Here is a 115,343-nt window from a genome sequence, read left to right as displayed (position 1 = left end):
TAACTTTTTAGAAACATAGTCAATTGCAGATTGAACAGTTGTGATTTCGTTAGAATCTTCATCTGGAATTGTGATGTCAAAATCGTTTTCGAAAGACATAACAAGTTCTACTAGATCTAAAGAGTCAGCACCTAAGTCATCCATAAAAGATGCTTCGTTTTTGATTTCTTCAGCTTTCATACCAAGTTGTTCTGCGACTGCTTGTTTGATACGTAGTTCGATATCGCTCACAGGAAATTCTCCTCATGCTTGTGGCGGCGTTTTTAATTGCCGATAGTTTAATTGAATATTGATTTATTTCATAGTTTATCCATCGCATTAAGCCATGAATAAACCGCCATTCACGTGTAAAACGTTGCCGGTTATGTAACTGGCTTTGTCAGATGCTAAAAAACTAACCGCATTGGCAATATCTTGGGGCTCACCAAAACGGTTTAAAGCGACTTGATCATTCATTTTTTTACGAATATCTTCGTTCAACTGTTCAGTCATTTCAGTTGCAATGAAACCAGGTGCAATGCAATTTACGGTAATCTGACGACTACCCATTTCTTTGGCCAAACTACGGCTAAATGCTTCAATTCCAGCTTTAGCAGCAGAGTAATTGGCCTGCCCCGGATTAGCAAAGTGAGCAACCACTGAACTAATATTGATGATGCGACCAAAACGGGCTCTGGTCATCCCTTTTAAAACACTTTTAGAAAGACGGAAAACCGCTTTTAAATGAATATTTAAAATATCATCCCAATCTTCTTCTGACATACGCAGTAATAGATTATCTTTGGTAATGCCGGCATTGTTGACCAACACCATCACTGGACCATATTCAGCTTCAATATGCGTCACCAAAGCATCTATTGCAGTCGCATCGCGAACATCAAGTACTGCGCCAGTACCTTGATCTGCAAACTGCGCTTTCAGTTTATCTGCACCACTTTCTGAGGTCGCAGTACCGACAACAAAAAAACCGTCTAAAATAAGTTGCTGTGCAATCGCCGCACCAATTCCTCTGCTGGCACCGGTGACTAAAGCAACTTTCTGTTCTTGACTCATGCAATCTTCCCTTCTGCTACCAAGATGGCATTCAATGCATCTTCGATTCGACTTTGTGTATCAATTGGAAAAGCTTTTTCTATGTTCGGTAAACGCTTGGCAAGATTTGCTAGCACATTCCCTGGACCACATTCCACCACATATTGAATACCTTGATCCTGCAGATATTGCATGGTTTTTGTCCACTGTACAGATTGATAGAGCTGAGCAGTTAAAGCACTGCGCAATTGCATCACATCTGTCGCAGCAGCTGCATTTACATTTTGTATTACAGGAATACAAGGTAGCTCAATGGCAGTTTGTTCCAAAGCTTCTGCAAACTTTTCTGCAGCAGGCTTCATGAGGGCACAATGTGACGGTACAGAAACCGGTAATGCAATCGCTTTACCTGACTGTTCTTTGGCTTGAAGCATGACAGCTTGAACCAAAGCAGCTGTACCCGCAATCACCACTTGACCTTTCGCATTATAATTTGCCGCATCCACAGAACCATTTCCAGCCTGTGAAGCTAAACGACAAAGCTCAACCACTTTGGCATCATCTAACCCTAAGATTGCAGCCATTGCGCCTTCACCTTGCGGGACAGCAGTTTGCATCAATTGCCCACGCAAACGTACCAATTTGACTGCATCAGCTAAGCTTAAAGCATTACCTGCAACCAATGCGCTGTACTCTCCTAAAGAGTGCCCAGCAAGGTATTTAGGTGCAAGACCACCCAAATCTAACCATAAACGCCACAAGGCAATGCTTGTCGTGAGTAATACGGGTTGGGTATTTTCAGTTTGATCTAAACCTTCACCACTTTGCGCAATCTTCCATAAGTCTAACCCCACGGCATCAGATGCTTCAGTGAACGTTGCTTGTATGCCACTAAACTGTTCTGCCAGTTCAGCGAGCATTCCAACTTTTTGTGACCCTTGACCAGGAAACAGAAATGCTGTTTGAGTGGCTTGAGCAATTTGATCGAGTCTATTAGCAGACATATAAAGTCCCTTCAGTTTTTCTAATATCGTTTCCGATGCGGAAATTTAACATGGAATTCAAATGATTTTAATTGCTAAATACAACAAAAAAAGGGAGCTTACGCTCCCATTTTTTTTCACTAAGCTCAACGCTTAATGCATCAACAATTATTCAGCATCAGCTGCTTGAGCGAATAATTGACGACCACGGTAGAAACCGTCTTTAGTTACATGGTGACGACGATGCGTTTCACCAGTAGTTTGGTCTACAGTTAATGCATTCTCGGTTAAAGCGTCATGTGAACGGCGCATGTCACGGCGAGAGCGACTTTTACGGTTTTGCTGAACGGCCATGATGGCTCCTTACAAAGATCGAAAAAATGGATCAGAACAAATTTAGTTGTCTTAACCTAACACTATAACATGTGTCAGTTAAGTTTGCCTTTCAAACTTGCCAAAACATCGAACGGGTTATCCCGCTCTTCTTCGACAAGATCTTCATCGGCAGGTTGATGCTTATGTTCACAAGTATCGTGCTTAGGTGACAAAGGCATCAACAATAACAATTCATCTTCTATGAGTGCGAGTAAATTAACAGTCGCAGGTGCAGAATAATCACCTTTGGTTGTCGCTTCACTTTCACCTAAAACGATGAAATCAGCATCCTCATCCAAGCGCTCTACCAGTGATTCATCATCCACTAGCGCTAAATGAAAATTAGAAACAAAAGCACACTCAACGGGTTCCAAGCAACGCTGGCACTCCATTGGTACTTTCATTTCAACATTACCATCTAACCATACGATACGATGATACGGATCCAATGATAGCTTACAGTCTATCTGAACCAAATGATGATCAATTGGTCCAACAGCTTCACGGGCAATACGAGCAAAGCTAGACAAGGGCAGGGAACCTGACCATGAATAACCTTGTTCAGCCCATTTAAACGGCTCTATCTGTGCCGGAAAGGTATTTGCTGACATAATTAAGGCGGCAATTCTACAAATTCATGGCTATTATGTCAAAGATTAAGATACAATTTTGTACTTACTTAGACAGCTCAATTCGGTAAATCAAGTTATGCATCAGTTGCAAAAGCAACCAAAATCCACAACATCAACTGTTCGCACTCCTCTATTCATTGAAGATTTGACCCCAAGCCCGAATCGAATATTTGATTCATTGTGGTCAGCCCAACATACAGAAGCCCAACAAGTTGACTGGCTTATTTTACACTTTAATCGGTGGTTTTCATACTCAAATGTTCAATTGCTTCGTAGTGATGCCGAGCCAGAGTATTTTCCTGCACAAAATCAATCACCTGCAAGCATTCAATTTGCACATGGTTTCTTTAATAGTGCCTTACATGAAATCAGTCATTGGTGTATTGCAGGCCCAGAACGTCGTACACTCCCCGATCTTGGCTACTGGTATGCACCCGACGGTCGAAGCCAAGAACAACAAGCGATATTTGAGCAAGTTGAAATCAAACCCCAAGCGATTGAGTGGTTATTTTCACAAGCCTTTAAGCGAAAGTTCCGAGTCTCGCTAGATAATTTAACGGGTGATGGTGGTGATGGCAGCCAGTTCAAAGATAATGTGTATGCACAAGTACAACGTTATTTCAACGCAGAAGCCAAACTACCACGCGATGCATTACACTTCATCAAACAGATTTGTGCTTGTACCCGTGCTGGTCAGCCACTCTACCAAGATGAATTCCAACGTGAAATGTTAGACTAAATGCGGTTTACACGACATACTGTTCATACTTTTTATGTAAATTCAAATAGATCACATTAAACTAGAACTTTAATTCCAAATATTGTTTTCAAAACTTTGTCTTCAAGATATAAGTCCAGGAGAAAATAAGATGCTCCATTTAAGAATACATCCTGATAACCCACAACCTCGCCTGATTACTCAAGCAGTCGAACGTATTCGTGCTGGTGATGTCGTGGTCTACCCGACCGATGCGGCTTATGCCATTGGCTGCCAAATAGGAAATAAAAGTGCCATGGAGCGAATTGCGCAAATCCGTGGTCTAGGCCCGAAACACCAATATGCAATTCTCTGTGCAGATTTATCCGATATTGCCACCTATGCGCGGGTCGATAATGCCATGTATCGTCTATTGAAAGCCAACACTCCGGCAGTGACGACCTTTATCTTGCCTGCGACAAGTGAAGTGCCTAAACGGTTAATGCATGCCAAAAAGAAAACCATTGGTCTACGCGTTCCTAACAATTTAATTTGCCAATTGTTATTAAAAGAACTGGGTGAACCGTTATTAACCAGCACGCTTATTTTGCCCAATCAAGACTTGCCACTCGATGATCCTTATGAAATTGAGCAACAATTAGAAAAGCGTATTGATGTGTTTATTGACAGTGGCTTTGGAACTTTAACCAGCACCAGTATTGTTGACCTTTCAACTCCAAACCCAGAGGTTATCCGTCGTGGTGTCGGGGATGTGAGTGCATTTGAATAAAAATATCGCTCCGACACTCCCTTAAAATGAGTATGCTAAACAGCAAAGGCCTTCAATATATTGAAGGCCTTTGCTCATTGACCGATCGCAATTAATTCACTAAGCACTTAAGCAAAAAAACGGAGCTGATCAGCGATTGCAATTACAGCACCATCTAGAAATACTCGTGCATTTTTCTTCAAAATCTTGATGCTTTCTTTCGGATCAGTAACGGTTTCCTGTTGCTCTGACAGTAATGACCAACCTAAATTATCAAAAACCTTTTGAACATATTCTGCCAGTAATTGTTCTGTTTTCAATCCATCTAAATAATAAGCTGCATAAAACAACTGATTTAAGTGGTTTACAGGCACACCTATTCCCGTTAATGGGCTGATTAACACTTGATAGTTCGCATGGAATTTCGATGCATTCAATAGCTGTTTATTTAAGTTATGACATTGTTCAAGAACTTGATCGCTTGGTGCATGGTTTTGACAAGGTTGCGCATAACCTAAATGACACAATACAATCAATGCATTTAAGATTTTCTCATAATTTAAGCTCGGTAAACTCTCTTCCAATGTTCTCAAGGTTAGAGGGCGATATTTTTCCGTCGTAAATTTCTCACCAATTTTTTGGTAAATTTCTTCAATCAGATTGAATTCACCCAAATAGCCTGTAATGGTTTTTGGAAGATCTTCAGTTTTATTCAGTATTACAAAATAAGTATCTCTAAGCCTTTCTTTCACTTGCAGCGCGGTTAAGCTTTGTCCACCACGAACAAATAAATCGCGTCGAAATTGCGTTGCCATGAAATAATCCAAGCATTGTTCTTTAAAGATCGGATGCTCAATTTTATTTAAGAATACTTGCTGCTCTTCCGTTAAATTAATATTAGAAATATGTTTATTTAAATCTGTCGATCCAGCAAAACTCAATTTGGTTTCTTCAAATAACCGAACCACTTGTTGAAATGAAAAGCACTGCCAATCCTGATTCAAGTACTCATGAATCAAATAGTTTGGATTTTGTTTTTTTAAATCATTTAATTTCCGCTTGGCTTGCGGATTTCGTTGTGCATAGATTGGATCTTGCTCGATCAGCGCCTCACTAAACTGCAAAGCATCTTTTACTTTTTGAGTCGGATCATGGCTTTTGCTATTAAATTTAAAGTGGCTATAGAGTAATTCGCGAACCGGAACATTCGATGCCCAACCGGTCATACAGTTATAACTCAGATAGACAATACCATTAGGTTTTAAATGATGACGTATAAACTTGAGAATAATGAGTTGATTTTCATAACTAATCCAGCTCCAAATACCATGCAAACCGATAGAGTCAAACTGTGGGAGATCTGTGCGATTAAGCAACTCTTCAAAGCTATCATCAAAAAAGTGATGTTGAACTTTACTCTGTGCAGCCAACTGATTGGCGTGTGCAGCGTGAGTAGGATTAAAATCAGTTCCCCAGTAAATACTGTCAGAGGCTGCGGCATGAACGTTTATACTCACCCCTTGACCAAAGCCTAGCTCACAATGCGTATGCTGCTCACTCGAAAATGAGCTATCTACTCCATTGAGCAGCAAACAAAACCGCTGATAACTTGGACTCAAATCCTTATAATAACCATAGGTATAATTAACATCAGTTTGATATCCATTCGTCCACGTTACGCTCATTTAACACCCCATATCCACAATTACTTAAAGTTTACTTTCTAGTCAGCACGCTATATTTTCAATATGCACAGTCATTTATTGTTTCGTTAATTAAAATTCTACAAACACTTCCACGCTCATTTTAAATATATAAACGGAGAAGAGCTTAGAACAGCAGTGTTTCAAATAAGGAATCCAACTCAATCCACAACACACTAAAAATCAAATTAAATCAATGATCTAACAATATAACCTAATTTATCTTTGATCGCCTTTAATAAAATCTGCTAGACGCTGCTTTTGTTGCCCCTGTGCATCAAAATTATCGGCTTTTAACCAAGCTCGATAGGCTTGCTGCAATTGTGGCCACTCTTCATCCAAAATTGAAAACCATGCCGTATTACGGTTATGTCCTTTGGCAATACGATCTTGGCGGAATGTTCCTTCATATTGAAAACCGTAGCGTAATGCAGCGCGATAAGAGGGTTGATTCAATTCATCACACTTCCACTCTACACGGCGATAACCTTGCTCAAAGCATTGCGCTAATAACAAGAAAATCGTTTCAGTTGAAGCAATAGATTGCTTCATTGCTGCTGAAAAATAGACATTCCCAATTTCAATTACGCGATGTGTTGGTCGCGGATTAAGCAAAGCCACCCAACCAACGGCCTGTTGATCCAATTTAATCAAATAATGTACTGAACCAACAAAACTAAAATTACAACTCAACATCGCTTCAAGTTGTGCTTGACCATCAAAACCCGCATAAGGCAAATATGTCCAACAACGCAGATCTGGCTCAGTGTTGATACAATCCCACAACTGCTCCACCTCAACTTTAGCGATATTGGACGGCACGATTAAATCTAGACTGACCTGTTGACCGATTAGTGTCGTTGCGGGAGATTCGCTAAATTGCACTGCTTCAATTGAAACGCCTACAAGTTGATCAAATTCATTCTGCTGTGTTTGTTGAAAGCTTTGCATAATGGTACATTTCCCTGTTCCAAGCGCATTGGGATCCTAAGCAAATCGCTAGTTTCTACGCTGCACTGGTTGTCAATCAAATTAAAATATCACAAAAAAATCACATGATCTTCGGCTTAAAAAGGTATATCTACCATTTATTTACAGCTTTTTTTGTATTTTTGTAGTTTTAGCAATTTCTTCATACGTTTTTTTACATTAGAATGGTGAGAATTTCTATGCTTTTCGATGCTCCCTTCTCCGCATTTAATTTGCGGGTACTTTTTTAATCAATGAATAATAGCTCGAACTGGCATTTGCATGCTTTTTAAAAACTCGAGTGGCTCACTAACTGTAATGACACAAGCACTCCATAATACAATGGACAAAATGCCGTACATCCGCGTTTTAGATGAATGGCAAGAAACTGTCCCTGAGGATTTATATATTCCTCCTGCTGCATTCGAAATTTTGCTTGAACATTTCGAAGGGCCCCTCGACTTCTTGATTTATTTAATTCAAAAAAATGGTTTTGACTTAGTCCGTCTTGATATTGCGCCCATTGCTGCACAATACCTCGCCTATATGGACAACATGAAGTCACTCAATATTGAGCTAACCGCAGACTATATGGTGATGGCTGCATTATTGGCCGATTTAAAATCTAGACTGCTCTTACCCAAGCCAAAGAATATTGATCTTGAAAAAGATCCGAAACAACAACTGATTGATCGTTTAGAAACCTATCTTAAAATTAAAAATGCGGCTGAACATTTGGGCAAAATGCCAATCCTCAACCGTGACACCTTTAATACTCACATTTCAATTGGTCTGGTTGAGCCTGTGATTGAAGGCTATGCAGCAGAACAGTTACAACATGCCATGCTGTGTATTTTTAATCGCCCTGAACCCATTCAACATACCATTGAACAAGAGCCTGTGCTTTTAGAAGAACGCATTGCACACATTGAACAAATGTTGAGCAAAGGTGTTATTCTAAGCTTTGATGCGTTGCTTAAACCCAGTCAAGGTCGACTCGGTTTGGTCGTCACATTTATGGCTATTTTAGAGCTTTCGCGCCAACAAAAACTCAATATTATTGCGACTGGAATCGAAGCACCTTTAACGATTCAAGGGAAATTCGAATGACGATTGGACAAAATAATGTATTTCACGCAGATGAATTGCATCATGATGTTCTGATGCAGTTAGAAGCAATTATTTTTGCGAGCGATGCACCCGTATCTATTGCACGACTAAGAGAAGCATTCCAGCATCAATATAGTAAGTCACAACTGCAACAATATTTACAACAATTGGCGGTTTTACAGCATAATCGAGCTGTAGAACTGATTGAAACTGCACAAGGTTTTCGCTTTCAAGTCCGTGCCAAATATCGCCCAATTATTACCCAAACATGGCCAGAACGGCCGACCAAACTCTCGCCCTCACTGTTAGAAACTTTAGCAGTGGTTGCTTACTATCAACCGGTTACCCGTGCTGATATTGAACAAATTCGTGGTGTTTCAAATAATAGTCAGCTACTCAAGACTTTATTTGAATGGAACTGGATTAAAGAGTCTGGATTCCGTGAACTCCCTGGGCGACCTGCGTTGTTAGTGACAACGCTACAATTTCTGAATGCTTTTGGTTTAGCCTCGCTAGAGCAATTGCCCCCCTTACAGGATGCCAAGGAAGCTTTTAAGGCATTGGATGCACATGCACCCAGATCTTAAATAGGTGAACTGTTGATAATTATTTCTAAGGTTATGCTGTCATGAGTGAAAAATTGCAAAAGGTACTCGCGCGAATTGGTCTAGGTTCTCGTCGTTATATGGAAGAGGTCATCGCGGCTGGTCGTATAAGTGTCAACGGTCAAATTGCTCAAGTAGGTGAACGCATCGAGCCAAATGATGAGCTTCGCATTGATGGCCGTAAAGTTCAATTTCAAATTGAAGATGAAATACGTCGTCGTGTCTTGATTTACTACAAACCAGAAGGTGAAATTTGCTCACGCAATGACCCTGAACAAAGAACAACGGTATTCGAAAATCTACCGAACATTGATAATGATCGCTGGGTGATGGTTGGTCGTCTAGATATTAACAGTACCGGTTTACTCTTGTTTACCAATGATGGTGAACTTGCCAACCGCTTAATGCATCCATCAAATGAAATCGAACGTGAATATGCGGTGCGTGTGATGGGTGAAGTCACCCCACAAATTCGTCAGAACATGCTGCGTGGCGTGGTCCTAGATGATGGCCCTGCAAAGTTTGAATCATTCACTGACATTGGTGGTGAAGGGATTAACCGTTGGTTCCAAGTCGTCGTTAAAGAAGGCCGTAACCGCGAAGTTCGTCGTATTTTTGAATCGCAAGGTTTAAAAGTAAGTCGCCTATTACGTACTCGTTATGGCAGCGTGATCTTGCCACGTGAATTACGTACTGGTCGTTGGATTGAACTTGATCGTGCAGAAATTGATGGCTTAACCAAAATGGTAGACTTAAAACCACGTCAAGGAACGGGTCTTTACGGCATGGCGAAACGTCGTACCGAGCGTATGCAAGACAAACCACTTGCTGCACGTCGTGGCGGATATTTGCGTCAACAACGTCGTGATACAGATGAGCTGGGTACGAATACTGAAGGCAATAACCAACGCCCAAGTAACACCAATCAAGCACGTCCGGGCAACAACCAACGCCCGAATAATACCAATCACACCCGCAATGAAAACCCGCGTAATGCGAACGAGCAACAGCGTTCAAGCTACAACAATGATCGTAACCACGACCAGAATAACGGCAACAAAAAAGAAGGCAGTTATGCACAGCGTAAGCCTTCTGGATTCAACAAAGGGTTTAAAAAGTTTTAATTAAAACGTTTTAAGCCAAATAAAAAACAGCCTTGACGTCAATCAAGGCTGTTTTTTTATGCCATCGAGCATTCAAGTCCGCGACATAAGCACACTACGCTAGATCACTGGAATATCTATCCACAAGGCTTCTGGAAAATGCATTACCAAATAATTTTTTAGATAAGCTGCTGTATCTTTGGAGATAATCGGATCTTGAGACTCATCATTAAGGTTATAGGCCAAGGCATACAATACCAAGCCACGTGACTTTAACGCTTCTAAACTCAGCAAAGTATGATTAATGCTGCCCAGCCTGCCCGAACTCACTAAAATGACCGGATATTGTTGTTGCTGAATATAATCAATACTCAGCATTTCAGTGGTTAAGGGCACCATCAGCCCTCCCGCCCCCTCTAACAAAACCACATCATAACGTTCAGCCAACTGCGCAGTTGCAGCACCAATCTTGGCAAAATCGATCGCTCGTCCATCCATTTGACTGGCCAAATGTGGTGATGCTGGATAGCTAAAAATTTCTGGCATGGTCAGTTGACGATGATCTTCTTCGAAATATGTCACTCCCATCAATGCACGATGCTGATCGATGTCTTCGGAGTAACCCACATTGCCAGTTTGTACCAGCTTTTGGGTAATAACGCTTTGCCCCTGTTCGCTCCACACACGTGCGAGATAACCTGTGGCATAGGTTTTACCAATATCCGTATCAATGCCACTTATAAAATAAACAGGCGCACTCATGATGTTCTCCGCGCAATACAATAAATAGGGTGATAGCTGAGTGGATACTGCGGCTGTGCCTGTGCATTCAAACGACTAAACTGCGTATATTGCTGATAAAAATCGAATAGCGATTGCTTGCTCCAGCGATATTGCTGCGCAGTTGCAGTCACCCCTGTCGCCTTAAGATGTTGTAAAACCTGCTTGGGATGATCGAAGTACAAGGGTTCGATTTGATCTTGCAGCAACAGCAGTTCAAAGCCCGCAGCTTCTAGCTTTTTATGCAATACATCAACACTAAGATAGCTTAAGCCACGCCCTGTCAGTTGTTTGATTTCTTTTAAGTTATTGATACCAAAACTAGAAAAGCAAAAGTATCCCTGTGGCTGCAATGCCCGATAAACCTGCGTAAATACCTGATCTAAATCAGTCATCCACTGCAAGGCTGAACTCGACATCACCAAATCAAGTTGTGATGGGAAATCCAGTTGTTGAATATCGCCAATCAACCATTCAAGTTTTGAAGCGTTCGTAAAATGTTGCTGCACATCAGCATAAAGATCATTGAGGTATAAGCGCTCATACTGAAAATGCTGCATAAACTGATGGCTTAAATTACCAGAACCGCAACCCACTTCTAGATTTCGCGTCCAGGTTTTGCTCGGTAAATACTGCTGCATATATGCGATCAGTTGTTGACTAATCTTTTTTTGAATAACGGCTTGTGCACTATAACTCTGACCGGCTTGGGCAAAACGTTGTGCGACCAATGAAGCATCAATCATTGCTCTGCTGCCTACAACTGCTGAAGCAAGGCATGGATATCCGCCTGCTCAAGGTTGGCATTTAATGAAATACGTACCCGTGAACTATGCTGTGGCACGGTTGGCGGTCGCACAGGCATGACATAAAACCCTGCCTGTTGCAGCTGCGTTGCTAGCACAATACTTGGCTGCGATTCACCCACCACAATCGGCACAATATGACTGCTTGACGGACATGCATAACCTTTGGCTTGAATCCCCTGTTGCAGTATTACACTCAGCTCGCTCAAATGCTGACGCGCTGTATTTAAGCGCATAACCTGCTGCAACATAAACTGTGTCCATGCCATGCAAATTGGGGGTTGTGCGGTACTGAAAATCAGTGGACGCATGCAATTAATCAGATACTCTCGAATAATCGGCTCACAAATCAGATAGCCGCCCACCGAAGCCATCGCCTTACCAAAAGTCCCGACTAAAAAGTCAATCGCATCAATCACACCATATTGTTCAGCACAGCCCAAACCCAATTCGCCACGCACACCAATCGCATGCGCCTCATCGACATAAAGCATGACTTTGCTAAATTGATTTTTTACTGCGACCAATTGGGCCAAATCAGTCTCATCACCATCCATACTAAAAATAGATTCGGTGACCACGATAATTCGATCATAGGCAGAATCATCATGATAGCGTTGCAACAACTGGGCTAAGTGTTCTAAATCATTGTGTTTGTAGCGGATATACTTGGCGGTAGACAAGCGGATGCCATCAATCATGCTGGCATGTACCAACTTATCCGCCAAAATCAAAGTTCGGCTGTCACTTAAGGCAGGCAAAATGCCGATATTCATATGGTAGCCACTGTTAAACAACAACGCAGCACGACCATGAAAAGCCTGGCTCATCGCATCTTCAAGCGCTTCATATTCGGGGAAATTCCCCGTAAGCAAGCGTGAAGAAGAACTGCTCATCAGCCTGGCTGCCAGTGGTGTTTCATCAAAGAACTGTTCCCGCAAAACCAGATTAGATGCCAAGCCCAAATAATCATTGGAGGCCAAATTGAGCATACGATGCTGATTCAGCTCGATATAGTGCTGATCTTGTACATAACGCGTGAATTGTCGCAAATTGCCTTGTTGTTTAAGCTGATCCAGTTGATCTGCGTAATGATCCAATAAACTCATGCCAATGCCTCTTGCAGCTGCTCAACCACCTCAACCAACTGCGTAAGTAAATAATCTAATTCATCGCGACGAATAATATACGGCGGCATCACGTAGACCAATTTACCAAATGGTCGTACCCAAATACCACGCTCGACAAACTGCTGCTGCAAGCTTTGCATATTCACAGGATGCTTGAGTTCTACCACACCAATCGCACCCAAAACGCGAACATCTTGGACGTGGTCTAAATCGGCTAAAGCCATTAACTGCTGCTTGAGCTGCTGTTCAATACGTTGAATATTGGCTTGCCAGTCCTGTGATAACAGCAGTTGCGTACTTTTCAATGCAACCGCACAAGCCAAAGGGTTTGCCATAAAGGTGGGGCCATGCATGAATACGCCCGCCTCACCGCGACTAATGGTTTCAGCAACATGCGCTGTGGTCAAAGTTGCAGAAAGCGTCATATAGCCTCCCGTCAATGCCTTGCCAATACACATAATGTCGGGCTCAACTTGAGCATGTTCCCATGCGAACAACTTACCTGTGCGACCAAAGCCCGTGGCAATTTCATCAAAAATGAGCAGCACTTGATATTTTTCACAGAGCAATTTGGCTTGACGTAAATATTCAGGATGATAAAAACGCATCCCACCAGCACCCTGCACAATCGGTTCTAAAATAAAACCTGCAATGCTGTGATGATGCTGCGCTAAAGTTTGCTCAAGCTCGACGATATCCCTTGCATCCCAAGCCCCACCAAATAAACTTTGTGGTGCAGGTACAAATAAACGATTCGGCAAACTTGAACCAAAGACTTGATGCATCCCCGTCACAGGATCACAGACCGACATGGCATTCCATGTATCACCGTGATAGCCAGAACGTGGACTCACAAAGTTGGTTTTTTGATTTTGACCTTGTGCAGTCCAATATTGCACTGCCATTTTTAAAGCCACTTCAACCGCCACTGAACCAGAGTCAGCATAGAAAATTTTATCGAGGCTTGGCGGTAAAATTTGCAGCAGTAACTTGCCCAGTTCAATGGCAGGTTCATGGGTCAAGCCACCAAACATAATGTGTGACATTGACTGTAATTGATCAATCACCGCTTGGTCTAAATCGGCATGCTGATAACCATGAATCGCACACCACCATGAGGACATGCCATCAATCAATTGACGCCCATTATCCAATTCAATGGTCACGCCATAGGCCTTTTTAACCTTAAAACAAGCCAAAGGTTCAGTCATGGAAGTATAGGGATGCCAAATATGTTTAAGATCAAATGTATCGGTCATCCTTACCTCGGTTATTTCAAATAATTGCAATGACTCAGCATCTTACTCGGCTCATCCTTAAAAATAAATTGCGAGATCAGTCAAGTTGCAATCATTTAATCATTTTCACTGATGAATTTCAAAATTTTGTCACTTGTTTCAGCATCTTGAAAAAATGGAAAGCTATGACTACCTTCAACAAAATCTACACTTAAAAACTTTGCAGTTAATTGTTGGCAATATTGAGCAATTCTGTGATCAACCAAAGTATCTTGGTTTGCAAACAAGTGAAGCTGCTTTCCCTGATACTGCTTCAACATACTTACCAAGTTTAAAGTTTCTAAAAGTTCCAAACCTTTTTTCATCAAGCGATCATCTTGCGGCACAATTAAACTCTGCAAGGATAGCCAATTGTTCTTGGCCTGAACGTCACCTTGCGTCAGTAAATAACAAAAGCGTTTGATACAACTTTGTGGTTGTGCGTAAAAAGACTGCTTAAACGCTTGAAAATCAACATCTGGCATTGCACAAGGCCAAGCTTCACGCTGTACAAAACATGGATTACTGGCCAAAGTGATTAAGGTTTTGGCAATACCCGTCTGTTCCCAAAACTGCTGTGCCAATAGCGTGGCCAATTGCCCCCCCAAAGACCAGCCAACCAAAACGTCATAATGTTGAACTTTCACAAGAGTCGCTTGAAACGCAATTGGATCTGCGGCATCAAAGATATTGATCACCTCCGCCACGCAGCCTGCGCCCCTTAACTGTTGTTGTAAGTGTTGCAAGGGTTCAATCCCAACACCCCACCCTGTAATCAATAAAACGCTTTGCATGTTTATAGCAATCCTCTCTGTCAATTCGAATCCGATCCAACCAGCACATCTAGCACATCCAACAAAATTGCTCATTCATGTTCAACTCAGTCACCTGCTCAAGAAAGCTTTTTGTTAGAATGCAGATCATCTTGTTTATTGCAGCAACCTTATGAAAAAAATCAAACTCTCTGCTGGCGTGCTGTGTTGTAGCATGTTGTTCGCTTTCACGACACCAGTACAAGCACAAAATAAACAATTGACTCAATTTGAAGAAAAACAAAAGCAGTGGGTTGGTCGACCTGCGCCACAGTTTAAGCTGCAAGATCAAAAACAAAATTGGCACGACTTGAGCCAATATAAAGGTCAATGGGTGGTATTGTACTTTTATCCTAAGGATGACTCACCGGGCTGTACGCAAGAAGCCAATCAATTTAAAGCACTTTATCCAGCGTTTAAACGCAGCAATGCCGTTGTGCTTGGCGTCAGTTTAGATGACGTGCAATCTCATCAAAAGTTTTCAGATAAATTGGGACTTCCCTTTCCAATTCTGGCCGATCAGCAACATACACTGGCCAATCAAATGGGCGTGGTTCGCAACTTAGGCTTTACCAAAATCGCCAAGCGTGAAAGCTTCTTAATTGATCCTGCTGGCACCATTGTTTATCACTATGCTAGCGTCAACACTCAGTCGCATGCCGCAGAAGTTTTAAGTGATATTGGAAAGTTGAAAGCCCAATGATTACAGCAGCACATTGCAATATTTACCTACTCTAACAATTCAATAACAATCTATTACTTAATCTAAAATAACAGCTAATCAATTATTTTTAAAACCTTTTTAAACATCGCTTCTCAGGTCTTTAAAAAGGTTTTATTTTGATTTGCCCTTCGTCAAATTACTGTCATTTTTCAGCAACCTTATTGTCATAATAAAATCATAGTTTATGCCTTATCCAAACTCGACCAATAACAAACAAGGGCATAAACGTGAAATTTAAATTACTCTTATTACCAGCACTTATTGGTTTACTTGCTGCATGTGGCAATGATGATAAATCACAAGAAACAACACCAACACCGCCGACCAAACCAACAGACAATGGCGATTTACTTCAACCTGGCGCAAAAGGTGATGTCACTACATTGGGGGGTGCAACCCGTTTAAAAGCTGAACGCACTGAAGCACTGAAAGCCTCACTCAGCAATCGAAAAGTAAAAAATGTGATTTTATTTATTGGTGATGGTACCAGTGAGTCAGAAATCACCGCTGCACGTAACTATGCTGAAGGTGCTGCGGGTTACTTCAAAGGCTTAGATGTACTTCCATTTACCGGTGCCTATACCACCTACGCCTTAGATGAAAAAACCAAAGCCATTGACTATGTAACCGATTCGGCTGCTTCTGCAACGGCATGGGCATCTGGGGTGAAAACCTATAACAATGCACTCGGTATTGATGTAAATGGCAATGTACATGAATCGATTCTGATGTTGGCAAAAAAAGCTGGTTTTGCAACAGGTAATGTCACCACCACTGAACTACAAGACGCGACTCCTGCAGCCATGATTTCAAGTATTGCCTACCGTAGCTGCTATGGTCCTATTGCCACCAAAGCGAAATGTCCTAAAAACTCATTAGATAACCCAACAGGCAATGGCCTAGGTTCAATCACAGAACAATTGATCAACAACCGTGCAGATGTCACTTTTGGTGGTGGTGCAAAAACCTTTAATGAAGTTGCAATTGGTGGAAAATACCAAGGTAAAACCCTATTAGAACAAGCCAAACAACGAGACTACCAAATCGTTAATGATCTTACTCAAATGCAAGCCGTGACAGAAGCCAATCAAAATAAACCCGTTCTCGGTTTATTCGCATCAGGTAACTTACCGGTGAGTTGGACAGGGCCTGCTTCAGAATTAAATGGCAATACCAAGCCGGCACAGCAATGTAACACCAACAACCCTAACCGCCCTGCTTCAATCCCAACCCTAGAAGCCATGACGGCCAAGGCAATTGAGCTATTAAAAGTCAATAAACAAGGCTTCTTCTTACAAGTTGAAAGTGGTTCGATTGATAAACAGAATCATGCTGCAGATGCTTGTGGCCAAATCGGTGAAACCGTTGCACTGGATAATGCAATTCAAGTTGCGCTTGAATTTGCCAAGAAAAATCCAGATACTCTCATTATTGTGACAGGTGACCATGCGCATACCAGCCAAATCATTCCAAACTATGCAAAAAGTCCAGGTAAAACCGTTTCTCTCTTAACCAAAGACAATGCTGCAATGAGCATTAACTATGGCACTTCAACCGGCGGTAGCCAACAACACACAGGGGCTCAAGTCCGTACCGCAGCCTATGGCCCACATGCAGGCAATATCTCTGGTCTACTCGATCAAACCGATTTGTTCTTTATCATGAAAAATGCCATGGGCATTAAATAGTTGAACTTCGGAACAACGGTACAATAAACAAACAAAACAGTGGGATGATTGCTTGGTTGAATTAAATTACTGTTTTGTTTTTAACTTTTAAATGCCTCTTCTGAGGCATTTTTTATAGATTAAATTTTACCCGACTGAAATTGTAGCATCGCTATTTTTCTGTAATATTACGGTCACAATTAAATTATAGCTTACGCCCTACATCAATAAAAAACCAATAACAAGTAGAGCTTAGAGATGAAATTTAAATTACTTATATTACCCTTAATCATTGGTTTCATCAGCGCTTGCGGTGATGATGACAAGAAGCAAACAGCACCTAAATTAAAATCTTCAACACCGCCAAATGCTCAAATCAGCAATGGTGATTTACTACAACCAGATGCAACAGGCAATGTAACAGCCTTTCAAGGTGCAACCCGTTTAAAAGCAGAACGCACTGAAGCACTCCGCGCCTCGCTTAGTAATCGAAAAGTAAAGAATGTGATCTTATTTATTGGAGATGGTACCAGTGATTCTGAAATCACCGCGGCCCGTAACTATGCCGAAGGTGCCAGTGGCTACTTCAAAGGCTTAGATGTATTGCCATTTACTGGCGCTTATACCACCTATTCCGTAGATGAAAAGACCAAAGCCATTAATTATGTCACTGATTCTGCTGCATCTGCCACGGCGTGGGCATCTGGGGTGAAAACCTATAACAACGCACTGGGTATTGATCTAAATGGCAACGTACAGAAATCGCTGCTGATGTTGGCGAAAACTGCTGGTTTTGCAACGGGTAACGTCACCACCACAACAGTCTATGATGCTACACCTGCCGCGATGATCTCGCATATTAGCCATCGTAGTTGCTATGGTCCTGTCGATACCCAACGTAAATGCCCGAAAAATTCATTAGACAACCCAAATGGCAATGGCTTAGGTTCGATTACCGAACAATTACTCAATACCCGTGCCGATGTCACCTTTGGTGGCGGGGCTCAAATCTTCAGTGAGCGTGTACTGGGTGGTAAATATCAAGGAAAAACCCTATTAGACCAAGCAAAAGAACAAAAATATCAAATTGTGAGTGATCTAAACCAAATGCAGGCAATAACCGAGGCAAATCAAGAAAAACCGCTGCTCGGCTTATTTGCAAACCATCACCTTCCCGTAAGTTGGGCAGGCCCAATGGCCTCCATCAATGGCAATAAACAACCTGCACAAAAATGTAATACCAGTAACCCACACCGCCCAACCTCCATTCCAACCCTTAAGCAGATGACCAGTAAGGCCATCGACTTGCTAAAAGCCAACAAGCAAGGCTTTTTTCTTCAAGTAGAAAGTGGCTCGATTGATCGACAAAATCATCTCGCCATTCCTTGTGGTCAGATTGGTGAAACGGTCGCGCTTGATCAAGCCATGCAAGTGGCACTTGAATTTGCCAAACACAATCCAGATACGCTGATTATTGTGACTGGTGATCATGCCCATACCAGTCAAATTATCCCCAACAATGCCAGTAGTCCGGGCCAAACCCTGTCTTTAATCACCAAAGACAATGCCGTGATGACCCTCAATTACGCTACGGCACATCCATTGTCGACCCAAGAACATACCGGAGCCCAAGTCCGTATTGCAGCCTATGGCCCACGTGCCGCGAATATTTCAGGTCTACTCGACCAAACTGATTTATTCTTTATTATGCGTGATGCTTTGGGCATCAAATAACTTTGGTTTTCAATAACTTCGAGGATAAAATGATCAGCGTTTAAGCGATACAAACACAAAAAAACGGTCTTATAGGAAGACCGTTTTTTTGTGCTGCTTAATTTTGGCTGTGAAATACAGTGATGCAGGCTTACATTTGCGCTTGAATATAGTTTTGGAGACCCATTAATTCGATCAAACCAATTTGTTTTTCTAACCAATAAGTATGGTCTTCTTCGGTGTCTGACATTTGTTGACGCAACATATCACGCGTCACATAGTCACCTTTGTCTTCGCATAACTTCACACCTTGTGCTAATTTTTCACGCACATGATATTCAAGTTTCAAATCCGCTTTTAAGCAAGAAACAACATCTGTTCCAACATCAACATCTTCACGCTGCATATTTGGCGTGCCTTCTAAAAACAAAACACGGCGAATCAGCGCATCGGCATGTTGTGCTTCTTCTTGCATTTCGTGATCAAGGCGTTCATAAATTTTACTTAAGCCCCAATCTTCGTACATACGTGAGTGAATTAAGTATTGATCACGGGCTGCCAGCTCTCCACCGATCAACATGTTTAAATAGGCTACGACTTCTGGATTACCACGCATTGCTCAAACTCCATATTAATTGCGGCCATTATGAAGATGTTTGATGATTTTTGCAAAAGCTTGATTTTTGTAAGTTAATGATTTTTATAAAATTAAAATGATAAACATACGCATTTACACCCTGCTTTATTCTAATTTCAATATATAAAATAAGTGCTTGCAGTAATTACAAAATCGTTCAGTCCCGCATTATTCACTCAAAACTGCTGTATTAAATTTTGTAACCATCAAAAATGCTTCTTATTCATCTGGCTTTAAGGGTTCTTCTGTTTAAACTTTATGCAGTACAAGTTTGATTTAATCTGAACATTACCTTGATTAGCCGTTGTTCAAACCTGTAGTCACTCTGCGCAAACAAATGTAAATAAATAAAATATAAGAAAAAATTAAGTCCAACTGCTGTTGTTAAAATTGAGCAATAAAAAATGCAAGCCAAAATAAATTTAACTTGCATCCTTCAATATATTTTAATCGTGGTTTTTTAAGCAATAAACCATTAAACCGCCCGCATTTAAAGCGGTGACTTAAATGCCTTGACCATATTCAGCCATGAGCACTAAAAACGCGGCTTCATCCATGACACGAATGCCTAGTTTCTCGGCTTTTTCTAACTTAGACCCTGCTTTTTCGCCCGCAACTACGCATTTGGTTTTACTTGAAACACTGCCGCTAACGCGTGCACCCAAAGCTTGTAAATACTGGGTTGCTTCATCCCGACTTAATTGGCTCAAGGTTCCTGTAATCACCCAACTTTCACCATTTAATGGTTGCCGTGTTGGCGCAATCGGTGCATCCCAATGTACCCCTGCTGCCACCAGACGATCCAATACTTCAAGGTTATGCTCGGCCTTAAAGAAATCAAAGATCCATTCTGCGGTGATATCACCCACATCTGGGGTTTTTTTCAAACTTTCAATATCGGCAGCTTTGAGTGCTTCTAGGTTTTGGAAGGTGTTGGCCAACATCCGCGCAGTGGTTTCGCCCACACCACGAATGCCGAGTGCATAAATAAAAGCCGCCAAAGTGGTTTTTTTACTGTTTTCAATGGCATCAAGCAGGTTTTGAACGGACTTCTCCCCCATTTTCTCAATGCCCAATAGTTTTTCACGATGCTCATGCAAATGATAAATATCAGAGACATTGTCTAGCAACGCTAAATTGAGTAAAGACTCGGCCCAACGATCCCCTAAGCCTTCAATATCAAGTGCCTTGCGTGATACAAAATGTCGAATCGCTTCAATACGCTGTGCAGCACAATACAGGCCACCCGAACAACGTGCCAAGGCCTCACCTTCAGGCATCACCACAGGCGAGGCACAGACTGGACATTCGGTCGGTAACATCACCAACTCATACTGCTGATCGGCTTGGCGTAAAGCCCCCCAAACTTTTTCAACCTTCGGAATGACATCACCACTGCGGTAAACACTGACTGTATCGCCAACACGCACATCTAAACGATGAATCTCGCCAATATTGTGTAAAGTCACATTAGAAACGGTTACACCACCAACAGCCACAGGAGCCAAACGTGCCACAGGGGTCAATGTTCCTGTACGCCCCACTTGCCAATCAATTTGCTCAACTTTGGTTAAAGCCGCCACAGCAGGAAATTTATAGGCCGTGGCCCAACGCGGTTCACGACTGAGAAAACCAAGCTGCTGCTGTTGTTTCAAATCATCAACTTTGATCACCATCCCATCAATTTCAACACTCAAATCGGGACGTTGTACTTGGATTTCATCATAACGCTGTTGCACCTCTTCGATGCTGTCACAGAGATAATGCTGCTCTCCAATCGCAAAGCCGAACTGAGTTAGCCACTGCAAACTGGCTGACATTGAATTCAGGCCATGTGCAGGTTCACACTGTGCAATGCCATAGGCATAAAAAGCCAAGGGACGTGATGCAGCAATCGCAGGATCCAGTTGACGCAAGCTACCGGCAGCGGCATTGCGTGGATTGGCAAAGGTTTTCTCCCCTTTTTCCACCTGTGCCGCATTGAGTTTTTCAAAACCAGCTTTGGGCATTAACACTTCACCACGAACTTCGAGCAAAGTTGGTACAGCAGTCGCCTGAGCACTTAACACTTTTGGTAAGTTGCGAATGGTCTTTACATTTTGAGTAATCACTTCACCGGTTTCACCATCACCACGCGTTACTGCGCGTACCAATTCACCGTTTTCATACCATAGTGAAATCGCCAAACCATCAAATTTCAATTCAACATCATATTGCACTTTTTGCTGTGGCAAACGCTCTTCGATACGACGTGCAAAGGTATATAAATCTTCTTGATTGAAGACATTCCCCAAAGACAACATGGGTACGGTATGGGTAATATTTTCAAATTTGGCAAGGGCTTTCCCACCGACTTTAAGCGTCGGTGTATCTGATTGGACCAGCGTCGGATATTGTTGTTCTAAAGCTTTGAGTTGATGAAATAATTGATCATATTCACTGTCTTCAATCTGGGGTTGGTCCATCACATAATAGGCATGATTATGCTGTGCAATGAGTTGAATGAGTTGACGCATTTGCGTCAAAACAGCAGTGTTATCCATATTTTTTCACCATATAAAAGGGCGGTAAAAACCGCCCTGAATCGCTTTGCGTCGATTATAAATCAATTTGATCAATAACTTTTAAACTTCTTGGCCTGCACGAAAATCAATGGCCTTATGACGCCACTGCTCTTTCAATTGCGGCGTAAATTCGAGATTATTTTCATCAAAGATGGTGCCATCAATTTCACGGGCAATCAGTCCAGCAATGCTGACCATCGTATCAAAGCCTTTTTGCACATTGCTGTGTGGCAATGCCAAAAAGAAAGCTAGACCTTGGACTTGCTCACCTGAAAGTGTTTCTAAATCAAAGCCATTTGGGCCTTCATCGGTAATACGCAATACCGAAAACATCAATGGGCTGATTTCATCACAATCCTCATAACGATGGAAACATGACAACTCGCCAAAACGTAGACCATATTTTAAAAGCGTTTTCAGCGTTTTATCACCTGACAATGCCTTACGCGGATTTGGATAAACGGTCAGTGAAATAATGGTTTCTGCGGTACTCAATGAGCTTTCATCATCACAACGCTGCTGTTCATGCAAATGTTTATCTAAAATACAACTTTCTTCGTCAAAGTCTTTGATTTCAGCAGCTTCGATGTTGGGGTTTAAGCTAAATTCGGGCTGTGCTGTGACTGAAGTATGCGGTTGTTCGGTTGCTATTACATCAGAAGTCGCTTGTACCGTGCTGTGCTCAGCAGGAGGCACGGCTGCGGCAATGACCTCAACTGTTTCAGTGACAACAACCGTCTCCGTTGCTGCGGTTGCTGTACTTTCAGCGCTGTTCTGTACCTGTGCTGTTAAATCTTCAGCTGCAACAGCGGCCAAATCTTTTTCCAATGCAACCGCTTCATCGTGCTGGTTCAGTTGTGGTTCAATCCGTTCAGCGTCAACACTTGGGCTTTGTTGCTGCAATTGATCACGCACATGACGTGGAATAATAGGTAATTGGCTATCCGCATTGATATGTAATGCTGAATCGAGTGAGGGTGCGGCATCATTCGACTTCCGAAAAAAAATTCTAAGGCCCATTAAAATAATGATGACCGCAACGACAATTCCAACCACTGTAGTGATTTGCATATTATGACTCCCCAACTAACCCATATTCTTTTGCTTCTTCCAAATTCACACTGACCAGTTTCGATGTACCAGGCTCTGGCATGGTTACCCCTAACAAGTCAGTTGCCATCGTCATTGCAACTTTATTATGTGTAATGTAAATGAATTGTACCTGTTCAGATAGTTCTTTTACCAAATTACAAAATCTCCCCACATTACTGTCGTCCAATGGGGCGTCAACTTCATCCAAAACACAGAATGGCGCAGGATTTAGACGGAAAATCGCAAACACCAAGGCCAAGGCCGTCAATGCTTTTTCGCCACCCGACAGTAATGCCAAAGAACTATTACGTTTACCGGGTGGTCGCGCCATCAGTTTAATTCCAGATTGCCAATCATCTTCAAGACTTAAGCTGGCTTCCCCACCTTCAAATACTTTGGGAAACAAAACTTGTAATTCGGCATTGACCTGATCGAACGTGGTCATGAATAACTTTTTGGTTTCTTGATCAATGCTTTTCATGGCATTTTTCAGCTGATCAACCGTTTTTTCTAAATCTTCAATTTGATGGCTGAGTTCATCAAAACGCTGTGAAATCTCAATATATTCTTCAGAAGCAGCCAAATTAACCGCGCCCAATTTGCTAAATTGATGTTGTGTCTTTTCTAGTTTTTGCTGATGCTGTGCCAAATCGGTCAACACCACATTTTGCAAAATTTCACTGTCTAAGGCTTTGAGTTGATCGCTAAAATGCTGTAAATCAGATTTAGCGGCTTGCCAAGCCAAACGCTGTTGCTCTAAAGCGGTACGCAACGTTTCATCTTGCTGTTGCTTTTCATGCCGTTGCCCAGTCAAAGACTGTTGCTTCTCTTGTACTTGATTGAGTTCGACTTGCCAAGTCGTCCAAGTGTTTTGCAACTTTTCAGTCTGCTCTGCCTGTTGTTTAAACTGTGACTCTAAACTTGGCAATTCCAATTGGATTGGATCAAGCGATTTTTTGGCTTGTTCAATCTGCGCCAAAGTCTGTTGATACTGTTGTTTTAAAAACGATAAATCTTTTTCCAGCAACTCGACTTGCTGCTGATTTTGCACGCTTTCACGCCGTGTACTTTCTAGCGTTTGCTGTTGCTGCGTGAACTGTTGTTGTTGCTGCTGTGCTTGATCATTGAGGGTATCGAGTTGCAATTGATGCTGCTGATACTGCGGGCGTGATTGTTCAAGTTTGAGTAACAGTGCATGCAAATCGATTTCAAGATCATCTTTTTGCATAGCATCTTCTTCGAACTGTAAATCGAGCTGTTGCAATTGATCTTTAAGTTGCTGTTGCTGTACCTGAAAAGCATGTACTGAACTTTGTCGTTTGACGATTTCAACATCCAATTGCTGCAACTGTTGCTGCTGTGTTTTTAGCAATTGCTGATCATGTTGTAGCTGCATCTGTAAAGCATTATGCGCTTGCTCTAGTGTTGGCAGTCTCTGTTCTGCCTCATGACATTGTGGCTGTAACTGTTCTAGTTGTAAGCTGATTTCCTCAAGACGCACCCGATGACTGAGCGCCCCTTGCGCGGCTTGACTGGACTCATCATAAAACAGAGCAATCACCCAGTCTGGCCCAACATGGTAGCCGTCTAAGCTCAGAATCGACTCACCTTGTTTCAGCTTATGCTGTGCCACCAAAGCCTGCGCCATCGTTTCAGCAACGGCCACATGGTTCCAAAGCGAATGCTTTGGCGCTGTGATCCAATCACCAAGACAAGCAAAGGATTCAAGTTGAATTTTTTCAGCCTGATCATGGGCTTTCAGTTGTCGTGCAATTTCCTGCTGATAACTGCCAGTTGCTGCGATACATTCGGCCGTCAACCATTTAGCAAGAAACTTCTCAATCAGGGTCGCTTGAGCTTTACCTTGAGTGTTTAGTGTCAGCTGATCAAGTAATGGCTGGTCGCCACGGCTTAGACTGTCTTTGCTGCACAGTTGTTGAATGGTGTTTTGCTCAGACAGCAGTAACTGTTGCGTTGACTGTAGCTGGCTGATTTGGGTCCGATGCACTGCGATCTGCTGCTGGGACTGTTCCAATGTATGCTGAGTCTGTTGAATTTGCTGTTCAAGCTGTTGAATCTGTTGCAGTGCTTGTTGTTTTTCTTGCTCTAAATCGGCAATATCCCCGTGTTGTGACTGCTGCTCAATTTGACTGAGCTGCGCATATAAAGTTTGTTTTTGCTGTTCAATTCGCTCAATATTTTTAGCCAATTGATCCGACTGAGTTTGCATCTGTAGCTGGGATTGCTGCTGCTTTTCCAGGAGGGCTTTGCTCTGCTCAAACTGTTGCTGCATCTGTTGTTGCTTGGCATGCAAATCAATCAATTGCTGCTGCTGTTGCTGCGTCGTGGCTTCATATTGCTGCAACTGCCCAGACTGCTGCTCTTGCGCGTTATAGTGGTTTTCTAGTTGTAGCTCAATAATTTGCAAACGTTCTTTACTTGCTATTTTGTGCTGTTCGAGCTGTACCAGACTGCTGCTATTTTGCTGCGCCAGCTGTTGCTTTTGCTCGACGTTAATTTTAAGTTCTGCCAGCTTTTTTTCTGCCTGCTGCCATTCCTGTTGTAATGGTGTCGATTGTTGAATCAAACGTTGGAACAGTTCATTGGTGCTGCCTAAGTCATGCTCCAGCGTGGTCATTTCGGAACGAACCAATTTAAATTGTTCACCTAAACTGTTCATCTCAACATTATATTGCTGTTGTAAACTGCTGCTTTGATTGCATTGAAAAGAAAGTATTTCTATTTTTAAACTGCGAATTTCTGTTTCTAAGGTCTTGTATTGAACCGCACTTTCAGACTGGCGCTTTAAGGTTTTAAGCTGCGACTTTAACTCTGAGGCAATGTCTTCTAAGCGCTCTAAGTTTTGCGTAGTATGGTCTAAGTGCTGTAGGGTTTCACGGCGACGAGCCTGATAACGTGACACGCCCGCAGCCTCTTCAATAAACACCCGCATTTCTTCAGGCTTGGCATCAACCAAACGGTTGATCATACCCTGTTCAATAATCGCATAAGAGCGCGGGCCTAAACCGGTCCCCAGAAAAATATCGGTAATATCACGGCGACGACATTTAGTGCCATTGAGAAAATATTCTGACTTGCCCTCACGCGTGACTTGGCGACGTACCGCCAATTCGCTATACGCATTGTAGGCACCGCCCAATTTGCCATAGGTATTTTCAAAACGCAGTTCAACGCTGGCCATGCCCACCGGTTTACGTTTGCTGGTGCCCGTAAAAATGACATCCTGCATATTGCCACCACGCAATTGCCGCGCACTGGATTCCCCCATGACCCAGCGAATTGCGTCAATGACATTTGATTTTCCGCAACCATTTGGCCCAACCACTGCGCTTCGATTGGAGCGAAAAGATAAGGTGGTGCTATCGGCAAAAGATTTAAAGCCTGAAAGTTTTAAGCTGCTTAAACGCATAAAGTCCCAATTACCGACGCGATCTACGCGCCCAAGCAAGTTCGATTTGTTTCATCCGTGTTAGAGACTCCAACACGAGGTTACGTAAGTGTCGACAAAAATCTTCCATAAATAAAGTAGCTTGTTGCGACTTTCGGTTCAAAATAGCATCAATCACCAACTTAAATAGCGCAAGTGACTCTTGAAGCTCTATTTTCGAGGTGTTTAAGGTTAAAAAGTAGCTACGTCGAATGGAAGGTAATAATTCTTTATAAAATTTCATCATATATAAATTGGCCACCATATCATGCTGTAAAGCCAAATATTGAAAGATTGCATCATAAAATTTTTCGGTGTGACCTTGTTTAACTTCTTCAATTAAATGACTGAGCAACTGCCTCAATGCCTCTGCTTCATGACTGCGCCAGCTCTCGCTTATTCGTTGCACCATAGAGCCAAGCAGTAAACTGCCCACCTCAAATAAAGCCCGGACTTGTTGTGCCGACATTTCTGCCACAATTGCACCGCGACGTGGATAAATATGAATCAAATGCGTTCGCTCTAACAATAACAATGCTTCACGTACCGAACCTCGGCTAACCGATAGCGCTTTGGCAAGGCGTAATTCTTGTATGCGTTCACCTTCGACCAAATCACCGCGAATAATCTGTTCACAGATATGCTGAGCAATTTGTTCAGATAAACTTTCGAGCGCTTCCTGCTGCATAAGTATCCTAAATTTATTATTCATTTTAAAATATCGACTTCATAACAGTAATGGCAGCCGTATTACTTTGTTTATTTACATTTTTTAAAAAACTTTTTGCTACTTTTCTAAACCATGAATTTTTAAATGATTGTTGTGATTATCATTGTCTAACAATATCTAAATGATCATAAGCCAATATGCTTAAAATTCAATATTTTTTTAAATGAAATCGTGGGTATAGCAAAACTGTGTGGATGTAGAACCAATCAAATTGACTATGCTGGCAATAGCGACGGTTTAGATCGTTTAGCTTAGTCAATCCGACTGATTCAGTGAACCACCCTATATGAAACTAAGCCAAAACCCCTTGATACACAAAATACAACCCAATAGCGCACAACAATCCAGAAAAGCATTTTTTTAACATGGCGGGCGATAAAGCATGCGCAACTTTGGCACCGACTTTGGCACTAAAAAAGCTCATTAAGCTAATCCCCAGAAAAGCATAAATATGGATATAACCAATCGCATTGGGAATTTCAACTGCCGCTTTTGCACCAAATACCATGAAACCAATGGCACCCGCCACTGCAATTGGAAAGCCACAGGCAGCAGAGGTTCCCACTGCTTTTTGCATGACCACACCGCATTTGTTTAAAAAAGGCACCGTTAAACTGCCACCGCCAATTCCAAAAATCGCTGAGGCAACCCCAATACCTGTACCTGCCAGTACTTGAGTACCGGTAGAAGGCAGCCGCTTGGTTTCATCAACCTGTACTTTGGCACCTTTAAACATGGTATAGGCCACCCAAAGAGCAAAAGCACCAATCACCAATTGCAAGTTTGCACCAGAGAGTAAACCTGCAACCCATGCACCTGCAAAAGCGCCAAGAATCAGGCCCGGTGCTAAGTTTCGAACCACAGGCCAAAGCACAGCACCTTTTTTGTTATGCGCTGAAACAGAACTGATCGAAGTCACAATAATGGTCGCCAATGAGGTTCCCAAAGCCAAATGCATAATCACGGACGGATCATACTGCATCGAACTAAACACCACATATAAAATGGGGATAATAATTAACCCACCACCGACGCCAAACAGCCCCGCAGCAAAACCAGCGATTGCACCGATAGCCAGATATATGATTAACTCCATAAATGTTCTTCCACTCTTCTCAGATTCAACATGGATTTAGAGACTCGTCTTTTACGACAACTCCTCACAAATGCACAGCAACTTCCTGAAGTGCTGTTGCTTAAACAAACAACGACTTCAACCAATGATGATGTGCGAGAAATTGCACAAAAGGGTATGAAAGGTATTCTAGTATGCAGTGAAATGCAGACGCAGGGACGAGGTCAGCGCCAAAGGCAATGGGTTTCACCTGTTGGTAACATTTATTTAAGCACAATGCTGGAAACACGAATAGCCCTAGATGGCCGTTTAGCTTTAGAAATTGCCTTAAATATCTTGCAAATGCCTGCACTCAAGGGGCTCACAAAGCTACAGATCAAATGGCCGAATGACCTCTATAGTCTCCAAGGTAAATGGGGCGGGATTTTGGTTGAGCCTTTAGATTTGCACCGCGCCATTATTGGAGTCGGTATTAATCTGATGCCCGCATCTGCGGATGCCCAGCAAATCATTGACCAGCCAGCGACCTCCTTGGTTGAATTGGGCTTGGTTGAACCCTCCCGCATTGAATTGATCAGCCAATTGTATTTGGCGATTCAACAGGCAGGACGCTGGTTTGATCATGGCAGCTACAATTTGGCAGCACGCTTTAATCATCATGCGGCGTTCCTTGACCAAAATATTGAATTTGAACAAATTCATCAAACGCTTCAAGGGATTTTTAGAGGCATTGCAGATGATGGCGCAGTCAATATTGAAACTGAAGATGGCGTTGCACCGTATTATCAAGGCAGGCTTCGTTTAGTCGTAACGCAAAGCAAGGATGCTTCATGAGAAAACTTTGGCTCGATATTGGCAACACCCGACTCAAATATTGGATTACCGACAACGAACAAGTGATCGAACATGCCGCAGAGTTACACTTGCAATCCCCTGCTGATCTCCTTTTAGGCTTGATTCAACATTTTAAAAGCTTAAATCTAGACAATGTCGGTATCTCCTCGGTGCAAGATCCCAAAAATAATGCACGTATTCAGCAAATTTTAGAACTGCTCAGCATTCCCGTTTATGTTGCAAAAGTACATGCTGAATATGCAGGTCTACAGTGTGGTTATGATCGAACAGAGCTGTTGGGAATTGATCGCTGGTTACAAGTCCTGGCAATGGCCAATGCCACTGAAAGCTTTTGTATTGTTAGTTGTGGAACAGCACTCACCATTGATTTAACGGAAGGTTTACAACATTTGGGGGGCTATATTCTACCAAATTTGTATCTACAGCGAGACTCCCTGATTCAAAATACCAAGGGCATTAAAATTCCTGATGTGGCTTTTGATGAACTGAGTCCAGGTCGCAATACCATTGATGCCGTCCATCATGGTATTTTCTTAGGTCTGCTCAGCACCATTGAAAAAGTCCTACAATTACATCCATGTCAGCTCATTCTTACAGGCGGCGATGCCCTATTATTTGCCAATCACTTAGTCAACTACCAACCGATTATTGAACAAGATTTATTGCTCAAGGGACTAAAAACCTATATTGACAATATCAAGTAGGACGTCGCTGCAAGAACACGCTCTCTAGTTGATCCAATCATCTGACACGACCTGCACAGCGATCGAAACTGCCGTGTCAGTATTTAATTAAATGGATGTTATTACAGAATAAACACAGCACATGGAAGATAAACCGATGATCAAAAATAATATTTCAATACTATGCAGTGGTTTAGTTGCTCTGGCTTTGGTTGGCTGCAGTCAAATGCCAGTCAATTAAGACAAATACTGCCATTTTTGATTGAGAAATTATATCTGAAAGCCCCTTCTCAAAGCTATCTACACATCTTTTGATATGCTGTTTACGATCCAAAGTAATCCATCCCAACCTTCCTTTTTCTAAGGAAGGAGCGTTGTGTAGCATATACTAGGCTTTGAATTCCCAAAAAGTCCCCCTTTTTGGAAAAGATAAGCCATATATGGCGTAAGAGGGGAGATTGGGGATTTCTGAAATTCAATGAAATTTGCACTCAGCTCTAAATTCTAAATCTAAACAGGACTTAAATACCTTGTATTAAGCTCAAATAGATTACATATTTCGACTAAATACATTTCTTAAATATTTGTGTAGATACCTATGCCCGTTGAGATGAGGAATATATTCCGCAAGTGGGATGAGGGTGCTTTTAAATCACAAAAGACCTTAACTGACTGGCATTACTCCATGCTGGGATTATTCAAGAGCCGATTATTGCTTATTTCTCCGAAGATGCAGGCTTAGCAGAGATTCATTTCGGCGTAGACGATGAAGAATTTAATCCCAAGGGTCAAATTTGGGATCAACAAGGTCAAGCGATTACGGATCAGACTCAACGCATACAGACCTTGTATGGCCTTGAAAAGCAAGTCAATCCCCAAAAGTAAAGCGAAAACATGAGCAAACTTAAGCAATTATTTTAAATACAAAAAAGATGCGATTAACGCATCTTTTTTGTGTTTCAGTACCTGCCAATTGCAGCGAACTGGAATAGACTTATTTTTTGTCGTTGCCGCCAAATAACGGTCCCATACCGCCACCACCGCCACCGCCCAACTGTTTTTGCAGACCGCCAAATGAACGCATCATTTTTGCCATACCCGATGGATTAGCAAATTTCTTCATCATTTTTGCCATTTGCGCATGTTGTTTGATCAACTTATTGACTTCAACCACATCCATACCACAACCCGCTGCAATCCGTTTTTTACGACTTGGATTCATCAGGTCTGGATTACGGCGTTCTTTAATGGTCATCGACTGAATAATCGATTCCATTTTTTTCACTTGTTTCTCTGGATTGGCTTGCTCAAGTGCTTGTTGAATACCGGCATTGCTCATGCCAGGTAATTTGTCCAAGAACCCCATCATGCCGCCCATCTTATTCATTTGCTCAAACTGCATTAGCATATCTTCAAAATTGAAGCTGCCGCCTTTTTGCAGTTTTTTCGCCATTTTTTCGGCTTTTTCTTTGTCGATTTTACGTTCAACTTCTTCGACCAAAGAAAGGACGTCACCCATTCCGAGAATACGCTGTGCCACACGCTCTGGATGGAATGGTTCAAGCGCATCGAGTTTTTCACCCATCCCCAAGAACTTAATGGGCTTGCCGGTAATTGCACGGACTGATAAGGCCGCACCACCGCGTGCATCACCATCCGTCTTGGTCAGAATCACACCGGTTAAAGGCAATGCATCATTAAAGGCTTTGGCTGTATTTGCCGCATCTTGCCCCGTCATGGCATCGACCACGAACAAGGTTTCGGTTGGTTTTACTGCCGCATGTAATTCTTTGATTTCATCCATCATATCGCCATCGATATGCAGACGACCTGCAGTATCGATGATGAGGACATCAGCAAATTTAATCTTGGCTTGTTCAATCGCACGATTAACAATATCGATTGGCTTTTCAGAGGCATCCGACGCAACAAACTCAGCGCCAACTTCTAAAGAAACTGTTTCCAACTGTTTGATTGCTGCTGGGCGATAAACGTCCGCAGAAACCGTCATGACTTTTTTCTTTTGACGCTCTTTTAAATAACGCGCAAGTTTTGCTGCAGTGGTGGTTTTACCTGCGCCTTGCAGACCAGCCAACAATACAACGACAGGAGGTTTTGCAGCCAAGTCGAGACTTTCGTTGGCAGCGCCCATCATCTTGGTCAGTTCGTCATAGACGATTTTGACGAAAGCTTGTCCAGGAGAAAGCTGGGTCATCACTTCTTGACCTAATGCTTCTTCCTTAACTTTCGCGATGAACTCACGAGTTACAGGTAAGGCGACATCGGCCTCAAGCAAAGCCATACGTACTTCACGTAACGTATCTTTAATATTGTCTTCGGTGAGTTGCCCTGAGCCAGTAACATTTCTTAAACTCTGCGTGAGGCGTTCTGTTAAGGTATCAAACATTACAAAATCCGCTTAAAATGGCTAGTTGCAAAATATTCTTAGTTAAAATAGAAAATTTCTGCATAAGATGCTATAGGATACTTTAGTTCACATGGAATTTATATCTCATCACATGAATTTTAAACACCCAGAAAAAGGTTTGACATGATTAGTCTCCCCTTGGCCTACACGATTTTAGCATTAATTTCATATACCACCGTATTTTGGTATCTGTTTATGCACTTAATCTCAAAACGTTTAGTCAACCAATGGTTTATTGGGATTGTCGCAGGTTTAGGTTTGGCTCTACACGCAGCCGTGTTAAGCAACGATATGCTGACCCCGATGGGTGCCAACTTTGATGTCTTCAATTTGATTTCATTTACTTCTGGGTTAATGTTATTGCTCAGTTTATTGTTTAGTAGTTATCGCCCTGTATTGGCTTTAAATCTGATTGGTATCCCTGTTGCAGCATTGGGACTAATTTTAGGTTTTGCCTTTAGCCAATCCAGTCAGCTGCGCGAACTGCATTCAACCAGCTTAGACATTCATATTATCTTGTCTCTCTCGGCCTATGCCGTGTTATTGATGGCGACAATTCAAGCGCTGATTCTCTGGATTCAAGATCGAGAGCTCAAGAACAAACAGAAACGCCGCTTTTGGGTCAATCTACTGCCGTCTTTCCAAGCCATGGAAACACTGCTATTTGATATGCTGATTACTGGCTTCACCTTATTGACCATTGCACTGGGCTTTGGTTTCCTCACTATTGATAACTTCTTTGCACAGCATTTGGCGCATAAAACCGCCTTTAGTATTGTGTCTTGGTTTATTTATGGTGCACTACTGATTGGTCGCTATAAGTTTGGTTGGCGTGGGCAAAAAGCCATTCGTTTTACTATCATTGGCTTTTTCTTATTGGCGGTGGGCTTTATTGGCAGTAAATTCATTTTAGAGATGATCATACGCCGTTAAGCACTTCCGTTTTATATGACTGGTTTAGTCAAGACTTGACGCAAGTTTCTTCTGGCTCAGCAACTAGACAATGCTGACTAAAGTGCGTATAACGCTATTTTTGTTTACTCAGGTGATGTAATTTTGAAACTGATCCTTGCCCCGATGGAAGGCTTGACCGACCCCGTGATGCGTGATGTACTCACCCATGTTGGCGATTTTGATTGGTGCGTCACCGAGTTCATTCGAGTTACCGATTCACTGCTACCCGATCACATCTATCACACTTACTGCCCAGAACTTAAAAACCAAGGCAAGACTGCTGCAGGTACGCCTGTACACGTGCAATTTCTAGGAAATAATCCAGAGATGTTGGCTGCCAATGCGGTCAAAGCCGTTGCACTCGGTGCACCTGCCATCGACTTAAATTTTGGCTGCCCTGCAAAAACGGTGAATCGTCATCGTGGTGGTTCAGTACTGTTAGATGAACCTGATGTAGTCCATCTGTTGGTCAAAGCAGTTCGAGATGCAGTACCAGCGCATATTCCAGTATCCGCCAAAATGCGCTTAGGTTATATGGATCGCAATTTCACCTTAGAAAATGCCCATGCCATTCAAGATGCGGGGGCGAACTGGCTTACTGTGCATGCGCGTACCAAGGCAGAGGGTTATACGCCACCTGCTTTTTGGGATCAGTTGCGTCCTATACGCGAAGCCTTGAAAATCAATGTGATTGCCAATGGCGAAATTTGGAACAATGCCGATGCCAAACAATGCCGACTGGAATCAGGCTGTGAAGATCTAATGCTGGGCCGTGGTGCAGTCACCACACCTGATTTAAGTTTATGTATCCGAAAAAATAACGACCTACCATTAATGACTTGGGATGCATTATTGGCGCTCCAAATTCGCTTTATTAATGGCCCGCGTAAAACCGATATTTGTATGCTTGGTCGTTATAAACAATGGCTTGGTATGATGTCAAAGCATTATCCCGAAGCTCATCTACTTTGGAATGAAGTCAAAAGACTGAAGCAGCTTGATGCAATCATTGAAAAATTGCTTAGCCATACGCCTGAGGAAGGCTAAGCACACTCGTTTTATGCGAGCGGCTTAAACCACCAGCTTTAATTTAGGCACATCTTTAATCAAAATTGCCTGACCGCTGTTCACGTTCACAGGCATTGAAATATGTTGATGAACCAACAACCAATCACCCGCTTGTTTTTGCAGACACATCGTGGTTCGGCACCAAGGCATCTGGTTCGTCGTTGTTTCAGCATGATCTACTTTCGAATAGCAATGTAAAACGGCTAAATCTTCTGAAATATAGACGGTCATATCTCGACGGGTAATTTGCATATTTTCGTGGAAATAAGGGCTAAACTTTTCCCACTCCTTGCGATAAACCCCAATGCCCGTAAGTTGAGAACTGACATCAAATAAGCTGATTCGATCAGCACATTTATGGATGACATCATCAATTGAATTCTCAATAATGGCTTGATCCCAAAGTTTAACTTGCTGAATAACTTCTTGTGCACGGACATGATCACCCTCAACACAGATTGGCATGTTATTAATCCTCTCATGTTTCACGTGATTAATTTAACACCAACCCAAGTATTAGTTCTTTGTTTTTATTTATATTGTTTGTATACTTCAGCTTAAATAAAGTTCAAAACCGATGATAAACACATCATAAAATAGCTAAAAAAGGGTATTTAAGTTAATTTTACTAAACAGTACATTGCAAACCAAGTCAGATATTTAGGCTAAGGCACTGTATTTTATTTAATCAATAAAGTTCAGCCTAAACGCTTGTTTAGGCTGATTAATCAATTACGCTTTCTTTACAAACTCAGATTTTAGCTTCATTGCTCCAATTCCATCGATCTTACAATCGATGTTATGACCATCACTGGCATCGGGTAGCAAACGAATATTTTTAACTTTGGTGCCGACTTTGACCACTGATGAAGAACCTTTAATCTTAAGATCTTTAATCACAGTAACCACATCACCATCAACGAGCAAGGTGCCAAAAGCATCTTGAATTGCAGCAACTTCTTCAACTTCGTCGCCATCTTTCCACTCATGCGCACATTCTGGGCAAATCAATAAGTCTGCATCGGCATAAGTATATTCTGATTGGCATTTAGGGCAGTTAGGTAATGACATTTCGGTCTTCCTAAAAAGCTCCATTATGACGAGATTAAAAAAATTTTCAAATTTTTATATTTTTTTCAATATATTACAGCAATATAGCGCAGTATTTTGCTTATACATTTTCCGATATTAGTGACCTTACCAAGACCACTTGATCAAGACAGCGAATGCCATTTTCATAAATGGCTTCAGGATAATCAAGAAAAATATCTTTTTCGATGTGACTCAAACGAAAGCCCATTTTTTGATAAAGCGCCAATTGATCCAGACTTGAATTCCCTGTTTTCACCCATAAACGTACGATATTTTGCGCTGCTGCAGCTTTAATCACATGTCGAATTAATATCTTCGCTAAACCTTGGCCTTGATAAGCAACATCAACACTTAAGTTTTTAATCTCTGCTTCATCGGCCCGATCCGTGACAGTCGCAACACAGATCTCTGCAATCCACTGCCCTTTATTTTTTATGGCATAGACCTGCGAGATCGCTAAATATTTTTTTACAAGCTGCCAGTCTGGATCGGCAGCGAGCAGAAGTGCTTTCAATTGCTCTTGTTGTTCTAAGGCTTGTTCAATATGTTCAATCAGGTACATTTTAAATTCATAGCTATTGCTCAAAATCCGACTAAAAAATAGACATAAACCCTTTTACTTGCAATCAAGCATATGCCATTTCACCAAAAATACAGTTAAAAAAAAGCCTTAATTAAGGCTTTAATTAAAAAACAATTAATTAATCAGTACGTTCAGCACTTTCTGGAAGTTCGTCATCGAGATCATCTTCGTCGAAGTCTTCATCATAAACATAGGCCATGCAGCCCCAGCCATCATATTCACCGTCAAATTGTTCAGCAATCCCGTTAAACCATTCTTCTAAATCAACGATATCCGCGTATTCCGGAATCATCTCAACATGAACAGTTAATACCCACTCTTCATCTGCCGTGTCTTCATCATTAAAGAAAGACACTTGTTGTTCTTGACGTAAAAGATGTAATGCAGCCTGTTCAAGTTTTTCTTGGTCTTTGAAAACAATAGCAAATTCGACTTGATGTGGTTCACCCAAGTCATCGCCATCTTCATACATTTGCCAAAGTACGTTGCCATTGTCATCGTCTGGAAATTGTTCATAGTCACGAGTCATAGGAAGGTCCTTAAAAGTTGACTGATTAACTGCCTACTACGCTAACAGATTTTGATGACACTTCAAGTGAATCGGAAAAATATTCATGGTGTTTATGCTGTCCGCATCAAAGGCTGCAATCGTCCTTAAATAATCCAAATGAAAATCAGATGATTCATGCAATTTAAGCCACTTGTCTTTATTGGATCTTGCAATTATTGAGGTCTTCAATAAGCACTCTTTCTGCTCGATTTAGCTCCCCTATAAAAAACAATTACAATATTTTTCATGATAAAAATATAATTAAATAATCAAAATATATCATTGGATTAGCATAATAAAGCACCAAAAACTATTAACTAAATCTTAACAATCATAAAAAATACTATTGCATCATTACAAAATAGAACCTATAGTGCGTCCATAAAGAACACTAATGCAAACTAAATCACCCTTTAAGTAAATTATGTGATTTTTAGTCGATTCTCTTTTAAATCAGACTTAACAAAAGATGAAACCGTAATTTTCAGATTTTGTGATACTTAGGAATAAAAAATGAAACTTTTTAACGTAAATAAAATTGTTGCTAGCATGATCGTTGTTGGTTTTGCAATGCCGGTTGCTTTTGCTGATGTTGTTCTTGGTGATGATTTTGGAAGTATCACCTTCAACCCTAATAATGATGGTGGTGTAGAAGGAGAATTTATAATTAAAAATGGGGGCTCTCACCCTAATATCAATAATGGTATTAATAATGCTGCAGAAACATTTAATTCAGGTAGAACAGAAACCACAATTACTACTCTCGATGGAACCAGCACCAAGAAAACAAGTTCTTTAACCGTTGGTGCAAATAATGTGACCTTAGTTAAGTACGATGAGAATGGTGCCGCAACTGAAGAAGGTTTAACGCTTAGCGGTGTAAAAGACGGAGAAATATCAGCAATATCAACTGAGGCAGTCAATGGTAAACAGCTAAATAAGGTAGATATTAAAGCGGACGCTGCTCAAGATACTGCAGACCAAGCAATCATTAATGCGAAAGCTGCGGATGACAAAGCCGTAGCTGCTCAAGGTACTGCAAATACAGCTTTAAATAATGCGAAAGCTGCGGATGACAAAGCTGTTGCTGCTCAAGGTACTGCAGACCAAGCAATCATTAATGCGAAAGCTGCGGATGACAAAGCCGTTGCTGCTCAAGGTACTGCAAATACAGCTTTAAATAATGCTAAAACTGCGGATGATAAAGCCGTAGCTGCTCAAGGTACTGCAAATACAGCTTTAAATAATGCTAAAGCTGCGGATGATAAAGCCGTAGCTGCTCAAGGCACTGCAGACCAAGCAATCATTAATGCGAAAGTTGCAGATGACAAAGCCGTAACTGCTCAAAATGATCTTAATGATTATAAAACTCAAACTGACACCACGCTCGGTCTACACGCAGGTCGTATCAGCCAAAATGAAACTGACATCATTGGTTTAAAATCTGATGTTGCAGATATTCGTCATGACTTACGTAACCAAAAAGATGAATACCGTGCTGGTATTGCAAGCCTTGCGGCAATGACCAATATCCCAACGGTACCGGGTAAAACGTTCTCTGCTGGTATGGGCGTTGGTAACTTTAAAAACAAAACTGCATTTGCGGCTGGTGCAAACTGGAACGTCAATGAAAATGTCTCAACCAAGTTCTCTGTTGGTTTTGAAAGCAGTGATGTGACCATTGGTACAGGTGTTGCGTTTGGTTTCTAAGACTGAGCAAGCTGCCACAAACTAAAAATTATTAATTTTAAGTTAAATTTGACCAACTTGGTCGATATCGTATTAATGGTTACGGCCGTTAATGCGATATTTTTTTAAGTAGTTCTAAATCATTTAATTTTCAATCACCTAACCCAATAAAAATTCAAAATACAGCTTAAATTCAGGTTATTTTAGCCCCCTTTACCCCTCGGTCTTAATTTGTCGCAGCATATTTTTATACGCTAGTCATCGCCATGATTGATGGTTATGATGTTTTTAATTTAATGTTTTATATGTAGTTATTCGATGGATATCAACACGCTCAACCAAGGACAATTAAAACTCAGTGCTGAACAAAAATATGCTGAGCAACTCAGTCGTCTAAAAGCCCAAGATCAACAACGCAAACCGCAAGGCTGGCAATTGTCTGCACATGCCGTGCGCAAGTTTATTTTGGGGGATAGTGCACTTGATATTCAAAAGAAATTTTATGGTGATGATGCGCTGGTTGATCGCGCCTTAGTGACCCTCATGGGCAATCAAGGTCTGATGTTGGTGGGTGAACCTGGTACAGCAAAATCAATGCTGTCCGAACTGTTCAGCACCGCAATTAGTGGTAGTTCGCAATACACCATTCAAGGCACAGCGGGCACTACAGAAGATCATATTAAATATTCATGGAACTACGCCTTGCTGTTGGCAGAAGGCCCTTCTGAAAAATCAATGATAGCCTCACCACTCTTCCATGCCATGCGCCATGGGCAGATTGCTCGCTTTGAGGAAATCACCCGTTGCCCACCTGAAATCCAAGACGTGTTGGTCTCGTTGCTGTCTGAAAAACAAATGATGATTCCAGAAATGGGCCAAGACCAGAGCCTATATGCCAAACATGGCTTTAATATTATTGCCACCGCCAACTTACGTGATCGTGGTGTGCATGAAATGTCTGCCGCACTGAAACGTCGCTTTAACTTTGAAACAGTGAAACCAATTCGTGACCGTCAGTTTGAAATTGAATTGGTGAACTTGCAGCTCAAACAACAACTGGGTGAGTTGTATAGCGAAATACAAATTCAAGCGCCCGTAATCGAACTGCTGGTTACCATTTTCAATGAACTACGCACCGGTCAAAGCCTACAAGGCGCCAACCTCAAAACCCCAGATGCGGTGATGTCCACGGCAGAAGCGGTCAATATTGCCCATGCGGCAGGCCTACAAGCCATCTATTTGGGTGATGGGATATTGCGGGCGGAACATATTGCACAACAGCTGATTGGGGTGGTGTTTAAGGACAATCCTGAAGATGCCAAACGTCTGCATTATTATATCGATACCGTGGTCAAAGAGCGCGCGCGTAAAGATGCCGATTGGAAAGCATTCTATGCGGCCAGCCGTGAGTTCTAAGCATGTCAGATTCTACTCAAAATGCATGGCCTGCGCGTTTATCACAAGCCATGCAAGACAAACAACAGTTGGCGATGACGCAAAACCTGTATTTTGCACCGATTCGACATCATAGTCCGGCCTGTGCTTATGCCTTGCAACGCTATATTCAGCAGATTCAACCCACGCATATCCTGATTGAAGCACCACAATCTTTTCAGGCCTTGTTGCCCAGCTTACTTAATGAAGCGACCCAGCCCCCGATTGCAATTTTTGCACAAGCCACCGCACCCAAAGCGGCAACCGACAGCGAAGATGCTCAGCCTGCATTGGCTTCTGCTTATTTTCCATTTTGTGAATATTCACCTGAATGGGTTGCCCTACAAGCGGGGCGTGAACTGCAAGCCAAAATTGAGTTTATTGATTTATCTTGGGCCAAACAAAGTGGCCTCAATCAACAGCAACAGCTCGATACCCAGCAACGTAGTCTGATGTCGGAGCGCTATTTGGCGCATAGCCAATTTATTCAACAATTGGCGCAGCAGCTGCATTGTCGTAATCACGATGAACTTTGGGATCATCTGTTCGAGCTACAAACCGTTGAACAATTGCAGCAGCCCGATATTTTTTTTAATGATGTATTTAGTTGGTGTGCGCTGGCACGGCTTGATTATGAACAAGATGTGTTATTACAAGAAGCTTCTTTGCATCGTGAAGATGTGATGTGGCAACAGATTCAAGCCAGTCTCGCACCTGCGCATAAAGTTTTGGTGGTGACGGGTGGTTTTCATACGCTGGCATTAATAGAACAATTGGCACATCCCCAACAAGCCCAGCGCTATGCGGTCACAGGTGCAGCGGCCCAGTGGCAAGAACAGGCTTGGCTGATTCGTTATAGCTTTGACCGGCTCGATGCCTTAAATGGCTATGCCTCTGGCATGCCCTCACCGGCCTATTATCAACAGTTTTGGCAAGACTTAAATATTGATTCAAGATCAAGTACCAGCCAGCAGATCTCAAACGCCAGTACCAATCAGCCGCAAAATGCCACTTATGTTGAAACGCAACAAGCCGTGTGGCAACAGCAATTACTGAACTATATTAGTGAGCTATGTCATTATCTGGATGCGCAATCCAGTTTAGAAGTGAATAGCTTTATTGCGATAAAAAACACCACCGAGCTGGCATGGCAATTGGCTGATTTACGTGGGCATTATCGTCCGAGCCGTTATGACCTACTCGATGCACTGCAAACTGCGTTGGTCAAAGGAGAGCTTGAAGATGGTCAACAGCAACTGTTTCAACATATTTATCAATTTTTAAGTGGGCAACAACTGGGAAGAATTCCAGCGGATCAAAGCAGCCCGGCACTGGTTGCCAACGTGTATACCCAAATTGAAAAATTTAGATTCAACTTAAGTGATACCTTACAGCGGCAACGTAAACTTGATGTCTACCGCAAAGATTTACATCAAGAAATCAGTCAATTTCTACATCTGCTCGAATTTGTTGACTGCGGTTTTGCACAACGCCTGTCTGGGCCAGATTATGTGCTTGGGGTCAGTCTCGATTTACTGTTTGAAGAATGGCGCTATGCATGGACACCAAGTGTTGAAGCCCGACTGATTGAGCTGTCTGAACAAGGCGATCAATTACAGCTGCTGGCCTTAACTAAACTGATGGCCAAACAACAGGACAATCAACAACAAGGTCTAGGCCAATCTGCGGCTGAAACTGCAAAGCTGTTGGCTTTGGCCTGTCGACTTGGACTAAAAAAACAACTTGATGGCTTTAATCAGCAACTCAATCAATTTTTAGAAACAGATCAAAATCTTGGTTCAGTGATTGCAGCAGCGCAGCAGCTCTACTATTTATGGCATGGCCGTAACTTACTGCAACTGCCAGCATCACGGTTACAACACAGTCTGATATTAGCATTGCGTCAAGCCTGTTTTTTGCTTGATCAACTGTATGACACCCATGAAGATAAAATTGAGGAAAACCTCAAACATTTAAAGCAGCTGCATGAGTTAATTTTAAATGTACAACTGCAATTCTCAGACCTGATCCATCTCGCATTTGCTGAAAATCCTGTGCAAACAGCAGACTCGCCCACCGCACCGACGACGCTCACCCCTACACCGTTGTTAGATTTGATGTATCAACAGATTGATCTGCAACAACTACGTGAGTTTCATTTAAGCAAGCTCAAAGGTGCGGTTGATGTACTGCGCTTTCTCGATCAACGCATGACCCAGCAACAACTTAGTCAGGAATTACAACTCAGTTTTGCTACAGGAAGTGAAGCCGAAGAAGCGGTGCAATATTTACAGGGCATGTTCTATATTGCACCTGAGATTTTTGTGCAGTCTGAAGTGGCGATTGAAGCACTACATCTGTTAATTGGTCAGTGGTCCGAAGTCTTCTTTATTCAAATTTTACCCGACCTCCGTTATGCCTTTAGTCAGCTCAATCCCAAACAAACCAGCGTGGTGGCGAAACGGATTGCCAAGTTGACTGGCTTAAGCCAAGACCTGGTACTCGATCAGGTCTTTGGTCAACTCAGTGAAGCCGAAGTACTGCAAGGCGTGCAGCTCAATCAACAACTCCAACAACTGCTAGCGCATGATCATTTGCTGCCGTGGTTTAAACATCCTCAACCACGCCTGCAACCCACTGCAACACATTTAAATCAAAGCATAGTCCAATCCACTGTTTCAGCGCAGGAGCCACCGCATGTCAAATGAACCACACTCGGTTAGCACTGCTGATAATACTGCTGAACAGCAGGCAGAGCTTGAAGCGGCAGCCATCGATCAACTTGATCAGGCACGGCGTTGGCGCTTAATGCTAGGACGTTATTCGGATCAAAATCTGTCTGAAGCACCGCTGAATGCCAAGCAATTGCAGATGGAACGACAACTCGATTATTTATATCAAAATGAATACAAGCGCCGAGGTATTGAACAAGGCAAAAGCCGACATGGCAGCCTCGATGCCTCGCAACTCACTGCGATTAACTGGCTTGATCAAAGTCGTAAACTGTTTCCAAAGTCGACTTTTGAACGCATGCAAAAACATGCGATCGAACGCTATCAAATGACCGAGTTACTCAAAAGCCCAGCGCATATCGAACAACTTGAGCCCAATCCAGCGGTTGCCAAAGCCTTACTGAGTTTGCGTGGGCGCTTGAGTGCTGAGATGAAAGATGCGATTCGCAGTCTGATTGCCAAAGTGGTTGAAGACATGCTGCAAAAGATTCGTCCACAGTTTATGCAGTCACTGCAAGGGCGTCGCCATCGTTTTCGCCGTTCGCATTTAAAACAGGCACAAAACTTTGATTGGCGCCGCACCATTCGAGAAAATTTGAAGCATTATCAACCCGACCGCCAACAACTGATTATTCAAAATCCCTATTTTAATGCGCGGGTGCAAAAGCATTTGCCTTGGGAAATTGTGCTGTGTGTGGACCAAAGTGGCTCGATGATGGATTCGATCATGTATGCCGCAATCTGTGCCAGTATTTTGGCGGCATTGCCTGCGGTCAGTGTTAGTTTGGTGCTATTCGACACCCAAGTGGTTGATCTATCGCATATGGCACATGATCCAGTGGAAGTGCTACTGACCATTCAACTTGGTGGTGGTACCAATATTGGCCAAGCACTGCAATTTTGTGCCAAAAAAATCAAACAACCACAACGCAGTATTTTAATTTTAATCAGTGACTTTGAAGAAGGCGGCTCAGTACAAACCATGCTCAATACCACTGCGGCACTAAAACAACAAGGCTGTACCCTGCTCGGTCTGGCTGCCCTCGATCAACAAGCCAATCCCGTCTATGACAGTAATATGGCACAACAGCTGCAACAACGTGGGATGCAAGTCGCCGCAATGACGCCTGAACATTTGGCGTCTTGGTTTGCCGAGGTGATGCAATGAGTTGGTTGATTTATTTACAATATGACGATGACAGCCTCAGCTTACACAGCAATGCGGGACTATTACGCCGTGCTAAAAAGGCCATCGATGAAGTCAGTTTAGAGCAGCTTGATGATGTACAACTGGATTTTAAGGTTGAAGATTGCGCGGTCAAACTCAGTCCACAAGGCATTGCCCAAGCCCAGTGCGACTGCCCTGCAACCAGTTGCTGCAAGCATATTTTAAGCAGCATTTTATGGATGCAGCAGCACCCTGAACAATTTACGGCAACGACAGCAACCGCAGCGACTCCCACAACAAACCAAACGCCTGCTGCAACAACTGATTCAAATCATGTCGATGCGACTACGCAATCGCAAGATCAAGCGGCAACCACCCATGCGACCGCTCCCAATCCTGTTGATGTCGCTGAGACTCAAGCAACAGTACAGTCCCAATCCAATAGCAGTCATGCGATAGCCCCATCAGGTGAACAAGCTGCGGCAACATTGGCGCAGGTGTTGGCGCTGGCTGTGCCGAAAACCTTAAAGCAAGTCAATAAAGCCGCACGGCGCTTGGCCTATCAGATTTTTCTTAATTGGCAACAACAGCCCGAACATTGTCAAATCGAGATTCAGGCCGATAAGATCAGCTTTCAAACTGACCTCAGCTCCAATAAAGTGCAACTATTCCCGCAGTTGGGCTTTGCTGGCATGCTGTCCGACATTGATGCCAAGCAACAAGCCGCAGCCCATTTGGCCTGTCTCGCGCAACTGTTTCAGACCCACGCAGCTGAACGCTGGCAATGGCCTGAGGATCTGGTCAGCACCGCAGCAACGGCTTCGGGGACTGCCCTCAGCGCAGATGATCTGGCATTTATTGCTGAGCTACAGCAGATGTGTCGCCATTTTATTCAACATGGCTTATCGCATCTGGCCAAAGAATCGGTGCTATCACTACATATTTTAAATATGCAGGCACGCGCACAGAATTTGCCACGTTTGGGCAGTGAACTGAGACAGTTACACGGTCTAATGCGGCAATTCTTAGCCGAAGATGTTCAAGTCACCGAGCAACAGTTATTTGATGGTTTGGCTTTACTCTATAGCTATTTGGCTGCATTACTTGCGGTACGTGATCAGCCCGAAGCCTTGCAGACCTTGCGTGGCAGCATTCAACAAGATTATCAGCAGCAACAATTTGAACATCTGATTCCGCTTGGCTGCGAATGGTGGCAATACGATAGCGGCGCACATGGATTGAGTTTATGTCTATGGGATGTGCAGCAACAACGTATGCTGGAAGTCACTCAAGCACGTGCCAATCATTTAGACAGCACCTTTAATAAAGACAGTGCTGCACAATCAGGGATTTGGGGCAGCAGTCTGGATTATTTACTGCAACACCAACTGCAACTGACCCAAGCCAAAACTAGTGGCGAACACCGACTTAGTGCCAGTCAAGAGACCCGTTTCATTCAGAAAGGTGCGATCAAGGCGCTTAGCCTTGAAGACTTCGATCAATACCACATGGCCATTGATGACTGGCAACAACTCGATCAACTGATTCATCCGCAGTCCAGTATTCAAGCCAATACACAACGCTATGTGCTCCTGCGGCATCGCGAAATTGACAAAGCAGAGCTGAATGAACTGGATCAATGTTTTGAATGTCGCGTGGTCGATCAACACGGCCTTGGCCTGAAACTGAGCCTCCCCGTTGCACCCGAATATCGTAGACGGATTAAGTATCTCAATGATTTAATTTTAAATCATCAGCCCGTAGCTACTTTGGTTCGACTAGACTTTTCCGCGCAACAGGTACAACTGATCCCCTGTAGTCTGCTGTTGTATAAAAATAAACAGCTCAGTATTTTTAGCTTAGACCATCATTATCCAGCCAGAGCGCCCAAGCAGAATGTATTTGAACTGATTGCTGGGCGGATTGAAAAAATGCTGGCGCAGAAAAAACAGTGGCAAACCGCAGTACACCGCACGCCACTGGAACTGCTGATAGAGCAAAGCCAAAGCTTATTTGAGTTTTATGCCAACATCGGTCGGGCGCAATTTGACCCGCAAGATCAACACAAATTTGCACAACTGACCCAGCAATTTGAAAACTTGGGGCTAGACCTTATTGCACAGAACTTTAAACACAATCGACAAGCGTCTCATCTCGCACATGCCCTCTTACAATGGCGTCAGCTGCTGCTGCAGTTACAACGTCTGCAATACAAGATTGTGCTAGAAGGACAAGTCATGTCGCACTAAAGCGTTGGAAATCTAGTGTTTTATAAAAAAATGCGTATTATTTTAAACCAGCTTATCTCTCATTGCGCCATGATCTCTCGCAGTGTGCGTGATTATGTCATCAGTCAAGGAATGTCCATGTCTAAACCCGTTTTTGCACCGATTCAAGCCTTAATCTCCCGCTCTCCGACACGCGTGACGGCATTACTCGAAACCATTATTGTGCCGTTGGCAGAAATTGATCCGCAATTGGCGGTGCAAAGCATGGCCTTTATTCTCGATGGCAGTCATGCCGAGATCTTATTTACCCTCGATCAGCAAGCCGATGACAAAGCCTTGGCACTTTTAGCCAAACCGGGTACTTATCGCTACTATTGGGCTCAGGCTGATATTAGCAAAGCCCAAGAAAAACTGGCCAATCAATCGCAAAAAGCGCGTAAAGAACTCTATGAACAATTGTTTGAACTGCTTGAGCCTGAACAGATTATTCGTTTCGGTCAGTTCTTAGCAGCCGCGACCAAACAGCGTAATCTCGACTATTTATATCCCGTGCTGCCACAATGGTTCCACTATGTGGTGATTGATGGCTTGATCACCAGTTTTAAAAATCTCGGTTTTAGTGAAAAAGACCATCAAAAAGCCATGCGTCAACATTGGAGCCTCGCCAAACTTGCAGCATTGCTAGAAGCAGACGAAGTTGGTCAATCGGCCCATTTACTTGGCTTTCTGTTTGAGCGTCAATCGGTACCGAGTTATTGCTCGGATGAACTGGATTTGATCTTTAAATTACCAGACAGTGCCAGCTATATTGCTGAACATTTGGTTCAGCGCCCACAGGTCATCCAAAGCTTAAGCATTGATGCACAAGATAAATTCCTAGACTATCTCAAAGGCAAAGAAGCGCTCCTGCCCGCTTTAGCACAACTGGTGGTCGCACTTTCAGTCAGTAAATCCAAAACCATTCGTGAAGCGGCCACCAGCTTTTTAGGCAGTCTGCCTGAATCAGATGCACTACAGCATTTAACCGCATGCTTGCAAAATGGCCTCAGCAAAGAACGTGGTTTTGCTGCGGAACTGTTGGCACGTCTCTTCCCAAGCAGTATCGAATGTTTAGAACAGGCCTATGCAGCAGAAAAACAAAAGTCGGTACAACAGATTATTTTGACTGCTATCCAACGTTTACAATCGATTGATCCCGCACAACAGCAGGTTCAACTTGATATTCCGCCTTTCAGTCCACTGCTTGAAACCACGATTCCAGAAAGTTTTACTGCAGTGATTTTAGATAACTATCAACAAGTCTTGGCCAAGGCCACACAAGCTGCAGCAGATGAGACCGAAGAAAATAAAACCCGAGATTATAAATATCACTGGGCCAATCAAAACCTAAAAAAACTGCAAAAAATCAAGCCTGAATCATTAAAAGCTGTGGTGGCTTATTTAAATGGGACCAAGGACTTAAAACATTTTGAATATGATGATCAAATCATTAGCCATAAGAACAGCTTAAAGAATTTACCTGAGTTTGGTCTGCTACACGCCTTGCGTTTACAGCGTCTTGGTGCGCGTCACTATATGCATTGGCCGTCGCTGTTTGATCGTCTCAAACCTGAGCAATATGTCAATTTAGAGCTGCGTCACTTGGTTGAAGCCTTGAAGCTTTGTGATTATAAAGACCCTGAACGTATTGTTGCTGAAGGTTTACTGCAAGACAATTGGACCGATCTTGGCGACTATATTCAAGATGATGAAAAAATTTGGCCATTTTTTGCAGAAAACATGGCATTTTTAACCGAAGCATTTGGTCTGAGCCCATCTTTGGCGGTCAATAGTTATCGTAATTTCCATGATGATAAAGCAATTAGCATCATCAACAAATTCCCAAGCCTACCGCAGCAGTTCATTCCACGTTTACTCGAATTTGCATTAGGCGAAAATAAACGTCTACGTCTTTCTGCACAGGAAACGCTACATCATCTGCCTGATATTCAATTGCGTGCGATCGAAGCCTTGGCTTCGGGCAAACAAGAAATTCGAATTACTGCAATTGAATGGTTGGCACGTTTACAACATTCAGATGCAGTGCCTGCCCTAAATAGTTTGTTGGCCAAAGAGAAAAAAGAAATTGTCCGTGCTGCGATCCTCACGGCATTGGAACAATTGGGGCAAGACATTAGCGCCTATTTGTCTGCCACAGTGTTGCTCAAAGAAGCCGAACAAGGCCTAAAAGCCAAACGCTCTACCAGCTTCACTTGGTTTGATCTGAGCAGCTTACCGGCAGTGACTTGGCAAAATGGCAAAGCCGTCAATCCACAGATTATCCAGTGGTGGGTGATTTTGGCGGAGAAACTCAAAGACCCGAAAGCCAATCAATTACTGCTGCGTTATATGGGCTTACTCAGTGAAAAAAGTCAGCAACAGTTGGCCAATCATATTTTACAAAGCTTTATTCACCAGGATAGTCGTGGCCCAACCTTAGAAGAAGCCACCGCACTTGCCGTCCAAGGCGCACCCTCACGATTGCAGAACTACCAAAATTGGTACAAACGTAATCCTGAATATTATGGTGAATATGCCAATGCCACGCTTGAGCAAATTATTGAAGAGATCAAACGCGAACATCTGGCCACCTACTTAGGCTCTGCAATTAAAAGCAAAGGCATGTTGGCGCTCATTAGCAGTGTGCAAGGCAGTCAAGCGGTGAAGCAATTGCAAGACTACATGAAAAAGCATTATCAGCGCCGTGCCCAAATCGAAGCCATGATTTCGGCATTGTCCTTAAGTAATGATCCATTGGTGATTCAACTCCTTTTAGGCCTATCACGACGTTATCGCACCGCATCAGTACAAAGCTTGGCGCATAGTTTGGTTGCTGAAATTGCAGAACGTAATCAATGGAGCAGCGATGAACTGGCGGATCGGACCATTCCAACTGCGGGCTTAGATGAACATGGCATTTTAAGCTTAGACTTTGGTGCTCGGGTACTGACGGCTTATGTTGATGACAAAGATAAATTTGTACTGAAAAATGAAGATGGCAAAGTGATTAAAGCCTTGCCTGCTGCGCGTCAAAGTGATGATGAAGCTTTGGTCAAAGAAGCCAAAGCTGCGTTCAGCAACAGTAAAAAAGAGCTTAAACAAGTTATCGACCTGCAAATCTTACGTCTCTATGAAGCGATGTGTAGTCAACGTCAATGGCCCGTTGCCGAATGGCAAGAATATATTGCGGCACATCCGATCATGCGTCGTCTAATTCAGCGTTTGGTTTGGCAAGAAGTGCTTGAAAATGGTGAACTGCAACATTTCCGTCCAAGCGATGACGGCAGCCTGCTCAATTTAGAAGATGATGAAATTGAACTGCAGCCGAACAGTAAAATTCAAGTCTCACATCGCGTCTTTGTCACCGCAGAACAAGCGGCAGCATGGCTCGTCCACTTTAAAGATTACAAAGTCAAATTCTTATTTGAGCAAATGACTCATGGCTTGCCAAGCGTTGCAGATGCCAAAGCAGAACTGATTGATGATCGTAAAGGTTGGTTAACCGACACCTTCACCCTGCGTGGTGTGGTAACTAAACTCGGTTATAAACGTGCAGCGATTGAAGATGCCGGTTCCTTTGACCGCTACACCAAATCCTATCCACAGCTTGGCCTAGATGTGCATATCAGCTTTAGTGGCAGCTATGTTCCAGAAGAAAATCTACCTGCGGTACTCTATGAATTGATCTTTGAACGTCCGGGTCGTCGTTATTGGGAAAACAGTGCCATCGAGATCAGTGAAGTACCACCAATTTTACTGGCAGAAAGCTATGCGGACTATTTAGCTATTGCCGATGCTTGCTCAGGCTTTGATCCAGAATGGGAGAAAAAGACGCCTTGGTGATGGGGGGCTTAGCGCACCTCTCCCTTGCCCGCTCCTTGAAAGGCATAGGTATCTACACATCTTTTGATATATGGATTACGATTCAAAGCAATCCATCCTTGCGCAGCAACGCTGCTCATCCATTTTTCTAAGGAAGGAGCGTTGTGTATCAAACTCAATATGATATTTAATGGAAGTTCCCCTCTTTGGAAAAGAGGGGCTAGGGGAGATTTGGTGTTGCTGAAATCTTCCTCGTTCCACTGTCCATAGTAGAACCAGAAAAGCGCCCCCCTCCCTAGCCCGCTCCTCGAAAGATGAAGGATAAAAGCGGATGCCCTCACCCTAAGCCCAAATATGTAATCAAGAGACAAATACTGTCGTACTAAGCAATTGTATATCTGGTGGTTTTTTAAAAAATGCGTATTATTTAATATACGCTCATCTGTGACCATGCCGAAATCGATCGCATTGCACCTGATGCTGTCATCAGCCAAGGAAAGTCCATGTCAAAAGCAGTTTTTGCACCGATTCAAGCCCTAATGTCGCCATACCCAAACCAACTGACCGCATTACTTGAAACCATCATCCTGCCATTGGCAGAAATTGATCCGCAGCTGGCTGTCGAAAGTATGGCCTTTGTCTTAGTCGGTGACCATACTGAAATTTTGTTAACACTCAATCAGCGTACCGATGACAAAGCCTTGGTGTTGCTCAATAAACCAGGAACCTATGTTAATTTTTGGGGACAAGCAAAAATTAGCCCAGCCCAAGAAAGCTTGGCCAAAGATGCAAAAACTGCACGAAAAGATCTGTATGAAAAGCTGTTTGAGTTACTGACTGCGGAACAAATTATTCGTTTGGGGCAGTTTTTCGCTGCTGTGACCAAACAGCAAAATCTCGCACATTTATATCCAGTGTTACCGCATTGGTTTCACTATGTGGTACTTGATGGCTTGGTGACGACCTTTACTAATCTTGGCTTATGTGAACAACAACATCGTCAAGCGGTGGTTGAACATTGGAGTCTGGCCAAACTTGAAGCCTTGTTAGAGGCAGATGAGGCTGGTCAAGGGGCGCATTTAATTGCTTTTCTGTTTGAACGCCAATCTGTTCCCAGTTATTACTCCGACGAACTCGACCTGATTTATAGCCTATCAGATACGACAAGCTATCTTACAGAACATCTGCCGCAGCTAGAACAGCTTATTCCTCACTTAAGCATTGATGCACAAATCAAGTTCCTTGATTTTTTAACGAAACAGCCTGCACTGCTACTGCAACTTTCCCAATTAATTGTGCAACTCACGGTGAGCAAGTCAAAAAAAGTGCGTGAAGCTGCCATCAGTTTCTTGAGTAAGCTACCAGAACCAGATGCCCTACAACATTTAACGCTGTTGTTACAACAGGGTGCGAGCAAGGAACGCGGTTCTGCCGCTGAACTATTGGCACTATTTTTCCCCAACAGCCTCGAATACTTAGAACAGGCATATGCTGTAGAAAAACAAAAATCAGTGCAACAGACCATTCTCACGGCCATGCAACGTTTACAGTCCGTTGCCCCAACAGAACAGCACGCTCAACTCGACATTCCTGTACTTCCCCCATTGCTCGAAACTAAACTCCCGAGCAGCTTTACAGCGGTGATCTTGGACAATTTCCAACAGATCTTGGACAAAGCCAAACTCGCTGCGGCAAATGAAATTGAAGAAAATAAGCACCGAGACTACAAACACGATTGGGCCAATAGCAATCTGAAAAAACTAAAAAAAATAACCCCAGCAATTTTAAACAGCGTCGTGCCCTATTTAAATGGTGAAGCAGAGTTAAAAATATTTCCCAATCATGATCAAATCATCAGTCATCAAGGTCTGCTGAAAAATCTACCTGAGTTCGGGCTACTTCACGCCTTACGCTTACAAGCGCTGAGTGGGAAAAATCACCTGCATTGGCCATTGCTCATGAGCAAACTCAAGCCAGAACACTATGCCGATCTCGAACTGCGCCATTTATCCGAAGCGCTCAAACGTTGTAACTACACTGATCCTGAACGTCTGGTTGCCTATGGCTTACTGTTTAATCAATGGAACGACCTGAATGACTATATTGAAGGTGCGGAAAAAATCTGGCCCTTCTTTGCTGAAAACACCGTACTACTCACGGAAGCTTTGGGCTTAAGCCCCTCTTTAGAATCCAATAAGTATCGCTATTTTAAAGACGATAAAGCCATTGAGATTCTTCAGCAATTCCCAAGCTTGCCACCACAATTTATTCCACGTTTATTGGAATTTGCACTGGGTGAAAATAAACGATTGCGTCTCTCTGCACAGGAAACACTGCATCATCTGCCAGATATTCATCTGCGTACCATTGAAGCACTCAATTCGGGTAAACAAGAAATTCGGGTGACTGCGATTGAATGGCTGGCTCGTTTACAACATCCAGACGCGGTCGCAGCGCTCAACAAGGTCTTGGCCAAAGAGAAAAAAGAAGTGGTACGTGCGGCCTTACTGACGGCATTGGAACAATTGGGACAAAATATTGATGCCTACTTGTCTGCCCCACGTCTACTCAAAGAAGCTGAGCAAGGCCTCAAAGCCAAACCATCCACCAGTCTCGCATGGTTTGATCTCAATCTTTTACCAGCAGCAACTTGGCAAAATGGTAAAGCGGTCAATCCACAAATTATTCAATGGTGGGTCGTGCTCGCTGAGAAACTCAAAGAGCCGAAAGCCAATCAACTGCTGCTGCGTTATATCGGGCTACTCAGTGAGAAAAGTCAGCAACAGTTGGCTCATCACATCTTACAAAGCTTTATTCAGCACGATACGCTGAGCCCGAGCTTAGCACAGGCCACAGACCTTGCAATTAAAGAGGCACCAGCACGGCTCAAGTCCTATCAACAATGGTTCCAACGCTACCCAAGTATCTATGCTGAATATGCCAATTTTACCCTTGAACAAGCCCATGAAGAAATCAAACGTGCCCATTTACTCACCTACTTAGGTTCCGCGATTAAAAGTAAAGGGATCTTGGCATTTATCTGTGCCGCCCAAGGAAGTTACGCAGTTAAACAACTGCAAGACTATATGAAACAGCATTATCAGCGCCGTGCCCAAATTGAAGCGATGATTTCTGCCCTATCCTCCAGTAATGATCCGTTGGTGATTCAACTACTATTAGGCCTATCACGGCGTTATCGCACCGCATCAGTACAACGTTTGGCGCAGAACTTGGTTGCTGAAATTGCTGAGCGTAATCATTGGAGCAGTGATGAACTGGCAGATCGCACCATTCCAACGGCAGGTTTAGATGAACATGGCATTTTAAACTTAGACTTTGGTGCTCGGGTACTCACGGCTTATGTCGATGACAAAGATAGCTTTGTGCTGAAAAATGAAGACGGCAAAGTCATCAAAGCCTTGCGTGCTGCCCGTCAAAACGATGATGAAGCCTTGGTCAAAGAAGCTAAAGCTGCATTCAGCAACAGTAAAAAAGAACTCAAGCAAGTCATCGACCTGCAAATCTTACGTCTTTATGAAGCAATGTGTAGTCAACGCCAATGGCCGGTTGCTGAATGGCAAGAATATATCGCAGCACATCCAATTATGCGTCGTTTGATTCAACGTTTGGTTTGGCAAGAGGTTTTGGAAAATGGTGAACTGCACTATTTCCGCCCTAGTGATGATGGCAGCCTGCTCAATTTAGACGATGATGAAATTGAGTTGCAACCGAACAGCAAGATTCAAATTTCACATGCAGTTTTTGTCACCGCAGCACAAGCGGCAGCATGGCTTGCTCACTTTAAAGATTACAAAGTCAAATGCTTATTTGAGCAAATGACCCATCAGTTACCAAGCCTTGCAGATACCAAAGCAGAACTGATTGATGATCGTAAAGGTTGGTTAACCGATACCTTCACCCTGCGTGGTGTGGCAAATAAACTTGGCTATAAGCGTGCGACCATTGAAGATGGTGGTTCTTTTGATCGTTATACCAAATCCTATGCGCAGCTTGGGCTAGAGGTACATATCAGTTTTAGTGGCAGCTATGTGCCAGAGGAAAATATTCCAGCGGTACTGTATGAATTGGTCTTTGAACGTCCGGGCAAACGCGCTTGGAATAACACCGCCATTGCAATCAATACGGTACCTCCAATTTTACTGGCAGAAAGCTATGCCGACTATTTGACCATTGCCGATGCTTGCTCAGGCTTTGATCCTGAGTGGGAGAAAAAGACCCCTTGGTGATGGGGGTCAGCGCACCTCTCCCTTACCCTCTCCTTGAAAAGAGAGGGCATAAAACCAGTCCGTTAAGACCAATACGGTAGATACCTATGCCTTTCAAGGAGAGCCAATACAAGCGTATTGTCTGAGTCTTAAAATCATGTTCCAAACCTAAACTTTGGAATCAAATCATCGAGAGATGAACGATCAATCTGTATGAATCAACAGTGTTTTAAGTTACTTTATAGATGTGATGCATCGCCAATTTCGCTGTACAATTACAATCTTTCTATATTTTTCGCCATTGCAGCAATAACCGAAACACGGTTAAATCAACTCCATTCTCTTCTATTCGATTTAAAGGACTTTGCATGACTCGTCGTGTTGTTATTACAGGTATGGGTATTAACTCGTGTATAGGAAATTCACTCGAAGATGTGACCCACGCTTTGCAAAACGGGATTTCTGGCACAAACCACAACCCAGTCTATGCTGAGCTCAATTTTAAAAGCCATGTCAGCGCAGCCGCAGAACAAGATTTCGATCATATTGACCGTAAAGTAAAACGTTTTATGGGCGTTTGTGCAATGTATGCCTATAACTCAGCATTGGCCGCTGTTGAACAAGCAGGCTTAACAACAGAACAACTTGCGGGTAATCCGCGTTATGGTATTGCAGGTGGTTCGGGTGGTAACTCAACTGCGTCTGTGGCCGAAATGATTAAGCTCCTCGAAGAAAAAGGTGCACGTAAAATTGGTCCATTCTTTGTGCCACGTAATATGTCAAATACCATTACTGCCAACCTTGGCGTTGCATTTAAATTGCAAGGTGTTGCTCACTCGATTACCAGTGCTTGTGCAACCTCTGCCGATGCGATTGGCTATGCGTATAACCTGATTCAATTGGGTAAACAAGACCTGATGCTTGCTGGTGGTGGTGAAGAAGATCACTGGTCGCAAAGCTTATTGTTTGATGCCATGGGTGCAATGTCGAGCAAATATAACGACACTCCTACCACTGCATCACGTCCGTACTCTGTTGACCGTGACGGCTTTGTCATTGCGGGTGGTGGTGGCTTCGTCGTACTCGAATCACTTGAACATGCCCAAGCACGTGGCGCCAACATTTTGGCTGAAGTCGTTGCTTATGCAGCAAATAGTGATGGTGCAGACATGGTTGCACCAAGCGGTGAAGGCGCAACACGTTGTGTGCTGATGGCTTTAGAAGAAGCCAAACAACATGGTGTGGATACGATTGATTATGTCAATACGCATGGTACTTCAACCCCAGCTGGTGACGTGACTGAACTTAAAGCCATGGAACGTGCATTTGGTGAAGGCAATGTTCCGCCCGTCAGTTCAACCAAGTCAATGACGGGTCATAGCTTGGGTGCGGCAGGCGTACAAGAAGCGATTTATTCTGTGCTCATGATGCAAAATGACTTTATTGCACCCAATATTAATGTCACAGAATTAGACGAAGGTGCCAAAGGATTTGATATCGTACTTGAAAAACGTGATACAAAACTGAATACTGTGATGAGTAACAGTTTCGGTTTTGGCGGTGTAAACGCCTGCCTAATTTTCAAGAAATGGGCTGATGCCTAAATAGGATCATTCATGGATGCACCTTCTGATGCTTTTTTGTGGGTAAAAGCATTACATATCATTGCTGTGGTTTGTTGGTTCGCTGCGTTATTTTACTTACCGCGTTTATTTGTTTATCACGCGATGAGTGACGATACCGTCAGCCACCAACGTTTTGAAGTTATGGAGCGTAAGCTCTACCGCGGCATTATGTGGCCTGCGATGATTGCAACCCTGATCACCGCGCACTACTTGGTCGATTGGGGTGATGCCACGCAACATTACCATGACGCTTTGTGGTTTTACCTCAAACTGGCTTTGGTTGGTCTCTTGGTGATTTATCATTTTGTTTGTGGTTATTACCGCAAAAAACTGATTGGAAATGCGCATTATAAATCACATAAGTTTTGGCGCTACTTTAATGAAATGCCAACGTTGATTTTGGTGGCCGTCATTATTTTGGTTGTGGTTAAACCGCAATTCTAAGCATCCTTGTTGTAAATAGCCCGTGCTGATGAGTTAGATTTAAATCAGCCATAAAAAATCCCGCTTTACATAGCGGGATTTTTTTATCAGCAACCGATCCGTTTATGAAGCGGGGTTTGGCATATGCTTTTTAATAAATGCCACGAGTTCTGCACGCTTCCAAACAATTGCTTGAGTATGCCCTGCATCTGGTACAGGCAATAAGGTAATGTCTTTATTCTCTGGACTCAGTTTTTTCAATCTATCAATCATCGCTGCCGTCACAGGATAAGGGACATTGGTATCTGCTACACCCTGAATTACTAAAATTGGTTTATCAATTTTCTTGGTGCCAGGTTGGCTGTGATTTTTCAAGAAATCCGTGACGACTGGATCAGTTTTCATGGCGACATCATTTACACCAGGAAATTCCATCACTTTTTTCCCAGAATTATTACCAAGATAAGTCAAAATATCTTGCTTAAACGACTGCTGCAATGGGCCTAAACATAAACCATCTTCACCCGCCGATTTGGCAGCAGAAGCCTGTGACTCTACGTTAAACATTTTTTTGTAGTCAAAATTTGGGTTATAAGCGGTAATCCCAGTACCCGCCATAGCTGCATAGCTGAGTAAAGTTGCATAAGTATCGACAGAAACCCTTTTATCGAAAGGAACACCTGCCGCTGCTTCTTTTGCATCAATATCGCCCAACGCGCCTGGTGCAACCTCAAGAATAATCGTACCTAAGCTTGATGCTGGTGCACCGGCAACCGCGCCTTTAAAGTTCGGATCCTTATTGGCATATTCAGCTGTTCCTAGCGAAGCCTGCCCACCTTGCGACTGGCCAACCGACATCCATGCACCCTGAACTTTGGCACCATAACCATCTTTAAATGCATTCACTGCATGAATTGCAGAAAGTGCTTCGCTCTTCAGGTTCAAATATGGGTGAATGCCCTTGCTACCGGAACCTTCATAGTCAGGTGCCACAACCACATAACCTTCTTTTAATAGCTCATCAAATAAACCTTTAGAGTTAGCTCCCAATGCTGTTCGGCTTTGCGCACACTGATCACCATTGCCTAGCGTGCCATGCTCCCACACCACCACACGCCAACCATCTTTTGGCATTGGGGTTTTAGGAATCATGATCAAGGCTGTTGCTTCTGCTTTTTTATCCAACACATTTGGCATGTAATAATGCATCACTTTGATAGATGCAGCACTATCTAAGCTATCCAGTGCGCTACCATCATCTTTTTGATAAAAAGACTCATTAATATAGTTCTTTGAATAATCGACAGGCTTGGATGGCTCTGGCTGGCTATTGTCATCCTTGTCATCATTACATGCAGCAAGTAATAACGAAGTCCCCATCAATGCAACCAGCATACTTTTTTTAAACATGCTTTTTTTAGCGAATATTGTCATTTTCATCCCTTTGACTTTAGTAAATCTCATCCGAAATCAAATATAAACATAGATTAAAATAAAACGCTATATATTCTTATTCACTTAAACTATGTTGATTATTCAAAGCATTTAATCCTCAATGCCTTGCTAGGCTAAGCAGAAGCCCAATACACTGCAAAAAGCCATACCCAATCTAAGAAGTGACTGGCACGTTCAAATCTAAAAAAAAGGCCTCCACGAAGGGAGGCACTTTTGTATTTACACAAGATCGAATAACGTTATAGCCGAGAGACTTTAATCTGTCCTTAGATTAATAAAGCTTCAGCAAAAAGCCAACCGCTAAAAGTGAAAAACTAAATAACCAGATCCAACCAAAAGAATAACGTAAGTGGCGCCCCATATCCGTTCCAGCCAAGCCCATTGCGAGCCATGTTGCTGGTGAAAAAGGACTCACAAAAGTACCCGCGTTATTCCCAATCGCCATTGCGTAAACTACGGACTCGACTGGTACGCCTGCGGTAGCAGTCACTTCATGAATAATAGGCAGTAGTGCAAAATAATATGCATCGGTGCTGGTAAATAAATCTAAAGGAACGCCAAGCATACCGACCATAATATGTAAGCTTCCAACCCAACCACTTGGTAAAATACGAATTAAATCGATAGCAATCGATTTCAACATTCCCGATTCTGACAAAATACCGAGAAATGCTCCTGCCGCAAAAATAATCGCCACCATACTTAAAGCTTGTGGTGCATGGCGACTAATCACCTCCATTTGCTGCTTCGGTTTAGGAAAATTAATCACCAAAACCAACGATAGTGCAATCATAAAGACATACGGCGCAGAAAATAATCCAAAGGCCAAGGCAATAACAGCAATGACCACTAAGCCAAGATTAACCCAAAGATACTTTGGTTTAATCTCTTCCGAATCATCATCAAAACAATCATCCGCTAAATCTGTGGCCATACAATCCAATTCAAATGGTGTGGTGCCATTTAACCGTGCAACTGCAATGCGTCTTTGCTCACGCATACCAAATATGACGGCAAAACCCGCCATAATCATCACCCCAAAGATTTGTACAGGAATAAGGCTCTGCCATAAAACCGAAGCATCGATACCCGTGACCGCTGCTGAACGTCCAAGTGGCCCACCCCATGGCACCATATTCATAACGCCCATACTTCCTGCCATTAACAGCAGCATGAGATAAGGGCTCATCCCCAATTTACGATAGAGCGGCAGTAACGCTGGAATAATAATCAGGAACGTTGCCGCACCAGAGCCATCTAAATGTACAACTGCAGCAATCAATGTGGTCATGACCGCAACAACAATGACATTTCCTCGGGTCATACGTACCATGGTTTTGATCATCGGATCAAAAACGCGTAATTCTTTTAAAATACTAAAAAATAAAATTGCAAATAAGAACATCGTTGCAACTTTACTCACTTTCATCAAACCTGCTTCGAAGAATGTTGAAATTTCACTTATTGAAAATCCAGCAATCAATGCCCCAATCAATGGGATAATCGACATCGAAACAATTGGACTAGTTTTACCAGTCATGAGTAAAGTCACAATCGTGACAATAATTAAAATCCCAATCAGTGTTAACATACATTACTCTTTTGAATATGCGCTTATTTATTAATGAGAAAATGCGCTAAGTCCATTATTAAAAATGAAGAATTACAGTCCTAATTTCGAATAATATATTTGCCACTAAATTGTGCAATACATCAATAAATTAACGAAAAATGATACTTAAATATTTTTCTATATTTTTCAATTGGCTATGCCGCTATTATCAAATAAAACACTTAATAAATATTACAAAAAATAACTAATTTTTTAAGCAAAAAAAAACAATTGGAAATCCCCCTCTCCAATTGTTCTTTTAAGACTATCTAACGGTTAAAAGTTAAGTCTGCTGCAAAAGTTGCAGTAATGCTGAAAATGTCCCAATACGATATTTCGGTTGTGCATGATCTAACTCCGCTGCACGACCATACCCATATTCAACCGCAACAGTTTCAATCTGATTGCAACGTGCACCCAAAATATCATGTTCGCGATCGCCCACCATCAAGCACTCAGCTGGATCGAGTTGCTCTTGTTCCAAAATATAACGGATTAATTCACCTTTATTGGTGCGTACTCCAGACAACTCACTGCCATAAGCTTGATTAAAGTATTGTACTAAATCGAAGTGAATTAAGATTTTTTCTGCATAAATAATCGGTTTGGCGGTGGCCAAATACAAACGATAGCCTTGTTGCTGTAGCGCTGCTAAAGTTTCAGCGACATCATCAAATACTTCATTTTCATACAGTCCAATACTCGCAAAACGTTCGCGATAGCCCAATAAGGCTTGCTCCGCAAGATCATCATCGGCGGCTACATTTAACAATTTAGCCAATGATGCTTTTAAAGGTGGACCAATAATCCAGTCAATATTTTCAGTTTCATCAATCGGATGCCCAACTTTATTGAGGCCATAACGTGCGCAAGTGGTAATCCCAACTTTAGGATCAGTTAAAGTGCCATCAAGGTCGATCAGAAGATTTTTAATCACAAGCAGTTCCACATAGGCCAAGACACTCGAGTATTGAGAAAAATTTGCCTATACTAAGGTTATTCAATGAATTAAGGATATCACGGTGCGCCCAACTGTACTTTGCTTTTCTGGTCTAGATCCTTCTGGTGGTGCAGGTATTCAAGCCGATATCGAATCGATCGGTTGCAGTGGTGCACATGCAGCCATTGCCTGTACGGCTCTCACCATTCAAAACTCACAGCAAGTCTTTGGTTTTGAAGCAACTTCAAGAGAGTTATTGCTCGCACAAGCCAATGCCGTGGTCAATGATCTCCCGATTCGCTGTATTAAATCGGGCATGCTCGGCACTACAGACAATATCGCAGCTTTGGTTGAGTTTTTACAAGAACATCCAGATTATCAATATGTTTTAGATCCAGTTTTGGTCGCCAATAGCGGTGGCTCATTGGGTAACTTAGAAACATTAGTTCAGGCCTTTCAAGCTCTGCTTCCATTGGCAACGCTGATTACTCCAAATACCGTTGAATTGCGTGCATTAGCTGCAGAAGATGATTTGGAATTGGCGACCCAAAAGTTATTCAAACTGGGTGCAAAGGCAATTTTGGTTAAAGGTGGTCATGAAGATACCCCAGATCACATTCGTAATGCACTCTACATTAATGGTGAATTAGTGGCCGAATCACGTTGTCCTCGCCTAGAGGGTGAATACCATGGTTCAGGTTGCTCCCTTGCAAGTTTTATTGCAGGTCGGTTAGCCCAAGGTGATGAACTCAAACATGCCGTGCAACATGCCGAAACTTGGTTATTTGGTGTATTGCAACATGCTGAAACACCAATAGAAAATGGCCAAAAAATACCAAAACGCTTTTAAAATCGCGGCCTTCTCTCCCGTTATGAGTGAAATTGAGTCACGTTATCCACTTGTTGTTTTAATGGTAATGGTTGAGATCGATGTTGTGAAGAAACTGACTCAATCCGAGCAACGAGTTCGGTAAAATTGTGCTGTGCTGCATGCTGTATCAGATTATGATCGTCATATTGTGATACGGTGGCATCAGCCAATTGATAATATTCTTTAAATTGTTGTTGTTTGCTGTTTTGAATATGTACTGATAATTGAGATAAAATACTTTTTGACCAATCCTCTTTTTTTACTTCTTTTTTAAACTTCTGTAAATGTTGATATTTTATCATTGAAAGAAGCAGACCCGCGGTAAAAACACCCAATCCAAGCCTCCATAAAATTAATCCGGCCAGAACTGAAGCGATCCCCCAGAGCAATATCCATTTCCCCCAAACTCGCAGGAGTTTAATCTGCTGCGTTTCCACATGTATGGCGTGCTCAAGGTTTTTCGGCATCACACCAGTAAACTGTTGACGTTCCATAATCCATGCTTGAATTTCTAAACGTTCCGATATTTTTAATTGACGAGAGCTCGATTCTATTTTACTAATATAAAAATCATCGAGTTGCTCATTTCCCTGTAAATAACGCGTATGATAAGTTTGACCTTGCCGATTGGTGAGCTGAATATAAATAAACTCATTCTTTGCACGTGCTAACCAATAATAAAATGAATTTCTTTGCTGGGTATTCATCTGTGCAACGAAAATATTCAACGGTGGTAAATCAGGATGTAATGTAAGTTTAGATTCATATGCTTTGAGCATTTGATTTTTAAACTGCTCCATTTCAATTGCAAAACTCTGTGCAAGATACATATCACTCCCTCTTCATAAAATTCTTATTTTAAACTTCCAACACCAACCAATATCACACAAACAAATTAATTCACTTTTATTATCATATATATAAATATAATTTTTTAAATATATAAATCAGGGTTGTTATGCAAGACAAGTCACAATGATAAGAATTAATGTGAGATAGAACACCTTGTTTTACAAAAAAATGCGACACCTTAAGCGGTATCGCATCACCTTATTTAGTTTAATCTGTAGACTATTTCATGAAGTTATTCACAAAAAGATCTTTTACTTCATCGATACGTCCAGCAAACACTGCTTTGGCTGCATAAAGTGAGGTTGAAGCGACTTGACTTAGATTTGGATCTGGTGGAAAAACCAATTCCATCGGGTTGGTATGGACATTCAATAAGGCAGGACCCTCATGTTTTAGAAAGGCTTGTACGGCTTCTTCCAGACCTTCACCTCGCGTTAGGGTTTTCCCTTTTAAGCCAATAACCTGAGCAATAAGACCAAAATCAGGGTTAACTAAATCGGTATAGTTATCCAATAAGCCTTCAACTTTTTGTTCTAACTCAACAAAATTTAGCGAGCTGTTATTCAACACCACTATTTTGATTGGGAGCTTTTCTTGAATGATGGTTAGTAGATCTCCCATCAGCATTGCCAAGCCACCATCGCCACAAATCGCAATCACCTGTCGATTAGGAAAAGCTTTTTGAATTCCTAAAGCTTGCGGCATCGCGTTGGCCATAGTGCCATGAACGAGGCTGGTCAAGGTTCGACGATGTCCATTCACTTGAATATGGCGTAAAATCCACACCATTGCTGAGCCAGCATCTCCCGTAAAGAAAGCATCATTATCCGCATATTGACTCAGTAGCGAGACCAAATACTGGGGATGAATCAGTCCCTCCTTACCAACACGTTCTTCTTTAAGACGCTCAGCATCACTGACTTGTTTTAAACTTAAACATTCATCTAAATAATCAGCTTCAGTTTTGTTCTCTAACAATGGCATTAAGGCTTCAATCGTTGGTGCAATATCCCCCACGGCTCCGAACTCAATCGGATGACGACGACCGAGATGGGTCGCATCAATATCGATCTGAATAATTTTGGCATGCTTCGGATAATACTGTGCCCAAGCAAAGTGAGTGCCGAGTAACAATAACACCTCACAGTTTTGAATCGCATGTAAGCCTGCTTTATTGCCAAACATCCCATTCATGCCCATCACGTTGGGATTGTTATATTCAATAAAGTCTTTGGCTCTAGAGGTATAAACCACTGGTGCTTTGAGTTTTTCAGCCAAATGAACCACTTGATCGTGTGCATGTTCACAGCCCACCCCAGCATAAATCGTGATATTTTCAGCATCGTTCAATAGCGATTTAATTTGATGTAATTCTTCAATTGCAGGAATGGTCTGTGGTTTGGCCCGATGTACCTGAAAATTATAGCCATCTGGGGTTAATTGTTGACTGATATTGCTTGGCATAATCACCACTGCAACACCACGTTTACTGATTGCAGCTTGGCAAGCTGAAACCATCACATGACGTGCCTGACTGGCATCGAGTATTTCTTCACAAAAGACGGAGCAATTCTTATAAATACTTTTAAAATCCACATATTGCGGAAAGTCAAAAAATCCCGTTTGATCCGTGGCTAACTGACTTGCAATGAGAACCACAGGAGAACGATTACGATGTGACTCATATAAGCCATTAATAAAATGCAAACTTCCTGGACCACAAGAGCCTGCACAGGCAGTCAATTGACCACTCATCATGGCATCTGCACCGGCAGCGAAAGCACCGACCTCTTCATGTCGAACATGTACCCAAGCAATTGAACTTTTTGAAATTGAATCTGTAAAATGATTGAGGGTATCACCAACTACACCATAACAATGTTTGACACCCGCTTGTTCTAATACATCCACCATAATGTCGGATACTTTATTGGTCTTCATTTTATTATCCTGTTCTTTATTTCACACGTTTGATTGCTATACCGTCGATCAATTTCATCGTGCTGATAAAATCTATAAGCGGAATAACAGCTTATTTTTATATTGGTTGAGGTTGTGGCGTGGGAACATAACCACTCTGTACTTTTTTGTAATCTAAGTTAATAGTTTTATTTATTATTGTTAGTTTATTAAAGATGTAAATATATATTTTTTATACTTCAACCTAAGATCAATTGAGCATTGACCTTAGGTCAGCCCAAATTAAGATGAAGAAACTTTCATCAGCACCAAACCAGAAATAATCAATACTGCCGCCAACATACGCATCGCAGAAGCAGGCTCACCCAAAATAAAAATACCGACTAGAAAAGAACCGACTGCGCCAATCCCCGTCCAAATGGTATATGCCGTCCCCAAAGGTAAGGTTTTCATTGCATAGGCCAACAATGCAAAACTTAAAATCATAAACACCAAAGTCACAATACTCGGTGTAATACGAGTAAAACCTTCTGAAACTTTCATGGAATAGGCCCATACAATTTCAAAAAGGCCAGCCAATATAAGATAAATCCAAGCCATTCGACCTGCACTCCATTGTGAGTGTCAGGTCGTCCTGACAAAATTTCCAAGTTTGGGGGAGGCCGTCCTCCGCATCATCTCGATAAAATATCGTAAATGCCCCACACCTTCTATAAAGGTACGAGTCATTAGCGCCTATTGTACAATGAAAAAGCCGAATATCATCGAGTAGACAATATTCGGCTCAGTTTTTCAGGCATGCAATCTCACATTTGCATCCCCTTAACCGTTTAGAACTTTAAGCGTAATCCTGCCCCATATAGCCAAGACTTCTCGCTCGATGAAGCTGTTTGCCATGCCGTTTCAGCGTTACCGCGATCATATTGATAAGATACATCGATAAATGGCATAAATTTCCGCGTGATCTCATAGCGTGTTTCGATGCCAGCTGCAACATGACTAATACCCGTCTCTTTGGCATATTTAGATTCGTCACTCAACACAACATCTAAGGCCAGATAAGGTTGCACAATCAGTTTTTGCGTCACTAAAAAATCACGCTCTGTTTCGACACTTAAAGAAAGCTGTTCATCTGCCCCTGCATAAACATAGGCTTCTGTTTCAAAATAATAAGGCACCAATCCATAGAGGCCAAGTACCGCATCATATTGCTGTTTGTCTGCAGTTTGGCTTTTGTCATAACGATAGCGCACACCAGCTTGTACATCCCAGAAATCTGAAATATTACGGCTATATAAAGCTGAAACATTATAGTTTGCATCATGCGATTCGGCTTTTTCAGCATGACCGGTCAAAAATAATTTATTTTCATCGGTGCCAATCCACGTTTCCCATTTCGACTGTAGTGCGCCATCACCCTCTTCATTGCGCACCCATTTCGACTCAAGTTTGGTCGCTTGGTAAATCTGCCCACCATGATCTTTTGCATGTTCTGCATGATCAAAACCATTTTCCTCAGCGAGACTTTGCTGAGAAATCAACAGTAAAGCAACGCTCAAACCAGATAAAACCCAACGATTAATGATGTGCATGAGCTGCTCCTTGTGACGTTGTCGGAAGCGTTGCCGCTGCAGGTTTGCTTAACGTTTCATCTACTTGAGCAACAATCAGTTTACTCATCATTCCTGCGCTCATGTGATAGAGCAAATGGCAATGAATCGCCCATTCACCAATCTCATCTGCGGTCAGCAAGGCCGTTACCGTTTTCCCAGGTGGCACAATAAGCGTATGTTTATTGGGTTGATCAGCAATACTTTGCCCATTTTCTAATTGCATAAACATGCCATGCAAATGCATTGGATGCGCCATCATGCTGTCATTAATGAACTTCACACGAATTCGCTCGCCATATTTAACTTGTAGCGGTTCAACTTCGGTAAATTTCTTTCCATTAATCGTCCAAATATAGCGCTCCATGCTGCCACCTAAACGAACCTCAAGTTCACGTTCTGCTGGGCGGGTATCTTTTTGTGGAGTTAACGACTTTAAATCACTGTATTGCAGCGCTTTATGACCAATAGGAGTAGACGCATTGGCCCAACCATAGACAGGTGCATCTGAGGTTGATGTTAGCTGAGTCGCAGGTTGATGTTCGTGCGCTGTTGCTGCCGTTGTTTTTGCCTGCGGTGCTGACTGCATCTGGCTTTGGTTCATTTGTGAATGATCCATCATTTTCGGATCCATCTTAGAATGGTCCATGCCCTTCTGCTGCATTCCAGTATGGTTCATCGTTGCACCACTCATCTGACTGTGGTCCATTTGCGAGTGATCCATTTGTGAATGATCCATCATTTTCGGATCCATCTTAGAATGATCCATGCCCTTCTGCTGCATTCCAGCATGGTTCATCATCGCACCACTCATCTGACTGTGGTCCATTTGCGAGTGGTCCATTTTTGAATGATCCATCATTTTCGGATCCATCTTAGAATGGTCCATGCTCTTCTGCTGCATTCCAGCATGGTTCATCATCGCACCACTCATCTGACTGTGGTCCATTTGCGAGTGATCCATCATTTTCGGATCCATCTTAGCATGGTCCATTCCAGCATGATCTCCCCCACCATGCCCCATATCTTCCATGGTCAAAACTGCGCGAGGTCGTGCAGTCGGCATTTTAATCGCAGTATCTTGTGCAACTTGTTGATTATGCAAGGTTGCAATAGCAAAGCCTGTCCGATCAATCGATTCAGCTTCGATCTGATAATGGTCAAGTTTTGGCTCTACGATCACATCATAAGTTTCGGCAGTTCCAATCCGAAACTCATCAACTGTCACAGGTTGTACAGGTTGACCATCAGCTGCAATCACGGTCATTTTTAAATTTGGGATAGTGACATCATAAAAAGACATGGCTGAGGCATTAATAAAGCGCAAACGTACTTTCTCATTGGGTTTAAACATGCCCGTCCAATTTTGCTGTGGCGTTTTACCATTCACGAGAAAAGTATAACCCGTTACATCCGACATATCGGTTCTGGCCATGCGCATGACATTCCACATCTTTCGATCTTGCCAAGTTGCTTTCACACCATCACGCTGCGCTTGCTTGAATACATCAGAAATCGTTTCACGTTGAATCTGATAATATTCAGCAGATTTTTTCAAATTTTTCATGATCTGATCACTGGTCGACTCATGAAAATCAGACAGCATCACCACATAATCTTGTTGTGCTTGCTCATGCTCCACCAACGGTTTTTTCCCTTTGGGATAAATCACCAAGGAACCATAGAGGCCATCTTGTTCTTGCCCTTTAGAATGTGCGTGATACCAATAAGTGCCGTTTTGACGTACTTTAAAGCGATAAACAAATTCGGTTTGTGGCTTAATTCCATAAAACTGATTAAAACCTGGCACACCATCCATTAGCCCAGGCAACAATAGTCCATGCCAATGAATAGACGAATCTTGGTTTTTTAATTTATTTTTCACATAAATAACAGCATCATCGCCTTCTTCAAACTCAAGCAATGGTGCAGGAAACTGACCGTTTACGGTGATGCGTTTTAAGGGCTTACCGGTAACATTGACGGTATTTTCATCAATTGTCAGATGATACTCACGTACAGCGGCATAGCCCCATGATGATGTGAAGACGCATATTCCCAACAATAGGGCGTGTTTAATTGATTTTTTATAAAATGTAGACATAACTTAACCTTTGAATTTAAAAAATAAAATGTTTTTAAATAAAGATTAAGCTCTAGGAGGACGTAAGATTTCTTGCCAAAAACCAGCCAAATGTTGTGCTTGATAAGCAATCAGCTGATTATTCGAAGTTTCAACGGAACGCAGCAAAGACAGAGGGATTAACTCAGGGCTGAGCCATACAAACAATGATTGGCAAAAAGAAATGCTACAGTCTGGACAATGCTGCATGGTCGCCGGTGCGGCATCGACCAAATGGCAACTCGACGCCTGACGATCAAGCGAGTCCTGTACGGCATCAAGCTGTGCCATTTCCGCACAATGCGGATCAGACATTTTCGCAACCGCCTGATGATCATGTACTTGTGCAGCCGTACTGACTGAGGCGATATGGGAGGTCGAACTCAAAGCATTAGACATGCCGCTCCATCCAATGACAAAAGTCATTAGACAGATAAACCATGTCTGCTTAAGAAATTGAGTGACCAAAACCATCTACCAAATAATGTTTGATGAATAAACTATTCTACGATGATAGTTAAGTTTTGAGGAATTAACAACCATGCTCTGCCAATTCATTACATTTGTAGCGGATCGCATGACTGCTGTGACTGATTAAGTGGGTGCTAAAATCTGGCAGGTGCTTATATTTCCAACGATGCTTGTAGGCACCATTGGCGTCACTTTTAATAAGTCACTATGCTGATTATAAATGCCTGTTAATCATCCGATTTATCTATACCCAGCTTATCCATATGGTTATAAACACAGTTACCCACACAGTTATCTGCAAAGTTATCCACAACCCTTGTGCAATAAAGTCTCGCTTGATCGCACTTCATCACAATCTCAAACTGCAGCAGTGCCAACCTTCGCAAGCTCTGCACGCATTTGATCGATCACAGCTTTATAATCTGGTTGGCTAAAAATAGCCGAACCTGCAACAAACATATCCGCACCTGCTTCAGCAATTTCACGAATATTTGCAGGGCCAACACCACCATCAACTTCCAAGCGAATATCCCGACCTGATGCCTCAATCATTTTTCGAGCTTGGCGTAATTTATCTAAAGTACCAGGAATAAATTTCTGACCGCCAAAACCAGGGTTGACACTCATAATCAAAATTTGATCAACTTTATCAAGCACATATTCAAGATGATGCAAAGATGTTGCTGGATTAAAAACCAAACCTGCTTTAGCACCGCCCGCTTTGATCAATTGCAAAGAGCGATCAATATGGTGGCTCGCTTCAGGATGAAAGGTAATAATATCTGCGCCTGCATCAAGGAAATCACCAATCAAGCGATCAACTGGTGTCACCATTAAATGCACATCAATCGGTGCTTGAATGCCATATTTTTTGAGTGCCGTACAAATACCAGCGCCAAAGGTTAAGTTAGGTACATAGTGATTATCCATCACATCAAAATGGACAACATCTGCGCCTGCTGCAAGTACGTTATCGACATCTTCACCTAGACGGGCAAAATCTGCAGATAAAATAGAGGGTGCAATAAGAAATGGCGATGACATAAGCGACCTAGCGGCTGATTTACGGAGGGCTAGATTATAACAAATTACTGCGCAAATGGCGCATAAACCCTATGCTTTAACCGCGTGATTTTAAAGATCAAAACAATAGCGTTATTGCCGCAAGGTTGATTTCTTGCCAAAACCACTGCCCAAAGAGAAGAAAACAGAAATACAGTGTTGCACTTCAATGACACCATTTAACTAAAGCTTTGTTATATTAAAGAAATTCTAAATTTCAGAGAAGTTTATATGATCTGTACCACACAAATTCCAACACTCGAAGCACAACGCATTGCGAAACGACTGTTTAATCATTGGAAACATAAATTTGAAGTCCAAGAACAAGCCGATAGCTTACACATCATCATGCCAGATGCAGCTTTGGCACTGATTCCACAGGCCGAACAGCTTGATGTAAAACTTGAAACACAACGTGAAGATTATGCTGTTTTAGAAAAAGTCATCATTGACCATTTGGATCGTATGGCACAGCAGCAATTTGAAGTTGAATGGCAACATCAGCCTTAATCAGCCCTCAGTTGAATCATAAGCTTCGTTTATGGTTGCTTTTTCACATGATCCTTGGACTGCTGAGCTGCTTCGAAATCATGAACCATTTGAATTCGCTCTGCAGTCGCAGGGTGACTCGATAAGGCGCGTAGCAATTCGAACTTGCTCGGTGCCTCTTCCTGGGTTTCCTCACTTAAACGTTCAAGAAAATTAGCAAAATGCGTGACTTCAATCTTTTGACGTTGCATCAATTCAAGTGCATAGTGATCTGCTTCTTTTTCAAACTGACGTGAATAGCTAGCACCTGCCAAAGCCACTGGCAACGTGGTAAATAAATCCGAACTGTCACCAGTAATCGCAATATATAGCACGCTAAATCCTAAGCTCGAAATGGCTTGTTGCAAGCTATGCCGTTTGATTAAATGGCCTTGTTCATGCGCCAACACCCCTAGAATCTCTTGATCACTATGTGCAAGTTCAACCAATTCATCCGTCACAATAATCGTGTGATTCGGTAGTGCCAAAGCATTTGCCCCTAACTCCCCCCCTTCACGAAATACCAATTTAGCGGGTTGCCCTTGCGCAATCTGCTGAATATATTGACGACGAATCTGTTGTTGCTGATTTTCAGGAAGTTCTGAGGGCTTAGTCAATTTCAGCACATAGCTTTCAGCTTGATCACCCAATTGATTTAAGCTGTTTTCAGGAAGTTGATAGGCGATTACATTGGATGCAAGCGGAATACCCCACTTCAGCACGGAAGCTGCCACAGCCATAACCACAATAACACTAAACAAAATCAACAGTGGTGTGCGTTCCAATTGCCATATTTTTTGTTGAAACTTCTGATGCTTTAACTGCAACCAATCTGGAATGTCATGTTGCAACAGTTCTATACGTGCATCATTTTTCAGCTCTATAACGGGAAACTTCCCACCTAAAGCGCCAATAAATGTCATCTGATCATGAGCAAAGCGTTGGCTTTTTTTCTGCCCAGCATCTTGATATTGCAGCATAATATGCGATGAATCGACCGCCATCAGTCGGGCTTGGTGTGGCTTGGAAACCACACCATCATAAAAGGTCACGGTGATCGATTGCATCTTGAGTTTTATCCTGCCTTAACCAAGCAATTGAAATTGAATGCCACGACGAAATTGGGCCGATCTGCTCACACAATTAAAGTGAAATATCCAAATCAAAGATATCACTGATTTCCTCACCAATCGCACTTGGATCAGATTGCAGCTGATTCATCATTTGATCAAGATCATCATTCAGCAGTAACGACAAAGATTCAACCTGATATTTATAAATCCGAATCGCAGCCCACGGGCTCATCAAACCTAGACTAATAATTTTAACCAGCCAATTTGATACCACAATCCAAGCAAAACGCCATTGATTACAATCCGTTTTAAATTGGCTATTGCCCAGTTGCATATTGTTCCACGTCGTAATAAAAATACGTGCTTGAATCAATGGTGCAATAAAAAAGATCACCAAAATATATAGCCCAACGACGATACTCATAATCGTACTCGGCAAAAATTCAGTACTGGAGAGAAAGAAAGCGTAGGTTATGATTGTCACAACCACAACGACGCCAATGAAAATAACAATGGGTAGATAAACTGCCGCCATATAATCCGACCAGTCGCTTTTGAGTTTAAAGCGAATCTGCCCAATATAGAGGTGATCAAAAATATAACGTTTATATAGCCAAATCATGACCGGTGCAAATAAACCCAGCGTGGCGACGGTGATTAATAATCCGAGTAGAAATTGGAGATACGCCTGCTTGGTACTGCCTTCAAAATAAAAGCGACTGTTGCTATATTTACTGTTACGTGCGGTAAAGCGAATTGTGGCACGTAATAACCATGGCAGAGCCAAATAAATAGCCAACGTCCCAAATGCTGCAACACGCATTTCTAATTGTGCAGCAATCGCAAAAGCAACCCAAATCCCTATCGCAATCAACCGACCAATTAAAATCTTGCTGGGGAGTCCAGTAAAATCAAAACTACGCTGAAAAAATTCACTGTGCTGATAAAAGTAACGCAAGCGCCTCACTTTAGCCCACGGCGAATAAAAGCTTAAAGTCACAATGGTTAATAAAATATTAACAAACCATATGCCAAAATATTCTGCCGCTTTGCCATGAAATTGAAAGCGATAGACTTCCCCAAAATATGCAGGCTGATCAGCATTCGGCTGAGCTTGTGGTGGTAATGCGGGTGGCTGGGTTAAATCATTAGGAAGATTAGGCATTGCATCATGTTCTTGCATTATTAACTCTTATTATCTATTTGGCACTAAAAAAGTTTTAGCGCACTAAAGCTAACGATATGAAAAAATTGATCGAAACCAAAACTCGATCAAAGTGCCATGATAACGCACTTCACCCAGTGGCTATTATTTTTATTTCTAAAATGATGTTACAACATCGGCATTAAAATAAAGTACCGATGCTTAATACGATAATGCACCTGCAGATCGATATTTTAAAATGAGGCTTAATCAAGCTATATTTCGCCTTATTTGGCAATAAAGCTTTGCACATTATACGTTAAATCAGTGCGCCAGTATAAAGCAGCAAGCTTTTCAGCCACCCCATGATTTCTTATACAATAACATCATGATTAAAGGGTTTTATTCATTGTTTCCTGCACGGGTTGGTTCTTTGGAAATAAATGTTGTTCAAGTTGTGGCAACATTAACTCCATATTTTTACCAATCACCCACTGTGGTTCTGATGGCTCAAAACCTTGTGCACTTTCCCATTGTGCTACGGTGCTGGCCGCTTGTTGAAACGACGCTTTTAAAGTGCTTTGCTCACGCATTGCCTGATCAAAAAAAGCACGCCCAAAATAAGTGTAATCAGCTTCACTCGAACAACCAAAGGATGCACGGTCTGCAGAAGATGCAGTAATAATCAAAGTATCCGGTGATTGTAAAGCGGGGACAAAACTACCTGAGTAACAAGCTGAAATTACAATGACTTTCCAACGTGCACCCGATTTATCCAAGGCTTCACGCAACCATTTCGGATCAATATTATCGAGGTCAATCGGATCATTGCTGAGTTCAAATTCATTGGCCAAACCATGTGAGGTCATATAGAGAAACAGTACATCACTTTCACGATTCATCTGCTGCCCAACACGTGACAATGCCATTTGCAAACTGGTTTTAGAGGCAATGGGGACCGTGGTTAAGGTCTCAGGATTATTAATCAGTCCAATAGAATGTCCGAATGTGGCAAAACGCGTGTCGAACTGTTCTTTAATCCGTTCAATTTCGAGTTTAAATACATCTTGATAACCCGCACCGGCTAAACCGACAAAATACCATTGGGTCTGTGCAAGCTCACCAAACTGAATTTGTTCTAAGGCTTTTGTCAGCAGTTGGCTTTGTGCATAAAAGGCTTGTTCAGATAAACTCGGCTCTGTTTCAATCATTTTCCAAATCGGTTGATCACGCGCACTGGTTTGCCAAACCACTAAAGTAAATAAAGTCGCGAGTATAATAAGCGCTCTTTCCCACCACGGCCATTTTAATTCACGTGCAAAAACCACCACCACTGCGAGACTTTGCCAAACAAAAAGCACCATAAAAATAATGGGCAAATAGTCATATACAAAAAAAGGCAGCCAATCCAACATCAATAGATATTGGATAATCGACTGTAAAATTGCGATATTGGTATCTAAGACCAACCATAATAATGCTGGGACCAACATAATCCGCGCATTTTCGGTTCGCTGTGAAAGGAAAATCCCAACAATCAACGCAAGAAATGGCCAAAGTGCATAACTCACCAAGCCTTGCTGATTAAATATTCCATTGGTCCCTGTTGATAACCAACTAAATAAGGTATTCGCACCACCACCTAATATCCCCCAAAAAATAAGTTGGGTAATTGAAGGTCGAACGATTTGTAATGATTTTCGAGACCCCAAAAATAACCACAATGCTGCACGGAGGTTACTTTTTAAATCATGCCAAAAATTAATTGAGGGTTTAAGGTCTATCATAAAATTTCAGTTAAGGCTCGTGGCTTAAATCAACATCGTTAGCGTCTAATAATAAAATTTAACGATACCTTTTTCACTATATATCACTTTTCTATTAAAGCATGGTTCATTTAACAATTTGAATCATTCCAGCACTTTAAAATAAGCATCAAAGCGACAAGCATCGCCAGACCATTGATGATCTGGTTGTTGTTCCGCTAAAAATACCGCCAACCGTGGGCGTTTTACCACCACACGCTTTGCAATATTTCGTGCAAGTGGCAGTAAACCATCACCTAAATCCATTTCGCCATGTTCTGGCAGCAAGCGATGTAATAACTGCATTTGCTTTTTAACTTGCGCTTGTTTTTTAGCACTGTGTTGATCTCGTTGTGGAAACATTGGATCCAAATAGACCACATCTGTCCATGCTTGCGCTTCATGCCGTTGCTTTAGATAATCTGCTGCATCAGCATAGACCAATTCAATTCGTGCAACCGTTTCAGCCAAATTCAGATCACTCTGGACCTGTGCTTTCGCGTCTTCTAGCAAACTAAACAAAATAGGATGACGTTCAACTAGCGTGACATGAGCACCGAGATGTGCCATGAGTAGGCCATCATGCCCCAAGCCAGCCGTTGCATCAATTAAGCTTGGTTTTTCTGTTAAATGACAAGCACGTGCTAACATCTCTGACTTAAGACTAGCCCGTTTTAACCGTGGGATTTCAGCTTGCCAATCAGGACGCATCTTCATGCCATCCGCAGATAACCAAAGCCCCTGCTCATCCACACATAAAGCCAGTTCTGGGTTTAAGCGTAAAAAACGAGCATTTAACTGTTCAATTTCGACCAGCGTAACATCAACACCGCGTTGACCAAGCACCGCCTGATAAGACAGTGCTTTATCGTGATCAGCTGCTCCAGTAAATAAGCGAATTTCGCTTACCATAATTTCCAACCTGTCAGCACAAATAAGAGAATAATCAGACCTGAAGCAATGCGATACCACGCAAAGATCATGAAGTCACGTTTCGCAACATAAGCGACCAATACACGAATCAGAATTAAAGCCGAAATAAAAGAAACCAACGTACCAAAGCCGAGTACCCACCAATCCAATCGCGTATCAAAAACATGATAGCTTTGATAGAGGTCGAGTACGCCTGCGCCAACAATAACTGGAATCCCAAGAAAGAAGGAAAACTCCGTTGCTGCTTTACGCGATACACCCAAAGTCATTGCACCAATAATGGTTGCACCTGAACGAGACATGCCCGGAATCAGTGCAAGCACTTGAATCAAGCCAATATAGAACGCTTCTTTTATCGAAATCTGCTCGACTTCAACCGCATTAATCTTAGGCGGATGCTTTTCAACCCACCAAATAATTAGTCCACCAACAATCAAACCTAATGCGACCGAGATATCATTGAACAATAGTTCTTTGACTTTTTGCCCATAGGTCAGTCCCACAATCATGATTGGGATCGATGCCAAGATCAAACTGATCCCCAAGTGACGGCCTTTTTTCTCACCGGTTACAAGTCCAGTTGCAGCTCCCCAGAGCTTGCCCCAATACTCATATATCACTGCGGCAATCGCACCAACTTGAATCGCGATGACAAATACATCACTTTTTTCTTTGGTCCAGAAGTTCATGAGTTCTGAAGCTAGAATTAAATGACCAGTACTTGAAATAGGTAAAAATTCTGTAACGCCTTCGACAATCCCCATGATTGCGGCTTTAAGAAACAGTATAAGATCCATGTGTCTTCCTAATTTGCAGCTTTACCTTGTTCTGAAAGTTTTTTCCAAGCGTTATCGCGTAAATACACCGGTAATGCATGTTCGGCATCAACCCACTGTTTCTGCTGCGCAAGGAATCCTGCAATCTTTGCAATGTCGAGCGCATTGGCATTGATTTTTTTTGACTGTTCGAGCTCTGGCTGAATCAGCGCAGCCCCAGAACCAACCAAACTATATTTTAGATATTCAGCAGCATCTTGATAATTGAGCATTTTTTCTTGATCAACCGGTTGCATAATTTGCTGTGCATCCAATTGGTAGCTCGCCATATACACTTCTTTCATGCGCGCATCGAGTACCGCTGTGACTTCGGTCAACTGCAATTCTCTAAATGCCGCTTGTGCCAATGCTTGTAAGGTCGAAACAGGAATCACCGGAAGATCATTGGCCCAAGCCAATGCCTGTGTTACAGCTGCATTGATCCGTACCCCACTAAATGAACCAGGCCCACAACTAAAGGCGATTGCCGTAAGCCCAGACAATTCTAATTTTGTCTGCGCAAGCCCTTGTTCAATCATGGGTAAAATCGTCTGCGTTTGTGCTTTTGCACGATCATCTTGTTGAAAAAATAGTGTCGTTGTTGGATCAACAATTGAAACCGAGCACTGCTCATTGGCAGTTTCCAATGCCAGCAATTTCATGCACAACTCATCGTAGCTAAAAATGGCTTCATTCTACTCCACTCATCTCGATATCGCGATGAAAATATCAGTCAGCATACAAAGATGCTGAGACCTTTTCTGTCCTCAGCGCTTATCTACAATTTATCGTTATTTTTTCAATTGAATGCCGTGCTCAAATCAATGTCTGGAACCCGCCCATCCACTGAATTTTACATTTTAAAAGTATGTGATTTTTTCGGCCTATGCCTAAAACTGATGCACTTCTAAATCGGTAAAATTTTGAAAATGCTCAGCATAATGCAAGGCACTCATTTTAAGCTTTAATTCGGCATCTGCATCTAGCAGACGGATCACTTTGGCGGGTGAGCCAACGACTAAGGCGTTGTCTGGAATAACTTTTCCTTCAGGAACCAAAGCATTGGCACCAATAATACAGTTCTTACCAATTACTGCATTGTTTAAGATAACTGCGTTAATCCCGATCAAACTATTATCGCCAATACTGCAACCATGTAAGGTGGCTTGATGACCAATCGTGACATAGTCACCGATATTTAAATCAATCCCTGCATCGGTATGCAAAACAGCATTTTCTTGCACATTACTAAAGTTTCCAATGCGAATCGGACTATTATCCGCACGAACCACTGCACCAAACCAAATACTAACTTTTTGTCCCAATTCAACTTGACCAATCACAGTCGCATTATCGGCAATCCAACCATCCCAAGGCTGGGTACGTACTGTTGGTGCATGACCCTTAAATTTGTACATCATAAAATAACGTCCTAATTATCTTTTCTAAAATAGCTTGATGGCATTTGGCAGAATAGAAGTTGCGCTTTATTTCTGCCGAAAGCGATCTAAATATTGTGCTTTAAAGGCTGGAGAGTTAAGCAAAAATGGCCAATGTTTATCGACATTTAACCCATATTGAAACAGTGAAATTAAAATACGGGCGGTTAAGCCCCAAATCACTTCGTTATCAATATGCAAACTAGGAAAGTAAACCGATTGTCTGGCCAAGCGGACTTCATGTGGTGTGGGTTGTGTGGAGATTAAATCTCTTAATGAAGCAAAAAATATTCGATCAATTTCACTGGGTTGTGCCAACAATTCAACCTGAGGAGGAATCAACCCAACCACCGGTTTAACCGTAATACCATTTTTGGCCTTTTGCATCGGCAAGTCACCCAGTAACTTAACGTCAAAAGGGCTTAATGCAGTTTCTTCCCAAGCTTCACGTAATGCGACACCAATATTGCTTAGATCGCTTGGATCTCGTTTTCCGCCTGGAAATGAGACCTCACCTGCATGACTGTTTAAATATAAAGATCGACGCGTTAACAACACCTTAGGATCATCTTCCTCGGTAATCGCGATTAATACTGCAGCATGAGCAGGCTGAGTACGTTTGGCAAAACGTAAGCGTTGCTCGAGTAACTGCGTTAGCATTTGATCCGGCATATTATTTCAGTTCGTTCTCTAATTGTTGTTGATTTCATCATATCGTAAATGTCACAGATAAAGCTAGAAATGATGCTTAACTTAAAAAATTCAGTTATGCTGAGTCATCGCTAATTTTCCTTGAAGCTTATGAGTTTCTGTACTGCATGTGGGCATTTAACACAAGATAAAGTTCCATTGGGTGACCACCAAATTCGTCAAGTCTGTGTCAACTGCGACACAATTCATTACGTCAATCCCAAAGTCATCTGTGGTGCGTTGGCGATTTGGCAAGACAAAGTTTTATTGTGTCGTCGCGCAATTGAACCACGTTACGGTCTATGGACCCTGCCCGCGGGCTACATGGAATTATTTGAAACCATGGAGCAAGGTTCTGCACGTGAAACACGTGAAGAAGCAGAAGCAGAAGTTGATATCGAACATCTGTACTGCATGTACAATATTCCACGCATTGGCCAAATTTATGTGCTCTTTAAGGCACAGCTCATTGATGGGAAATTTGGAGCTGGTGAGGAAACCATTGAATCAAAATTATTTGCAGAACATGAAATTCCGTGGGAGCAACTGGCCTTTCCAAGCGTCGAGCGCACACTCAGACATTATTTTGCAGATAAAAAACAGCAAGACTATCCACTGCATTTAGAAACCTTAGGTTCGCGACTCGACCACACAGGCTAAATATCAAGCAAAAAATCCATTCAAGCTGATCGATTGCCTAGCAAAAGATCAGCTTAAGCGACAAAGCCGATTTAGCCTGTAGCCCAATGGCAATCTATAGTAAAATCAACAAAATCCCTATTTGTTCGCTGTAATGTTAAATCCTTTAATTTTCAAAAAAGTATTCACGACTTCAACTGATCATGTTGCCGAGTTGCTCAAAACGTTAAAGTCATTTTTCGGATGTGTTTACTTAGAAAATCACCATTCCCCAGTCATTGCTTGCCTGCCCACCCAGTATTGGCAATCGGATGAACAAACAATAAAAACCTATATCCGAACCGACTTACAGTACGAGCAACATACCAATACGACGACAGATTTAAGCCAGAACTTTCAGTTCAGTCATGCCGCTACACAACGTGATGTAGCAGGCTTTCACGGCGGTTATATCGGTTTTATTGACTACAATTATGCGGCAAATCAAAATATTCACGTTAAAAACTTAGCTCAACCGCAGTTTTATATCGGTTGTTATCGTAGCTATATCAAACGTGAACAGCAGCAATGGGTTTTTTATAGTGATGAAGCCGATGCAGAACAGATTTATGATTTGATCCAATCTCGTTTAACCGCAGAGCCACACCAACCAAGTTTCCGCTTAACCACGCCTTGCCAAGCACTTTGGTCAAAGTCTCAATATCAATCTGCTTTTCAACGCGTACACGCCTATATTCGCGCGGGTGACTGTTATCAGATTAATCTCACGCAAAAGTTTGCAGCAACTGCAGTGGGGGATTTACTTGAAACCGCAGAGCAACTGTGGCAACTGACCGATGCACCCTATGCGGCCTACTTAAATATTGAACAATTTGAGCTACTGAGCTGTTCACCAGAATTGTTCATTGAATTTGGTCCAAATCGCACACTGATCACCAAACCAATTAAAGGTACGATGCCACGGTATGCCGACCCTATTTTAGATGCACAATCTAAACAGCAATTGATCGACTCAAAAAAAGACCAAGCCGAAAATGTCATGATTGTCGATTTACTGCGTAATGACCTCAGTGTTTATGCCGAAGTCGGTTCAGTCAAAACCCCTAAACTATTTCAAATTGAGTCCTTTAACCAAGTTCATCATATGGTGAGTGAGGTTCGTGCCACGCTTAAAGCGAATGTGAACCCCTTTGATTTGCTCATGTCAGCATTACCTGGTGGCTCAATTACCGGTGCGCCCAAAATCCGTGCCATGCAAATTATTGAAGAACTTGAAGTTGCCCCGCGTGGTGCCTATTGTGGCACAGTCGGCTATTTTAATTTTGATGGTACTGGCAGCTGGAATATCCTGATTCGTAGTATTCAAAAATACCAAGATCAAGTCAGCCTCTGGGCTGGTGGTGGAATTACCATTGCTTCGGATTGTGATGCGGAATATCAGGAATGTTTTGATAAAGTCTCTGCCATGTTGAATTTGCTCAATACATGGCAGAACCCTAAACCTTAAAGGCAGTAACCTATTAAAACTAAGCTAAAAGCGCTTTCAAGGTGTCCAAGAGGCGCTGATTTTGCGCTTCGGTACCGACAGTAATTCTTAAGAATTGATTGATGCGTGGCATATTAAAATAGCGCACCAAAATCCCATGGCCACGCAAGGCCTGTGCCAGCTCACCAGCATCATGACTTGCTAAGCTGGCAAATAAGAAATTGGCTTTTGACGGTAAAACTCGAAAGCCTAACGCTTCAAGTCCTGTTGCAAGTTGCTCACGACAGGCAATCACTTTTTGGCATTGCGCTTCAAAATAAGCCTGATCTTCAAATGATGCAACAGCAGCAGCAATCGCGAAACGATCAATTGGGTAAGAGTTAAAGCTATTTTTGACGGCTTCAAGTGCCGCAATCAAATGTGGTTGTGCAATTGCAAAACCAACGCGCAACCCAGCCAACGAACGTGACTTCGATGTGGTTTGACACACCACCAGATTGTCATAACGCGCAACCAAGCTGACTGCTGATTCAGCGCCAAAATCGACATAGGCCTCATCAATCACCACAACACGATTTGGATTGGCTTGAAGCATTTTCTCTATTGCACTTAAGCCCAACGCAATACTGGTTGGCGCATTCGGATTGGCAATGATAATCCCACCATTCGGCTGTTGATAGTCTGCAACATCAATTTCAAACTGTGCATTGAGCGGAATTTTGCGCGTTTCAATTTCAAAGAACTGGCTGTATACCGGATAAAAACTATAACTAATATCTGGATGCAACACAGGCAAATCTTGCACAAAAAATGCTTTAAAAATATGCGCCAGAACTTCATCCGAGCCATTGCCCACAAATACTTGTTGGGTATCCACATGCAGTTGATTGGCAATAGCTTGCTTTAATTCACTGGCATCCGGATCTGGGTATAAACGCAATACATCCGCAGCATTCGCAAGGACTGACTGTACCGCCTGCACCACTTTTTCAGAAGGTGGATACGGATTTTCATTGGTATTGAGTTTTAAAAGATTTTGAATTTTCGGTTGTTCACCCGGCACATACGGCTCTAAGGCACGTACCGAAGGACTCCAAAAACGCATTTGTTCAGTACTGACTGTAGACATAACTTTTACTCTTTATGCTCATTCCCTAAGCCCGCTCCTAATCAGGAGTAGCTGATGAGAAATTATTCATTTATGTGCCTAGCCCTCTCAATTTAAGCAGCTTGTATGCTTAGCCCTCTCCTTTTAAGCAGCTTGTGCCGCTTTTAGCCCTCTCCTTTTAGGAGAGGGTTGGGAGAGGTATTAAATCACTTCTTTTAGGAGAGGCAGCGCTGATAAACCTGTGGTTAAATTACTGATAACGATAACGTGCTGATCTTGCATGTGCATCTAAGTCTTCTTGTTGCGCTAAAATATCAGCTGTTTTTGCCAATGTTTTGACGCCTTGCTCAGAACACATAATCAAACTCGAACGCTTCTGAAAATCATAGACACCCAAGGGTGAAGAAAAACGCGCAGTACCCGAGGTCGGCAAGACGTGATTTGGTCCTGCACAATAATCACCAATCGCTTCAGGGGTATAACGCCCCATGAAAATCGCACCAGCATGACGGATATCTGCTGACATCTCGGCAGCATCATCGAGGCAAAGTTCCAGATGTTCTGGTGCAACTTGATTAATTAAATCAATTGCTTCCTGACGATCTTTCACTAAAACCAAAGCACCACGATTGGCTATTGAGGTTCTCGCAATTTCCGCTTTCGGTAAGGCTTGCAAATGTGCTTCAATTGCTGCAGCAACAGCATTGAGCAATTGCTCATCTGGGCTAATAAAAATTGCCTGTGCCACAGTATCGTGTTCTGCTTGTGACAATACATCCATCGCCAACCATTCAGGGTTATTCTCCCCTTCAGCGTAAACCAAAATTTCTGATGGCCCAGCAATCATATCAATGCCGACTTGTCCAAAGACTGCGCGTTTAGCCGCAGCCACAAAACGGTTGCCCGGCCCTGTAATTTTATCAACGGCTGGAATGGTTGCGGTTCCATAAGCCAATGCAGCAACGGCTTGTGCACCACCAATGGTAAAGACACGATGTACACCAGCCAAATGTGCGGCTGCAAGCACCAACGGATTTAACTCACCATTCGGTGCAGGTACCACCATAATAATTTCAGTCACACCCGCCACATGCGCAGGAATTGCATTCATTAACACCGAAGATGGGTATGATGCTAAACCGCCTGGCACATAGATTCCTACGCGGTCTAGTGGGGTTACTTTCTGACCCAAGGTATTGCCGAGCGCATCGACATAAGTCCAGCCATCTTGTTTTTGTCTTTGATGAAACTCACGAATACGAGTTGCAGCGAGTTCGAGTGCTGCGCGTACTTCCGTATTTAGGCCATCAAAGGCAGCTTTTAATTGTGCTTGTGACAACTCTAAGTCTGAGAAATGATGCGCGGGATGTCGATCGAACTGTTGTGTGAGTTTAAGCACATGAGCATCACCATGCTGACGAACATCAGCAATGATTTGGTCAACGGTTTTTATAAGTTCAGGATCACTCACGGTTTCAAAAGCCAACAAATCGGCAAAGACTTGTTTAAAGTTTTGATCTTGAGTCGATAAACGTCGCATCAATTTACCCACTAGATAGAAAGGAAAGGCTTAGTTTACCTTGTTTCTTGGCCAAAGTGGGCATGATTGAAGCAAGATTACGCGCATAATTTTGCTGTAATCTTAAACAGATTCAAAAGCTTTGAAAATTATTTGATGAACTTAAAAGATGAGAGTTCTCGCAATCTTTATTATTTTTTAAGCAACAGCTTTAATCGCAGTTCAATAGAGTGTTAGAGGTCTAACTGTTTATTTTAAGAAAAGAAGTCGAAGTTTACTGAATGCTCAATGGTGGTAATGCCACTCAGCCGATGCCGGTTTAGATTAAACTAAACGGCATCAGCCAAGCGCAATACAAGTACCACTATCAAAAAAGATATTAGCCTTGTTGACGTTGTTCTACTGCGGTTTCAAGCTGTGCCAAAATTGGATTGAGCAATGCTTGTTTACGTTTAAAACTGGCTTTATTCACAATTAAGCGTGAAGATACGGTACAAATTTCTTCCAATGGCTCTAAACCATTGGCACGTAATGTATTCCCAGTATCTACAACGTCAACAATATAATCACCAAGACCCACCAATGGGGCCAACTCCATAGAACCATAGAGTTTAATCACATCAACTTGTTCACCGAGGCTGGCATAATATTGACGCGTCAGATTGACATACTTGGTAGCAATTTTTAAACGACCTTTAGGGCGCTGCATGCCAACCTTACCTGCTGTCATTAATTTACAGTTGGCGATTTTAAGATCTAAAGGTTCATAGACATTTTGAGCGCCATGTTCCATTAATACATCTTTACCTGCCACACCTAAATCTGCAGCACCATTTTCCACATACGTTGGCACGTCTGAAGCACGCAAAATTAAAATGCGAACTTGTTTATGCGTCGTTGGGAAAATCAATTTGCGTGATTTATCTGGATCTTCCAGTAAATTAATGCCTGCCGTTTCAAGCAAAGGTAAGGTCTCTTTTAAAATACGCCCCTTACTCAATGCCAAAGTTAAACCATGATCAAAATTTCCCATTACATCGAAATTTGGATCATCGTTTCTAATGTCACTCATGAACTTACTCGCTTAATTTGCGCCCCTAAACTTTGTAATTTTGCTTCAATATTTTCATAACCGCGATCAATATGATAAATCCGGTCAATCAATGTTTCGCCCTCAGCTGCCAATGCGGCTAAAACCAAAGAAAATGAAGCACGTAAATCTGTTGCCATCACGGGTGCGGCAGATAGCTTCTCAACACCAGTGACCACAGCATCATTGCCTTCAACCTGAATATTTGCCCCCATACGTGACAATTCAGGAACATGCATAAAACGATTTTCAAAAATCGTTTCTGAAATCGTTGCAAAACCACGACCAATCACATTGACTGCCATCAATTGTGCTTGCATATCAGTTGGAAACTCAGGATGTGGCAGGGTCTGAAAACTCACAGCTTTCGGGCGTTTACCTGTCATATCCAGTTCAATCCAATCATCACCACGGGTCACTTCCGCGCCCATTTCCTCGAATTTATCGAGTACAGCTTCAAGCAAGTTTGGATCAGTATGCGTGGTTTTAATTCGACCACCAGTAATCGCAGCAGCAGCCAAGTAAGAACCTGTTTCGATACGATCTGCAACGACAGCATATTCACAGCCATGCAAACTTTCCACCCCAGTGACCACCAATGTATCGGTATCTAGGCCTTCAATTTTTGCGCCCATTTTAATCAACATGAGTGCAAGATCGGTAATTTCAGGTTCGCGTGCAGCATTGCGAATGGTGGTTACACCCTCTGCAAGTACCGCAGCCATCAGAATATTTTCTGTACCGCCCACTGTCACCATATCAAAAACGACTTCGCCACCTTTTAAGCGACCATCGACTTTGGCATGTACATAGCCGGCTTCCACTTCAATTTGTGCACCTAAAGCTTCAAGCGCTTTTAAATGTTGATCCACTGGACGCGAGCCAATTGCACAACCGCCTGGCAAAGACACTTGTGCACTTCCATAACGTGCCAATAATGGCCCAAGCACTAAGATAGACGCACGCATGGTTCTGACCAATTCATAAGGTGCGAACTGATTATCCAAAGTGGATGTATCTGCAATAACGGTATCACCCTCATACTGCATACTCACCCCTAAGCCTGCGATGAGTTTTACCAATGTATTCACATCTTTAAGTTTAGGAACATTGCGTAAGGTAATTGGTGAGTCTGCTAAGATCATGGCTGCAAGCAACGGTAAAGCTGCATTTTTTGCCCCAGAAATTCGCACTTCACCCTGAAGCACGGCTCCACCTGTAATTAAAAATTTATCCATGTACGCCTAAGCTCCAAATAGACTAGCTTTACGCCATTCTTCTTTTGTCATTGCACGAATAGTCACTGCATGAACTTCCCCACTTGCAATATAAGAATTGAGTGGTGCATATACTGCTTGTTGACGAGCGACCGTTCTTTTTTCTTCGAATTGATCGTCGATAATACGGAGTTCAAATTTTCCTGCTTGCCCACTCACAGTCACTTCAGCTTCTGGGAAAGCTGTTTTTAAAATTTCAGTGAGTTGTTCACTATTCATTGCAAAGACCTCTCATCGAAGCGACGATGTAAAACTGTCTATTTTACTCAACTCACCGCAACAATACATTACTTAGTACAAATTTATTGATAATAAAAAAGAGGTTTTTAAAACCTCTTTTTCTGCTAAAAACCAGATATAAATTAAGGTTGAATCAAAACAGCATTCAGCTGCATTTCACGATGACGATGAAGCTGTCTTTTAATTTTCTCAATCATTCTCTTAATTGAAGTATACATGTCATCAGCCGAGGCTTGGGCGAAAAGTTCAATGCCAGGCAACCGTATAATTGCCTCTGCGATATGATTCTCACTGCCTTTTTTTGAACGCTTGTCGACCTGATGATCCTTGCTTAACTTCACTTGCATACTATTGACTTGATCGATATGCATCGTCATTTGTGCAAGTTTAATTCGAATATTTTCTTCAATGGCTGGAGTAATTGTTAAATGATGCCCACGGATAGTAATTTGCATAATTTATCCCTCTCCTTTGAGGTATGACCAGTCATAGCTAAAACGATTGCATGACAGAATTGATGATGGATAAATTCTGTAAACTTTTCATGTGATCATTTCAGCTACTCCAAATTAAAAGAATTCATTATTTCGTCATAATGAACAGCTAGAATAGCCATACTTTGAAAGTTAGATCAAGACTTTTCTATCAGAGGATGATGGAATATGTAATGATTCACGATATTTCGCTACAGTTCTGCGCGCCACCTCAATCCCATCTTGTTTCAGCAGGTTTGCAATACTGTTATCTGACAAGGGTTTGCATGGATTTTCCTCAGCAACAATCTTTTTGATTTTGGCTCGAATCGCAGTCGATGAAACCTCCCCCCCTGACGTGGTTCCCACATGGCTCGAAAAGAAGTATTTCAATTCAAATAAACCACGCGGTGTCAGCAAATATTTATTGGTGGTGACACGTGAAACCGTTGACTCATGTAACTCAACTTCATCGGCAATATCGCGAAGTACCAGTGGAACCATTCCTTCAGCACCAATATCTAAAAATTTCCGTTGATGTTGCACAATACAACTGGCAACCTTTAACAAGGTTTTATGCCGTTCATCTATACTTTTAATAAAGTTTTTTGCATCAAGCATTTGATTACGCAAATATTGATTGTCTTCACTCTGATCTGCTCTACGAATCATTCCTGCATAAAATGGATTAACTTTGAGTTTGGGAATCACATCTGGATTCAATTGCACATGCCAAGCCTCTTCTTTTTTAGAGACCACGACATCTGGAATTTGATAATCCATCTCCTTTGATTCAAAAGGAATTCCTGGATAAGGCGTCAAACCTTTCAATAACTCAACAGCAGATTTAAGCTGCGTTGTGTTTAAGCCGCTCTGTTTTAATAGCCGATTTAAATCATTCGCAATAAAAAGTTCATAATACTTCAGCAAAGCCAAAGCATCTGCTCGAAAGGCTGTTTCAGTCGGTAGTATCTCAAGTTGTAATGTCAAACATTCCACCAGACTTCTTGCACCGACGCCAACAGGATCAAGTCGTTGAATGTACTTTAATACAACCAAAACCTCATCTTCTTCCACTTCATCGACATAGTCCATTTGCCTTAATAAATGCTGCACGGACTCTAAGATTTCGGTGACCTCAACAGCCAGAAAACCTTTGTCATCTAAAGCATCTACAATGCAGTAAGCAATCAACTTATCAATCGAAGAAAAATGCAATAGATTCACTTGGCTGAGCATATGCTCTTTTAAGGTCCCTTGCGCTTGCCGATTATCTTCGCGCTCTTCATATTCAGGGCGTTCCGCACTTGTCGGTTGATAGCTATAAATATCATCCCACTCAACATCAACAGGAAGTTCTGTGGGTAAATGATCTGCATTTAATGCATCAGAAAGCTCTCGTTCCGAGACCTCTTGTTGGACTTGTTCTGGTTGTTCTTGTCCATGCTCTTCTTCTATTTTTTCAAGCAGTGGATTAGTTTCAAGTTGTAATTGTACTTCTTGCTCAAGCTCTAGGCTAGAAAGTTGAAGTAGGCGAATTGCTTGTTGCAATTGCGGAGTAAGCGATAATGAATTTGCAACTTTTAATCCTACTGATAACTTCATAGCCACATCCCTTTTCCAGTCGCACCACCCTAAGCAAGAAATATGCCTAGTCTTTGTTTATAACACAGGAAAATTAGCCTCGATATACCATGTTTATATTATTTTATTAAAAAATGCATAAAAAATATTAACATGGTATATTTTTTATGCGATGAGCTCATTTATTAAATAATACCTGCAATGTTCTATTGGTCATCCGAGTTTACTTCTCTGATGGCATACCAACATCAAGTATCTAAATATATGGTTAAGGTTTATAAGCTGAAATAAATAGCTCTGAGACTATTTTATTTGTTTTTTTAAAATAGAATACAGCTGTCACAACCGTGATATGAAGCATTGTGATTTTGATTAAAGCTTTTTTAATCCTAGTCAAATTGAACAATATAAAAATGCATCATGTTTGAAGGATCAAGCGTGATGACCAAGGGATCTCCCCTGAATAATGGAAGCAACCTGATTCAAGCATCTGCTTGTCATCTTAAAAAACGGAATCTACAAATGAAAAACAACAGTAAAAAAGTATTTAGTATCGCCCTTGGTCTACTCATTGCTGGCGGAACTTTATCTGAGGTTCATGCAGCAGATACCCTAGCTAAGATCAAAAAATCTGGAAAAGTCATTATTGGTTACCGTGAATCTTCGGACCCCATTTCCTATGTTGTAGCTGGAAAACCAATGGGTTATGCAGTTGATATCTGTAATAACTTTGCCAATCAATTGAAAAAAGACCTGAAAATGCCAAATTTGAAGGTTGAATATAAAGCCGTTACCTCTTCTACACGTATTCCAGAAATGCTTGCTGGAAATATTGATATGGAATGTGGTACGACCACCAACTCGATTCAACGCCAACAACAAGTAAGCTTTTCAACGAGCTACTATACAACCGAAGTCCGTATGGCCGTCAAAGCCAATGCCCCAATCACCAGCATTGCCAATCTAAATGGTAAAGCCGTGGTCACGACACAAGGGACGACTTCAGACAAATACATCAAAATGAATGAAAAAGGGCAAAACATTACAGTCAATAATGTCTACGGAAAAGACCACTCAGACTCATTTGCAATGATGGCATCCGGTCGCGCAGCTGCATTTGTGATGGATGACAATATTTTAGCAGGCTTAATTGCGAAGTCTTCAAATCCAAAGGATTTTAAAATCGTAGGCCCTGTTCTTTCTTCAGAACCCTACGGCATTATGTTGCCAAAAGATGATCCTGCCTTTAAAGCCATTGCTGACCGAGTTGTTACCAACATGTGGAAAAGTGGACAAATGGCAACACTCTACAAAAAATGGTTCCAATCACCAATCGCACCGAAGAATATCAATATGAACATGCCAATGAGTTCATCTTATTTAAAATTGAAAGCCAGCCCGAATGACATTGGCCTAAAGTAAAAGCCGCTCAACACCTAACACATTGATCTAAGCTATTGAAAATAAGTCAATGGCTTAGATTCTGCACACTGATCAAAAAATAATAAGGAGCACACATGTCTGTTGGCTCATTGAACTGGACTGCATATTGTTTGCCCTCCAATGAATATAATTTAGACAAAGCAGCTTGGGCCGAATCCATTTGCCAAACGATTGGCGGTGCAAGTTATTCACCTGTTGCCGATGCCCCAACGTGGCTACAAATGTTAGGCACCGGTGTATGGACCATGCTCTGGACATCTATCGCTGCTTTTTTTGTTGCGCTAGTTCTAGGCTCATTAATTGGTATTATCCGAACAGTACCCAATAAATATATTGCATTCATTGGGACCTGTTATGTCGAATTATTTCGAAATATTCCTTTAATTGTACAGCTTTTTTTCTGGGCTTTTGTTTTCCCAGAACTCCTCCCGCTGAGCTTAAGTACGGGAAGTGGTGAAATTGTTAACGGTGGCTGGTGGCAAAACATTTTAAATGACAATCCAGCAGTAATTGGGGTGTTTGCCCTTGGACTCTATACCGCTGCACGTATTGCAGAACAAGTCCGTGCTGGAATCGAAACTATTTCGCGTGGTCAAAAAAATGCAGCTTTTGCAATTGGTTTAACCCAAAGCCAGAGTTATCGCTATGTCATTCTTCCTGTTGCTTATCGGATTGTATGGCCAACCCTAACCTCCGAAGCAATGAATGTATTTAAAAACTCGGCCGTTCTTTACGCTCTTAGTGTCCTTAATTTCTTCGCCTACACCAAAACCATGCGAGAAGAAACCTCTCAGGACATTGTGATCTTAATTCTATCTACTCCAGTTTATTTAATTATTACCTATTGCATTAAATTCCTTATGGCTTGGATAGAAAGACGAATGTCTGTCCCTGGACTTGGCTCAGGGAGGGAATAATTATGGATTTTAGCGTCTTACAAAACCCCGATGTAATAAGCACCCTCATCAGCGGTTTTAAATTTACTGCGACAGTTACCATTTTATCTGTAATTGGTGGCATCTTGATTGGTACACCATTGGCGATGATGCGACTTTCCAACAGTAAAACTGCAAGCAACTTCGCAAAGCTCTATGTCGATTTCTTCCGTGGTGTACCACTGATTCAAGTCATTTTTATCTTCTACTTTTTACTGCCAAAGTTCTTTGATTTTCAATCAGATACCTATTATGGCCCACTCTTCTCGAGTGTCGTTACATTTGCAATTTTTGAAGCTGCTTTTTTCTCTGAAATTGTTCGCTCTGGGATTCAATCTGTCTCAAAAGGTCAAGCCAATGCAGGCTATGCACTTGGATTTACCTATGCACAGACCATGCGTAGCGTCATCTTGCCTCAAGCATTTCGTAACATGTTGCCGATCTTGCTTACCCAATCCATTGTGCTATTCCAAGATGTCTCTTTGGTTTATGTGATTAGTGCACCAGACTTCCTTGGCAATGCCAACACATTGGCCAATACATATGGTTCAGAAACCAAAGCAACCTTCTATTTAGTTGTTGCCATTGTTTATTTCTGTATTTCCTTTGCGCTCTCACGCTTAGTGAAGCAATTAAATCAAAAAATCGCCATTATTCGTTAACTGGAGAATCAATATGCCAATGATAGAAATACAACATATCTCAAAATGGTACGGAGATTTTCAAGTATTAAACGACTGTACCACCAGCATTGAAAAAGGTGAGGTTGTTGTCGTTTGCGGACCTTCGGGTTCTGGAAAATCCACACTGATTAAAACAGTTAATGCGCTCGAACCTTTTCAAGAAGGCAATATTGTTGTTAATGGGACTGTGCTTAAAGATCCTAAAACGAATTTAGCGCAATTCCGCTCACATGTCGGTATGGTCTTTCAACATTTTGAGTTGTTTCCACACATGACCGTGCTCGACAACTTAATGATTGGCCAAGTTAAAGTTCTTCAGCGCTCGAACAGTGAGGCCAAGCAGAAAGCACTCCAATATTTAGAGCGTGTTGGACTCGCTTCGCATAAAGATAAATTCCCAGGCCAATTGTCTGGTGGCCAACAGCAACGTGTCGCAATCGCGCGCGGTCTATGTATGGACCCTGTTTGCATGTTATTTGATGAACCAACCTCTGCACTTGATCCTGAAATGGTCGGTGAAGTTCTAGAAGTCATGACTCAATTGGCTCAAGAAGGAATGACAATGATGTGCGTCACTCACGAAATGGGCTTTGCTCGTAAAGTATCTAATCGCGTTATTTTCATGGATCAAGGAAAAATTTTGGAAGACTGTTCAACCAAAGCTTTTTTTGAACATCCTGAACAGCGCCATGAACGTACACAGCACTTCTTAGATAAAATTTCAATGGTTCATTAAGGCTCTACCAACTCAGGGCTCTTGTTTTATGAATAGCTGAGACTTAAATTCACGACTGAATCATGTAAAACAACCGCAGTAAGTTTTCTCTTATTGCGGTTCACTCATCTGAAAACTTAGCTATTGTCTTTAATTTTTCAGATAAATGGTCAAAATTAAATGCCATTAAGAATTGATTTACTTCATGTTTAATTGAGCTGTATTTAAATATATTAATTTATGGAAAGGTTATCAGCCTTCTGCCTTTGACCATGCATATATCACTATCTAATATAAATCTCTCAAGATTTAGCATTGGTATATTATTTTGTCAATTTCGAAGTTCACTTCTTTAAAGCACCATTGTCATTTTTATAAACCTTTTTTCTTGATTAATATAAGTACAATTGTTTTGAGTAGTTATTTGCTAAATGCTTGTACTACGACATCAACATCTCGTCCGCCACTGATTCATACCAACTCCTCCCCTCCCTCAGTAACAACAACTCAATTCACACGTATAAAGCATTTATCTGCAGGTTTACAAAAAGCCTTTTCCGTTCCAATGCATACAGCAAATCGATTGTCTCCAATCATTATCCAAAGTGCCGACCGTCACGGTATTTCACCTTTTTTAATTGCAGCAATGATACAACAAGAATCAAGTTACCGAAGTAGTGTTGTTTCTTCAGCAGGTGCAGTAGGTTTAACTCAAGTTATGCCTCAATATTGGCAAAATAAATGTAATGGTGATCTTTATAATGAGCACATCAATATCCAATGTGGTAGTTTTATTTTATCTAAATACAATGAGCAAGCAGGAAACTGGTCAAAAGCCTTAGCCTATTATAATGTTGGCCCTTATGGTTATCAGTCGAATAGTAGAATGCGTCAACAAGGACTTAAATATGCAAAATCTGTTGAACAACATCATAAAAATTTAATTAATGCCTTAAACGCAAAACCTGCAGTGGTAAATGAAATACAGAACCCTCAAATTTATTTTTATAATAAGCCAATTGCTCAATAACCCCGTCATTCATTCGCTTCACTTTGGCACTTCCACGTTTTTTTCCATTTCATTTTCCGTGCATAAAAAAACACCCCAGTCGCTGACTGGGGTGTTTTTAGGAATTAATGAGCTGGCGATGACTTACTCTCACATGGGTAACCCCACACTACCATCAGCGCAAAGAGGTTTCACTTCTGAGTTCGGGAAGGGATCAGGTGGTTCACTCTTGCTATTGTCGCCAGCACAACTGTTTATGGTGATTTCGGGTTTTACGTCGTATTCGACATCCGTACTATCTTAACCAAAAGAGTTATTAACAGAAGGGCTGATTGAGTTGAAATTTTTTGTTTATTTTAGCGGTTTGATTAACTAAATCAAGCGATTTGTCAAAGAATAGATTGCGCATACAACTGCTTGGGTGTTGTATAGTCAAGCCTCACGAGCAATTAGTATTGGTCAGCTTCACATATCGCTATGCTTCCACATCCAACCTATCAACGTCGTAGTCTTCAACGGCTCTTTAGAGGACATAAAGTCCTTGGGAAATCTTATCTTGAGGTAGGCTTCCCGCTTAGATGCTTTCAGCGGTTATCCCTTCCGAACATAGCTACCCGGCGATGCGACTGGCGTCACAACCGGTACACCAGAGGTTCGTCCACTCTGGTCCTCTCGTACTAGGAGCAGATCCTCTCAAATTTCCAGCGCCCACGGTAGATAGGGACCGAACTGTCTCACGACGTTCTAAACCCAGCTCGCGTACCTCTTTAAATGGCGAACAGCCATACCCTTGGGACCTGCTTCAGCCCCAGGATGAGATGAGCCGACATCGAGGTGCCAAACACCGCCGTCGATATGAACTCTTGGGCGGTATCAGCCTGTTATCCCCAGAGTACCTTTTATCCGTTGAGCGATGGCCCTTCCATACAGAACCACCGGATCACTAAGACCTACTTTCGTACCTGCTCGACTTGTTGGTCTCGCAGTTAAGCGCGCTTTTGCCTTTATACTCTACGCGTGATTTCCGACCACGCTGAGCGCACCTTCGTACTCCTCCGTTACTCTTTAGGAGGAGACCGCCCCAGTCAAACTACCCACCAGACATGGTCCTCGTCCCGGATAACGGGACAGAGTTAGAACCTCAATATTACCAGGGTGGTATTTCAAGGATGGCTCCATAGCAACTAGCGTCGCTACTTCAAAGCCTCCCACCTATCCTACACAAGTAAGATCAAAGTTCAATGTCAAGCTGCAGTAAAGGTTCACGGGGTCTTTCCGTCTAGCCGCGGGTACACCGCATCTTCACGGCGATTTCGATTTCACTGAGTCTCTGCTGGAGACAGCGCCCCCATCATTATGCCATTCGTGCAGGTCGGAACTTACCCGACAAGGAATTTCGCTACCTTAGGACCGTTATAGTTACGGCCGCCGTTTACTGGGGCTTCGATCAAGAGCTTCGCTTACGCTAACCCCATCAATTAACCTTCCAGCACCGGGCAGGCATCACACCCTATACGTCCACTTTCGTGTTTGCAGAGTGCTATGTTTTTAATAAACAGTTGCAGGGGCCTGGTTTCTGAGGCTGTCAACCGCTCAAGGAGTAAATCCTATCACCGTCAACAGCGTACCTTCTCCCGAAGTTACGGTACCATTTTGCCTAGTTCCTTCAGCAGAGTTCTCTCAAGCGCTTTGGTCTACTCGACCTGACCACCTGTGTCGGTTTCGGGTACGATTCCTGTGTAACTGAAGCTTAGAGACTTTTCCTGGAAGCAGGGTATCAGCCACTTCGCTAGTAAACTAGCTTGGTATCAGTTCTCAGCATAGAGTACCCCGGATTTGCCTAAGATACATGCCTACAACCTTTCACCTGGACAACCAACGCCAGGCTGACTTAACCTTCTCCGTCCTCTCATCGCATTACACAGAAGTATTGGAATATTAACCAATTTCCCATCGACTACGCCTCTCGGCCTCGCCTTAGGGGTCGACTCACCCAGCCCCGATTAACGTTGGACTGGAACCCTTGGTCTTTCAGCGTGCGAGTTTTTCACTCGCATTGTCGTTACTCACGTCAGCATTCGCACTTCTGATACCTCCAGCATACTTCTCAATACACCTTCATCGGCTTACAGAACGCTCCCCTACCACGCATAATAAATTATGCATCCGCAGCTTCGGCATATAGTTTTAGCCCCGTTACATCTTCCGCGCAGGCCGACTCGACTAGTGAGCTATTACGCTTTCTTTAAAGGGTGGCTGCTTCTAAGCCAACCTCCTAGCTGTCTATGCCTTCCCACATCGTTTCCCACTTAACTATAATTTTGGGGCCTTAGCTGGCGGTCTGGATTGTTTTCCTCTTGACTACGGACGTTAGCACCCGCAGTCTGTCTCCCGGATAGTACTCATTGGTATTCGGAGTTTGCATCGGTTTGGTAAGTCGGGATGACCCCCTAGCCGAAACAGTGCTCTACCCCCAATGGTATTCGTCCGAGGCGCTACCTAAATAGCTTTCGGGGAGAACCAGCTATCACCAAGTTTGATTAGCCTTTCACCCCTATCCACAAGTCATCCCCCGGCTTTTCAACGACGGTGGGTTCGGTCCTCCAGTTAGTGTTACCCAACCTTCAACCTGCTCATGGATAGATCACCTGGTTTCGGGTCTATACCCAGCAACTAAACGCCCTATTAAGACTCGATTTCTCTACGGCTCCCCTATACGGTTAACCTTGCTACTGAATATAAGTCGCTGACCCATTATACAAAAGGTACGCAGTCACCGAACAAGTCGGCTCCCACTGCTTGTATGCATGCGGTTTCAGGATCTATTTCACTCCCCTCACAGGGGTTCTTTTCGCCTTTCCCTCACGGTACTGGTTCACTATCGGTCAGTCAGGAGTATTTAGCCTTGGAGGATGGTCCCCCCATATTCAGACAAGGTTTCACGTGCCTCGCCCTACTCGTCATCATTATGTGTGCCCTTTCGTGTACAGGACTATCACCCACTATGGTTGCACTTCCCAGAGCATTCCACTAAAACACACATAACTTAATGGGCTGATCCGCGTTCGCTCGCCGCTACTGACGGAATCTCAATTGATTTCTTTTCCTAAGGGTACTGAGATGTTTCACTTCCCCTCGTTCGCCTCGTATGACTATGTATTCATCATACGATACCTACCTTATAGTAGGTGGGTTTCCCCATTCAGAAATCTCCGGATCAAAGGATATTTGCCGCCTCCCCGGAGCTTATCGCAGGCTATTACGTCTTTCATCGCCTCTGACTGCCAAGGCATCCACCACATGCACTTAATTACTTGACTATACAACCCCAAACAGTCGTAACCCCTACAAGGAGGGTTAGCAACATTACAGTTTGAAGTACTGTGTATTTAAACACTGTACAGCTTCAATCTATTTTCGTTTTCCAAAACGCTTGATTCAGTTAATTTCTTCGCTAGTACTCATCGTTCCTTTCGAAACAATGAGCTAAAACAATTAATTTCAACTCAAATTTGCCAATCTGTTAATGATTAACTACGCCTTCGTCAGGTCGTAGCAAACTGTGATAAATCACAGAACTTAATAAAATTGATCACCAAGATATGAAGAACAACTTTTACTAAATTCTATAATCTAACTTTGCAGTTAAATTCTTTGTTTCTGATTCCAGAAACCTAACTTTATATGGTGGAGACTAACGGAGTCGAACCGTTGACCTCCTGCGTGCAAGGCAAGCGCTCTACCAACTAAGCTAAGTCCCCAGATAATCTATTCGAGATACTCTATCTTTGCTTCTCATAAGTTCTAAAACATCGTTTTATCACCACACTTAAAAAGTGAATGGTGGGTCTGACGAGACTTGAACTTGTGACCCCACGCTTATCAAGCGTGTGCTCTAACCAACTGAGCTACAGACCCTGAGAAAACCTAAAGCAACGAATCGCTTTAAATCTTTTGCAAGACACAGTTGAAGAACAACTTGTTGTGGATTCTTACCGATCGTCAATCTTTCGTTAAGGAGGTGATCCAGCCGCAGGTTCCCCTACGGCTACCTTGTTACGACTTCACCCCAGTCGTTGGCCACACCGTGGTAAGCGGGCTCCTTACGGTTACCCTACCTACTTCTGGTGCAACAAACTCCCATGGTGTGACGGGCGGTGTGTACAAGGCCCGGGAACGTATTCACCGCGGCATTCTGATCCGCGATTACTAGCGATTCCGACTTCATGGAGTCGAGTTGCAGACTCCAATCCGGACTACGATCGGCTTTTTGAGATTAGCATCCTATCGCTAGGTAGCAACCCTTTGTACCGACCATTGTAGCACGTGTGTAGCCCTGGTCGTAAGGGCCATGATGACTTGACGTCGTCCCCGCCTTCCTCCAGTTTGTCACTGGCAGTATCCTTAAAGTTCCCGGCTTAACCCGCTGGCAAATAAGGAAAAGGGTTGCGCTCGTTGCGGGACTTAACCCAACATCTCACGACACGAGCTGACGACAGCCATGCAGCACCTGTATGTAAGTTCCCGAAGGCACCAATCCATCTCTGGAAAGTTCTTACTATGTCAAGACCAGGTAAGGTTCTTCGCGTTGCATCGAATTAAACCACATGCTCCACCGCTTGTGCGGGCCCCCGTCAATTCATTTGAGTTTTAGTCTTGCGACCGTACTCCCCAGGCGGTCTACTTATCGCGTTAGCTGCGCCACTAAAGCCTCAAAGGCCCCAACGGCTAGTAGACATCGTTTACGGCATGGACTACCAGGGTATCTAATCCTGTTTGCTCCCCATGCTTTCGTACCTCAGCGTCAGTATTAGGCCAGATGGCTGCCTTCGCCATCGGTATTCCTCCAGATCTCTACGCATTTCACCGCTACACCTGGAATTCTACCATCCTCTCCCATACTCTAGCTAACCAGTATCGAATGCAATTCCCAAGTTGAGCTCGGGGATTTCACATCCGACTTAATTAGCCGCCTACGTACGCTTTACGCCCAGTAAATCCGATTAACGCTTGCACCCTCTGTATTACCGCGGCTGCTGGCACAGAGTTAGCCGGTGCTTATTCTGCGAGTAACGTCCACTCACTATAGGTATTATCTATAGGAGCCTCCTCCTCGCTTAAAGTGCTTTACAACCATAAGGCCTTCTTCACACACGCGGCATGGCTGGATCAGGGTTCCCCCCATTGTCCAATATTCCCCACTGCTGCCTCCCGTAGGAGTCTGGGCCGTGTCTCAGTCCCAGTGTGGCGGATCATCCTCTCAGACCCGCTACAGATCGTCGCCTTGGTAGGCCTTTACCCCACCAACTAGCTAATCCGACTTAGGCTCATCTATTAGCGCAAGGTCACAAGTGATCCCCTGCTTTCCCCCGTAGGGCGTATGCGGTATTAGCGTCCCTTTCGAAACGTTGTCCCCCACTAATAGGCAGATTCCTAAGTATTACTCACCCGTCCGCCGCTAGGTCAGGTAGCAAGCTACCTTTCCCCGCTCGACTTGCATGTGTTAAGCCTGCCGCCAGCGTTCAATCTGAGCCATGATCAAACTCTTCAGTTAAAAATCATTAGTAGCTTATGGCTACAAATCTTGGCTCATCAAATAACTGACAAATATTTCTCAAATAAACTTCGAGTAATTTCTACCAATCAATCAATGATAATATTTGATCAATCAACCAGTAAAAATCCACACAAGTTGTTCTTCATAATCTCTTAATGATTTACTTACTGCTTCGTCAGCAGCAAGCTAGGTCGGCTATGTTACTCTCTTTATTTAGAAAGTCAACAAGTAATGTTATTTAATTTAAAGCCCCTATCTGCAATCCAAACACCTTAACTTAAAGCTAAGTGCTTGTTATTCAACAAGTTCTTATTAACATCACCGCCGATGGATGTGCATTATAGGCGAAAAAAAATCGTGCGCAACCCCTAAATTCAACTTTTAAAATCAAGCGTCTCTTTTTTAACCAAAAAGTATTAACATTTAAAAACATTGACCTTATTAGATTTGATACATCATTGTTAAATGCTGCTAGAATAAGCAGGTATTATCTCACCTATAATGCAAAAAACACTTTTAAATCAACTAGATCTAGAGATTCACATGCATCAATTCAATTACTTGTGGGCAACCATGCTTAGTTTAGCTTTTACATCTTCAGTATTTGCTCAAGATGCAACCTCTATTCTGAATAACGTTGAAAATCAAGACACCAACGCTCTTGAAAAAGAAAATAGCAACAGTACGTCTGAAGAAGAAAATATTAAAAGCTCTCGCTTTCAAGCGTTAAAAGAGCTCAAAAACATTCATCTTAGTGATTTAAAAGTAAATGCGAATGCAGCCCAAGCAGATGAGGTTAAAGATCCATTGCAAGGACTCAATCGTGAAATCTATAAATTCAACGACAGCTTAGACCGGAATATTGCCCGACCTTTAGCCGTTCAATACAATGCCAAGGTTCCAGTAGAAACACGAACCTCTTATCGCCTCTTTCGAAAAAACATGCTTGAGCCATGGAATGCAGTCAACCAATTGGTGCAAGGTAGACCCATTCGTGCAGCCAAATCTCTTGGCCGCTTCACCATCAATACATTAACCTCTTTAGGCTTAGCCGATCCTGCACGTAGACTGGGATTGAATACCGAAGAAGAAACCATGGGTAATACTTTAGGATATTACGGTGTTCCAAGTGGACCTTATCTAATGTTACCTATACTCGGACCAAGTACACTAAGAAACTCACTTGACTACGTTACAAATGCCTATGCAACTCCAACCAATCATATTCTCTCAAATAATGATCAATATGGCATAGAATGGTCCAATGCTGCCTTAGGTGGTATTGATTCACGCTCACAATTCTTAGACATAGATGGTTCACTCCGAGGTGACCGCTATGCAGCATTACGTGATATATACCTACAACGCAAGAACTTTGAAATTGCAGAAAAGAAAGGTAATAATGCTGAAGCAATTGGCTTCATCGATGATGATCTAGGTGATGACATTGATGAAGATCAAATAAATTAACGTATTGCTCATCTTTTCAATCTATTGTTAAAAGCATGATATAAGTTTTATCATGCTTAATTCGTCAAAATTCATGTTTTATGGCTATTTTACTTAATACATGAATCAAGACAACTTTTCCGCCCGAACAGGATGCACTATCTTTTCTATGTATTTCATTCAGCCCACACGAAGCATTGCAAATTTGGATCAAATTATTGATGCACTTCCAAATTTACACATGATTCGCATAGACGATATTCATCTATATGATCCCACGATCATTGCCATCGCTGATGTTCAGGACTATCTAGAATATCAGTGGTGCCTACCCACTGTGGTGATGGCACAAGAAGATGAAGGGAGTGCATTGTCACAAGCTTGGGAGCTTGGCGCATTAGCTGGCTGGATTTGGAGCAGTTTACCCAGTGATCTTGAACACTCATTACTGAAAATTGATGCCCAATATAAACGCAATCAAGACAGTCGTGACTTGCCCTCAGCCGCAGATCTACAAAAAAAACTTCTTCCCAATCCAATCGATCTGCAAAATTACAAAGTTGAAACCCTCTTTCAACCTTCGGCTTATTTGTCTGGTGATTGGTATGATTATTGGAAAATTAGCGATAAAGAGATTATGTTTTACCTCGCTGATGTTTCTGGCCATGGCGTAACCAGCTCATTACTTACCTCATGGATGGCAGCCTTCCATGGTCGCTCAAAAACTCCACGCGAATTGATTAAAAAACTTAATGGTATGCTCGTTCAAGAAAACATAGAAAAACATATCACCATGATTGCAGGAACCTTAAATCTAGAAACACATGCATTGAAGTGGTCAAGTGCAGGGCATTATCCTCCTGCTATTATATTTGAACCAAATCAAGCACCTAAAATATTAAACACCAGCAGTTTTCCACTTGGTCTTACCGAAGACTTAGAAGTTGAAGAGTTCGAATGCTTTCTAACACGTCATGCTCGGTTTATTATTTGTTCAGATGGTGCACTCGAACCATTTGATGGTGGTCTGAGTGAGCAATTCGCCCAATTGGTCCATCATTTGCAAAATCAATCATTTCAAGCACCGAGTCATGTTGCTGATGACATCGCGATACTCAGCCTTAGAAGAATGAATTAGCTTTATAATCAATAGAATACAAAAAAATATAGCACTCTAAGTTACGTTCCTACTTGAGTATCGACTTGCGCTATGTGATAATTTTCCCACCCTTCTCTGCAAATGGCATTTATATGTCAACAGGTCATGTTGAATATGCAAGCTTGGATGGCACCCACATCTTTAAACTTATTGGTGAAGTGCGCGCTCAGTCTTGTATTAGTCTAGACAAACTTTTGGAAAGGATTGAACAACAAAAAAACGTCATTGGCGCAATTGTTGATTTAACCCAAACCACATTTATCGATAGCACGGTATTAGGTGTTTTAGCAAAATTAGGTCTTAAGCTTAAGCAAATCCACCACATCCAAGCCGTCATGTTATCTACAAATCCAGATATCACAACCTTAGCCAATAGTATGGGCTTAGGGCAGGTTTTTGTGATCCTTAACTATTGTGGGGATCCAACGGTCTGCACGCGTGCATTAATCGATGACAATGTTAGCCATAATGCCATGTTGTCTACGGTTTTAGATGCGCATAAAACCTTGATGAAACTCAATCAAAATAATCAGAATATGTTTGAGCCATTGGTGAAAAAACTCGAAAAACATAAAGATACAATGGAATCTGTATCTGATCAGCAAAACGCTTAAATCAAAAGGAATTGATCATGACCTTGCTTTCTGTCGCACAAATGAATTCTCAAAATGATATTGAAGCCAATTTCAATATCATTGAGTCTTTACTCCAACAAAGCCAGTCACAAGGTTCATCTTTAGTGGTTTTTCCTGAAAATTTCGTCTGTTTTGCTGCAGGTAAGCAGCGCGAAACAGCGGAACGATTTGAAGAGATTCAACAACGCCTAGAAGCTTTAGCACATCAATACCAAATTTGGATAATTGCAGGTACCTTACCGTGTCCTTTTCGTCCAGATGGTCGCATTGTCAGCGATGGACGTGTTCGCACCGTAAGCCTTTGCATTAGTCCAGAAGGTACTGAGGCACGTTATGACAAAATCCATCTATTCGACGTACAGGTCGGTGATGGTGTCGGTGGCTATCAAGAATCTAAGTTTTTTGAACCTGGCTCTGAACTGGTTGTTGCTGCAACTCCGTTTGGCAACATCGGCATGATGGTTTGCTACGATTTACGCTTTCCTGAAATGGCATTACGTCTCAGACATTTAGGTGCCAACATCCTCACCGCACCTGCCGCATTTACCTATACAACTGGGCAAATGCATTGGCAGTTATTGATTCAAGCCAGAGCAATGGATAGCCAATGTCAGGTATTGGGGGCAGCACAACAAGGGTGGCACGGCGAAAAGCGTCAGACTTGGGGACATGCTGCAGCAGCAGATAGTCGCGGTAAACTCCTTGATATCGTCTCGACTGAAGGTACACAACTGATTACCGTTCCGTTTGACCTTGCACAGCAACAAGCCACTCGTCTAGCAATGCCTTTACTTGAGCACCGAAAACTACTTTCGTTTAGTCACTAAAAATTGATTAAAACCAATCTCATCATATAAAGAAATGCCCCAATTCAATTGGGGCATTTCTGTTTTTCAGTGGCCTTGTTTACTCTTCAATCGCATTGGTCACCCTAAGCACTTCTTCCACCGTGGTCTTCCCTTTCAGCACTTTACGCAGACCATCATCACGAATCGAACTGGATTGTTTACGTGCATAACGTTCAAGCTCATATTCAGCAGTGTTGCCATGAATGAATCGACGCATTTGATCATCAATGGGTACAATTTCATAAATCGCGGTACGGCCACTAAAACCCGTATGTGAACACTGCTCACAGCCTTGTGGCTGTGGCAATTTCAATACTGGTTCAGCACTGAGCTGTTTAAACAGTTCGGCTTGAAAAGGGTCCGCTTCGTGCCAAGTATGACAATGTACACAAAGGGTACGCACCAAACGTTGTGCGACCACACCAATTAACGAACTTGAAAGTAAAAATGGTTCAATGCCCATATCTTGCAGACGAGTCACTGCACCAATCGCAGTATTGGTATGCAGCGTCGATAAAACCAAGTGACCTGTTAATGATGCTTGAACGGCAATTTCTGCAGTTTCAAGATCACGGATCTCCCCGACCATCACCACATCAGGATCTTGGCGCAACATGGCTTTTAAGGCGCGCGCAAAAGTCATATCCACTTTGGTATTGACCTGCGTTTGCCCAATCCCCTCAAGTTGATACTCAATCGGATCTTCTGCGGTCAGAATATTTTTAGAGCCATCATTTAAATCAGACAAAGCCGCATAAAGCGTGGTGGTTTTACCCGAACCTGTTGGCCCTGTAACCAAAATAATTCCGTGCGGTCGATGTACCAGTTGGTTCATGCGCTCATAGTCTTCGGCCATCAAGCCCAAATGGGTCATGTTCAAACGGCCAGCTTGCTTGTCTAGCAAACGCATCACCACGCGCTCACCGTGTGAGGATGGCAAAGTCGAAACACGGACATCCACTTCACGTCCGGCTAAACGCAGTGAAATACGACCATCTTGTGGTACGCGTTTTTCAGCAATATCCAGTTTTGCCATGACTTTAATACGCGATACCAGCAATGGTGCCAATTCACGACGCGGCTGTACGATTTCACGCAACTGACCATCAACACGCAAACGCACAGACAGTTTTTTTTCAAAGGATTCAATATGAATATCGGAGGCATTGACACGAATAGCTTCTGAAAGCAAAGCATTGATTAATCGCACAATTGGCGCATCATCTTCCTGATCCATTAGATCTTCAGTTTCAGGTACTTGGTCTGCCAAGCTCAATAAATCGGGGTGATCTTCAAGGCCTGCAGCGACTTGTTGGGATTCCCCAGTTTCACCAGCATAACTTGAACTCAGTAGTTGATCAAAATCAGATTCACTACTTAACTGATACTGGACTGGTCTACCAACATAACGTCGTGCTTCTTGCAAGGCGATTTGTGCAGTATCTTCACGGCGAACAATATATACTTGATCACTGTCATAGCGCAGTAAAATGCCATGTTTTTTTGCAAAACTATAAGGGATTTGTAATTGTTTGAGCGTTTGCATTATAACTGTGAATAGCGATTAAAAGTCTCTTGAGTGTACGCGAAGCAAATGACAGCGTGAAGTCAGTTTTGAAAAAGAATACGAGCAGAGGAAAAGCTACTCTTGTCAAACAAACCAGAATACCTAGAACATGATCTACCGAACCTAAAATGGTGGGGTGAGGAAAGTTTTGAAATTAATCAAGCGAAAACGTGGCAGTTTGGCTCGTTATTATTTCGTTTAACGCGCGGAATGCAAGAATGGCGTTTGGATTACTATCGGCCACAGACTCAGTTTGACTATCAACAACAATGGCATCGTATTCATGATATCGGAATGGCATTTCCACAACCGATTCATGTAGAACGCTATATGTTCAAAGAGACTCATCGCGACTTCCGTATCATGCCACGACTTGCTGACCGCTCTGTGGTCATTAAACCAACCAACCCAATTTATATTCCTGCGGGACAACGCGGCACTTTGTATATCAGTACCCCATTATGGATTGCTGGCTTTGTACAGGGACAAAAAGATCCGCTTTTCGATTTACCGGTTATTTTACCGAAAGACACCTGGTTTGGTCCCAATAAACAAAATGGTGAAATGTGCTATGCAACTGCGGTGGATGGCCGCACCGACTTACAGCAACTAACACCCCGGGCCTTTCGTGCTGTCACACCAATTGAGTTTCACAACATTAGTAATCAACAGCTTCGTTTCGATCGAATGAATGTTCCAGTCACGGCACTGCCGCTCTTTTATAGTGAAAGTACTGGCCGACTTTGGACCTCACAAATCAAAGTCATTCATGAGGCTTCTGATAAACCACCGCGTGTTCGAATTGAAAATCGCACCCCACCAATGGCTGGCGAAGTGATTTATGTTCATCCTGCACGTTCGCCAGGTGGTGCATTGTTCAATATGTTTGATTCATTCTTCTAGGAAAAGGCTATGGCACAAACCGATCTAACCCAGGATGTCCTGAATGGTCTTGGAAGAATTTTCAGCAGTGTTAACACCAGTCGTTTAAGTGAGCTGGCACTGGCATTGGCCTTATGCTTTTTTGGCTTTATCCTCGCGCGTTTAATTTCAAATACATTTATCCATACCATTGGTGTGCGCTTCAATGCGCATCAACAATTGGTCTGGAGACGCGGGATTTTCTATTTTATCTTCATGCTGTTTGTCGTGGCGGGTTTAAAAGAAGCAGGCTTTAAGCTGAGTGTGTTCCTTGGTGCAGCAGGTATTTTGACTGTTGCCTTAGGTTTTGCCTCGCAAACTTCTGCCACCAACTTAATTAGTGGTCTGTTTTTAATCGGTGAGGGCTCTTTTGAAATTGGAGATACCATTCAAATTACCCTGATCCGTGGCCACACCATTGAAGGTGAAGTAATCTCGATTGACTTACTGTCCGTGAAACTGCTGACTTGGGACAATGTCTATGTGCGTTTACCCAATGAACAACTGATTCGCGCCCCCGTTCATAACTTATCGAAATTCCCAATCCGACGTATTCCGATCACTATTGCAATTAATTTTCACGAAGACATTATCAAAGTACGCGAAGTCTTACTCGAAGTTGCTGATCACTACCCTTTAGTTTTGGCAGACCCTAAGCCATTGGTCAGCGTTACCGCCTTTGGTGAATCTTCCATTGAATTACTGTTTGCACTCTGGTGTCGTCAAGAAAACTTCATTCAAGCAAAAGATGAAATGCATGAATTGATTCGCAATGGTTTTGTTAAAAATCAAATTGAGATCCCAGTACCTAAAATTGGTTTTGTAGATCGCCCACTCACCCCAAACAGTGCACTGGCTGAGGATGAGTTAGACCGCTATGCCAATCAGCAAGCCATCAAGCGCGAGCCCAAGCTATAAAGAGTTGATCTGCTTTAAAACCTAAGCCGCAATTTAAAAGAATGACGGTAATCCACAACTCCATAAACCGTAAAACGAACAAACGCTTAAACTAAATCCCATACGCTAGACTGAGCTATGGGATTTTTTATGCAATATGATCTAGGGTTTAAATATCCCGTTATTGCTGATTATTATGGGCATTCGACGCTGCTTCTGGCATCGGTGCAATATAAGCGATTAATAACATTATTAGTCCTGCGCCCAAGAAAGAGCACACCCTCAGCAAGGTTCCTATATGCGATAAATCGAGTAAAACCAATTTTAAAGTTACAATCACCAACAAGCTTGCACCTAAAACCCATAGGGCACGTATTTTCTTCTTGGTGGCAAGGGTCATACTGACAAAGGCCAAACTCACCCAAAGTAAAGTCAAACTCAACTGCACCCCAGCATCTTGCCAAAGCGCCAATTGGTTATATGGCGTATCAAGATAAAAATGTAAGCCACGCAATAAAATATAACTGCTTAGCCACAACACACTTAGCACCGCTAAAATTGCCAGAATCCCACGATCAATCTGAGTCTTGAGCTGTAAAGACAGCATCCACAAAAATGCAGCCAAGCCCAATAACGAAACAATATCGACAGGATTGAGCAGCGGTAACCAGTAGCCTTGAAAAATATTTTTGGCAAATAACTGTGAGGCAATCATCCATGCCATCATTAACAATAAGCTGCTTTTGGACATCCAAATCAACAAGACACCTTCGCGCTGACGATGCTTAAAACACCATGCACAATAAAGGAGTGGCAGTAAAATACCACTGACTTCTGGCATTGCTGGCCACAAACCAATACTGGCTAAACTTAAACTAATCAACGCCCCAAAACTTAAGGGCTCTCGCACTGTCTGAAAGTCCAACCTCGGCCGAATAAACATCAAAAATGACAATAAAGCTGCAATACTAAATCCCCAGTGATCGAGATTTGATGACCACTGCACAGCCCCATCCACATACTGATGACCGATAATTGCAATCGCGAAAATGTTAATCGGGGTCAGTGCCAAGTATTTCGGCATAAACCAAGTCCATGTCGCACCGCACTTGCTTAGCACTTCATTTAAAAATGCCAAGACCAGCAGTGCTGCCAATAAGATCGGTACGCGAGCCTGTGCATCTGGGAATTGATCGGTCAATAACACTAAAAACAGCATGCTTGAGAAAAACATCAGCACCGATTGAAAGATCAATATGCCCGTGCTGTATTGTTCCCTGAATACGGCACGGCTATTGCCCAAAACCACCACAGCAGCAAAACAAAAACTAAGGCTCCATAAAATTAACTGCGGCAAACTATCGAGTTGCAGCACATAATAAACACTGGACAGCCCTGCAACGCTCAGTAATGCCATAGCCAAAGCATGGCTAACCACAGAACGTCTTGATAAAGCATAGATAAAGACCAATACCGCTTCCATCGCCCAGCCCATCACACTCCATTGCTCTGGCAATAAAATCGGTGGAATCAAGCTCAAGAAAATTAAGGTTAAACTCAGATAACTATTGGCAATGATCGCTATCGACTGCAAACGTTTTGCCCATTGATAAAGTATGGCGAACAATCCAGCAAAGCCCAAACTCAATGTGGCTTGCCAAATAGCTTGCTGAAAATACAACAGATAAATCAGAATATAAGCCAGCAATGGTGCACCAAAAATCATGGCAACATCGAGAACGGGCTTGAGCTTAAATTGCGCTAAGTCTTGTTTGGCCAACAGTTGACTATAGCGAAAGCCTTGCCAAATAAAGATCAGACTATGCGCTAAAATCAATATCAGCATGGGCAATTTTTCAAAATCTGCCCGATACAATGCATAACTTGTGGCAATCAATAACGTGCAGATAAAGGCCAGATGATGCAATATTTTCCACGGACGTAAACTACTAATCACGGCGATTGCCAGATTAATACACCAGTAGTAGCTGATTAACTCGAGACTACTAAGCTCACGCACAGGCAACGTAAATGGCGCAATATAAGCCATCAACATGGTCATCAAAGCCAGCTCGATTGCATTCTGCTTTAAACTCAGCCATATCGACAGCAGCATAATGCCGCTAAATAACACTGCTGCCAAAGTAAATGAGGCAATGACTTGATTGTAATAGGCAAAAAATAGCGTTAAAAACAATCCAGCTTGCCCCAGTCCCTCAAGTCCCAATCCAAAGCCACGATTGCCAGGTAATAGCCGATAACCCAATCCATAAACTGCTAGGCTGATGCCTGCGATAATGCTCAGCTGTAAAGCCAGTTCCAACTGCCAATGCTCTGTGGCAAAACGCAGCAATAAAATAATCCCGATCAATAAAATACTGATCGCGGCCTTGAGTACTGGGTTTCCGTGAAAGATCCATTGCCGTAATTGTTGCGCAAGATCTAGCGATGCTGTAGGCGCTTCGAACTGCGTGTTTGGCGCAACACCCTGTAACCCCGCGTGAGGGTGTACGGCCTGTTGATGATTGTTTGTTTGATTCGGTAATAGATTTGAATCAATGGCATCAGCAGTATGAATGGTAGAAGCAATACTTGGTTTAATCTCTGCTTTCGGTATTTGAATCGATTGTTCAAAATGGCTGAGACTTCGATTTAGATTATTCAACTGTTGTTCTAAACGTCGCAGCCAACGCAGGAAAAAGAAAATCCAAACACTCATTCCAAATGCAGTTAACCAATGCCAACTCATGATCCCACCGACTATAGCCAGCAATGACGCTAGATAGAGTGGGACCTTAGAGTTGGCTTGGACGGGTTGTTGCAACTGAACAGCAATGTCTTGTGTGGGCTTTTGAATTAAATCAACATATTGCATCACACTGATCACCAAGGCCAAAACACATACATAGCTGATGAGATGTACATTCAAAAACCACGCAGCAATTGTGACGATGGTGAGTAACATCAACCAAATGATTCGAATCTCATTTTGTGCTTTGGCCATCTTGTCTTTATGCTCTGCTTGTCATCAACAAAGCATATATTAACTGAGATAAATCATTTGCATCATTATTCTTCAGATATGTAATAGGCAATTGATCATGATTCTGCGCACAGCTTAAAAATCACGTACAATATGCCAGTCAACTGGATTAGGAATGTTTCGATGCCACCCTTTGTTTTGGTCGATGGGTCATATTTTTTATTTCGTGCTTATCATGCACTCCCCCCTTTAACCACTTCAACTGGCTTACACACCAATGCCATTCGTGGTGCCATTGCTGCAATCCAAAAACTCATGCGTCGGATTCAACCAACGCATATGGCTGTGATTTTTGACACGCCAGAACCCACCTTTCGCCATAAGCTTTCACCGATCTATAAAGGTGACCGCCCAAGCATGCCTGAAGACTTGGCAGAACAAATTCCCTATTTGCATCAACTGATTCGTGCACTTGGTATTCCATTACATACCTTGCCAGGTGCGGAAGCCGATGATGTGATTGGTACATTGGCGAAACGTGCTGAAAAAGCGGGTTATCAAGTCCTGATTTCGACTGGCGACAAAGACATGGCGCAGCTGGTCACCGACAAAGTCACCTTAGAGGACAGCTTCAAAGATCGCCCAATGAATATCGATGGCGTCTTTGAAAAGTTCGGGGTCTGGCCACATCAAATTATTGATTATTTAACCCTGATGGGCGATGCATCCGATGGCATCAAAGGCGTGCCAGGGGTTGGTGCTAAAACAGCCGCAAAACTCTTAAATGAATATGATTCCTTGCAAGGGATCTTGGCCAATGTCGACAGCATCAAAGGTAAAGTCGGTCAAAGCTTAAAAGATAATCAAGAAAATATAAAACTGGATCATCAATTGGCCAGTATTGTATGTGATCTCGATTTAACTTTTGGCTACGATGATCTTAAAATTGACAATCCAAATGTTGAACAGCTGCGCAGTCTCTATACCGAACTCGAGTTCCGTAACCAACTGCAATCCTTAGATCATCCAAACAATCCCAATAATGCCAGTTATAAACAAACACCAAGTGCGCCAAAAACTGCAGCAGTCGCACAAGCGGCAGCAACAGCAGATAGCACAGAACAAGCAACACAAAGCAGTGTCGATGATCAATTGGGACAAGCCACCTACCACACGGTACTTAGCCAAGCAGATTGGGACAACTTATTTGCACGCTTAAATAGTGCTACACGTTTTGCAATTGACACTGAAACCACCAATCTTGATTATCGTGTCGCGGAAATGGTCGGATTCTCGGTGGCTTTTGATGCAGCCGATGCCTATTACGTGCCATTGGCACACGACTACGAAGGTGCACCACAGCAACTTGATCGCGATACAGTGCTGGCGCAGATCAAACCCATTCTAGAAAATCCGGCAGTTGAAAAAATTGGACATCATCTCAAATATGATGCGCATATCTTGCACAACCATGGCATCCAGTTACAAGGCTGGTATTTCGATACCATGCTCGCCTCTTATGTATTCAATGCGGCAGCAACACGTCATGGCATGGATGATGTGGCTCGGGTTTATCTCAGCCATCTGACCACGTCTTTCGAACAAATTGCAGGTAAAGGCGTCAAGCAGAAAAGCTTTAATCAAATTGAGCTTGAGGTGGCCGCACATTATGCAGCAGAAGATGCACATGTGACCTATCGTCTTTATCAAGTCCTTGATGCAAAACTAGCAACGATTCCAGAGCTTAAACACATTTTGCACAACATCGAAATGCCAGTTGCCAATGTACTCACACAAATGGAAGAAAATGGGATTCAACTTGATCTTAGCTTCTTAGATCAACTGGGCCTCGATTTCTCTAAAACGATTTCAGGTTTAGAAGATCAAATCGAAGTTTTGGCCGGTGAACGTTTTAATGTTAGTTCCCCTAAACAAGTTGGAGAAGTTCTTTTTGAACGTCTTGGACTCAAAGGTGGCAAAAAAACGGCAACTGGACAATACAGCACCAGTGAAAGTGTTTTAGAAAAAATTGATCATCCAATTGTGTTTTCAATCTTGGAATATCGCGGATTATCTAAACTCAAAAGCACCTATACCGATGGCCTGCAAAAACAAGCCAATCCAGAAACACATCGCGTGCATACCAGTTACCACCAAGCGTTGACAGCAACGGGTCGTTTATCCTCCACCGATCCAAACCTGCAGAATATTCCTGTGCGTGAAGAAATTGGCAGACAAATTCGTAAAGCCTTTGTCGCACCAGCCGGTCGCCTCTTGCTTGCAGCGGATTACTCGCAAATTGAATTGCGTTTGATGGCGCATTTCTCTCAAGATGAAGCCCTCGTCCACGCCTTTCAAAATGGCCAAGATGTGCATCGCCGCACTGCAGCAGAAGTCTTGAGTATTCCACTCGAAGACGTCACTCAAGATCAGCGCCGTCAAGCCAAAGCGGTTAACTTCGGCCTGCTCTATGGTATGTCTGAATTTGGTTTAACCCGCCAGCTCGGCTTTAGCCGTGCAGAATCACAAAATTATATTAAGCAATATTTTCATCGTTATCCGGGCATCTATGAATATATGCAGCGCACACGTCAAGTTGCGTTAGAACAAAGTTTTGTTCAGACCATTTTAGGTCGTCGCCTATATACGCCAGATATTGATGCACGAAATATGATGGTGCGTAAAGGTGCTGAACGTGCTGCGATTAATGCACCGCTGCAAGGTAGTGCGGCTGAGATTATCAAATTAGCGATGATCGAGGTGAATAAAATCCTGCCGCAAGACCAAGCCAAATTGTTATTACAAGTACATGATGAATTGGTGTTTGAAGTCGATGCTGCGATTGCCGATCAGCTTGCTATACAAATTCAACAGGTCATGCAAGATGTGGTGAAAATTTCCGTCCCACTGTTGGTTGAAGTGGGCAAAGGCCATAACTGGGATGAAGCTCACTAATCCGATCTGATCTGCTCTCATGCAAAATCAAAAAAGCCTTTCAGTTTAAAACTGAAAGGCTTTTTTGATGCACCTGCGATTTAACCGATTACAGCATTTAAGCTTATAGACCGGTTAATAGGGTAATCGCAACAGCATCCATAATTCTTTGAATCACAAATAAGGTCAAAATTGCCAAGATTGGAGAAAGATCAATCATGCCCATATTCGGAAGTAAGCGGCGAAATGGTGCCAATAACGGCTCAGCTAATTCTTGAATCACTTCAATATAAGGCGAACGTGACTGAGTAAACATCACCACCCAACTCAAAATAATCGTCGCGAAAATTAAATAACGACAAAATGTGATTAAATCCTGAATCATCGTGACAAAAGTCAAAATAAGTAAATGTACGGCACTATTTGGCATCATGTGAGAGAGATACATCACGCCAAAAATTTTCATCAAATACAAAACAACCACTAAGGTCAAAGCCGCTAAATTCACGCGTCCTTTGGCTAAAGTTGGTAAAATTCGGCTAAATACATCTACGATGCGTGTTGCTTTTACTGTTGCCATCACCACTGGGTTATATGCACCAACCTCAGCCAATTGCATTAAAAAGCGGAAGAAGACCAGCAAAATTGCCACGTTCATGATGATGCCGAAAATTAGCGAAGAATTCGCACCCATACTTAACGTCCCTAAATCAAATCAATTATTTAACACTTTCACTCAATTCTTGTGCCAATTCTTGGCTACGTTTTTGCGCAGCAGCCAAAGCAGTTTGAATATTTTGTGAAATTTGAGCACGATCAAAAACTTCTAAAGCTGCTTGTGTTGTGCCATTTGGCGATGTCACATTTTTACGTAATTCTGCTGGCGAGTTTGAACTGGTAATCGCCATTTGCGCTGCACCCAATGCCGTTTGCAAGGTTAATGCTGTCGCTACTTTTTCATCTAAGCCCATGTTTTTACCAGCACGAATCATACTTTCCATCATATAAAAGAAGTATGCAGGCCCAGAGCCTGAAACAGCAGTGACAGCATCAATTTGTGCTTCACTATTCACCCAAATCGTTAATCCTGTTGCAGCCAAGATTTGACTGGCCAAATCACGATCGGCCTGACTCACTTCCGCTGGTGCATATAGACCATGCGCTCCAGTCTGTACCAATGCTGGGGTATTCGGCATAACACGAACCACACGTTCAGCACCAGTTAAATGGCGAATGCTTTCAACTTCAGCACCAGCCACAATAGAAATAATCAGTTTGTTTTCAAAGCGACCATGTAAGGGTTTCAATACATTCGACAGTGCCTGTGGCTTAACTGCCAAAATCACAACATCAGCATGCTGAATTGCGACAGCATTATCATCAGTGACATTCAGTTCTTTTTCTAATAATAATTCACGGATTTGCTCAATCGGATCAGACACCGTAATACGTGTGACTGGTTGTCCACGACTAATTAGGCCACCAATCAAGGCCTGCGCCATGTTGCCACCACCAATAAAACTGATATTACAATTTAGAACCGCACTCATACATCACACTCAACATTAACTTTTTTATCACTGAGAAATTATTTTTGGCAACCAACCATCAACCACACAATATTCCGATTGCGCTAACCAAAATCCTTCTGGGGTAAAAACACCAAGCATAACATTATCTATACTTAATATTTGAATTGTATGACGCAGCCAAGGAAAAATATGTGCCTGTTGAATGGCTTTTTTCAACGGCCAACTTCCAACTCTGCCATAAAGATGGATTTTTTCACCACCCACCCGATGCTGTAAATCTAAATTCTGTTCGAGTAATTCGATCGCTAAACCCATCGCACCCGTAGAGATTTGAAATAGTCCCGATGCCAACATAAACTGTTGATCTGGCACAAAGTTAACGGTACAACACGGTACGAGTACATCTTGCTGATGCGCAAGATACAATGCTTTCTCTAGACGATATAGGCGCTGTTGGTAACGAACATAGTAATAACCATCGCAATGCAATGCCGCTTGCGCATCAGATTTTGCTGCAATGACTTCATCTTGCAAGCGATTCACCATATGTAAAGCAGGCCGATATTGCCCATCACCTTTCATCCAAAAAGATAAAAGCTGGCGTTGTCGCGCTGCAGATAAACACTGTAGATCAATCAAATTTAATTGTGTTGCCGTGCCACAAGCCTGCCAATCTTGCTGTAATACTTCTTGCAAAATTTGATCGGCATCTTGCATTAATTCACTGCTACGTGAAATCGCTTGTTGCATTTTGGCAAAGCGTTGCTGAATAACTGGCCAAAGTTGGAGGCGACACCAAGCACGATCATAATGCGTGTCTATATTGCTCGGATCATTAATATAAGCAATGTTTAACTGTGTAGACCATTGGCCAATCTGCTCACGAGAAAGATCCAATAAAGGCCGCCAAATCTGGTAATGCTGACGTGTATCAATAGACTTCATTGCCGATAAGCCAGTTACACCCGCCCCAGAGAACAAACGCAACAACACTGTTTCCGCTTGATCTTGCTGATGATGTGCTAAGACCAATACATCATCCGCTTGCAAATATTCGGCATAAGCTAGATAACGTGCTTCCCGTGCTTGATTCTCTAAATTGCCTTCAGATACTTGTACTGCTGCAATAACACAGGGAATATTCAACTGCTCACACTGCTGCTGCACCAACTTCCCCCAAGCGCCACTCGCAGCTTGCAATTGATGGTCAACATAAATAACTCGAAGATTTTTCGGGCAAATTTCAGACATTAGAAACAACAACAGCATGGAATCCATGCCGCCGCTACATCCAACTAGAAACTGAGTCGTTTCTGGAAATTGAACAAATTGATTTAAGACACGAGTCCTAAATTGTTGCTGCCAAACTTCATTAAACGTTGATAACGTGCTTCGCATCGTTCATTTGCATCCATTGGCTCAAGTTGTTGCAAGGCTTCTTTTAGAATTGCTTTCAACTCATCCATGACTTTGGCTTGGTTTAAATGTGCACCTTCACCTTCATCAACGACATATTCAACAATACCCAATTCTTTTAACTTATCAGCAGTTAGGGCAAGCGCTTCACTCGCCTGCTCCGCTTTTTCTGAAGTTTTCCACAAGATTGATGCACAGCCTTCTGGTGAAATCACAGAATAAATACTATGTGACAACATCACCACACGGTCAGCCACACCAAGACCAATCGCACCACCAGAACCACCTTCACCTAAAATAGTCGCAACCACAGGTACTTTCAGGCTAGATAGTTTTGCCAAATTGGTCGCAATGGCTTCTGCTTGGCCACGTTCTTCTGCACCCACACCAGGATATGCGCCCATCGTGTCGATAAATGTAAAAACGGGTAGATTAAAACGTTCAGCCATATCGAATAATCGTTGTGATTTACGATAGCCTTCAGGATTACACATCCCGAAATTGTGCTGTAATTTTTCACGCGTACTGCGACCACGATGTTGACCAATCACCATAACGGCTTGTCCCTCAAAACGGGCTAAACCACCAATCATTGCGCCATCATCCCCAAAGAGGCGGTCGCCATGTAAAGCATCAAATTCAGTGAAAATTTCACTTACATAATCCAAAAATTGCGGACGTTCTGGATGGCGTGCAATTTGAACCGTTTTCCATGCTTTAGACTGAGCTGCTTTATTTTTCATAGGTCGATCATTATCCCTAGATTAACGCTTACGACAGTTAACTGATAAATTGTTCCGACTGAATATTCAAGTCAATATCCCAATGCTTAAACTGCATCTGCTCATCGAGCAAATCAGCCACAAGCAATGGCCATTGTTTGGCATCGCCAGAAACGTTCAGTTGCCATTGTTGCGCATCTAAGACCTTTAATTCAATGGCAGGAAGCATCTCATCACTGCGACTATGATTCAATAAAACAGCAAGGCGTAACAGCAAACATAAACTCAGCAGCTTTTGTCCACCGAATTTCTGCACCTCTAACTTGTCATCTCCACGTAATTTACGACGATGATGACCGACCAAATGTGACAAATGATTCTGATCAATCTGCGAAAAACCAGGAATATCGGAATGCTGTAATAAATAAGCACCATGACGATGATAACCACCATGACTGATCGCCAACCCGACTTCATGCAAATACCCCGCACGACGCAACAAATCACGATCATCATTATTTAAGTCTAATTTATCGACAACATGATCAAAAAGTTGCTGAGCAGTATCAACCACACGACATGCTTGTTTTAAATCCGCTCCATAACGTCCCATCAAGGCTTGCACACTGCGATCTCGGACATCTTCATGTTGAAAACGCCCCAAGAGGTCATACATCACCCCTTCTCTCAGTGCACCATCCGAATAACTCAGCTTATCGATTGCAAGTACATCAAACACCGCATAGAGAATGGCCAGACCTGCGGGTAAAACAGTACGTCGATCTTCTTTGAGTCCGTCAAAACTCATATCAGAAACATGCTTAAATTTTAAAAGCTTATCTTTAAGTTTCTCGAGGCCTTCACGGGTGAGATTTTCTTGTTCATCACTCCACCCCATATTAATCGTGATCAAACGGCAGGCTTTTATGGTTCCACTTGAACCGACAACTGTATCCCAACCCTCTGACTTATAAGTATTGGCAATACCTGACAAAGCTTTGCGCGCAGCAACCACAGCCTGTTCAAAGGCCTTCACACTGATATCACCATTTGGAAAAAAGGTTTTGGTGTAAGCAACACATCCCATTTGTAAAGATTCGGTATGAATTGGATCAAATGCTTCACCAATAATCAATTCAGTCGATCCA

General features: G+C 42.5%; 92 protein-coding genes, 2 tRNA genes, 3 rRNA genes and 1 pseudogene (2 of these 98 running past the window's edge). 37 read left to right on the top strand and 61 right to left on the bottom strand.

Translation table 11 applies throughout. The features are described from left to right. The 5 genes from acpP to FD716_RS03875 form a co-directional block, all read right to left on the bottom strand. Positions 1 to 231: the 5' portion of an acyl carrier protein gene (acpP, locus tag FD716_RS03895; RefSeq protein WP_086190352.1), read on the bottom strand. 6 nt of this gene lie to the left of the window's left edge; the window shows 231 of its 237 coding nt (coding positions 1-231); the start codon lies at positions 229 to 231; the stop codon falls past the left edge of the window. An 87-nt stretch (positions 232 to 318) separates the two neighbouring features. Further along, positions 319 to 1,053, bottom strand: coding sequence for a 3-oxoacyl-ACP reductase FabG (fabG, locus tag FD716_RS03890; protein ID WP_139851049.1), 735 nt, complete (start codon positions 1,051 to 1,053; stop codon positions 319 to 321). Next, positions 1,050 to 2,036: an ACP S-malonyltransferase gene (fabD, locus tag FD716_RS03885; protein WP_139851048.1), complete on the bottom strand. Its 987-nt coding sequence runs from the start codon at positions 2,034 to 2,036 to the stop codon at positions 1,050 to 1,052. Before fabD ends, fabG begins: the two co-directional genes overlap by 4 nt. 147 nt (positions 2,037 to 2,183) lie before the next feature. After that, a complete protein-coding gene (gene rpmF, locus FD716_RS03880) occupies positions 2,184 to 2,369 on the bottom strand; it encodes a 50S ribosomal protein L32 (RefSeq protein ID WP_139851047.1) in 186 nt (61 codons plus the stop codon). A 74-nt stretch (positions 2,370 to 2,443) separates the two neighbouring features. Further along, a complete protein-coding gene (locus FD716_RS03875; protein WP_139851046.1) occupies positions 2,444 to 3,001 on the bottom strand; it encodes a YceD family protein in 558 nt (185 codons plus the stop codon). Positions 3,002 to 3,221: 220 nt separating this feature from the next. Here FD716_RS03875 and FD716_RS03870 point away from each other — a divergent pair. Next, positions 3,222 to 3,761 (top strand): annotated as a pseudogene (locus FD716_RS03870) (elongation factor P hydroxylase); the annotation flags it as partial. 130 nt (positions 3,762 to 3,891) lie between these two features. Further along, entirely contained in the window at positions 3,892 to 4,509 is a 618-nt protein-coding gene (locus FD716_RS03865; protein ID WP_139851044.1) for an L-threonylcarbamoyladenylate synthase, read from the top strand. Positions 4,510 to 4,616: 107 nt separating this feature from the next. On the opposite strand, the gene FD716_RS03860 is transcribed toward FD716_RS03865, so the two are convergent. Together FD716_RS03860 and FD716_RS03855 are read right to left on the bottom strand one after the other, a co-directional pair. Then, positions 4,617 to 6,173 (bottom strand): class I SAM-dependent methyltransferase, encoded by a 1,557-nt coding sequence (locus FD716_RS03860; RefSeq protein WP_139851043.1) that lies wholly within the window; start codon positions 6,171 to 6,173, stop codon positions 4,617 to 4,619. Positions 6,174 to 6,410: 237 nt separating this feature from the next. Beyond that, positions 6,411 to 7,142 carry a GNAT family N-acetyltransferase gene (locus tag FD716_RS03855; RefSeq protein WP_139851042.1) on the bottom strand — a complete coding sequence of 244 codons (732 nt, stop codon included), beginning with the start codon at positions 7,140 to 7,142 and terminating at the stop codon, positions 6,411 to 6,413. 336 nt (positions 7,143 to 7,478) lie between these two features. Between FD716_RS03855 and FD716_RS03850 the strand changes: the two genes are divergently transcribed. From FD716_RS03850 to rluB, 3 genes are read left to right on the top strand one after another with little or no spacing between them, the layout of a single operon-like run. Continuing rightward, complete coding sequence (locus FD716_RS03850; RefSeq protein WP_139853604.1) at positions 7,479 to 8,270, top strand: segregation and condensation protein A; 792 nt, start codon at positions 7,479 to 7,481, stop codon at positions 8,268 to 8,270. Next, positions 8,267 to 8,857 carry an SMC-Scp complex subunit ScpB gene (scpB, locus tag FD716_RS03845; RefSeq protein ID WP_139851041.1) on the top strand — a complete coding sequence of 197 codons (591 nt, stop codon included), beginning with the start codon at positions 8,267 to 8,269 and terminating at the stop codon, positions 8,855 to 8,857. The genes FD716_RS03850 and scpB overlap by 4 nt, the downstream gene beginning before the upstream one ends. 41 nt (positions 8,858 to 8,898) lie before the next feature. Continuing rightward, positions 8,899 to 9,999, top strand: a complete 1,101-nt coding sequence (rluB, locus tag FD716_RS03840) for a 23S rRNA pseudouridine(2605) synthase RluB (RefSeq protein WP_139851040.1) — start codon at positions 8,899 to 8,901, stop codon at positions 9,997 to 9,999. A gap of 99 nt (positions 10,000 to 10,098) precedes the next feature. Here the strand turns inward: rluB and bioD are convergent, their stop codons facing one another. From bioD to FD716_RS03815, 5 genes are all read right to left on the bottom strand, one after another. Further along, positions 10,099 to 10,740 (bottom strand): dethiobiotin synthase, encoded by a 642-nt coding sequence (gene bioD, locus FD716_RS03835; RefSeq protein ID WP_139851039.1) that lies wholly within the window; start codon positions 10,738 to 10,740, stop codon positions 10,099 to 10,101. After that, a complete protein-coding gene (gene bioC, locus FD716_RS03830) occupies positions 10,737 to 11,504 on the bottom strand; it encodes a malonyl-ACP O-methyltransferase BioC (protein WP_139851038.1) in 768 nt (255 codons plus the stop codon). The genes bioD and bioC overlap by 4 nt, the downstream gene beginning before the upstream one ends. Before the next feature lie 11 nt (positions 11,505 to 11,515). Beyond that, a complete protein-coding gene (locus FD716_RS03825; RefSeq protein WP_139851037.1) occupies positions 11,516 to 12,673 on the bottom strand; it encodes an 8-amino-7-oxononanoate synthase in 1,158 nt (385 codons plus the stop codon). After that, positions 12,670 to 13,953, bottom strand: coding sequence for an adenosylmethionine--8-amino-7-oxononanoate transaminase (gene bioA, locus FD716_RS03820; protein ID WP_139851036.1), 1,284 nt, complete (start codon positions 13,951 to 13,953; stop codon positions 12,670 to 12,672). Before bioA ends, FD716_RS03825 begins: the two co-directional genes overlap by 4 nt. 95 nt (positions 13,954 to 14,048) lie before the next feature. Continuing rightward, positions 14,049 to 14,765: an alpha/beta fold hydrolase gene (locus tag FD716_RS03815; protein WP_139851035.1), complete on the bottom strand. Its 717-nt coding sequence runs from the start codon at positions 14,763 to 14,765 to the stop codon at positions 14,049 to 14,051. Positions 14,766 to 14,916: 151 nt separating this feature from the next. Between FD716_RS03815 and FD716_RS03810 the strand changes: the two genes are divergently transcribed. The 3 genes from FD716_RS03810 (at position 14,917) to phoA (FD716_RS03800) (ending at position 18,908) form a co-directional block, all read left to right on the top strand. Next, entirely contained in the window at positions 14,917 to 15,486 is a 570-nt protein-coding gene (locus tag FD716_RS03810; RefSeq protein ID WP_139851034.1) for a peroxiredoxin, read from the top strand. Positions 15,487 to 15,734: 248 nt separating this feature from the next. Next, complete coding sequence (phoA, locus tag FD716_RS03805; protein ID WP_139851033.1) at positions 15,735 to 17,195, top strand: alkaline phosphatase; 1,461 nt, start codon at positions 15,735 to 15,737, stop codon at positions 17,193 to 17,195. Between the two features lie 237 nt (positions 17,196 to 17,432). Next, positions 17,433 to 18,908 (top strand): alkaline phosphatase, encoded by a 1,476-nt coding sequence (phoA, locus tag FD716_RS03800; protein ID WP_139851032.1) that lies wholly within the window; start codon positions 17,433 to 17,435, stop codon positions 18,906 to 18,908. Positions 18,909 to 19,038: 130 nt separating this feature from the next. Here phoA (FD716_RS03800) and ftn read toward each other — a convergent pair whose 3' ends face one another. From ftn to FD716_RS03770, 6 genes are all read right to left on the bottom strand, one after another. After that, positions 19,039 to 19,503, bottom strand: a complete 465-nt coding sequence (ftn, locus tag FD716_RS03795; protein ID WP_139851031.1) for a heteropolymeric bacterioferritin subunit Ftn — start codon at positions 19,501 to 19,503, stop codon at positions 19,039 to 19,041. A 524-nt stretch (positions 19,504 to 20,027) separates the two neighbouring features. Beyond that, positions 20,028 to 22,067, bottom strand: a complete 2,040-nt coding sequence (gene ligA / locus FD716_RS03790; protein ID WP_139851030.1) for an NAD-dependent DNA ligase LigA — start codon at positions 22,065 to 22,067, stop codon at positions 20,028 to 20,030. An 81-nt stretch (positions 22,068 to 22,148) separates the two neighbouring features. After that, positions 22,149 to 23,159, bottom strand: coding sequence for a cell division protein ZipA C-terminal FtsZ-binding domain-containing protein (locus tag FD716_RS03785; protein WP_139851029.1), 1,011 nt, complete (start codon positions 23,157 to 23,159; stop codon positions 22,149 to 22,151). Position 23,160: 1 nt separating this feature from the next. After that, positions 23,161 to 26,610: a chromosome segregation protein SMC gene (gene smc / locus FD716_RS03780; RefSeq protein WP_139851028.1), complete on the bottom strand. Its 3,450-nt coding sequence runs from the start codon at positions 26,608 to 26,610 to the stop codon at positions 23,161 to 23,163. Positions 26,611 to 26,620: 10 nt separating this feature from the next. Beyond that, positions 26,621 to 27,316 carry a GntR family transcriptional regulator gene (locus FD716_RS03775; RefSeq protein WP_139851027.1) on the bottom strand — a complete coding sequence of 232 codons (696 nt, stop codon included), beginning with the start codon at positions 27,314 to 27,316 and terminating at the stop codon, positions 26,621 to 26,623. A gap of 334 nt (positions 27,317 to 27,650) precedes the next feature. Continuing rightward, positions 27,651 to 28,454, bottom strand: coding sequence for a sulfite exporter TauE/SafE family protein (locus FD716_RS03770; protein ID WP_139851026.1), 804 nt, complete (start codon positions 28,452 to 28,454; stop codon positions 27,651 to 27,653). 30 nt (positions 28,455 to 28,484) lie between these two features. Here FD716_RS03770 and FD716_RS03765 point away from each other — a divergent pair, with 30 nt between their 5' ends. Further along, complete coding sequence (locus FD716_RS03765; protein ID WP_139851025.1) at positions 28,485 to 29,267, top strand: biotin--[acetyl-CoA-carboxylase] ligase; 783 nt, start codon at positions 28,485 to 28,487, stop codon at positions 29,265 to 29,267. Next, positions 29,264 to 29,992, top strand: coding sequence for a type III pantothenate kinase (locus FD716_RS03760; RefSeq protein ID WP_139851024.1), 729 nt, complete (start codon positions 29,264 to 29,266; stop codon positions 29,990 to 29,992). The genes FD716_RS03765 and FD716_RS03760 overlap by 4 nt, the downstream gene beginning before the upstream one ends. Before the next feature lie 973 nt (positions 29,993 to 30,965). Here FD716_RS03760 and ffh read toward each other — a convergent pair. Next, a complete protein-coding gene (gene ffh / locus FD716_RS03755) occupies positions 30,966 to 32,378 on the bottom strand; it encodes a signal recognition particle protein (protein WP_139851023.1) in 1,413 nt (470 codons plus the stop codon). 144 nt (positions 32,379 to 32,522) lie between these two features. Between ffh and FD716_RS03750 the strand changes: the two genes are divergently transcribed. Together FD716_RS03750 and FD716_RS03745 are read left to right on the top strand one after the other, a co-directional pair. Beyond that, complete coding sequence (locus FD716_RS03750) at positions 32,523 to 33,332, top strand: cytochrome C assembly family protein (RefSeq protein ID WP_139851022.1); 810 nt, start codon at positions 32,523 to 32,525, stop codon at positions 33,330 to 33,332. A 123-nt stretch (positions 33,333 to 33,455) separates the two neighbouring features. Further along, positions 33,456 to 34,400, top strand: coding sequence for a tRNA-dihydrouridine synthase (locus tag FD716_RS03745; RefSeq protein WP_215895445.1), 945 nt, complete (start codon positions 33,456 to 33,458; stop codon positions 34,398 to 34,400). 24 nt (positions 34,401 to 34,424) lie between these two features. Here the strand turns inward: FD716_RS03745 and FD716_RS03740 are convergent, their stop codons facing one another. From FD716_RS03740 to FD716_RS03725, 4 genes are all read right to left on the bottom strand, one after another. Then, positions 34,425 to 34,886, bottom strand: coding sequence for a YybH family protein (locus FD716_RS03740; RefSeq protein WP_139851021.1), 462 nt, complete (start codon positions 34,884 to 34,886; stop codon positions 34,425 to 34,427). Positions 34,887 to 35,153: 267 nt separating this feature from the next. Next, the gene (locus FD716_RS03735; RefSeq protein ID WP_139851020.1) at positions 35,154 to 35,492 is read right to left on the bottom strand and encodes a zinc ribbon domain-containing protein YjdM; all 339 of its coding nucleotides are present in this window, start codon (positions 35,490 to 35,492) and stop codon (positions 35,154 to 35,156) included. A gap of 100 nt (positions 35,493 to 35,592) precedes the next feature. Continuing rightward, positions 35,593 to 36,099 (bottom strand): GNAT family N-acetyltransferase, encoded by a 507-nt coding sequence (locus tag FD716_RS03730; RefSeq protein WP_323808187.1) that lies wholly within the window; start codon positions 36,097 to 36,099, stop codon positions 35,593 to 35,595. 115 nt (positions 36,100 to 36,214) lie between these two features. Continuing rightward, a complete protein-coding gene (locus FD716_RS03725; RefSeq protein ID WP_139851018.1) occupies positions 36,215 to 36,625 on the bottom strand; it encodes a ribonuclease E inhibitor RraB in 411 nt (136 codons plus the stop codon). 534 nt (positions 36,626 to 37,159) lie between these two features. On the opposite strand from FD716_RS03725, the gene FD716_RS03720 reads away from it, so the two are divergent. The 6 genes from FD716_RS03720 to FD716_RS03695 all read left to right on the top strand — a co-directional run bounded on the left by FD716_RS03720 (position 37,160) and on the right by FD716_RS03695 (position 49,779). Next, positions 37,160 to 38,356 carry a YadA C-terminal domain-containing protein gene (locus FD716_RS03720; protein WP_139851017.1) on the top strand — a complete coding sequence of 399 codons (1,197 nt, stop codon included), beginning with the start codon at positions 37,160 to 37,162 and terminating at the stop codon, positions 38,354 to 38,356. 297 nt (positions 38,357 to 38,653) lie between these two features. Next, positions 38,654 to 39,751: an ATP-binding protein gene (locus tag FD716_RS03715; RefSeq protein WP_139851016.1), complete on the top strand. Its 1,098-nt coding sequence runs from the start codon at positions 38,654 to 38,656 to the stop codon at positions 39,749 to 39,751. Positions 39,752 to 39,753: 2 nt separating this feature from the next. Continuing rightward, positions 39,754 to 42,477, top strand: coding sequence for a DUF5682 family protein (locus FD716_RS03710; protein WP_228714901.1), 2,724 nt, complete (start codon positions 39,754 to 39,756; stop codon positions 42,475 to 42,477). Between the two features lie 100 nt (positions 42,478 to 42,577). Then, on the top strand, positions 42,578 to 43,669 hold the full coding sequence (locus FD716_RS03705) for a VWA domain-containing protein (RefSeq protein WP_228714979.1): 1,092 nt from the start codon (positions 42,578 to 42,580) through the stop codon (positions 43,667 to 43,669). Beyond that, positions 43,666 to 45,918, top strand: a complete 2,253-nt coding sequence (locus FD716_RS03700; RefSeq protein WP_139851014.1) for a hypothetical protein — start codon at positions 43,666 to 43,668, stop codon at positions 45,916 to 45,918. Before FD716_RS03705 ends, FD716_RS03700 begins: the two co-directional genes overlap by 4 nt. 39 nt (positions 45,919 to 45,957) lie before the next feature. Further along, positions 45,958 to 49,779, top strand: coding sequence for a DUF4132 domain-containing protein (locus tag FD716_RS03695; protein ID WP_407641914.1), 3,822 nt, complete (start codon positions 45,958 to 45,960; stop codon positions 49,777 to 49,779). A gap of 8 nt (positions 49,780 to 49,787) precedes the next feature. On the opposite strand, the gene FD716_RS03690 is transcribed toward FD716_RS03695, so the two are convergent. Continuing rightward, positions 49,788 to 50,252 (bottom strand): hypothetical protein, encoded by a 465-nt coding sequence (locus FD716_RS03690; protein ID WP_139851012.1) that lies wholly within the window; start codon positions 50,250 to 50,252, stop codon positions 49,788 to 49,790. A gap of 9 nt (positions 50,253 to 50,261) precedes the next feature. Between FD716_RS03690 and FD716_RS03685 the strand changes: the two genes are divergently transcribed. The 3 genes from FD716_RS03685 (at position 50,262) to hemJ (ending at position 56,053) form a co-directional block, all read left to right on the top strand. Then, complete coding sequence (locus FD716_RS03685) at positions 50,262 to 54,005, top strand: DUF4132 domain-containing protein (RefSeq protein ID WP_139851011.1); 3,744 nt, start codon at positions 50,262 to 50,264, stop codon at positions 54,003 to 54,005. Between the two features lie 347 nt (positions 54,006 to 54,352). Continuing rightward, entirely contained in the window at positions 54,353 to 55,588 is a 1,236-nt protein-coding gene (locus FD716_RS03680) for a beta-ketoacyl synthase N-terminal-like domain-containing protein (RefSeq protein WP_139851010.1), read from the top strand. Positions 55,589 to 55,600: 12 nt separating this feature from the next. After that, complete coding sequence (hemJ, locus tag FD716_RS03675; RefSeq protein ID WP_139851009.1) at positions 55,601 to 56,053, top strand: protoporphyrinogen oxidase HemJ; 453 nt, start codon at positions 55,601 to 55,603, stop codon at positions 56,051 to 56,053. A 102-nt stretch (positions 56,054 to 56,155) separates the two neighbouring features. Here the strand turns inward: hemJ and FD716_RS03670 are convergent, their stop codons facing one another. From FD716_RS03670 to FD716_RS03660, 3 genes are all read right to left on the bottom strand, one after another. Further along, a complete protein-coding gene (locus FD716_RS03670; RefSeq protein ID WP_139851008.1) occupies positions 56,156 to 57,466 on the bottom strand; it encodes an alpha/beta hydrolase family protein in 1,311 nt (436 codons plus the stop codon). A 292-nt stretch (positions 57,467 to 57,758) separates the two neighbouring features. Then, positions 57,759 to 59,078, bottom strand: a complete 1,320-nt coding sequence (locus FD716_RS03665; protein ID WP_139851007.1) for a CitMHS family transporter — start codon at positions 59,076 to 59,078, stop codon at positions 57,759 to 57,761. A gap of 304 nt (positions 59,079 to 59,382) precedes the next feature. After that, positions 59,383 to 60,036, bottom strand: coding sequence for an HAD-IA family hydrolase (locus tag FD716_RS03660; RefSeq protein WP_139851006.1), 654 nt, complete (start codon positions 60,034 to 60,036; stop codon positions 59,383 to 59,385). Between the two features lie 85 nt (positions 60,037 to 60,121). Between FD716_RS03660 and FD716_RS03655 the strand changes: the two genes are divergently transcribed. Beyond that, complete coding sequence (locus tag FD716_RS03655; RefSeq protein WP_139851005.1) at positions 60,122 to 60,889, top strand: hydroxymethylpyrimidine/phosphomethylpyrimidine kinase; 768 nt, start codon at positions 60,122 to 60,124, stop codon at positions 60,887 to 60,889. Between the two features lie 20 nt (positions 60,890 to 60,909). On the opposite strand, the gene FD716_RS03650 is transcribed toward FD716_RS03655, so the two are convergent. The 7 genes from FD716_RS03650 to rpe form a co-directional block, all read right to left on the bottom strand. Then, positions 60,910 to 61,740 (bottom strand): hypothetical protein, encoded by an 831-nt coding sequence (locus FD716_RS03650; protein WP_139851004.1) that lies wholly within the window; start codon positions 61,738 to 61,740, stop codon positions 60,910 to 60,912. Positions 61,741 to 61,981: 241 nt separating this feature from the next. Further along, entirely contained in the window at positions 61,982 to 63,703 is a 1,722-nt protein-coding gene (locus FD716_RS03645) for a thiamine pyrophosphate-dependent enzyme (protein ID WP_139851003.1), read from the bottom strand. Between the two features lie 261 nt (positions 63,704 to 63,964). Then, entirely contained in the window at positions 63,965 to 64,282 is a 318-nt protein-coding gene (gene sugE, locus FD716_RS03640) for a quaternary ammonium compound efflux SMR transporter SugE (protein WP_139851002.1), read from the bottom strand. Between the two features lie 230 nt (positions 64,283 to 64,512). Next, on the bottom strand, positions 64,513 to 65,274 hold the full coding sequence (locus FD716_RS03635; RefSeq protein ID WP_139851001.1) for a copper resistance protein B: 762 nt from the start codon (positions 65,272 to 65,274) through the stop codon (positions 64,513 to 64,515). After that, on the bottom strand, positions 65,261 to 67,396 hold the full coding sequence (locus FD716_RS03630) for a multicopper oxidase domain-containing protein (RefSeq protein ID WP_139851000.1): 2,136 nt from the start codon (positions 67,394 to 67,396) through the stop codon (positions 65,261 to 65,263). Before FD716_RS03630 ends, FD716_RS03635 begins: the two co-directional genes overlap by 14 nt. A 45-nt stretch (positions 67,397 to 67,441) precedes the next feature. Beyond that, a complete protein-coding gene (locus FD716_RS03625) occupies positions 67,442 to 67,813 on the bottom strand; it encodes a hypothetical protein (RefSeq protein ID WP_139850999.1) in 372 nt (123 codons plus the stop codon). Between the two features lie 429 nt (positions 67,814 to 68,242). Further along, positions 68,243 to 68,929: a ribulose-phosphate 3-epimerase gene (gene rpe / locus FD716_RS03620; RefSeq protein ID WP_139850998.1), complete on the bottom strand. Its 687-nt coding sequence runs from the start codon at positions 68,927 to 68,929 to the stop codon at positions 68,243 to 68,245. 249 nt (positions 68,930 to 69,178) lie between these two features. Here rpe and FD716_RS03615 point away from each other — a divergent pair, with 249 nt between their 5' ends. Beyond that, on the top strand, positions 69,179 to 69,457 hold the full coding sequence (locus tag FD716_RS03615) for a DUF2218 domain-containing protein (RefSeq protein ID WP_139850997.1): 279 nt from the start codon (positions 69,179 to 69,181) through the stop codon (positions 69,455 to 69,457). Between the two features lie 29 nt (positions 69,458 to 69,486). Here the strand turns inward: FD716_RS03615 and FD716_RS03610 are convergent, their stop codons facing one another. From FD716_RS03610 to FD716_RS03575, 8 genes are all read right to left on the bottom strand, one after another. After that, positions 69,487 to 70,542 carry a M48 family metallopeptidase gene (locus FD716_RS03610; protein ID WP_139850996.1) on the bottom strand — a complete coding sequence of 352 codons (1,056 nt, stop codon included), beginning with the start codon at positions 70,540 to 70,542 and terminating at the stop codon, positions 69,487 to 69,489. Positions 70,543 to 70,618: 76 nt separating this feature from the next. After that, positions 70,619 to 71,731, bottom strand: a complete 1,113-nt coding sequence (locus FD716_RS03605) for a YjgN family protein (RefSeq protein WP_139850995.1) — start codon at positions 71,729 to 71,731, stop codon at positions 70,619 to 70,621. Between the two features lie 353 nt (positions 71,732 to 72,084). Continuing rightward, complete coding sequence (locus FD716_RS03600; protein WP_139850994.1) at positions 72,085 to 73,479, bottom strand: C13 family peptidase; 1,395 nt, start codon at positions 73,477 to 73,479, stop codon at positions 72,085 to 72,087. A 123-nt stretch (positions 73,480 to 73,602) separates the two neighbouring features. Further along, positions 73,603 to 74,409, bottom strand: a complete 807-nt coding sequence (locus FD716_RS03595; RefSeq protein WP_139850993.1) for a class I SAM-dependent methyltransferase — start codon at positions 74,407 to 74,409, stop codon at positions 73,603 to 73,605. Further along, on the bottom strand, positions 74,403 to 75,227 hold the full coding sequence (locus FD716_RS03590; protein ID WP_139850992.1) for an undecaprenyl-diphosphate phosphatase: 825 nt from the start codon (positions 75,225 to 75,227) through the stop codon (positions 74,403 to 74,405). Before FD716_RS03590 ends, FD716_RS03595 begins: the two co-directional genes overlap by 7 nt. 8 nt (positions 75,228 to 75,235) lie before the next feature. After that, positions 75,236 to 75,907 (bottom strand): tRNA (adenosine(37)-N6)-threonylcarbamoyltransferase complex dimerization subunit type 1 TsaB, encoded by a 672-nt coding sequence (gene tsaB / locus FD716_RS03585; RefSeq protein WP_139850991.1) that lies wholly within the window; start codon positions 75,905 to 75,907, stop codon positions 75,236 to 75,238. A gap of 228 nt (positions 75,908 to 76,135) precedes the next feature. After that, entirely contained in the window at positions 76,136 to 76,666 is a 531-nt protein-coding gene (locus FD716_RS03580) for a gamma carbonic anhydrase family protein (protein ID WP_139850990.1), read from the bottom strand. Positions 76,667 to 76,732: 66 nt separating this feature from the next. Further along, positions 76,733 to 77,356, bottom strand: coding sequence for an NUDIX hydrolase (locus tag FD716_RS03575; protein ID WP_139850989.1), 624 nt, complete (start codon positions 77,354 to 77,356; stop codon positions 76,733 to 76,735). A gap of 129 nt (positions 77,357 to 77,485) precedes the next feature. On the opposite strand from FD716_RS03575, the gene FD716_RS03570 reads away from it, so the two are divergent. Both FD716_RS03570 and pabB read left to right on the top strand, forming a co-directional pair. After that, positions 77,486 to 78,034, top strand: coding sequence for an NUDIX hydrolase (locus tag FD716_RS03570; RefSeq protein WP_139850988.1), 549 nt, complete (start codon positions 77,486 to 77,488; stop codon positions 78,032 to 78,034). Positions 78,035 to 78,167: 133 nt separating this feature from the next. Beyond that, on the top strand, positions 78,168 to 79,520 hold the full coding sequence (gene pabB, locus FD716_RS03565; RefSeq protein WP_139850987.1) for an aminodeoxychorismate synthase component I: 1,353 nt from the start codon (positions 78,168 to 78,170) through the stop codon (positions 79,518 to 79,520). A gap of 19 nt (positions 79,521 to 79,539) precedes the next feature. Here the strand turns inward: pabB and hisC are convergent, their stop codons facing one another. From hisC to FD716_RS03530, 7 genes are all read right to left on the bottom strand, one after another. After that, complete coding sequence (gene hisC / locus FD716_RS03560; RefSeq protein WP_139850986.1) at positions 79,540 to 80,628, bottom strand: histidinol-phosphate transaminase; 1,089 nt, start codon at positions 80,626 to 80,628, stop codon at positions 79,540 to 79,542. Between the two features lie 229 nt (positions 80,629 to 80,857). Then, a complete protein-coding gene (gene hisD, locus FD716_RS03555; protein ID WP_139850985.1) occupies positions 80,858 to 82,159 on the bottom strand; it encodes a histidinol dehydrogenase in 1,302 nt (433 codons plus the stop codon). A 346-nt stretch (positions 82,160 to 82,505) separates the two neighbouring features. Continuing rightward, positions 82,506 to 83,198, bottom strand: a complete 693-nt coding sequence (hisG, locus tag FD716_RS03550) for an ATP phosphoribosyltransferase (protein WP_139850984.1) — start codon at positions 83,196 to 83,198, stop codon at positions 82,506 to 82,508. Then, positions 83,195 to 84,454 (bottom strand): UDP-N-acetylglucosamine 1-carboxyvinyltransferase, encoded by a 1,260-nt coding sequence (gene murA / locus FD716_RS03545; protein WP_139850983.1) that lies wholly within the window; start codon positions 84,452 to 84,454, stop codon positions 83,195 to 83,197. Before murA ends, hisG begins: the two co-directional genes overlap by 4 nt. Positions 84,455 to 84,460: 6 nt before the next feature. Beyond that, positions 84,461 to 84,712 carry a BolA family iron metabolism protein IbaG gene (gene ibaG, locus FD716_RS03540; RefSeq protein WP_139850982.1) on the bottom strand — a complete coding sequence of 84 codons (252 nt, stop codon included), beginning with the start codon at positions 84,710 to 84,712 and terminating at the stop codon, positions 84,461 to 84,463. 143 nt (positions 84,713 to 84,855) lie between these two features. Continuing rightward, positions 84,856 to 85,188: a ribosome hibernation-promoting factor, HPF/YfiA family gene (gene hpf, locus FD716_RS03535; RefSeq protein WP_139850981.1), complete on the bottom strand. Its 333-nt coding sequence runs from the start codon at positions 85,186 to 85,188 to the stop codon at positions 84,856 to 84,858. 171 nt (positions 85,189 to 85,359) lie between these two features. Then, complete coding sequence (locus tag FD716_RS03530; RefSeq protein WP_139850980.1) at positions 85,360 to 86,811, bottom strand: RNA polymerase factor sigma-54; 1,452 nt, start codon at positions 86,809 to 86,811, stop codon at positions 85,360 to 85,362. Positions 86,812 to 87,312: 501 nt separating this feature from the next. Here FD716_RS03530 and FD716_RS03525 point away from each other — a divergent pair. The 5 genes from FD716_RS03525 to FD716_RS03505 all read left to right on the top strand — a co-directional run bounded on the left by FD716_RS03525 (position 87,313) and on the right by FD716_RS03505 (position 91,596). After that, the gene (locus FD716_RS03525; protein ID WP_139853602.1) at positions 87,313 to 88,212 is read left to right on the top strand and encodes an amino acid ABC transporter substrate-binding protein; all 900 of its coding nucleotides are present in this window, start codon (positions 87,313 to 87,315) and stop codon (positions 88,210 to 88,212) included. 95 nt (positions 88,213 to 88,307) lie between these two features. Next, the gene (locus FD716_RS03520) at positions 88,308 to 89,150 is read left to right on the top strand and encodes an amino acid ABC transporter permease (RefSeq protein ID WP_139850979.1); all 843 of its coding nucleotides are present in this window, start codon (positions 88,308 to 88,310) and stop codon (positions 89,148 to 89,150) included. A gap of 2 nt (positions 89,151 to 89,152) precedes the next feature. Continuing rightward, on the top strand, positions 89,153 to 89,830 hold the full coding sequence (locus FD716_RS03515; RefSeq protein WP_139850978.1) for an amino acid ABC transporter permease: 678 nt from the start codon (positions 89,153 to 89,155) through the stop codon (positions 89,828 to 89,830). A 13-nt stretch (positions 89,831 to 89,843) separates the two neighbouring features. Then, a complete protein-coding gene (locus FD716_RS03510) occupies positions 89,844 to 90,587 on the top strand; it encodes an amino acid ABC transporter ATP-binding protein (protein WP_139850977.1) in 744 nt (247 codons plus the stop codon). A gap of 367 nt (positions 90,588 to 90,954) precedes the next feature. Continuing rightward, positions 90,955 to 91,596: a transglycosylase SLT domain-containing protein gene (locus tag FD716_RS03505; protein WP_407641913.1), complete on the top strand. Its 642-nt coding sequence runs from the start codon at positions 90,955 to 90,957 to the stop codon at positions 91,594 to 91,596. Between the two features lie 110 nt (positions 91,597 to 91,706). On the opposite strand, the gene rrf is transcribed toward FD716_RS03505, so the two are convergent. The 5 genes from rrf to FD716_RS03480 all read right to left on the bottom strand — a co-directional run bounded on the left by rrf (position 91,707) and on the right by FD716_RS03480 (position 97,129). After that, a 5S ribosomal RNA gene (gene rrf / locus FD716_RS03500) occupies positions 91,707 to 91,821 on the bottom strand. Between the two features lie 182 nt (positions 91,822 to 92,003). After that, positions 92,004 to 94,895: ribosomal RNA gene (locus FD716_RS03495) — 23S ribosomal RNA — on the bottom strand. Between the two features lie 365 nt (positions 94,896 to 95,260). Then, positions 95,261 to 95,336: transfer RNA gene (locus FD716_RS03490), tRNA-Ala, on the bottom strand. 80 nt (positions 95,337 to 95,416) lie between these two features. Continuing rightward, positions 95,417 to 95,493 (bottom strand) — tRNA-Ile (locus tag FD716_RS03485). 96 nt (positions 95,494 to 95,589) lie between these two features. After that, positions 95,590 to 97,129: ribosomal RNA gene (locus FD716_RS03480) — 16S ribosomal RNA — on the bottom strand. The 16S, 23S and 5S rRNA genes sit together here with 2 tRNA genes alongside, the layout of an rRNA operon. Before the next feature lie 546 nt (positions 97,130 to 97,675). Between FD716_RS03480 and FD716_RS03475 the strand changes: the two genes are divergently transcribed. The 4 genes from FD716_RS03475 to FD716_RS03460 all read left to right on the top strand — a co-directional run bounded on the left by FD716_RS03475 (position 97,676) and on the right by FD716_RS03460 (position 101,202). Beyond that, positions 97,676 to 98,602 carry an MlaA family lipoprotein gene (locus tag FD716_RS03475; protein ID WP_139850976.1) on the top strand — a complete coding sequence of 309 codons (927 nt, stop codon included), beginning with the start codon at positions 97,676 to 97,678 and terminating at the stop codon, positions 98,600 to 98,602. A 148-nt stretch (positions 98,603 to 98,750) separates the two neighbouring features. Then, a complete protein-coding gene (gene gigA / locus FD716_RS03470; RefSeq protein ID WP_139850975.1) occupies positions 98,751 to 99,719 on the top strand; it encodes an RsbU family protein phosphatase GigA in 969 nt (322 codons plus the stop codon). Positions 99,720 to 99,832: 113 nt separating this feature from the next. Continuing rightward, positions 99,833 to 100,354, top strand: a complete 522-nt coding sequence (gene gigB, locus FD716_RS03465) for an anti-anti-sigma factor GigB (protein WP_139850974.1) — start codon at positions 99,833 to 99,835, stop codon at positions 100,352 to 100,354. A gap of 17 nt (positions 100,355 to 100,371) precedes the next feature. Further along, positions 100,372 to 101,202, top strand: a complete 831-nt coding sequence (locus FD716_RS03460) for a carbon-nitrogen hydrolase family protein (RefSeq protein ID WP_139850973.1) — start codon at positions 100,372 to 100,374, stop codon at positions 101,200 to 101,202. Between the two features lie 79 nt (positions 101,203 to 101,281). Here the strand turns inward: FD716_RS03460 and gspE are convergent, their stop codons facing one another. Then, positions 101,282 to 102,769, bottom strand: coding sequence for a type II secretion system ATPase GspE (gspE, locus tag FD716_RS03455; RefSeq protein WP_139850972.1), 1,488 nt, complete (start codon positions 102,767 to 102,769; stop codon positions 101,282 to 101,284). A gap of 102 nt (positions 102,770 to 102,871) precedes the next feature. On the opposite strand from gspE, the gene FD716_RS03450 reads away from it, so the two are divergent. Both FD716_RS03450 and FD716_RS03445 read left to right on the top strand, forming a co-directional pair. Beyond that, positions 102,872 to 103,693, top strand: a complete 822-nt coding sequence (locus FD716_RS03450) for a hypothetical protein (protein ID WP_139850971.1) — start codon at positions 102,872 to 102,874, stop codon at positions 103,691 to 103,693. A gap of 9 nt (positions 103,694 to 103,702) precedes the next feature. After that, positions 103,703 to 104,629: a mechanosensitive ion channel family protein gene (locus tag FD716_RS03445; protein ID WP_139850970.1), complete on the top strand. Its 927-nt coding sequence runs from the start codon at positions 103,703 to 103,705 to the stop codon at positions 104,627 to 104,629. Between the two features lie 160 nt (positions 104,630 to 104,789). On the opposite strand, the gene FD716_RS03440 is transcribed toward FD716_RS03445, so the two are convergent. After that, positions 104,790 to 107,612 carry a DUF2339 domain-containing protein gene (locus tag FD716_RS03440; RefSeq protein ID WP_139850969.1) on the bottom strand — a complete coding sequence of 941 codons (2,823 nt, stop codon included), beginning with the start codon at positions 107,610 to 107,612 and terminating at the stop codon, positions 104,790 to 104,792. A gap of 162 nt (positions 107,613 to 107,774) precedes the next feature. Between FD716_RS03440 and polA the strand changes: the two genes are divergently transcribed. After that, positions 107,775 to 110,546, top strand: a complete 2,772-nt coding sequence (gene polA / locus FD716_RS03435) for a DNA polymerase I (RefSeq protein WP_139850968.1) — start codon at positions 107,775 to 107,777, stop codon at positions 110,544 to 110,546. A 103-nt stretch (positions 110,547 to 110,649) separates the two neighbouring features. Here polA and FD716_RS03430 read toward each other — a convergent pair whose 3' ends face one another. The 5 genes in view from FD716_RS03430 to ppx are tightly spaced (at most 37 nt apart) and all read right to left on the bottom strand, a layout consistent with a single transcriptional unit that may run on beyond the window. Then, on the bottom strand, positions 110,650 to 111,219 hold the full coding sequence (locus tag FD716_RS03430; protein WP_139850967.1) for a YggT family protein: 570 nt from the start codon (positions 111,217 to 111,219) through the stop codon (positions 110,650 to 110,652). Positions 111,220 to 111,244: 25 nt separating this feature from the next. After that, positions 111,245 to 112,075 (bottom strand): pyrroline-5-carboxylate reductase, encoded by an 831-nt coding sequence (proC, locus tag FD716_RS03425; protein ID WP_139850966.1) that lies wholly within the window; start codon positions 112,073 to 112,075, stop codon positions 111,245 to 111,247. Positions 112,076 to 112,102: 27 nt separating this feature from the next. Next, positions 112,103 to 113,455, bottom strand: coding sequence for a tRNA lysidine(34) synthetase TilS (tilS, locus tag FD716_RS03420; RefSeq protein ID WP_139850965.1), 1,353 nt, complete (start codon positions 113,453 to 113,455; stop codon positions 112,103 to 112,105). Next, positions 113,392 to 114,216: an acetyl-CoA carboxylase carboxyltransferase subunit alpha gene (locus FD716_RS03415; RefSeq protein ID WP_139850964.1), complete on the bottom strand. Its 825-nt coding sequence runs from the start codon at positions 114,214 to 114,216 to the stop codon at positions 113,392 to 113,394. Before FD716_RS03415 ends, tilS begins: the two co-directional genes overlap by 64 nt. Positions 114,217 to 114,253: 37 nt before the next feature. Next, a protein-coding gene (gene ppx, locus FD716_RS03410) for an exopolyphosphatase (protein ID WP_139850963.1) crosses the window boundary here: on the bottom strand, positions 114,254 to 115,343 show its 3' portion. Its footprint extends 431 nt past the window's final position; the window shows 1,090 of its 1,521 coding nt (coding positions 432-1,521); its start codon lies beyond the right edge, outside the window; the stop codon is at positions 114,254 to 114,256.

It is taken from the genome of Acinetobacter pullicarnis (assembly GCF_006352475.1).
Classification (GTDB): Bacteria; Pseudomonadota; Gammaproteobacteria; order Pseudomonadales; family Moraxellaceae; genus Acinetobacter; species Acinetobacter pullicarnis.
This window is presented reverse-complemented; position numbering and strand designations above follow the sequence as displayed.

What these genes read in the sequence shown, in the direction of transcription:
- FD716_RS03850 (WP_139853604.1), top strand. Translation starts at nt 7,479, where the DNA reads ATGACACAAGCACTCCATAATACAATGGACAAAATGCCGTACATCCGC.
- bioD (WP_139851039.1), bottom strand. Translation starts at nt 10,740, where the DNA reads ATGAGTGCGCCTGTTTATTTTATAAGTGGCATTGATACGGATATTGGT.
- FD716_RS03855 (WP_139851042.1), bottom strand. Translation starts at nt 7,142, where the DNA reads ATGCAAAGCTTTCAACAAACACAGCAGAATGAATTTGATCAACTTGTA.
- FD716_RS03860 (WP_139851043.1), bottom strand. Translation starts at nt 6,173, where the DNA reads ATGAGCGTAACGTGGACGAATGGATATCAAACTGATGTTAATTATACC.
- polA (WP_139850968.1), top strand. Translation starts at nt 107,775, where the DNA reads ATGCCACCCTTTGTTTTGGTCGATGGGTCATATTTTTTATTTCGTGCT.
- FD716_RS03740 (WP_139851021.1), bottom strand. Translation starts at nt 34,886, where the DNA reads ATGCCAATCTGTGTTGAGGGTGATCATGTCCGTGCACAAGAAGTTATT.
- FD716_RS03685 (WP_139851011.1), top strand. Translation starts at nt 50,262, where the DNA reads ATGTCAAAAGCAGTTTTTGCACCGATTCAAGCCCTAATGTCGCCATAC.
- FD716_RS03810 (WP_139851034.1), top strand. Translation starts at nt 14,917, where the DNA reads ATGAAAAAAATCAAACTCTCTGCTGGCGTGCTGTGTTGTAGCATGTTG.
- FD716_RS03610 (WP_139850996.1), bottom strand. Translation starts at nt 70,542, where the DNA reads ATGCAATCGATCACCGTGACCTTTTATGATGGTGTGGTTTCCAAGCCA.
- phoA (WP_139851032.1), top strand. Translation starts at nt 17,433, where the DNA reads ATGAAATTTAAATTACTTATATTACCCTTAATCATTGGTTTCATCAGC.
- ftn (WP_139851031.1), bottom strand. Translation starts at nt 19,503, where the DNA reads ATGCGTGGTAATCCAGAAGTCGTAGCCTATTTAAACATGTTGATCGGT.
- FD716_RS03700 (WP_139851014.1), top strand. Translation starts at nt 43,666, where the DNA reads ATGAGTTGGTTGATTTATTTACAATATGACGATGACAGCCTCAGCTTA.
- FD716_RS03475 (WP_139850976.1), top strand. Translation starts at nt 97,676, where the DNA reads ATGCATCAATTCAATTACTTGTGGGCAACCATGCTTAGTTTAGCTTTT.
- pabB (WP_139850987.1), top strand. Translation starts at nt 78,168, where the DNA reads ATGTTAAATCCTTTAATTTTCAAAAAAGTATTCACGACTTCAACTGAT.
- FD716_RS03735 (WP_139851020.1), bottom strand. Translation starts at nt 35,492, where the DNA reads ATGTCATTACCTAACTGCCCTAAATGCCAATCAGAATATACTTATGCC.
- rpmF (WP_139851047.1), bottom strand. Translation starts at nt 2,369, where the DNA reads ATGGCCGTTCAGCAAAACCGTAAAAGTCGCTCTCGCCGTGACATGCGC.
- fabG (WP_139851049.1), bottom strand. Translation starts at nt 1,053, where the DNA reads ATGAGTCAAGAACAGAAAGTTGCTTTAGTCACCGGTGCCAGCAGAGGA.
- FD716_RS03875 (WP_139851046.1), bottom strand. Translation starts at nt 3,001, where the DNA reads ATGTCAGCAAATACCTTTCCGGCACAGATAGAGCCGTTTAAATGGGCT.
- FD716_RS03785 (WP_139851029.1), bottom strand. Translation starts at nt 23,159, where the DNA reads ATGCAAATCACTACAGTGGTTGGAATTGTCGTTGCGGTCATCATTATT.
- fabD (WP_139851048.1), bottom strand. Translation starts at nt 2,036, where the DNA reads ATGTCTGCTAATAGACTCGATCAAATTGCTCAAGCCACTCAAACAGCA.
- FD716_RS03775 (WP_139851027.1), bottom strand. Translation starts at nt 27,316, where the DNA reads ATGCAGCAGGAAGCGCTCGAAAGTTTATCTGAACAAATTGCTCAGCAT.
- FD716_RS03670 (WP_139851008.1), bottom strand. Translation starts at nt 57,466, where the DNA reads ATGACAATATTCGCTAAAAAAAGCATGTTTAAAAAAAGTATGCTGGTT.
- ligA (WP_139851030.1), bottom strand. Translation starts at nt 22,067, where the DNA reads ATGGATAACACTGCTGTTTTGACGCAAATGCGTCAACTCATTCAACTC.
- FD716_RS03430 (WP_139850967.1), bottom strand. Translation starts at nt 111,219, where the DNA reads ATGGGTGCGAATTCTTCGCTAATTTTCGGCATCATCATGAACGTGGCA.
- tsaB (WP_139850991.1), bottom strand. Translation starts at nt 75,907, where the DNA reads ATGAAATTGCTGGCATTGGAAACTGCCAATGAGCAGTGCTCGGTTTCA.
- FD716_RS03750 (WP_139851022.1), top strand. Translation starts at nt 32,523, where the DNA reads ATGATTAGTCTCCCCTTGGCCTACACGATTTTAGCATTAATTTCATAT.
- FD716_RS03630 (WP_139851000.1), bottom strand. Translation starts at nt 67,396, where the DNA reads ATGTCTACATTTTATAAAAAATCAATTAAACACGCCCTATTGTTGGGA.
- smc (WP_139851028.1), bottom strand. Translation starts at nt 26,610, where the DNA reads ATGCGTTTAAGCAGCTTAAAACTTTCAGGCTTTAAATCTTTTGCCGAT.
- FD716_RS03825 (WP_139851037.1), bottom strand. Translation starts at nt 12,673, where the DNA reads ATGAGTTTATTGGATCATTACGCAGATCAACTGGATCAGCTTAAACAA.
- FD716_RS03665 (WP_139851007.1), bottom strand. Translation starts at nt 59,078, where the DNA reads ATGTTAACACTGATTGGGATTTTAATTATTGTCACGATTGTGACTTTA.
- FD716_RS03615 (WP_139850997.1), top strand. Translation starts at nt 69,179, where the DNA reads ATGATCTGTACCACACAAATTCCAACACTCGAAGCACAACGCATTGCG.
- FD716_RS03530 (WP_139850980.1), bottom strand. Translation starts at nt 86,811, where the DNA reads ATGAAGTTATCAGTAGGATTAAAAGTTGCAAATTCATTATCGCTTACT.
- FD716_RS03580 (WP_139850990.1), bottom strand. Translation starts at nt 76,666, where the DNA reads ATGATGTACAAATTTAAGGGTCATGCACCAACAGTACGTACCCAGCCT.
- rluB (WP_139851040.1), top strand. Translation starts at nt 8,899, where the DNA reads ATGAGTGAAAAATTGCAAAAGGTACTCGCGCGAATTGGTCTAGGTTCT.
- FD716_RS03650 (WP_139851004.1), bottom strand. Translation starts at nt 61,740, where the DNA reads ATGTATCTTGCACAGAGTTTTGCAATTGAAATGGAGCAGTTTAAAAAT.
- FD716_RS03770 (WP_139851026.1), bottom strand. Translation starts at nt 28,454, where the DNA reads ATGGAGTTAATCATATATCTGGCTATCGGTGCAATCGCTGGTTTTGCT.
- FD716_RS03440 (WP_139850969.1), bottom strand. Translation starts at nt 107,612, where the DNA reads ATGGCCAAAGCACAAAATGAGATTCGAATCATTTGGTTGATGTTACTC.
- FD716_RS03625 (WP_139850999.1), bottom strand. Translation starts at nt 67,813, where the DNA reads ATGTCTAATGCTTTGAGTTCGACCTCCCATATCGCCTCAGTCAGTACG.
- sugE (WP_139851002.1), bottom strand. Translation starts at nt 64,282, where the DNA reads ATGGCTTGGATTTATCTTATATTGGCTGGCCTTTTTGAAATTGTATGG.
- hemJ (WP_139851009.1), top strand. Translation starts at nt 55,601, where the DNA reads ATGGATGCACCTTCTGATGCTTTTTTGTGGGTAAAAGCATTACATATC.
- FD716_RS03715 (WP_139851016.1), top strand. Translation starts at nt 38,654, where the DNA reads ATGGATATCAACACGCTCAACCAAGGACAATTAAAACTCAGTGCTGAA.
- FD716_RS03415 (WP_139850964.1), bottom strand. Translation starts at nt 114,216, where the DNA reads ATGAAAAATAAAGCAGCTCAGTCTAAAGCATGGAAAACGGTTCAAATT.
- FD716_RS03710 (WP_228714901.1), top strand. Translation starts at nt 39,754, where the DNA reads ATGTCAGATTCTACTCAAAATGCATGGCCTGCGCGTTTATCACAAGCC.
- murA (WP_139850983.1), bottom strand. Translation starts at nt 84,454, where the DNA reads ATGGATAAATTTTTAATTACAGGTGGAGCCGTGCTTCAGGGTGAAGTG.
- scpB (WP_139851041.1), top strand. Translation starts at nt 8,267, where the DNA reads ATGACGATTGGACAAAATAATGTATTTCACGCAGATGAATTGCATCAT.
- FD716_RS03760 (WP_139851024.1), top strand. Translation starts at nt 29,264, where the DNA reads ATGAGAAAACTTTGGCTCGATATTGGCAACACCCGACTCAAATATTGG.
- FD716_RS03725 (WP_139851018.1), bottom strand. Translation starts at nt 36,625, where the DNA reads ATGACTCGTGACTATGAACAATTTCCAGACGATGACAATGGCAACGTA.
- gigB (WP_139850974.1), top strand. Translation starts at nt 99,833, where the DNA reads ATGTCAACAGGTCATGTTGAATATGCAAGCTTGGATGGCACCCACATC.
- ffh (WP_139851023.1), bottom strand. Translation starts at nt 32,378, where the DNA reads ATGTTTGATACCTTAACAGAACGCCTCACGCAGAGTTTAAGAAATGTT.
- FD716_RS03520 (WP_139850979.1), top strand. Translation starts at nt 88,308, where the DNA reads ATGTCTGTTGGCTCATTGAACTGGACTGCATATTGTTTGCCCTCCAAT.
- FD716_RS03705 (WP_228714979.1), top strand. Translation starts at nt 42,578, where the DNA reads ATGCTAGGACGTTATTCGGATCAAAATCTGTCTGAAGCACCGCTGAAT.
- bioA (WP_139851036.1), bottom strand. Translation starts at nt 13,953, where the DNA reads ATGACCGATACATTTGATCTTAAACATATTTGGCATCCCTATACTTCC.
- hpf (WP_139850981.1), bottom strand. Translation starts at nt 85,188, where the DNA reads ATGCAAATTACTATCCGTGGGCATCATTTAACAATTACTCCAGCCATT.
- hisG (WP_139850984.1), bottom strand. Translation starts at nt 83,198, where the DNA reads ATGAGTGACATTAGAAACGATGATCCAAATTTCGATGTAATGGGAAAT.
- tilS (WP_139850965.1), bottom strand. Translation starts at nt 113,455, where the DNA reads ATGCGAAGCACGTTATCAACGTTTAATGAAGTTTGGCAGCAACAATTT.
- ibaG (WP_139850982.1), bottom strand. Translation starts at nt 84,712, where the DNA reads ATGAATAGTGAACAACTCACTGAAATTTTAAAAACAGCTTTCCCAGAA.
- gspE (WP_139850972.1), bottom strand. Translation starts at nt 102,769, where the DNA reads ATGCAAACGCTCAAACAATTACAAATCCCTTATAGTTTTGCAAAAAAA.
- FD716_RS03720 (WP_139851017.1), top strand. Translation starts at nt 37,160, where the DNA reads ATGAAACTTTTTAACGTAAATAAAATTGTTGCTAGCATGATCGTTGTT.
- FD716_RS03575 (WP_139850989.1), bottom strand. Translation starts at nt 77,356, where the DNA reads ATGCCGGATCAAATGCTAACGCAGTTACTCGAGCAACGCTTACGTTTT.
- FD716_RS03570 (WP_139850988.1), top strand. Translation starts at nt 77,486, where the DNA reads ATGAGTTTCTGTACTGCATGTGGGCATTTAACACAAGATAAAGTTCCA.
- FD716_RS03815 (WP_139851035.1), bottom strand. Translation starts at nt 14,765, where the DNA reads ATGCAAAGCGTTTTATTGATTACAGGGTGGGGTGTTGGGATTGAACCC.
- hisC (WP_139850986.1), bottom strand. Translation starts at nt 80,628, where the DNA reads ATGTCTACAGTCAGTACTGAACAAATGCGTTTTTGGAGTCCTTCGGTA.
- FD716_RS03635 (WP_139851001.1), bottom strand. Translation starts at nt 65,274, where the DNA reads ATGCACATCATTAATCGTTGGGTTTTATCTGGTTTGAGCGTTGCTTTA.
- FD716_RS03765 (WP_139851025.1), top strand. Translation starts at nt 28,485, where the DNA reads ATGGATTTAGAGACTCGTCTTTTACGACAACTCCTCACAAATGCACAG.
- FD716_RS03460 (WP_139850973.1), top strand. Translation starts at nt 100,372, where the DNA reads ATGACCTTGCTTTCTGTCGCACAAATGAATTCTCAAAATGATATTGAA.
- FD716_RS03680 (WP_139851010.1), top strand. Translation starts at nt 54,353, where the DNA reads ATGACTCGTCGTGTTGTTATTACAGGTATGGGTATTAACTCGTGTATA.
- FD716_RS03510 (WP_139850977.1), top strand. Translation starts at nt 89,844, where the DNA reads ATGCCAATGATAGAAATACAACATATCTCAAAATGGTACGGAGATTTT.
- bioC (WP_139851038.1), bottom strand. Translation starts at nt 11,504, where the DNA reads ATGATTGATGCTTCATTGGTCGCACAACGTTTTGCCCAAGCCGGTCAG.
- rpe (WP_139850998.1), bottom strand. Translation starts at nt 68,929, where the DNA reads ATGTCATCGCCATTTCTTATTGCACCCTCTATTTTATCTGCAGATTTT.
- proC (WP_139850966.1), bottom strand. Translation starts at nt 112,075, where the DNA reads ATGAGTGCGGTTCTAAATTGTAATATCAGTTTTATTGGTGGTGGCAAC.
- FD716_RS03600 (WP_139850994.1), bottom strand. Translation starts at nt 73,479, where the DNA reads ATGATAGACCTTAAACCCTCAATTAATTTTTGGCATGATTTAAAAAGT.
- FD716_RS03865 (WP_139851044.1), top strand. Translation starts at nt 3,892, where the DNA reads ATGCTCCATTTAAGAATACATCCTGATAACCCACAACCTCGCCTGATT.
- FD716_RS03605 (WP_139850995.1), bottom strand. Translation starts at nt 71,731, where the DNA reads ATGCAAGAACATGATGCAATGCCTAATCTTCCTAATGATTTAACCCAG.
- FD716_RS03515 (WP_139850978.1), top strand. Translation starts at nt 89,153, where the DNA reads ATGGATTTTAGCGTCTTACAAAACCCCGATGTAATAAGCACCCTCATC.
- FD716_RS03590 (WP_139850992.1), bottom strand. Translation starts at nt 75,227, where the DNA reads ATGGATCTTATACTGTTTCTTAAAGCCGCAATCATGGGGATTGTCGAA.
- FD716_RS03595 (WP_139850993.1), bottom strand. Translation starts at nt 74,409, where the DNA reads ATGGTAAGCGAAATTCGCTTATTTACTGGAGCAGCTGATCACGATAAA.
- FD716_RS03525 (WP_139853602.1), top strand. Translation starts at nt 87,313, where the DNA reads ATGAAAAACAACAGTAAAAAAGTATTTAGTATCGCCCTTGGTCTACTC.
- FD716_RS03445 (WP_139850970.1), top strand. Translation starts at nt 103,703, where the DNA reads ATGGCACAAACCGATCTAACCCAGGATGTCCTGAATGGTCTTGGAAGA.
- gigA (WP_139850975.1), top strand. Translation starts at nt 98,751, where the DNA reads ATGTATTTCATTCAGCCCACACGAAGCATTGCAAATTTGGATCAAATT.
- FD716_RS03645 (WP_139851003.1), bottom strand. Translation starts at nt 63,703, where the DNA reads ATGAAGACCAATAAAGTATCCGACATTATGGTGGATGTATTAGAACAA.